109 protein-coding genes, 1 tRNA gene, 2 pseudogenes and 1 riboswitch (1 of these 113 running past the window's edge) are annotated in these 111,383 nt (G+C 73.4%); of the genes and pseudogenes, 60 read left to right on the plus strand and 52 right to left on the minus strand.

Annotated elements, in window-relative coordinates; translation table 11 throughout:
* The first annotated feature begins 993 nt into the window (after window positions 1-993).
* Window positions 994-1,185 (plus strand): CsbD family protein, encoded by a 192-nt coding sequence (locus AB0B58_RS21335; protein WP_360225984.1) that lies wholly within the window; start codon window positions 994-996, stop codon window positions 1,183-1,185.
* A gap of 71 nt (window positions 1,186-1,256) precedes the next feature.
* Here the strand turns inward: AB0B58_RS21335 and AB0B58_RS21340 are convergent, their stop codons facing one another.
* Entirely contained in the window at window positions 1,257-2,633 is a 1,377-nt protein-coding gene (locus AB0B58_RS21340; protein WP_360225987.1) for a lysine 2,3-aminomutase, read from the minus strand.
* Between the two features lie 132 nt (window positions 2,634-2,765).
* Here AB0B58_RS21340 and AB0B58_RS21345 point away from each other — a divergent pair, with 132 nt between their 5' ends.
* The 9 genes from AB0B58_RS21345 (at window position 2,766) to AB0B58_RS21385 (ending at window position 12,734) form a co-directional block, all read left to right on the plus strand.
* Window positions 2,766-3,806: an L-erythro-3,5-diaminohexanoate dehydrogenase gene (locus AB0B58_RS21345; protein ID WP_360225990.1), complete on the plus strand. Its 1,041-nt coding sequence runs from the start codon at window positions 2,766-2,768 to the stop codon at window positions 3,804-3,806.
* A gap of 5 nt (window positions 3,807-3,811) precedes the next feature.
* Window positions 3,812-5,353 (plus strand): amidohydrolase family protein, encoded by a 1,542-nt coding sequence (locus AB0B58_RS21350; protein WP_360225993.1) that lies wholly within the window; start codon window positions 3,812-3,814, stop codon window positions 5,351-5,353.
* The gene (locus tag AB0B58_RS21355) at window positions 5,353-6,909 is read left to right on the plus strand and encodes a lysine 5,6-aminomutase subunit alpha (RefSeq protein ID WP_360225996.1); all 1,557 of its coding nucleotides are present in this window, start codon (window positions 5,353-5,355) and stop codon (window positions 6,907-6,909) included. Before AB0B58_RS21350 ends, AB0B58_RS21355 begins: the two co-directional genes overlap by 1 nt.
* On the plus strand, window positions 6,906-7,640 hold the full coding sequence (locus tag AB0B58_RS21360) for an OAM dimerization domain-containing protein (RefSeq protein WP_360225999.1): 735 nt from the start codon (window positions 6,906-6,908) through the stop codon (window positions 7,638-7,640). Before AB0B58_RS21355 ends, AB0B58_RS21360 begins: the two co-directional genes overlap by 4 nt.
* Complete coding sequence (locus tag AB0B58_RS21365; protein WP_360226002.1) at window positions 7,637-8,002, plus strand: hotdog domain-containing protein; 366 nt, start codon at window positions 7,637-7,639, stop codon at window positions 8,000-8,002. The genes AB0B58_RS21360 and AB0B58_RS21365 overlap by 4 nt, the downstream gene beginning before the upstream one ends.
* Window positions 7,999-9,267 carry a glutamate mutase L gene (locus AB0B58_RS21370; protein WP_360226005.1) on the plus strand — a complete coding sequence of 423 codons (1,269 nt, stop codon included), beginning with the start codon at window positions 7,999-8,001 and terminating at the stop codon, window positions 9,265-9,267. Before AB0B58_RS21365 ends, AB0B58_RS21370 begins: the two co-directional genes overlap by 4 nt.
* Before the next feature lie 534 nt (window positions 9,268-9,801).
* Window positions 9,802-11,355, plus strand: coding sequence for an apolipoprotein N-acyltransferase (gene lnt / locus AB0B58_RS21375; RefSeq protein ID WP_360226672.1), 1,554 nt, complete (start codon window positions 9,802-9,804; stop codon window positions 11,353-11,355).
* Window positions 11,352-12,161: a polyprenol monophosphomannose synthase gene (locus tag AB0B58_RS21380; RefSeq protein WP_360226008.1), complete on the plus strand. Its 810-nt coding sequence runs from the start codon at window positions 11,352-11,354 to the stop codon at window positions 12,159-12,161. The genes lnt and AB0B58_RS21380 overlap by 4 nt, the downstream gene beginning before the upstream one ends.
* 57 nt (window positions 12,162-12,218) lie before the next feature.
* Window positions 12,219-12,734, plus strand: a complete 516-nt coding sequence (locus AB0B58_RS21385; protein ID WP_360226011.1) for an FxsA family protein — start codon at window positions 12,219-12,221, stop codon at window positions 12,732-12,734.
* Window positions 12,735-12,794: 60 nt separating this feature from the next.
* Here AB0B58_RS21385 and AB0B58_RS21390 read toward each other — a convergent pair whose 3' ends face one another.
* From AB0B58_RS21390 to AB0B58_RS21410, 5 genes are all read right to left on the minus strand, one after another.
* Window positions 12,795-13,133: an RNA polymerase-binding protein RbpA gene (locus tag AB0B58_RS21390; protein ID WP_015622005.1), complete on the minus strand. Its 339-nt coding sequence runs from the start codon at window positions 13,131-13,133 to the stop codon at window positions 12,795-12,797.
* 209 nt (window positions 13,134-13,342) lie between these two features.
* Window positions 13,343-14,533, minus strand: a complete 1,191-nt coding sequence (locus AB0B58_RS21395) for a serine/threonine protein kinase (protein ID WP_360226016.1) — start codon at window positions 14,531-14,533, stop codon at window positions 13,343-13,345.
* Between the two features lie 487 nt (window positions 14,534-15,020).
* Entirely contained in the window at window positions 15,021-15,815 is a 795-nt protein-coding gene (locus tag AB0B58_RS21400; RefSeq protein ID WP_360226019.1) for an alpha/beta hydrolase, read from the minus strand.
* A gap of 11 nt (window positions 15,816-15,826) precedes the next feature.
* Window positions 15,827-16,543: an SRPBCC domain-containing protein gene (locus AB0B58_RS21405; RefSeq protein WP_360226022.1), complete on the minus strand. Its 717-nt coding sequence runs from the start codon at window positions 16,541-16,543 to the stop codon at window positions 15,827-15,829.
* A 1-nt stretch (window position 16,544) separates the two neighbouring features.
* Window positions 16,545-17,132 carry a helix-turn-helix domain-containing protein gene (locus tag AB0B58_RS21410; RefSeq protein ID WP_360226025.1) on the minus strand — a complete coding sequence of 196 codons (588 nt, stop codon included), beginning with the start codon at window positions 17,130-17,132 and terminating at the stop codon, window positions 16,545-16,547.
* Window positions 17,133-17,222: 90 nt separating this feature from the next.
* Between AB0B58_RS21410 and AB0B58_RS21415 the strand changes: the two genes are divergently transcribed.
* On the plus strand, window positions 17,223-18,038 hold the full coding sequence (locus AB0B58_RS21415) for a phosphotransferase (protein ID WP_360226028.1): 816 nt from the start codon (window positions 17,223-17,225) through the stop codon (window positions 18,036-18,038).
* 45 nt (window positions 18,039-18,083) lie between these two features.
* On the opposite strand, the gene AB0B58_RS21420 is transcribed toward AB0B58_RS21415, so the two are convergent.
* Genes AB0B58_RS21420 through AB0B58_RS21430 form a run of 3 tightly spaced genes read right to left on the minus strand, consistent with a single transcriptional unit; the run spans window position 18,084 to window position 19,629 of the window.
* Window positions 18,084-18,650, minus strand: coding sequence for a histidine phosphatase family protein (locus AB0B58_RS21420; RefSeq protein ID WP_360226031.1), 567 nt, complete (start codon window positions 18,648-18,650; stop codon window positions 18,084-18,086).
* Window positions 18,647-19,435, minus strand: a complete 789-nt coding sequence (locus tag AB0B58_RS21425; protein WP_360226034.1) for a CbtA family protein — start codon at window positions 19,433-19,435, stop codon at window positions 18,647-18,649. Before AB0B58_RS21425 ends, AB0B58_RS21420 begins: the two co-directional genes overlap by 4 nt.
* Entirely contained in the window at window positions 19,426-19,629 is a 204-nt protein-coding gene (locus tag AB0B58_RS21430) for a CbtB-domain containing protein (protein ID WP_360226037.1), read from the minus strand. Before AB0B58_RS21430 ends, AB0B58_RS21425 begins: the two co-directional genes overlap by 10 nt.
* 60 nt (window positions 19,630-19,689) lie before the next feature.
* A riboswitch (cobalamin riboswitch) is annotated at window positions 19,690-19,760 on the minus strand.
* Between the two features lie 146 nt (window positions 19,761-19,906).
* On the opposite strand from AB0B58_RS21430, the gene mycP reads away from it, so the two are divergent.
* Together mycP and AB0B58_RS21440 are read left to right on the plus strand one after the other, a co-directional pair.
* Window positions 19,907-21,127: a type VII secretion-associated serine protease mycosin gene (gene mycP / locus AB0B58_RS21435; RefSeq protein ID WP_360226040.1), complete on the plus strand. Its 1,221-nt coding sequence runs from the start codon at window positions 19,907-19,909 to the stop codon at window positions 21,125-21,127.
* A gap of 70 nt (window positions 21,128-21,197) precedes the next feature.
* Window positions 21,198-21,743, plus strand: a complete 546-nt coding sequence (locus AB0B58_RS21440; protein WP_360226043.1) for a DUF6817 domain-containing protein — start codon at window positions 21,198-21,200, stop codon at window positions 21,741-21,743.
* Between the two features lie 95 nt (window positions 21,744-21,838).
* On the opposite strand, the gene AB0B58_RS21445 is transcribed toward AB0B58_RS21440, so the two are convergent.
* Window positions 21,839-22,705 carry a dihydrodipicolinate synthase family protein gene (locus AB0B58_RS21445; RefSeq protein ID WP_360226046.1) on the minus strand — a complete coding sequence of 289 codons (867 nt, stop codon included), beginning with the start codon at window positions 22,703-22,705 and terminating at the stop codon, window positions 21,839-21,841.
* Between the two features lie 72 nt (window positions 22,706-22,777).
* Here AB0B58_RS21445 and AB0B58_RS21450 point away from each other — a divergent pair, with 72 nt between their 5' ends.
* Both AB0B58_RS21450 and AB0B58_RS21455 read left to right on the plus strand, forming a co-directional pair.
* Window positions 22,778-23,695 (plus strand): LysR substrate-binding domain-containing protein, encoded by a 918-nt coding sequence (locus tag AB0B58_RS21450; RefSeq protein ID WP_360226049.1) that lies wholly within the window; start codon window positions 22,778-22,780, stop codon window positions 23,693-23,695.
* A complete protein-coding gene (locus tag AB0B58_RS21455; RefSeq protein WP_360226052.1) occupies window positions 23,692-24,258 on the plus strand; it encodes a dienelactone hydrolase family protein in 567 nt (188 codons plus the stop codon). Before AB0B58_RS21450 ends, AB0B58_RS21455 begins: the two co-directional genes overlap by 4 nt.
* A gap of 7 nt (window positions 24,259-24,265) precedes the next feature.
* On the opposite strand, the gene AB0B58_RS21460 is transcribed toward AB0B58_RS21455, so the two are convergent.
* The gene (locus AB0B58_RS21460) at window positions 24,266-24,868 is read right to left on the minus strand and encodes a GNAT family N-acetyltransferase (RefSeq protein ID WP_360226055.1); all 603 of its coding nucleotides are present in this window, start codon (window positions 24,866-24,868) and stop codon (window positions 24,266-24,268) included.
* 263 nt (window positions 24,869-25,131) lie between these two features.
* On the opposite strand from AB0B58_RS21460, the gene AB0B58_RS21465 reads away from it, so the two are divergent.
* From AB0B58_RS21465 to AB0B58_RS21475, 3 genes are read left to right on the plus strand one after another with little or no spacing between them, the layout of a single operon-like run.
* A complete protein-coding gene (locus tag AB0B58_RS21465; RefSeq protein ID WP_360226058.1) occupies window positions 25,132-25,929 on the plus strand; it encodes an alpha/beta hydrolase in 798 nt (265 codons plus the stop codon).
* Window positions 25,930-25,973: 44 nt separating this feature from the next.
* Window positions 25,974-26,324 carry a PadR family transcriptional regulator gene (locus AB0B58_RS21470; protein WP_360226061.1) on the plus strand — a complete coding sequence of 117 codons (351 nt, stop codon included), beginning with the start codon at window positions 25,974-25,976 and terminating at the stop codon, window positions 26,322-26,324.
* Window positions 26,321-27,397, plus strand: coding sequence for a hypothetical protein (locus AB0B58_RS21475; RefSeq protein ID WP_360226064.1), 1,077 nt, complete (start codon window positions 26,321-26,323; stop codon window positions 27,395-27,397). The genes AB0B58_RS21470 and AB0B58_RS21475 overlap by 4 nt, the downstream gene beginning before the upstream one ends.
* A gap of 56 nt (window positions 27,398-27,453) precedes the next feature.
* Here AB0B58_RS21475 and AB0B58_RS21480 read toward each other — a convergent pair whose 3' ends face one another.
* The 4 genes from AB0B58_RS21480 to AB0B58_RS21495 form a co-directional block, all read right to left on the minus strand.
* A complete protein-coding gene (locus tag AB0B58_RS21480) occupies window positions 27,454-27,885 on the minus strand; it encodes a hypothetical protein (protein WP_360226067.1) in 432 nt (143 codons plus the stop codon).
* Between the two features lie 15 nt (window positions 27,886-27,900).
* A complete protein-coding gene (locus AB0B58_RS21485; protein ID WP_360226070.1) occupies window positions 27,901-28,146 on the minus strand; it encodes a hypothetical protein in 246 nt (81 codons plus the stop codon).
* Window positions 28,143-28,505, minus strand: a complete 363-nt coding sequence (locus AB0B58_RS21490) for a DUF2089 domain-containing protein (protein ID WP_360226073.1) — start codon at window positions 28,503-28,505, stop codon at window positions 28,143-28,145. Before AB0B58_RS21490 ends, AB0B58_RS21485 begins: the two co-directional genes overlap by 4 nt.
* A gap of 129 nt (window positions 28,506-28,634) precedes the next feature.
* Entirely contained in the window at window positions 28,635-29,342 is a 708-nt protein-coding gene (locus AB0B58_RS21495) for a TioE family transcriptional regulator (RefSeq protein ID WP_360226076.1), read from the minus strand.
* Between the two features lie 58 nt (window positions 29,343-29,400).
* Here AB0B58_RS21495 and AB0B58_RS21500 point away from each other — a divergent pair, with 58 nt between their 5' ends.
* A complete protein-coding gene (locus tag AB0B58_RS21500) occupies window positions 29,401-30,603 on the plus strand; it encodes an erythromycin esterase family protein (protein WP_360226079.1) in 1,203 nt (400 codons plus the stop codon).
* Here AB0B58_RS21500 and AB0B58_RS21505 read toward each other — a convergent pair.
* Both AB0B58_RS21505 and AB0B58_RS21510 read right to left on the minus strand, forming a co-directional pair.
* Window positions 30,600-32,201, minus strand: a complete 1,602-nt coding sequence (locus AB0B58_RS21505; protein WP_360226082.1) for a GGDEF domain-containing protein — start codon at window positions 32,199-32,201, stop codon at window positions 30,600-30,602. The two genes, AB0B58_RS21500 and AB0B58_RS21505, sit on opposite strands and share 4 nt — an antisense overlap.
* Before the next feature lie 151 nt (window positions 32,202-32,352).
* Window positions 32,353-32,667: a hypothetical protein gene (locus tag AB0B58_RS21510; RefSeq protein ID WP_360226684.1), complete on the minus strand. Its 315-nt coding sequence runs from the start codon at window positions 32,665-32,667 to the stop codon at window positions 32,353-32,355.
* Between AB0B58_RS21510 and AB0B58_RS21515 the strand changes: the two are divergent.
* Window positions 32,664-32,819, plus strand: a pseudogene (locus AB0B58_RS21515) (MarR family transcriptional regulator); the annotation flags it as partial. The gene AB0B58_RS21510 and the pseudogene AB0B58_RS21515 overlap by 4 nt on opposite strands.
* Here AB0B58_RS21515 and AB0B58_RS21520 read toward each other — a convergent pair.
* Window positions 32,816-33,937: a hypothetical protein gene (locus AB0B58_RS21520; RefSeq protein ID WP_360226085.1), complete on the minus strand. Its 1,122-nt coding sequence runs from the start codon at window positions 33,935-33,937 to the stop codon at window positions 32,816-32,818. The pseudogene AB0B58_RS21515 and the gene AB0B58_RS21520 sit on opposite strands and share 4 nt — an antisense overlap.
* Here AB0B58_RS21520 and AB0B58_RS21525 point away from each other — a divergent pair.
* Window positions 33,930-34,211, plus strand: a complete 282-nt coding sequence (locus tag AB0B58_RS21525; RefSeq protein WP_360226088.1) for a hypothetical protein — start codon at window positions 33,930-33,932, stop codon at window positions 34,209-34,211. The genes AB0B58_RS21520 and AB0B58_RS21525 overlap by 8 nt on opposite strands.
* Before the next feature lie 208 nt (window positions 34,212-34,419).
* On the opposite strand, the gene AB0B58_RS21530 is transcribed toward AB0B58_RS21525, so the two are convergent.
* Genes AB0B58_RS21530 through AB0B58_RS21545 form a run of 4 tightly spaced genes read right to left on the minus strand, consistent with a single transcriptional unit; the run spans window position 34,420 to window position 38,834 of the window.
* A complete protein-coding gene (locus AB0B58_RS21530) occupies window positions 34,420-35,166 on the minus strand; it encodes a nitroreductase family protein (RefSeq protein WP_360226091.1) in 747 nt (248 codons plus the stop codon).
* Entirely contained in the window at window positions 35,150-36,844 is a 1,695-nt protein-coding gene (locus tag AB0B58_RS21535) for a SagB/ThcOx family dehydrogenase (RefSeq protein ID WP_360226094.1), read from the minus strand. Before AB0B58_RS21535 ends, AB0B58_RS21530 begins: the two co-directional genes overlap by 17 nt.
* Window positions 36,841-37,506, minus strand: a complete 666-nt coding sequence (locus tag AB0B58_RS21540; protein WP_360226097.1) for a TOMM precursor leader peptide-binding protein — start codon at window positions 37,504-37,506, stop codon at window positions 36,841-36,843. The genes AB0B58_RS21535 and AB0B58_RS21540 overlap by 4 nt, the downstream gene beginning before the upstream one ends.
* Complete coding sequence (locus tag AB0B58_RS21545; RefSeq protein WP_360226100.1) at window positions 37,506-38,834, minus strand: YcaO-like family protein; 1,329 nt, start codon at window positions 38,832-38,834, stop codon at window positions 37,506-37,508. The genes AB0B58_RS21540 and AB0B58_RS21545 overlap by 1 nt, the downstream gene beginning before the upstream one ends.
* A gap of 539 nt (window positions 38,835-39,373) precedes the next feature.
* Here AB0B58_RS21545 and AB0B58_RS21550 point away from each other — a divergent pair.
* Window positions 39,374-40,117, plus strand: a complete 744-nt coding sequence (locus AB0B58_RS21550) for a hypothetical protein (RefSeq protein ID WP_360226103.1) — start codon at window positions 39,374-39,376, stop codon at window positions 40,115-40,117.
* 35 nt (window positions 40,118-40,152) lie between these two features.
* Window positions 40,153-40,575, plus strand: coding sequence for a hypothetical protein (locus tag AB0B58_RS21555; protein ID WP_360226106.1), 423 nt, complete (start codon window positions 40,153-40,155; stop codon window positions 40,573-40,575).
* A 9-nt stretch (window positions 40,576-40,584) separates the two neighbouring features.
* On the opposite strand, the gene AB0B58_RS21560 is transcribed toward AB0B58_RS21555, so the two are convergent.
* From AB0B58_RS21560 to AB0B58_RS21575, 4 genes are all read right to left on the minus strand, one after another.
* On the minus strand, window positions 40,585-41,769 hold the full coding sequence (locus AB0B58_RS21560; protein ID WP_360226109.1) for a signal peptidase I: 1,185 nt from the start codon (window positions 41,767-41,769) through the stop codon (window positions 40,585-40,587).
* Window positions 41,770-41,804: 35 nt separating this feature from the next.
* Complete coding sequence (locus AB0B58_RS21565; RefSeq protein WP_360226112.1) at window positions 41,805-42,377, minus strand: hypothetical protein; 573 nt, start codon at window positions 42,375-42,377, stop codon at window positions 41,805-41,807.
* 119 nt (window positions 42,378-42,496) lie between these two features.
* Window positions 42,497-43,162, minus strand: a complete 666-nt coding sequence (locus AB0B58_RS21570) for a response regulator transcription factor (protein ID WP_360226115.1) — start codon at window positions 43,160-43,162, stop codon at window positions 42,497-42,499.
* Window positions 43,159-44,334 carry a sensor histidine kinase gene (locus AB0B58_RS21575; RefSeq protein WP_360226118.1) on the minus strand — a complete coding sequence of 392 codons (1,176 nt, stop codon included), beginning with the start codon at window positions 44,332-44,334 and terminating at the stop codon, window positions 43,159-43,161. Before AB0B58_RS21575 ends, AB0B58_RS21570 begins: the two co-directional genes overlap by 4 nt.
* Window positions 44,335-44,487: 153 nt before the next feature.
* Here AB0B58_RS21575 and AB0B58_RS21580 point away from each other — a divergent pair, with 153 nt between their 5' ends.
* Window positions 44,488-46,074, plus strand: a complete 1,587-nt coding sequence (locus tag AB0B58_RS21580) for a methyl-accepting chemotaxis protein (RefSeq protein ID WP_360226121.1) — start codon at window positions 44,488-44,490, stop codon at window positions 46,072-46,074.
* A gap of 5 nt (window positions 46,075-46,079) precedes the next feature.
* Here AB0B58_RS21580 and AB0B58_RS21585 read toward each other — a convergent pair whose 3' ends face one another.
* Window positions 46,080-47,018, minus strand: coding sequence for a DUF2332 domain-containing protein (locus AB0B58_RS21585; protein ID WP_360226124.1), 939 nt, complete (start codon window positions 47,016-47,018; stop codon window positions 46,080-46,082).
* A 135-nt stretch (window positions 47,019-47,153) separates the two neighbouring features.
* Between AB0B58_RS21585 and AB0B58_RS21590 the strand changes: the two genes are divergently transcribed.
* The 4 genes from AB0B58_RS21590 to AB0B58_RS21605 all read left to right on the plus strand — a co-directional run bounded on the left by AB0B58_RS21590 (window position 47,154) and on the right by AB0B58_RS21605 (window position 51,320).
* On the plus strand, window positions 47,154-48,875 hold the full coding sequence (locus AB0B58_RS21590; protein ID WP_360226127.1) for a sulfatase: 1,722 nt from the start codon (window positions 47,154-47,156) through the stop codon (window positions 48,873-48,875).
* A gap of 37 nt (window positions 48,876-48,912) precedes the next feature.
* Window positions 48,913-49,062, plus strand: a complete 150-nt coding sequence (locus AB0B58_RS21595; RefSeq protein WP_360226130.1) for a hypothetical protein — start codon at window positions 48,913-48,915, stop codon at window positions 49,060-49,062.
* 46 nt (window positions 49,063-49,108) lie between these two features.
* Complete coding sequence (locus AB0B58_RS21600; protein WP_360226133.1) at window positions 49,109-50,557, plus strand: DHA2 family efflux MFS transporter permease subunit; 1,449 nt, start codon at window positions 49,109-49,111, stop codon at window positions 50,555-50,557.
* 139 nt (window positions 50,558-50,696) lie between these two features.
* Window positions 50,697-51,320 carry a TetR/AcrR family transcriptional regulator gene (locus tag AB0B58_RS21605; protein WP_360226136.1) on the plus strand — a complete coding sequence of 208 codons (624 nt, stop codon included), beginning with the start codon at window positions 50,697-50,699 and terminating at the stop codon, window positions 51,318-51,320.
* Here the strand turns inward: AB0B58_RS21605 and AB0B58_RS21610 are convergent, their stop codons facing one another.
* Both AB0B58_RS21610 and AB0B58_RS21615 read right to left on the minus strand, forming a co-directional pair.
* Window positions 51,321-52,361 (minus strand): beta-ketoacyl-ACP synthase 3, encoded by a 1,041-nt coding sequence (locus tag AB0B58_RS21610; RefSeq protein ID WP_360226139.1) that lies wholly within the window; start codon window positions 52,359-52,361, stop codon window positions 51,321-51,323. It lies immediately after the preceding gene.
* A gap of 40 nt (window positions 52,362-52,401) precedes the next feature.
* Window positions 52,402-53,769: a cytochrome P450 gene (locus AB0B58_RS21615; RefSeq protein ID WP_360226142.1), complete on the minus strand. Its 1,368-nt coding sequence runs from the start codon at window positions 53,767-53,769 to the stop codon at window positions 52,402-52,404.
* A gap of 526 nt (window positions 53,770-54,295) precedes the next feature.
* Between AB0B58_RS21615 and AB0B58_RS21620 the strand changes: the two genes are divergently transcribed.
* From AB0B58_RS21620 to AB0B58_RS21680, 13 genes are all read left to right on the plus strand, one after another.
* Window positions 54,296-54,841 carry an RNA polymerase sigma factor gene (locus AB0B58_RS21620; protein WP_360226145.1) on the plus strand — a complete coding sequence of 182 codons (546 nt, stop codon included), beginning with the start codon at window positions 54,296-54,298 and terminating at the stop codon, window positions 54,839-54,841.
* Between the two features lie 3 nt (window positions 54,842-54,844).
* Window positions 54,845-55,858, plus strand: a complete 1,014-nt coding sequence (locus AB0B58_RS21625) for a VlmB-like protein (RefSeq protein WP_360226148.1) — start codon at window positions 54,845-54,847, stop codon at window positions 55,856-55,858.
* 5 nt (window positions 55,859-55,863) lie between these two features.
* Window positions 55,864-56,361, plus strand: coding sequence for a hypothetical protein (locus tag AB0B58_RS21630; protein WP_360226150.1), 498 nt, complete (start codon window positions 55,864-55,866; stop codon window positions 56,359-56,361).
* A complete protein-coding gene (locus AB0B58_RS21635) occupies window positions 56,345-57,334 on the plus strand; it encodes a DUF2156 domain-containing protein (protein WP_360226153.1) in 990 nt (329 codons plus the stop codon). Before AB0B58_RS21630 ends, AB0B58_RS21635 begins: the two co-directional genes overlap by 17 nt.
* A gap of 36 nt (window positions 57,335-57,370) precedes the next feature.
* Window positions 57,371-58,504: an acyl-CoA dehydrogenase family protein gene (locus AB0B58_RS21640; protein ID WP_360226156.1), complete on the plus strand. Its 1,134-nt coding sequence runs from the start codon at window positions 57,371-57,373 to the stop codon at window positions 58,502-58,504.
* Between the two features lie 10 nt (window positions 58,505-58,514).
* Window positions 58,515-59,585 carry an SDR family oxidoreductase gene (locus AB0B58_RS21645; protein WP_360226159.1) on the plus strand — a complete coding sequence of 357 codons (1,071 nt, stop codon included), beginning with the start codon at window positions 58,515-58,517 and terminating at the stop codon, window positions 59,583-59,585.
* On the plus strand, window positions 59,582-60,850 hold the full coding sequence (locus AB0B58_RS21650) for an aminotransferase class III-fold pyridoxal phosphate-dependent enzyme (RefSeq protein WP_360226161.1): 1,269 nt from the start codon (window positions 59,582-59,584) through the stop codon (window positions 60,848-60,850). The genes AB0B58_RS21645 and AB0B58_RS21650 overlap by 4 nt, the downstream gene beginning before the upstream one ends.
* Window positions 60,851-60,852: 2 nt before the next feature.
* Window positions 60,853-61,332 carry an SRPBCC family protein gene (locus tag AB0B58_RS21655; protein ID WP_360226164.1) on the plus strand — a complete coding sequence of 160 codons (480 nt, stop codon included), beginning with the start codon at window positions 60,853-60,855 and terminating at the stop codon, window positions 61,330-61,332.
* On the plus strand, window positions 61,316-61,867 hold the full coding sequence (locus tag AB0B58_RS21660) for a flavin reductase family protein (protein WP_360226167.1): 552 nt from the start codon (window positions 61,316-61,318) through the stop codon (window positions 61,865-61,867). Before AB0B58_RS21655 ends, AB0B58_RS21660 begins: the two co-directional genes overlap by 17 nt.
* Before the next feature lie 14 nt (window positions 61,868-61,881).
* Window positions 61,882-61,968 (plus strand) — tRNA-Arg (locus tag AB0B58_RS21665).
* 28 nt (window positions 61,969-61,996) lie between these two features.
* Window positions 61,997-62,980: a diacylglycerol kinase family protein gene (locus AB0B58_RS21670; protein ID WP_360226170.1), complete on the plus strand. Its 984-nt coding sequence runs from the start codon at window positions 61,997-61,999 to the stop codon at window positions 62,978-62,980.
* A 48-nt stretch (window positions 62,981-63,028) separates the two neighbouring features.
* Window positions 63,029-63,238: a hypothetical protein gene (locus AB0B58_RS21675; protein ID WP_360226173.1), complete on the plus strand. Its 210-nt coding sequence runs from the start codon at window positions 63,029-63,031 to the stop codon at window positions 63,236-63,238.
* Between the two features lie 17 nt (window positions 63,239-63,255).
* Complete coding sequence (locus AB0B58_RS21680; protein WP_360226176.1) at window positions 63,256-64,542, plus strand: erythromycin esterase family protein; 1,287 nt, start codon at window positions 63,256-63,258, stop codon at window positions 64,540-64,542.
* Window positions 64,543-64,545: 3 nt separating this feature from the next.
* On the opposite strand, the gene AB0B58_RS21685 is transcribed toward AB0B58_RS21680, so the two are convergent.
* The gene (locus AB0B58_RS21685; protein ID WP_360226179.1) at window positions 64,546-65,946 is read right to left on the minus strand and encodes an FAD-dependent oxidoreductase; all 1,401 of its coding nucleotides are present in this window, start codon (window positions 65,944-65,946) and stop codon (window positions 64,546-64,548) included.
* Window positions 65,947-66,061: 115 nt separating this feature from the next.
* On the opposite strand from AB0B58_RS21685, the gene AB0B58_RS21690 reads away from it, so the two are divergent.
* From AB0B58_RS21690 to AB0B58_RS21700, 3 genes are all read left to right on the plus strand, one after another.
* Window positions 66,062-66,949: an SAM-dependent methyltransferase gene (locus AB0B58_RS21690; protein ID WP_360226182.1), complete on the plus strand. Its 888-nt coding sequence runs from the start codon at window positions 66,062-66,064 to the stop codon at window positions 66,947-66,949.
* A gap of 64 nt (window positions 66,950-67,013) precedes the next feature.
* A complete protein-coding gene (locus tag AB0B58_RS21695; RefSeq protein ID WP_360226185.1) occupies window positions 67,014-67,721 on the plus strand; it encodes an SGNH/GDSL hydrolase family protein in 708 nt (235 codons plus the stop codon).
* Between the two features lie 37 nt (window positions 67,722-67,758).
* A complete protein-coding gene (locus AB0B58_RS21700; protein WP_360226188.1) occupies window positions 67,759-69,228 on the plus strand; it encodes an MmgE/PrpD family protein in 1,470 nt (489 codons plus the stop codon).
* Between the two features lie 85 nt (window positions 69,229-69,313).
* On the opposite strand, the gene AB0B58_RS21705 is transcribed toward AB0B58_RS21700, so the two are convergent.
* The 5 genes from AB0B58_RS21705 to AB0B58_RS21725 are packed head-to-tail and all read right to left on the minus strand — an operon-like array spanning window position 69,314 to window position 76,316.
* Complete coding sequence (locus AB0B58_RS21705; protein WP_360226191.1) at window positions 69,314-70,393, minus strand: alcohol dehydrogenase catalytic domain-containing protein; 1,080 nt, start codon at window positions 70,391-70,393, stop codon at window positions 69,314-69,316.
* Window positions 70,394-70,404: 11 nt separating this feature from the next.
* On the minus strand, window positions 70,405-71,103 hold the full coding sequence (locus tag AB0B58_RS21710; protein ID WP_360226194.1) for a phosphoadenylyl-sulfate reductase: 699 nt from the start codon (window positions 71,101-71,103) through the stop codon (window positions 70,405-70,407).
* Window positions 71,100-72,830 carry a nitrite/sulfite reductase gene (locus AB0B58_RS21715; RefSeq protein WP_360226197.1) on the minus strand — a complete coding sequence of 577 codons (1,731 nt, stop codon included), beginning with the start codon at window positions 72,828-72,830 and terminating at the stop codon, window positions 71,100-71,102. Before AB0B58_RS21715 ends, AB0B58_RS21710 begins: the two co-directional genes overlap by 4 nt.
* A gap of 28 nt (window positions 72,831-72,858) precedes the next feature.
* A complete protein-coding gene (locus AB0B58_RS21720) occupies window positions 72,859-74,583 on the minus strand; it encodes a hypothetical protein (protein WP_360226200.1) in 1,725 nt (574 codons plus the stop codon).
* A complete protein-coding gene (locus AB0B58_RS21725; RefSeq protein ID WP_360226203.1) occupies window positions 74,580-76,316 on the minus strand; it encodes a hypothetical protein in 1,737 nt (578 codons plus the stop codon). The genes AB0B58_RS21720 and AB0B58_RS21725 overlap by 4 nt, the downstream gene beginning before the upstream one ends.
* Window positions 76,317-76,559: 243 nt before the next feature.
* On the opposite strand from AB0B58_RS21725, the gene AB0B58_RS21730 reads away from it, so the two are divergent.
* A complete protein-coding gene (locus AB0B58_RS21730) occupies window positions 76,560-77,000 on the plus strand; it encodes an organic hydroperoxide resistance protein (RefSeq protein WP_360226206.1) in 441 nt (146 codons plus the stop codon).
* Window positions 77,001-77,051: 51 nt separating this feature from the next.
* On the opposite strand, the gene AB0B58_RS21735 is transcribed toward AB0B58_RS21730, so the two are convergent.
* Entirely contained in the window at window positions 77,052-77,447 is a 396-nt protein-coding gene (locus AB0B58_RS21735) for a VOC family protein (RefSeq protein ID WP_360226209.1), read from the minus strand.
* 30 nt (window positions 77,448-77,477) lie between these two features.
* Window positions 77,478-77,945, minus strand: a complete 468-nt coding sequence (locus tag AB0B58_RS21740; protein WP_360226212.1) for a heme-degrading domain-containing protein — start codon at window positions 77,943-77,945, stop codon at window positions 77,478-77,480.
* Between the two features lie 149 nt (window positions 77,946-78,094).
* On the opposite strand from AB0B58_RS21740, the gene AB0B58_RS21745 reads away from it, so the two are divergent.
* Entirely contained in the window at window positions 78,095-78,883 is a 789-nt protein-coding gene (locus AB0B58_RS21745; RefSeq protein WP_360226215.1) for an endonuclease/exonuclease/phosphatase family protein, read from the plus strand.
* Here AB0B58_RS21745 and AB0B58_RS21750 read toward each other — a convergent pair.
* Window positions 78,880-79,374 (minus strand): GNAT family N-acetyltransferase, encoded by a 495-nt coding sequence (locus AB0B58_RS21750; RefSeq protein ID WP_360226218.1) that lies wholly within the window; start codon window positions 79,372-79,374, stop codon window positions 78,880-78,882. The genes AB0B58_RS21745 and AB0B58_RS21750 overlap by 4 nt on opposite strands.
* 87 nt (window positions 79,375-79,461) lie before the next feature.
* On the opposite strand from AB0B58_RS21750, the gene AB0B58_RS21755 reads away from it, so the two are divergent.
* The gene (locus AB0B58_RS21755; RefSeq protein ID WP_360226221.1) at window positions 79,462-79,908 is read left to right on the plus strand and encodes a MarR family transcriptional regulator; all 447 of its coding nucleotides are present in this window, start codon (window positions 79,462-79,464) and stop codon (window positions 79,906-79,908) included.
* Between the two features lie 11 nt (window positions 79,909-79,919).
* On the plus strand, window positions 79,920-80,339 hold the full coding sequence (locus AB0B58_RS21760; RefSeq protein WP_360226224.1) for an organic hydroperoxide resistance protein: 420 nt from the start codon (window positions 79,920-79,922) through the stop codon (window positions 80,337-80,339).
* A gap of 40 nt (window positions 80,340-80,379) precedes the next feature.
* On the opposite strand, the gene AB0B58_RS21765 is transcribed toward AB0B58_RS21760, so the two are convergent.
* The 4 genes from AB0B58_RS21765 to AB0B58_RS21780 form a co-directional block, all read right to left on the minus strand.
* Window positions 80,380-81,336 carry a tyrosine-type recombinase/integrase gene (locus tag AB0B58_RS21765; protein WP_360226227.1) on the minus strand — a complete coding sequence of 319 codons (957 nt, stop codon included), beginning with the start codon at window positions 81,334-81,336 and terminating at the stop codon, window positions 80,380-80,382.
* A gap of 33 nt (window positions 81,337-81,369) precedes the next feature.
* Window positions 81,370-84,006 (minus strand): bifunctional acetaldehyde-CoA/alcohol dehydrogenase, encoded by a 2,637-nt coding sequence (adhE, locus tag AB0B58_RS21770; RefSeq protein ID WP_360226230.1) that lies wholly within the window; start codon window positions 84,004-84,006, stop codon window positions 81,370-81,372.
* Between the two features lie 181 nt (window positions 84,007-84,187).
* Window positions 84,188-84,628: a pantetheine-phosphate adenylyltransferase gene (coaD, locus tag AB0B58_RS21775; protein ID WP_360226233.1), complete on the minus strand. Its 441-nt coding sequence runs from the start codon at window positions 84,626-84,628 to the stop codon at window positions 84,188-84,190.
* Window positions 84,629-84,790: 162 nt separating this feature from the next.
* Window positions 84,791-85,705, minus strand: coding sequence for an aminoglycoside phosphotransferase family protein (locus tag AB0B58_RS21780; RefSeq protein ID WP_360226236.1), 915 nt, complete (start codon window positions 85,703-85,705; stop codon window positions 84,791-84,793).
* A 67-nt stretch (window positions 85,706-85,772) separates the two neighbouring features.
* Between AB0B58_RS21780 and AB0B58_RS21785 the strand changes: the two genes are divergently transcribed.
* Entirely contained in the window at window positions 85,773-88,109 is a 2,337-nt protein-coding gene (locus AB0B58_RS21785; RefSeq protein ID WP_360226239.1) for an NB-ARC domain-containing protein, read from the plus strand.
* A gap of 278 nt (window positions 88,110-88,387) precedes the next feature.
* On the opposite strand, the gene AB0B58_RS21790 is transcribed toward AB0B58_RS21785, so the two are convergent.
* Window positions 88,388-89,065, minus strand: coding sequence for a cutinase family protein (locus AB0B58_RS21790; protein ID WP_360226242.1), 678 nt, complete (start codon window positions 89,063-89,065; stop codon window positions 88,388-88,390).
* Window positions 89,066-89,088: 23 nt separating this feature from the next.
* Window positions 89,089-89,229: pseudogene (locus tag AB0B58_RS21795) on the minus strand (MerR family DNA-binding transcriptional regulator); the annotation flags it as partial.
* Window positions 89,230-89,389: 160 nt separating this feature from the next.
* Here AB0B58_RS21795 and AB0B58_RS21800 point away from each other — a divergent pair.
* The 3 genes from AB0B58_RS21800 (at window position 89,390) to AB0B58_RS21810 (ending at window position 92,145) form a co-directional block, all read left to right on the plus strand.
* The gene (locus AB0B58_RS21800; RefSeq protein ID WP_360226245.1) at window positions 89,390-90,490 is read left to right on the plus strand and encodes a winged helix DNA-binding domain-containing protein; all 1,101 of its coding nucleotides are present in this window, start codon (window positions 89,390-89,392) and stop codon (window positions 90,488-90,490) included.
* Window positions 90,491-90,658: 168 nt separating this feature from the next.
* The gene (locus tag AB0B58_RS21805; RefSeq protein WP_360226248.1) at window positions 90,659-91,339 is read left to right on the plus strand and encodes a hypothetical protein; all 681 of its coding nucleotides are present in this window, start codon (window positions 90,659-90,661) and stop codon (window positions 91,337-91,339) included.
* Between the two features lie 26 nt (window positions 91,340-91,365).
* Entirely contained in the window at window positions 91,366-92,145 is a 780-nt protein-coding gene (locus AB0B58_RS21810; RefSeq protein WP_360226251.1) for a lysophospholipid acyltransferase family protein, read from the plus strand.
* On the opposite strand, the gene AB0B58_RS21815 is transcribed toward AB0B58_RS21810, so the two are convergent.
* Window positions 92,122-92,949 (minus strand): M55 family metallopeptidase, encoded by an 828-nt coding sequence (locus tag AB0B58_RS21815; RefSeq protein ID WP_360226254.1) that lies wholly within the window; start codon window positions 92,947-92,949, stop codon window positions 92,122-92,124. The genes AB0B58_RS21810 and AB0B58_RS21815 overlap by 24 nt on opposite strands.
* 145 nt (window positions 92,950-93,094) lie before the next feature.
* On the opposite strand from AB0B58_RS21815, the gene AB0B58_RS21820 reads away from it, so the two are divergent.
* A complete protein-coding gene (locus AB0B58_RS21820; protein WP_360226257.1) occupies window positions 93,095-93,460 on the plus strand; it encodes a hypothetical protein in 366 nt (121 codons plus the stop codon).
* Here AB0B58_RS21820 and AB0B58_RS21825 read toward each other — a convergent pair.
* Genes AB0B58_RS21825 through AB0B58_RS21835 form a run of 3 tightly spaced genes read right to left on the minus strand, consistent with a single transcriptional unit; the run spans window position 93,414 to window position 97,853 of the window.
* A complete protein-coding gene (locus AB0B58_RS21825) occupies window positions 93,414-94,736 on the minus strand; it encodes a hypothetical protein (RefSeq protein WP_360226260.1) in 1,323 nt (440 codons plus the stop codon). The two genes, AB0B58_RS21820 and AB0B58_RS21825, sit on opposite strands and share 47 nt — an antisense overlap.
* 46 nt (window positions 94,737-94,782) lie before the next feature.
* Complete coding sequence (locus AB0B58_RS21830; protein WP_360226262.1) at window positions 94,783-95,328, minus strand: LuxR family transcriptional regulator; 546 nt, start codon at window positions 95,326-95,328, stop codon at window positions 94,783-94,785.
* Complete coding sequence (locus AB0B58_RS21835) at window positions 95,325-97,853, minus strand: LuxR C-terminal-related transcriptional regulator (RefSeq protein ID WP_360226265.1); 2,529 nt, start codon at window positions 97,851-97,853, stop codon at window positions 95,325-95,327. Before AB0B58_RS21835 ends, AB0B58_RS21830 begins: the two co-directional genes overlap by 4 nt.
* 196 nt (window positions 97,854-98,049) lie before the next feature.
* Between AB0B58_RS21835 and AB0B58_RS21840 the strand changes: the two genes are divergently transcribed.
* The 5 genes from AB0B58_RS21840 to AB0B58_RS21860 all read left to right on the plus strand — a co-directional run bounded on the left by AB0B58_RS21840 (window position 98,050) and on the right by AB0B58_RS21860 (window position 103,871).
* Entirely contained in the window at window positions 98,050-99,573 is a 1,524-nt protein-coding gene (locus tag AB0B58_RS21840; protein WP_360226268.1) for a dynamin family protein, read from the plus strand.
* Entirely contained in the window at window positions 99,570-101,411 is a 1,842-nt protein-coding gene (locus AB0B58_RS21845) for a dynamin family protein (protein WP_360226271.1), read from the plus strand. The genes AB0B58_RS21840 and AB0B58_RS21845 overlap by 4 nt, the downstream gene beginning before the upstream one ends.
* Window positions 101,412-101,442: 31 nt before the next feature.
* Entirely contained in the window at window positions 101,443-102,030 is a 588-nt protein-coding gene (locus tag AB0B58_RS21850) for a hypothetical protein (protein WP_360226274.1), read from the plus strand.
* 85 nt (window positions 102,031-102,115) lie between these two features.
* Window positions 102,116-103,492 carry an MFS transporter gene (locus AB0B58_RS21855; RefSeq protein ID WP_360226277.1) on the plus strand — a complete coding sequence of 459 codons (1,377 nt, stop codon included), beginning with the start codon at window positions 102,116-102,118 and terminating at the stop codon, window positions 103,490-103,492.
* A gap of 22 nt (window positions 103,493-103,514) precedes the next feature.
* Window positions 103,515-103,871: a GntR family transcriptional regulator gene (locus AB0B58_RS21860; protein ID WP_360226280.1), complete on the plus strand. Its 357-nt coding sequence runs from the start codon at window positions 103,515-103,517 to the stop codon at window positions 103,869-103,871.
* 4 nt (window positions 103,872-103,875) lie between these two features.
* On the opposite strand, the gene AB0B58_RS21865 is transcribed toward AB0B58_RS21860, so the two are convergent.
* The 4 genes from AB0B58_RS21865 to AB0B58_RS21880 all read right to left on the minus strand — a co-directional run bounded on the left by AB0B58_RS21865 (window position 103,876) and on the right by AB0B58_RS21880 (window position 108,458).
* Entirely contained in the window at window positions 103,876-104,712 is an 837-nt protein-coding gene (locus AB0B58_RS21865; RefSeq protein ID WP_360226283.1) for an undecaprenyl-diphosphate phosphatase, read from the minus strand.
* A gap of 56 nt (window positions 104,713-104,768) precedes the next feature.
* On the minus strand, window positions 104,769-105,740 hold the full coding sequence (locus AB0B58_RS21870; RefSeq protein ID WP_360226286.1) for a tyrosine-type recombinase/integrase: 972 nt from the start codon (window positions 105,738-105,740) through the stop codon (window positions 104,769-104,771).
* A 12-nt stretch (window positions 105,741-105,752) separates the two neighbouring features.
* Window positions 105,753-107,345 (minus strand): ABC-F family ATP-binding cassette domain-containing protein, encoded by a 1,593-nt coding sequence (locus AB0B58_RS21875; RefSeq protein WP_360226288.1) that lies wholly within the window; start codon window positions 107,343-107,345, stop codon window positions 105,753-105,755.
* A gap of 252 nt (window positions 107,346-107,597) precedes the next feature.
* Window positions 107,598-108,458: a sigma-70 family RNA polymerase sigma factor gene (locus AB0B58_RS21880; RefSeq protein WP_360226291.1), complete on the minus strand. Its 861-nt coding sequence runs from the start codon at window positions 108,456-108,458 to the stop codon at window positions 107,598-107,600.
* A gap of 275 nt (window positions 108,459-108,733) precedes the next feature.
* Here AB0B58_RS21880 and AB0B58_RS21885 point away from each other — a divergent pair, with 275 nt between their 5' ends.
* Both AB0B58_RS21885 and AB0B58_RS21890 read left to right on the plus strand, forming a co-directional pair.
* Window positions 108,734-109,732, plus strand: a complete 999-nt coding sequence (locus AB0B58_RS21885; protein WP_360226294.1) for an NAD-dependent epimerase/dehydratase family protein — start codon at window positions 108,734-108,736, stop codon at window positions 109,730-109,732.
* 651 nt (window positions 109,733-110,383) lie between these two features.
* On the plus strand, window positions 110,384-111,383 hold the 5' portion of the coding sequence (locus tag AB0B58_RS21890; RefSeq protein WP_360226297.1) for an IucA/IucC family protein. The gene runs 602 nt beyond the window's last position; 1,000 of the gene's 1,602 nt are visible here — the first part of the coding sequence; its start codon is at window positions 110,384-110,386; its stop codon lies off the right edge, out of view.

Raw genomic sequence — 111,383 nt, forward strand, 5'->3', positions numbered from 1 at the left:
CCACGACAACCGCACATGTTGGGGGAGAGCGGCGAGTCCCGCACCCTCGTCCCCCAACGTCCACGACAACCGCACATGTTGGGGGAGAGCGGCGAGTCCCGCACCCTCGTCCCCCAACGTCCACGACAACCGCACATGTTGGGGGAGAGCGGCGAGCTCCGCACCCTCGTCCCCCAACGTCCACGACAACCGCGGACGTTGGGAGAAAGCGGCGAGCTCGGCGGGTCACGACGTGGTTGCACCGTCACCCAGACCGACCCGGATGCCGCCGCCATCCAGCTGAAACAACCGCTCCGCCGGACCCCCTCCGGCGCACCCCGACCGGAATCAACGGCCTCTTGAGCAGCACCGATGTAACCACGTCGTGGCCCCGCGCCCTCACCCGCTAAGGGACACGACGTCGGTGGACGTCGGAGACCGGGAAACCACGGCAGCCAAGCGTCCGTCGGTCCGGTGCCCGGATAGTGCACATGAGCGCCGCGTTGTGGCCCGCGACGCTGACAAGATCGGCAGTGGCCTTGGGGACGGGAGTGGTCGGCGTGACGCGGCGGTGGTGCACATGAGCGCGCGTTCGTGGCCTATGACGCTGACAAGATCCGCAGCGGTCTTTGAGGCGGGGAAGTGGTCGGCGTGACGCGGCGGTGGTGAAGGGGTGGCGGTCGGTCCCGCGGCAGCGGCACCCGTCCGCGCCGGGGACGGAGGCAGACGCCCGCGTACGCCACCGACCAGTGGGTCGTCACCGAACGCGCTGACCTGGTCGCAGGATCGCACCGCGCGGAACGGGCGGACAACGCGGTTCCACGGGCGGGACTGGCGAGCGAAGGCGTTCGCCGTCGGCCCGCATCCTGTATCCAAGGATCCTAGGATGCCCTACGCACAGTGCGCCGGCTCACCTGAGCGGGGCGGAGCCCGGCCAGGTTTCAAAGAGGAGCCCTTCGGGCACCCATTCACCAGCAAGAACAACTTGGTTTTGACTCGATGAGAGGGCTGACGATGAGCTTCACTGACAAGGTCAAGAACAAGGTGGAAGAGCTGACCGGAAAGACGAAGCAGAGCATCGGCGACGCCACCAACGACGAGCGGCTCGTGGCCGAGGGCACGGCGCAGGAGATGTCCGCCAAGGCCAAGCAGGCCGGCGAGCACGTGAAGGACGCCGGCAAGGACGCGCGCGACGCACTCAGCTGAGCTGACCAGACCCGAATAGACAGCGAACGGGCCCCCGGGGAATTCCCGGGGGCCCGTTCGCTGTGCGGGAGTTACTCGGCGACCTGCTGCTTGCGCCACCAGTCCTGGCCGGACTGCGGCAGCGTGTCGATCGGGTCGTAGTACGCGTAGAGCTTGCTGAGCGCCTCGTCGTCGGCGGTCTCGATGGACGTGCGGTAGTTCTTCGTCCAGTAGGAGATGCCGTGCTCGCGGTCGTACTCGGCCAGCATGTGCACCCAGCGCTTGCCGACGAACGGTACGTCGCAGACGATTCTCGGGGTGGCGTAGCCGGGCAGGTAGCCCATCATGTCGTGCTGCAGCTGCTGGGCGTACCAGACCGGGACGCGCCAGTGCTCGGCGTTGGGGATCATGTCGCACATGTAGAAGTAGTACGGCAGGATGCCGGCCTCGCCCTGCAGGCCGAAGCAGAGGTCGAGCAGGTCGGACGTGGTGGCGTTGACGCCGCGCATGAGCACGCCCTGGTTGCGGACGTCGCGGACGCCGACCTCGAGCAGCGTGCGGGTGGCCTTGGCGACCAGCGGGGTCAGCGAGTTCACGTGGTTGACGTGGGTGTGCACGGCGAGGTTGACGCCGCGGCGCTCGGCGGTGATGGCGACCCGGTTGAGGCCTTCGACGACGTCGTCCTGCAGCCAGTGCTGGGGCAGGCCGGCGAGGGCCTTGGTGGCGAGCCGGATGTCGCGGACGGTCGGGACCGAGAGCAGGCCCATCAGGTACGTCTCGAGCTGCTTCCACGGCACGTTGGCGACGTCACCGCCGGAGACCACCACGTCGCGTACGCCGGGGTGTGCCTTGAGGTAGGCGAGGTGGGCGTCGTAGCGGTCGACGGGCTTGAGGGTCAGCTTGAGCTTGTCGACGGTGGGTGTGCTGTTGCCGACCAGGTCCATCCGGGTGCAGTGGCCGCAGTACTGCGGGCAGGTGCTGAGCAGCTCGGCGAGGACCTTGGTGGGGTAGCGGTGGGTGAGGCCTTCGGCGACCCACATGTCGTGTTCGTGCAGGGAGTCGCGGGTGGCGTGCGGGTGTGACGGCCAGTCGAGGTGGCGGTCGGTGGCGACGGGGATCATGTAGCGCCGGATGGGGTCTGCGTAGAAAGACTCCGTGTCGGGCGTTTTGTCGGGCACCATGGTGTTGAGCATCTGGGGCGGGATCAGCATCGACATGGTGGCCAGGCGCTGCTGGTCGGTCTCCAGGTCGGCGTAGAAGCGCTCGTCCAGGAGGTCGCCCATGAGGGCGCGCAGCTGCTTGATGTTCTTGACGCAGTTGACGCGCTGCCACTGTGCGGACTCCCACTGGGCGGCGGTGATGTCACGCCAGCCGGGGAAGCGGGTCCAGTCGGGCTCGACCAGGGTGCGCCGTCGGTAGTCGTATGGCTGCCCTGCCTCGGTGGCGGCGTCGTTCTGGAGCTGGGTCAACGGGGCCTCCTGGGGGTGGGGGAGCGATCACCAACGACGATACTGGAGAATCTGCGGTCTAGTAACCGTCGGTCCGGAGGATTTACGGTAGGACGGCCGAATAGCAGTCTGATTCTCGTGAGGATGGTGCGCATGACGTTTCCGGTGGGCCTGAACCGGGTGCTCGAGCCCGCGGGTGTGCTTCCGCAGGCCGCGTGGCGCTTGGACGCACGCCCTGAGATCGGCACGGACGAGGTCCGGATTAGGGTCGAACGGCTGAATCTGGACGCGGCGAGCTTCCGGCAGCTGGCGACCAAGCACGGCGGTGACGGTGCGGCCGTGCGCGCCGAGGTGCTGGAGATCATCGGTACGCGGGGGAAGATGCACAACCCGGTGACCGGTTCGGGCGGGATGCTGATCGGCGTCGTGGACGAGGTGGGGCCGGAGTCGCCGCTGCCGGTGAAGGCCGGCGACCGGGTCGCCACGCTGGTCTCGCTGACGCTGACGCCCCTGGCCGTCTCGGACGGCCTCGCGGGCTGGGACGGGCTGAGCGAGCAGGTGCCGGCCGCCGGCCACGCGATCCTGTTCGGCCGCTCGGTGGTGGCGGTGCTCCCCGACGATCTGGCCCCGGAGCTGGCGCTCGCGGTGTTCGACGTGTGCGGCGCGCCGGCGCTGACGGACCGGATCGTGAAGGGGTACGCGGGCGCGGCGACGCCGGTGACGGTGGCCGTGCTGGGCGGGGCGGGCAAGAGCGGGTCCCTCGCGTTGACGGCGGCGCGGCTCGCGGGTGCCCGTACGGTCGGTGTGGTCGTGTCGGACGCGGAGCGCGCGGCGCTGACGGCGGCCGGGCTGGCCGATCACGTCGCGGTCGCCGACGCGCGGGATCCGGTGGCGGTGTCGTCGGCGGTCGTGTCGGCGCTGGGTGCGCCGGCGACGGTGACGGTGGTCTGCGTCGACGTGCCGGGGTGTGAGCACGGTGCGATCCTGGCGACGGCGTCCGGCGGCACGGTGATCTTCTTCTCGATGGCGACGAGCTTCCCGGCGGCGGCGCTGGGCGCGGAGGGCCTGGCGGCGGACGTGACGATGCTGGTCGGCAACGGGTACGTGCCGGGCCATGCGGAGTTCGCGCTGGATGTGGTGCGGCGCACTCCCGCGGTGCGTGCGCTGTTCGAGTCGCGGATCGCGGCACACTGACGTTCATGACTCTCCCCTCGGTGCTGTTCTCGAACGGTCGTTTCTATTCCGCCGCCGATCCGCGGGCGACGGCGATGCTGGTGCGTGACGGGCGGATCGTGTGGCTGGGCGCGGCGGTGGACGCGCCGGCGGCGGACGCCTCGGTGGATCTGGGCGGTGCGCTGGTGACGCCGGCGTTCGTGGACGCGCATGTGCACGCGACGGACACGGGTCTGGCGGCGGATGGCCTGGAGCTGTCCGGGGTGCGTTCGGCGGGCGAGCTGCTGGACGCGGTGGCGGCGTTCGCGGCGACGCGGCCGGCGGACGCGGTGGTGCACGGGCACGGCTGGGACGAGTCGACGTGGGCGGTGCAGGAGCCGCCGTCGGCGGAGGAGCTGGAGCGGGCGGCGGCGGGGCGGCGGGTGTATCTGTCGCAGGCGTCGGTGCATTCGGCGCTGGCGTCGCGGTCGCTGCTGGCGGCGTGCCCCGGTGTCGAGGGGGTGCCGGGGTACGCCGTTTCGGGCTGGGTGCGGGAGCAGGCGCATCATGCGGTGCGTGCGGTGGCGCTGGGGTCGTTGACGGCGGCGCAGCGCACGGCGGCGCAGCGTTCGGCCCTGCGGCTGGCGGCGTCGCGGGGGGTGGCGGCGGTGCACGAGTGCGGCGGGCCGGGCACGTCGAGCGAGGCGGACTTCACGTCGGTGCTGGCGTTGTCGGGCGACGGGCTGCCGCGGGTCTACGGCTACTGGGGTGAGCTCGGTGGGGTGGCCCGGGCGAGGGAGCTGGGCGCGGTCGGTGCGGGCGGTGACCTGTACGCGGACGGTGCGCTGGGTTCGCGTACGGCGTCGGTGCGTTCGGCGTATTGCGACGGTGGCGGTTGCGGCGAGTCGTTCGTGTCGGCGGAGCAGGCGGGTTCGCACCTGCTGGAGTGCGTCGACGCCGGCGTGCAGGGCGGTTTCCACGCGATCGGGGACGCGGCGATCGAGGCGGTGCTGGACGGGTTCGCGATCGCGGCGAAGCAGGTCGGTGTGGACCGGTTGCGGGAGGGCCGGCACCGGATCGAGCACGTGGAGCTGGCGGACAAGCCGATGATCGCCCGGATGGTGGAGTTCGGGGTGGTGGCGAGCGTGCAGCCGGTCTTCGACGCGTTGTGGGGTGGCCCGGACCGGATGTACGCGCAGCGGCTGGGTGTGCCGCGGGCGATGGCGTCGAATCCGATCGGTGCGATGTACGCGACGGGGGTGAGTCTGGCGTTCGGGTCGGATTCGCCGGTGACGCCGCTGGATCCGTGGGCGGCGGTGGTGGCCGCGGCGGCGCCGCGGAATCCGGTGTACCGGATGAGTGTGCGTGCGGCGTTCGGTGCGAGTACCCGGGGCGGCTGGCGGGCCGTCGGCGTGGACGACGCGGGGGTGCTGTCGCCGGGTGCGGCGGCGACGTTCGCGGTGTGGGACACCCCTGCGGGGGTGGAGGGTGGGCTGCCGGTGCTGTTGCCGGGGGCCGACGGTGAGGTGCCGGCTCGGCCGGTGTGCCGGCGCACGGTGCTGCACGGCGAGACGATCTTCGAGGAGTAGTGGTGAACAAGCTTGGTCTGGATCCTCGCGTCGTGCGGCGGGCGCGCGCGCTCGCCAGGAAGGCGGGGCGGCCGGTCGTGGACCTGGCGCGTTCGCACACGACGGTGTCGGTGGAGCGTGCGGTGTTGCGCCTGGCCGGGGTGTCGGGTGCGGACTCCGACGGCATCCCGTGGGTGAACCGCCTGGTGGACGCGGTGCGTGCCGACGTGGGTCTCGGCCAGGGTGTTGCGGTGCCGGTGTTCCACGCCATGGCGTCACAGGGTGTCGACGACGTGACGGTGCTGGCGCAGAAGGCTGCGGCCGGCGCGGTCAGGTTCGCCGTACCGGATAAGAAGGCCGAGGTGACGGCGGCCCGGCGGGCGGCGCGGCGGGCGACCAACGCGGGCCTGAAGATCGTGGACCGGCGGCGGGCCGAGCGGGACCGGCTGATCAAGCGGTACGGGGATCCGAAGCAGCGGCCGTGGATCTATCTGATCGTGGCGACCGGGGACATCTACGAGGACATCCCGCAGGCGCAGGCGGCGGCCCGGGCGGGCGCGGACGTGATCGCGGTGATCCGGTCGACGGGTCAGTCGTTGCTGGACTACGTGCCGGAGGGTGCGACCCGGGAGGGTTTCGCGGGCACGTACGCGACGCAGGAGAACTTCCGGCTGATGCGTGCGGCCCTGGACGTGACGTCGAAGGAGCTGGGCCGCTATGTGCGGCTGACGAACTACGCGTCGGGGCTGTGTATGCCGGAGATCGCGGCGCTGGCCGGCATGGAGCGTCTGGACATGATGCTCAACGACTCCATGTACGGGATCCTGTTCCGTGACATCAACCCGATCCGCACGTTCGTGGACCAGCGGTTCTCCCGGCAGGTCCACGCGCGGGCGGGGATCATCATCAACACCGGTGAGGACAACTACCTGACGACCGCGGACGCGGTCGAGGCGGCGCACACGGTGACGGTGTCGCAGCTGCTCAACGAGTACTTCGCGCACGAGGCGGGGCTGGCGGACTGGCAGTTGGGCCTGGGCCACGCGTTCGAGATCAACCCGGAGCTGCCGGAGTCGTTCCGGCTGGAGCTGGCGCATGCGCTGCTGGCGCGGGAGCTGTTCCCGGACGCGCCGCTGAAGTGGATGCCGCCGACCAAGCACATGACCGGTGACGTGTTCCGGGGGAATCTGCTGGACGGGTTCTTCAACCTGGTGGGTGCGCTGACCGGGCAGGGGATCCTGCTGGTCGGGATGATGACGGAGGCGGTGGTGACGCCGTGGCTGTCGGACCGTGACATCGCCCTGCAGAACGTGCGCTACGTGTTGAACGGTGCCGGGAATCTGCACGAGGACTTCGTGCCGGCGCCGGGCGGGTTCATCCAGTCGCGGGCGCATGAGGTGCTCGGTGAGGCGATCGAGCTGCTGGAGCGGATCGTCGACGACACGATGTTGAACGCGATCGCCGACGGCACGTTCGGGATCATGAAGCGGCCGGCGGACCGGGGCAAGGGCCTCGACGGGGTCGCGAAGCACGAGGACGGCTACTACAACCCCGTGACGGAGGCCCTGGAAGCATGAGCATTGTGCGGCCCTACGGGGACACCACGGGTGACGGGATGGTGCAGCTGTCGTTCACGCTGCCGATTCCGCACGACAAGCGCGGCGAGGGCGCCGCGGTGCAGCTGGCGAACAAGATGGGCATGGATCCGGCGCTGCTGGTGCACGCCAAGCAGATGGGCGACGGGTTCACCTTCTTCGTCGTCTACGGCCGGGTGAACCATCTCGTCGACACCGACAAGGTGCAGGTGGTGGAGCGGGACTTCCCGCTGCTGAACGCCAAAGAGGTCAACGCGGTGATCAAGCGGCGGCTGCGGCGGCGGCTGAACGTGGTCGGCGCGTGCATCGGCACCGACGCGCACACGGTCGGCATCGACGCGATCCTGAATCTCAAGGGCATCGCCGGCGAGAAGGGCCTGGAGTACTACAGCGAGCTGTCGGTGACGAACATGGGCGCGCAGGTGTCGGTGCCGGAGCTGGTGGAGACGGCCCGGGCGCAGAAGGCCGACGCGGTGCTGGTGTCGCAGGTGGTGACGCAGCGCGACGCGCACCTGCAGAACACCCGGGCGATGTCGGCGGCGTTCCGGGAGGCGTTGCCGGCCGGCAAGCGTCCGCTGCTGATCGTCGGCGGGCCGCGTTTCGACGAGCTGATGGCGGACGAGCTCGGCGTGGACCGGATCTTCACCCGGGGCACGACGCCGCGCGAGGTCGCCTCGTATCTGGTTCACGCAATCGTGGGGAGCACTTCTTGATCACTGTCACGCATCGCCGGTACGTGCCGTACGCGCACGCGCACTACGCGGGGAACCTGGTCGACGGCGCGTATTCGCTGGGGTTGTTCGGTGACGTCGCCACCGAGGTGTGCATCCGGCTCGACGGCGACGAGGGCCTGTTCGCGTCGTACTCCGACGTGCAGTTCAGGGCGCCGGTGCAGGCCGGTGACGTCCTGGAGGTCACGGCGACGGTGACGAGGATGGGTACCCGGTCGCGGCAGATCGAGTTCGCGTCGGTCGTGGTGTGCCGGGGCACGGGCGGTTCGGGCGCGGAGGTTCTGGCCGAGCCGATCGTCGCGGTGACCGCCACCGGCACCGTGGTCGTGCCGCCGAAGCCTTGAGCACGGCGGTCTGCGTCGACGTCGGGTCCACGTACACCAAGGCCTGTCTGGTCGATCTCGGTGGCGGCGTCCTGCTGCGCCGCGCGGAGGTGCCGACGACGTCGGACTCCGACGTCCTGACCGGTCTTGATCTCGCCGTCGCCGCGCTCGGGGGCGGCGACGGCGAGATGTACGTGTGCTCGTCGGCCGGTGGCGGGCTGCGGCTCGCCGTCGTCGGGTACGAGTCGCTGGTCACGGCCGAGGCCGGGCACCGGGTGGGGCTGTCCGCGGGCGCGCAGGTCGTGCACGTCGCCGCGGGCCCCCTCGACGGGCGTGCGGTGGCGGCGCTGCGTGCCTCGCGCCCGGACGTGATCCTGCTTGTCGGTGGCACCGACGGCGGCGACGGCGAGGTGCTGCTGCACAACGCCCGCCGGCTGGGCACGTCGCGGCTGCGGGTGCCGGTGGTCGTGGCCGGCAACGCGGACGTCCGGGAGGAGGCCGCCGAGGTGCTGGCGGGGCGGCGGATTCCGGTGACGGTGACCGGGAATGTGCTGCCGAGGATCGGGGTGCTGGATCCGGGGCCGGCCCGGGCGGCGATCCGGGAGGTGTTCCTGCGGCACGTCATCGGCGGCAAGCGGCTCTCGCGTGGCTCCCGGTTCGCGTCGCTGGTACGGGCGGCGACCCCGGACGCGGTGCTGGCCGGGGTGGAGTTGCTCGCCGACGGTACCGGCGCCGGGGTGCTGGTCGTCGACGTCGGTGGGGCGACCACCGACGTGTACTCGGCGTTGGTGCCGGACGCTGAGGCCGAGACGGGCCCACGCCGCGACGTCGCCGGCACCCTGTGGCGTTCCCGCACGGTCGAGGGTGACCTGGGCGTCGGCGTCGGCGCGCCGGGCGTGGTGGTGGCGGCGGCGGCCGAGAAGCTGCCGGCGCCGGACATCCGGGGTGGGCGCCCGTACGACGAGGGCACCGATCGGCGGCTGGCGGCGACGGCGGCGATGATCGCGTTGCGGCGGCACGCCCGGGGTCACTCGGCCGGGCCCGGGCAGCCGCGGACCGGCGGGCGGGACCTGCGCGACGTGCGGCTGGTCGTCGGCTCCGGCGGGGTGCTGCGCCACGGCGGCGGTGACGAGGTCCTGGACGCGGTCCTGGGTGACACGGCGGGCGGCTGGGCGGCTCCGGCTGCGGCCCGGCGGGTGGTCGACACCGAGTATGTCCTCGCCGCGGCGGGCCTGCTCGCCGCGGATCACCCGGCGGCCGCGGCGGGCCTGTTGCACGCTCTGTAATCCCTGCGGGGGAACCGCGGGACACGCCGGTGAATGCGACACGCCCGGGCACCGGGACGGCGGTTGACAGACGGCCGGGGGTCCGACGTACCGTCTTCAGGTCCTACTTCGGGAAGCGGCTGTTGTTCGCTTCGTTTCTTCGCCCACTGGCCACGCCCGCACCCTTCGCGAGTGCCCGCGTACGCCAGGTCCAGGGGGTGGGGGTCGGCGGAGCGGCGCGGACCGGCCGCGCTGTCCCGGTGTCGGTCGGGGTGGAGCGTGGCCAGTAGACAACGGCGCGACGGGGGCAGCCAGCCCGCGGCGGGTCGGTCCGAAGGCCACGCGAGGCCCATGACGCACCGGGCCCGGAAGGATCTCTGGGAGCAATCGGGGCGTGGCTCGCGGGCCGCGCCCCGATTTGTATTCGTGCAGGTAGCGTGCGCGATGGAAACGTGACCGCCGACAGGTACCCTTCCGCGGGTGATTTCATTGACGCTTCAGCCGACGCCGCCGGCGGCCGCACCGGGTCCGGTGGTGCCTGCCGGGCCGCGCCCGCTGCGCCTCTGGATCGCCGTGCCGGCCGCGTTCGCGGCCGGGGCCGGGCTGTTGCTGTCTTTCCCCCCGTACGGTCTGTGGTTCCTGGCGCCGGTGGCGGTGGCGCTGCTGGCCGCGGCGACGCACCGGCGGAGGCTGCGCGGCGGCCTCGGCCTGGGGATGATCGCCGGGCTGGTGCTGTTCGTGCCGCTGCTGGACTGGACGAACCTGGCCGCCGGCTGGCTGCCGTGGATTCTGCTGTCGCTCGCGCAGGCCGGCTACCTGGCGCTGCTGGGCCTCGCCGGCGCCTGGTTGTCGCCGCTGCACGACCGGTGGCGTGCGCTGTGGCCGCTGAGCGCCGGGCTGCTCTGGGTGACCCAGGAGGCGCTGCGTGACCGGGCGCCGTTCGGCGGGTTCCCGTGGGGGCGGCTCGCGTTCAGCCAGGACGACGCGCCCGCGCTGCGCCTGGCCGTCCTCGGCGGCGCGCCGCTGGTGACGTTCGCGGTCGCCGCCGCCGGCGGCGCCCTGGTCGCCCTGGCCTGGCGCCGCTGGTCGCGGCCGCGGACCTGGGCCGGCGCGGTCGGGTTCGCCGCCGTGGCGGCCGTGCTGGTGGCCGGGCCGGCGCTGGTGCCGGTCGCGGAGCCGGCCGCCGAGACCCGCACCGTCGCGATCGTGCAGGGTAACGTGCCGCGGTTGGGCCTGGACTTCAACGCCCAGCGGGCGGCGGTGCTGCTCAACCACGTCCGGGCGACGCAGAACCTGGCGGACGAGGTGCGGCTGGGCCGCAAGCCGAGGCCGGAGTTGGTGATCTGGCCGGAGAACTCCAGCGACATCGACCCGCTGCGCAACCCGGACGCCGCGCAGCAGATCGCCGCGGCGGCCAACGCGATCGGGGTGCCGATCCTCGTCGGCGCGGTCCTGCGCGGTGACGTGCCCGGCGAGATCCGCAACGCGGGCATCCTGTGGAAGCCGGTCACCGGACCCGACCTCGACCAGGTGTACGTCAAGCGGCATCCGGTGCCGTTCGCCGAGTACATGCCGCTGCGCCCGATCGCCCGGGTGGTCAGCGAGAAGGCCGACCTGGTGAAGGACATGGTCGCGGGCGACACCCCGGGGGTGGTGCGCACGCCGGCGGCCACGATCGGCGACGTCATCTGCTTCGAGGTGGCCTACGACTCGATCGTGCGGGACACGGTCACCGGCGGCGCGCAGATCCTCGCCGTGCAGACGAACAACGCCACGTTCAACGAGGCCGAGGCGCGCCAGCAGCTGGCCATGGTGCGGCTGCGGGCCGTCGAGCACGGCCGGGACGCGCTGATGGTGTCGACGGTCGGGGTGTCCGCCTTCGTGGGCACCGCGGGCCAGGTGCACGCGGCCACCGGCTTCAACGTCCCAGCCGTGGTCCTGCATGGCATTCACGTCGGTGGACCGCGTACGCTGGCGACTCGTCTGGGGCATTGGCCGGAGCTAGCCGCGGTCGGCTTGGCTGTGCTCCTGCTGATCCTGGCCGCGCCGATGCGCCGGCGCCGTAACGGCGACAACCCCGCCGCGGAACACACGACGGAGGAACGGTGAGCGACGCGAACCCGACGCCAGCGGGCGCGGAGGGATATCCGGGGATCGGGCGCGTCCTCGTGGTCATCCCGACCTACAACGAGGCCGACAACATCCGGCTGATCACGGATCGGGTCCGCCGGTCCGTGCCGTCGGTCGACATCCTGGTCGCCGACGACAACTCGCCCGACGGCACCGGCGGGATCGCGGACGAGATCTCCGCCGCCGACGACCACGTCTTCGTGCTGCACCGCGCCGGTAAGGAAGGCCTCGGCGCCGCGTATGTCGCCGGGTTCGCCTGGGCGAAGAACAAGGGCTACGACGCGGTCGTGGAGATGGACGCCGACGGCTCGCACGCACCGGAGGAGCTGCACAAGCTGCTCGACGCGCTGCGTGACACCGACGCGGTGCTCGGCACCCGGTACATTCCCGGCGGCAGCGTGCACAACTGGCCGATCCACCGGCTGCTGCTCTCCCGGTGCGGCAACATCTACATCCGGATGGCGCTGGGCATGCCGTTCCGCGACGCCACCGGCGGCTACCGCGCCTACCGGATGCCGGTCCTCGACGCGATCGACGTCGCGACGGTCGCCTCCACCGGCTACTCGTTCCAGGTCGAGCTCGCCTGGCGCACCTACCGGCAGGGTTTCCGGATGGCCGAGGTGCCGATCACGTTCACCGAGCGCGAACACGGCGTCAGCAAGATGAGCGGCAACATCTTCAAGGAACAGCTGCTCAGGGTCACCGTGTGGGGTGCGACGGCGCGCCGGGACGCGCTGCTGTCCCGGCTCGGACGAAAGCCGCGGCCGGGTTCGACCTGGCCGTGAGCGCGCACCGGCGTGTCATGCTGGACGGGTCCTGGTGATGCCGGAAGGTTGTGGATGATGCGCCGAGGTCTGGCTCTGCTCCCGTTGGGGCTGCTGCTGCTCGCGGTGGCCGAGTTCGCGGTGTTCGTGGCGGTGGTGCACGCCGTCGGCGCCGCCTGGGCGCTGCTGATCGTGATCGCGTCGAGCGTCGCCGGGCTGGCGCTGCTGCGTCGCGAGGGCGTCCGCGGCTGGCGTGCGTTCCGCGAGGCCGCCGAGTCCGGCCGCCCGCCGGGCGCGCAGGTGAGCAACTCCCTGGTCGGGCTGCTGGGTGCGCTGCTGCTGGCCGTGCCGGGATTCATCACCGCCGCGGCCGGCCTGCTGCTGGTGCTCCCGCCGGGGCGGATCCTCGCCCGCCGGGCGGTGGAGCGCGCCGCCGAGCGGCGGGTGTCGTCGGCCGTCGCCGGTGACCTGTTCGGTCCCCGGCACGTCCGGGTGCACCAGTCCGATCCGCTCGCCGACCCGCCCCCTGCCTCCCCGGCCCCGGCCGGCGGGGTCATCCAGGGTGAGGTCGTCGAGGGCGAGATCGTCCGCTAGCTCGCGGGCACAGCAAATCGCCGTCCCGCGGCTGCGGGACGGCGATCGACGTTGCCGCGGTCAGCGCCCTCGACGGGTGCGAACCTCCTGGAGCCGCTCGTTGAGGATGTCCTCGAGCTCCGAGATCGAACGGCGCTCGAGCAGCATGTCCCAGTGGGTACGCGGCGGCTTCGCCTTCTTCTGCTCCGGCTCGTTGCCGTCGACCAGTCGCGCGACGCTGCCGTCGAACTTGCACTCCCAGGTGATCGGCACCTCGGCGTCGACGGCGAACGGCACCTCGAACTGGTGACCCTTGACGCACAGGTACTCGCGGGTCTGCCGAGGGGCCAACTCCGTGTTGCGGTCGGACTCGTAGCTGACTGCGCCTAGACGGCTGCCACGCAGCATGCGTTCGCCCATGATCGGCTTTCCCCTCGCTCGTGGTGCTGCTTCCGTTGGTGTAACGAAAGGGGCGGTCGCGAGATTCCTGGCGACCGCCGTGTGTCGGCGGTGTTAACGCAACGAGCGTAACCGCCCGGATGCCCTATCGGCCGTCTCAGCCCCGTACTGAAGTGGACCTTGGTCCACTTTACTGGACTTTGTGAGATCTACGGATAGTGCGATGTCTGTCACCGTGTCGCCGGCGCGGCCGTTTCCGCCCCGCCCCGCCCGTCGGCCGCCGCCTGTGCGGGGACCGACCGGCCCGGCCCCAGCGACGCCAGCGCCGACGCCAGGTCGCTTACCTGAGCGGAGAGCTGCGCCACCCGCGACTGCGCGCCGTCGGCATCGGCGCTCGCCGCGTCGAGCCGCTGCCGCATCCCGGCCAGGTCGCGCTCGGCGTCGGCCCGGACCTGGTCCAGGGTACGCCGCAACGCCTCCGCCTCGCGCAGGGCGGCGGTCCGCTCGGTCTCGGCGAGCCGCGCCGCCTCCGTGGCCCGCTGCGCGTCGGCGCGGGCCGCATCCCGGCCGGCCGAGGCCGCCGCGGCGGCCTCCCGGGCCTGACCGGCGTCCTGGCGTGCCGCGACGAGAGCGTCCTGTGCGGCGGTGGCCTCCTGCCGGGCTCCGGCCAGCGCGTCGCGGGCGGTCGTGATCTCCTCCCGGGCCGCCTGCAGGTCGCGGGCGAGCGCGGCCGCCTCCCGGTGCGCGCCGTCGATCTCCCGGCGCGCCTCGTCGGCCTCAAGGCGGGCGGCGGCCGCGGCGTCGCGGGCGGCGTCGCGGTCGGCCTCGGCCTGCAGCCGCAGCGCGGCGGCGGCGCTGGCGGCCGCCTGCGCCTCGTCGCGGCCGGCGACGGCGCGGCGGGCGTCCAGCGTGGCAGACTCGGCCAGCCGGCGGGCCTCCTCGGCGACCTGCACGGCGTCGTCGCGCTCGGCGCGGGCGACCACCGCCTGCTGCGTGGCGGTCCCGGCGGCCTCCGCGGCCCGGTCCGCGTCGCGGCGGGCGTCGTCGCGTTCGGTGTGCGCCGCGGCGACCTGACGCGACGTCTCCGCCCGCACCTCGGCCACCTGCCGCTCGACCCCGGCCGGCGACATCTCGGCGTGCAGGGCCTCGCTGAGGGTGCCGACGAGCTGGTCCAGCCGGTCGACGGCCTCCCAGGTGCGGGCGACCTGCCCGGCGAGCCCGGGGGAGGACCGGTGCCGCATCCGCACGTTGCGCGACGCCCGCTGGCAGTCGCCGTCGTTGTCGCGGCAGTAGCGGAACGGGCGCCCGGCGGCGGCCCGCTGCGGCACCGGCCGTCCACAGTGCGCGCACGGCCGCGTCTCGATCACCGGGTCCCCGCCGAAGGGCCCGCCGTCGGCCCGGTCGGCCGCGGGCCCGGTCATCACGGAAGCGTTGTCATCCACCATCGCGCACCGACCCTAGACCCACCCACCGACATCGCGGCGCCACCGCGCCGATGCCACCACCGGCCCAACCCCGCGGCCCGCTCGACCACTCGACGGCGCAGCCGCCGGAGCCCGCGCCCTGATCGCCGCCCGGCGACCGGTCCCAGGGGCGCGACGTCGCACCCAGCGGCCCGCTGTTGATCGCCGCCCGTCCGCGGCATGAACGATCTCCGCCCGGCGGCCAGTCCCAGCGGCCCGCTGTTGATCGCCGCCCGTCGCGGCATGGACGACCTCCGCCCGGCGGCCAGTCCCAGCGGCCCGCTGTTGATCGCCGCCCGTCGCGGCATGGACGACCTCCGCCCGGCGGCCGGTCCCACGGGCGCGACGTCGCACCCGCCGGCCCGAGGTGCCGGTCGGCCCCGATGCTGCGGCTGTCGGCCACGCTGCCCGTACCCGATGGTGCTTGTGTCATCCCGCGGTGTTCTCAGCCGCGGAGGAAATCCTTGACGGCGGGGGCGACGACCGCGGCCTTCACGATGTGGGTCTGGCCGGGCAGGGTGCGGTACTCGGCCTTCGGCAGGGCCTCGCTGAGCGCCTTCGCCGCGTTGCGCATGTACCGGGGGCTCTTGCCGCCGTCCATGACCATCGCCGGTACCCGCACCCGTGACCACCGGGCGGCGTCGAGCGGCACGCCGCGGCCGGTGTCGCCGAGGATGCGCAGGTCGTAGGGCAGGGTCGGCGCGACGGCCTTGAGCCGGCCGAAGACCGGGGTCAGCGCCATGATCGACACCACGAGGCCGGGCACGCCGACGTGGCGCAGGAACATCTTGACCGCGCCGCCGTTGTCCCCGGCGGCGATCATCGCCTCGGTCCGCGGCAGGTAGGTGTCCGGGCGCGCCGGGTGGGTGTCGTCGACGATGAACGGCGGCTCGTAGAGGGCGAGCTTGCGGACGCCGTCGAGGCGGTTCGCGGCGTCGGCGGCGAGGACCGCGCCGGAGGAGCAGCCGACCAGGTACGCGGTGCCGCCGGCGGCCTCGATCAGCGCGGCGAGGTCGTCGATCTCGCGGTCGGCGGACCAGGGCGCGGTGTCGCCGCTCGCGCCGCGGCCGCGCCGGTCGTAGATGAAGACGGTGTAGCTGTCGGCGAGGGCGGCGGCGAGGTCCCGGGCCGGGCCGTTGCCGCGGTAGCACATCGCGCCGTCGACGATGATCAGCGCGGGTCCGGAGCCGACCGTCTCGTAGGCGACGGTGGTGCCGTCGGCGGAGGTGACAGTTGCCATGATCTTGTCCTTCAGGAGTCGTCGAGCGAGTCGAGGAACTGCCGCCAGCCCGCGGTGCCCGCGGCGGCGAAGAGTTCGTGGCCGGCGATCAGGGTGCCGTTCAGGCCACGGATGAAGCGGTAGAGCGCGTCCGGGGTGCGGATGCCCAGGGTGTGCGGGTTGGTGAAGTAGACGACGCCGTCGCCGGTCAGCTCGGCGCGCACGGGGTCGCCCGCGCGCGGGGTGGCGTCCAGGCCAAGGGCGGCGTGCAGGTTTCGCCAGGTCCGGGGCCAGTCGGTGACCTGCGGGCCGAAGACCGTGACGGGCGTGGCGGTGCGGCCGGGGAACCAGCGCAGGTACTCCAGCAGGGTCCGGAAGAACAGCTCGGTGCCGTACCGCATCGCCTCGAACTCGTCGGCCCAGTCCTCGCCCGGCAGGAAACCGCTGGTCACGGTCCGCAGGACGGTGCTCGCCCGGTCGCGGCCCTCGATCAGATACTCGTACGCGACGAACCGGCCGTCGTCGCCGGTGGCGGTGCGGTACGCGAACCTGTGCGGTGCGTCCGAGGCGGTGATCGTGCCGGCGGGGATCCAGCCGTCGCCGAACGAGGTCCGCACGGTCGCGCCGTCGACCTCGGTGCTGCCGACGAACCAGGAGCTGATCCCCGGCCCCGTGGCGATGGCGTCCCAGACCTGCCCGGGGGTGGCCGGCACCTCGGCGTCGAGCCGGGTCTCGAAGTCCTTGCCCACCTCAGTCCTCCCGGGTGACGGCGGGGTGCACGGCGACGATCAGGCGGTGCCGGCGCCCGCCGGGCGCGTCCTCGTCGTGGTAGCGGCTCACCAGCCGGGTGACGGCGACGGTCAGCTCCTCGGCGAAGGCGGCCCGGTCGGCGGCGCCGGCGAAGCGGATCTCGCCGTCGATCGCGAACGTGGCGACCCGCTGCCGGGCCTTGCCGGCGCCGGTGAGCAGCTCGCCGACGTCGCGGACCAGGCGGGCGGCGACGGCGAGCAGCCAGCGCGCCGACAGCCGGTCGGGGTCCCGGGACGGGTCCGGTGCGACCGCGGCCATGGTCGCCGGGGAGATCACGTAGGAGGCGGCGGTGGCCCGCATCATGCGCTCGGTGACGTTGCCCTTGCGGCGCTCCTCGACCAGCTCGATCATGCCGTGCTGCTCCAGGGTGCGCAGGTGGTAGTTGACCTTCTGCCGGGGGAGCCCGACCTTGGCGGCGAGCATCGTCGCCGAGCCGGGAACGGCCAGCTCGGCGAGCAGCCGGCTGCGGATGGGGTCCAGGCTGACCGCGGCCGCGGCCGGGTCCTCGATGACGGCGATGCTCTCCATGCCGGTGACTCTGCCACCGACAAAAAGATTTGTCTAGCCAACAATCATGGTCGGTTGGGCGAGTGCCGCCGCTGCGGTACGGTCGAGCGCGTGCCCAGCCCGCCGCAGGATCTCGTCGACGACGCCGACGCCGGGCTGTACGCCCCCGGCCTGCTCGACGTCGAGGAGCGCGCCGACTCCTCCGTCGCACTGTGGCTGGAGGACGTCGCCGGCACGCCCGCAACCGCGTGCGGCGCCGCGGAACTCGGCGACGTCGCGTACCGGATCGGCGCCGGGCAGGCCCGCTGGCTGGGCCGTCCGCCGGCCCACGGGTGGCTGTCGCGGGACTTCCTGCGCGACTACACCACCGCGCAGTCACAGTTCGCCGAGCCGGACTGGGAACACCGGGTCGCGGCCGCCGCCTGGTCACCCCGGCTGCGTGCCGACCTGCGCACGCTGTGGCTGCGCCGGGCCGAGGTGCTCGCCGCCGCCGACCGGCTGCCGCGCACGCTGTGCCACCACGACCTGTGGCCGATGAACCTGGTCCTCGCCGCCAAGGGTCCGCTCCTGCTCGACTGGGCGTTCACCGGCCCGGGCGCGATCGGCGAGGACGTCGCGAACCTGACCCTGGACGCGTTCTTCGACGGCCTGATCGACGTGGGGCTGCTCGACGAGGTCGCGGCCGCGGTCGGCGACGGCTACCGGCGCGGCCTCGGCGGCGCCGTCGACGCCGCCACGGTCGGCAGGGCGATCAGGCTGACCGGGGCGGCGAAGTACTACTGGCTGGCCCCGCGGATGCTCCACGCGGTGGCCCGGGGCCCGGCCCGGCCCGCCTACGACACCCGCGAGACGGCGGCGATCTTCGCGGGCCGCGCCCCGGTCCTGTCGCTGCTGACCCGCTGGGCCCGCGACAGCCTGGACGGCTAGGGGTGTCTCCTCCCGGGAGTGCACACCCGCGGCGCGTCACCGCACCTAGGCGGCCGGCGGGAGGTGCAGGTGCCAGCGGCCCGACCGGTGGGTGAGCCGGGTCAGCGACAGCGGCGCGACGTCCAGCTGCCACAGGGCGTCGTCCGGCAGGCCCAGCGCGTGGGTCAGCACCGCGCGCACCACGACCGGGTGGGCCACGGCGACCATCCGCTGCCCGGCCTGCTGGTCGAGCCAGGCCGCGGCCCGCAGCCGCACGGCCGCCAGGGACTCGCCGCCGTGCGGTGTCGCGACGGGGTCGGTGAGCCAGGCCTGCAGCCCGGCCGGCTCGGCGCCGGCCACGTCGCCCAGGCCGAGGCCCGTCCACGTGCCGTAGTCCGGGTCGGCGAGCGCCTTGTCCACGACCGGGTCGTCGTGGCCGAGCGCCCGGGCCGTCTGCAGCGCGGCCTGCGACGGCGCGCAGCACCACGTGTCCGCGCGTCCGCCGAGGTCACCGGCGTCGCATAGGGCGAGGGCGGCCCGCAGGCCGCCCTCGTCGAGGTCGTCGTCGCCGCCGAAGACCGCGCGGCGCAGGCCCGGGGTCGTGGCGGCGGCGAGCAGCCGCAATCCGCTCACACGGCCACGATATCGGACTTCTCCCGCGCCGCCGCCGGGTGCCGGGTTCCGAGCCGGCCGAGCAGCGCCGCGAACGCCAGCCCCAGCGCCGTCCACAGCGTGGCCTGGGTGCCGAGCGAGGCGATCCGGAAGTCCCACAGCAGGCTCGCCGGGAACGTGTCGGGGACCTCGTCGATGCTCGGCAGCAGCACGTAGCCGATCGCGACCACGATCAGGAAGCCACCGACCGCGGCGGTGGCGCGCAGCCACTCCGGCGCGCCCGCGCGCAGCGACCGGGACGCGAGCACCCCGGCCCAGACCGCGACCAGGCCGATCACCACGATCGCCAGGTAGCTGATCGTGCGCTGGTTGATCGTCGCCGGGTCGCCGACGGCGGGCGGGTTCGCCGGATACTTGACGAACGGCACCAGCACGACGCCGAGCAGGGCCGCACCGGCCAGGCCGATCGCGGCCCGGGTGTCGCTCGGGGTGCGCAGCCTGCGGCGCAGCAACGTGTACGCGGTGGCCAGCAGCCCGCCCATCGCGACGCCGTAGAGGGCCGTGGCCAGGAACAGCCCGCCTCGCTGGCCGTCGCGGGAGACGAGCTCCTCGTCGTGGTGACCGTCGTCGGCCGCACCGGCGGGCTCGGCGGCGGCCTCCTCGATGGCGATCGCGGCGTCGATCCGGCTCTCACCGGTCGAGTAGGCGAAGACCCCCGCCAGCAGGCCGGCGATCAGGCCCGCGAGCAGTCCCCGCAGCAGGATGGCGCCGTAGGTCGGCGCGGGGCGGTCACCCGTCAGTGACACGGGACACCGAGCAGGTGCCGGCCGTCGTGCATCAGCTCGTGCAGGTACATCCCGCCGCGGGAGATCGCGCCCTGGTCGAACGCGACCAGGTAGGCGAGCAGCAGAAGCAGCACGACGACGCCGACGGCGGTCACGAGCACCCGCGGGGAGACGGCGGGCGTGCTCAGCGGGCGAACCGCCTGGATATCTGACATAAGGGGTAAGACCTCCTACCGGGATGACGCGTCCCGTTCAACAGGCCTGCGTACGTGTGAGCGTTCTGACTCACGGTTCCCGGGGGATCCGTTCACAGTGGCGCGACCGCACCGGATTCACACCGGTTTCCCTCACGACGCCGCAGATGGTTACCCCAACTTAGCGGCGGCCGTCCGAGCCGGTCAATCGAAGCCCATGGTCAGCAACCCGGGCGGGTCGCCGCGGCGGGCCGCGTCTCGGTAGCATCCAAGCCGATCGTCGCACCGGGGGAGTGGGATGCAGTTGCGCAGCTTGGCGGCAGCGGCCGCGGTGTCGGCCGCCGTCCTGCTGCCCGCAGCACCCGCCCGGGCCCGGGCCGCCGAGTGCGCGAACCCGCCCGAGGCCGCCCAGGTCAGCAAGGCCGAGCCGTATGAGGAGCAGCTGTTCGACACCGGGCGGCTCGCGCCGTTCGCCACCGGCGCCGGGATGCGCGTCGCGGTCATCGACTCCGGTGTGGACGCACGCCACCCGCAGCTGCGCGACCAGGTCGCCGCGGGCCGCGACTTCCTGCACGGCGAACCGAACGGCCGGCAGGACTGCATAGGCCACGGCACGGCGGTGGCCAGCATCATCGCCGCGCGGCCGGCCGAGGGCGCCGGCCCGCGGGGCCTGGCGCCCGGCGTGACGATCGTGCCGATCCGCGTCAGCGAGCAGACCGACACCGAGGGCGGCGCCCGCGGCGGCGAGCCCGCCGACCCGGGCCGCTTCGCCGACGCGATCGACTGGGCGGTCGACCAGGGCGATGCCGACGTCATCAACATGTCCCTGGTGATGACCGCCGACGACGACCGGGTCCGCGACGCCGTGGCCCGCGCCGTCGCCGCCGGCGTGGTGGTGGTCGCCGCGGCGGGCAACCACGGCCGGGCCGGCGAGGCGAACCCGCGGCCGTACCCGGCGTCCTACCCGGACGTCATCGGAGTCGGCGCGATCGGCGCGGACGGCGTGGCCGGCGACTTCTCCCAGCACGGCGACTGGGTGGACGTGACCGCACCCGGCGTACAGGTCACCTTCGCCGCCCCCGGTTCGGGCCACGCCCGGGGCGACGGCACCAGCTACGCGGCGCCGTTCGTCTCCGCGACCGCGGCGCTGATCAGGCAGCGGTTCCCGACGCTGACCCCGGCGCAGGTCGCCCGCCGGATCATCGCCACCGCCGACCCGGCGCCCGGCGGGCGCCGCAGCGACCGGTACGGCTTCGGCGTCGTGAACCCGTACCGGGCGCTGACCGAGACGCTCGGCCCGGACCGGCCGGCGGCCCCGGCGCCGGCCGTCGTGCACACCGAGGACCCGGCCACCGTGGCCCTGACGGCCCGCCGCGCCCGCGCACAGGACCTGTCGCTGGTCGTGGCCGCGGTCGGCGCCGGCGTCGTCGTGCTGGGCGTCGTGGCCGCCGCCGCGCTGCGCCGTGGCCGCCGCCGCGGCTGGCGCCCGCCGGAACCGGACGGCCCCGAACCGCCCTGAGCCGGACCGCCGCGGCGCTGTGACCAACCGCGCAGTCCGCCCCGCGCCCCGCGCGCCTAGGGTCGATGCCATGAGCGTCGATGCCGTGAGCACCGAGCAGGCCGTGCGGGCGTGGCTGCGCGAGCGCGGCGCCGAGACCGTCGATCACCCCGGCGGCACCCTCTACGCACACCTCGGCCGCGTCCACGACCGGCTCGGCGCGCTGGGTCACGGCCCCGACGTGCGACTCGCCGGGCTGGCACACGCCGCCTACGGCACCGACGGCTTCGACCTGGCCCTGCTGGCGCCCACCGACCGCGCCACGCTGCGCGACCTGGTCGGCGAGCGCGCCGAGACCCTGATCCACCTCTACGGCGCCTGCGACCGTTCCCGCAGCTGGAAGGCCCTGCCCGAGACCCGCCGGGTGTGGGACCGCTTCACCGGTCTCGCGCTGGACCTCGCGCCGGATCAGGTTCAGCCGTTCACCGACCTGACCATCGTCAACGAACTCGACGTGGTCGAGCGGGACCCGGGCATCGCCGAGCGCCACGGCGCCGCGCTGCGCACCCTCTTCGAGTCCTGGGCCCCGCTGGCCTCCGCGCCGGTCCTCGCGGAGAGCCGCCGCGTCCTGGGCTGATCCCCGCCGCCCGGCGAGCTCGGCCACGGTTGCATCTCGAGCAGGAGGAGAGGGCAGCGCCGGCGTGACCCGGCCGGGTGCCGGCGCGGGATCCTTCAGCGCACCGGGGCCGGATCCGCTACGAGCCGGCAGGCGGCCCCGACGGTCGCCGGGCTAGCGGGCAGCAACGGCAGGCGCACCGCGGCCGTCGGGATGCGGCCCAGCGCGTGCAGCACACCCTTGATCACGGTCGGGTTCGGCTCGGCGAACAACGCCATCGACAGCGCGGCCAGGCGGCTACCGAGCGCCCGCGCCCGTACGGCGTCACCGGCGTGCCAGGCCGCGACCAGGCCGGCGAAGTCCGCGGTCGCGAGGTGGGCGGAGGCCAGGATGCCGCCGTGCGCGCCCATGGCCAGTAGCGGCGAGATGACGGCGTCGTCGGCGCCGAGCACCGCGAAGTCGTCCGGCGGGTCCGCCAGCAGGTCGGCCGTGCCGGCGTCGATCCCGCCGTTGGCGTACTTGATCCCCGCGACCCCGGGAACGGCCGCGATCCGGCGCAGCGCCCCGGTGGACAGGTGCTGCCCGGTCCGGTACGGCACGTGGTAGACGATGAGCGGCACCGTCGCGGCGGCCGCCAGCGCCTCGAAGTGGGCGACGACGCCGTCCTCGCCCGGGCGCAGGAACGGCGGCACCAGGCTCAACGCCCCCGCCACGCCCCGCAGGGCGGCCACCGCCGGCGCCGAGTCGGCCCCGACCAGGAGCTGCGCGCCGCGCTCCCGGCACACCCGCGCTGCCACCTCGACGACGGCCCGCCGCTCCTCGGCGCTCAACGCCGCCGGCTCCGCGGTCGTGCCCAGGGCCACCAGGCCCGCCGCGCCGGCCCGCAGCGCGTCGTTGGCGAGGCCCTCCAGGGCGTCCAGCGCCACGGCCCCCGCGGCGTCGAACGGGGTGATCAGCGGTACGTACACACCGGAGAAGGTCATGGTCCTCAGCGTCCGGCAGGACCGACCATCAGGTCCAGTTCACGTTTCTGCGATCGAACGTAAGCTGTGCTGATGCTCGACGTGCGCCGCCTGCGGCTGCTCTGCGACCTGTCCCGGCTAGGCACCATCGCCGCCGTCGCGCAGGCGGCCGCGTACACCCCGTCGGCGGTCTCCCAGCAGCTGTCGGCGCTGGAGCGGGAGGCGGGCGTGGCGCTGCTGGAACGCACCGGCCGCCGGGTCGCCCTGACGGCGGCGGGGCACGTGCTGGTGCAGCACGCCGAGACGGTGCTCGCGGCCCTGGAACAGACGTCGGCGGCGCTCGCCGCGGTGACCGCCGGCCTGTCGGGACCGCTGCGCATCGGCGCGTTCCCGACCGCGGTCCGCACCCTGCTACCGGATGCGCTGGTCCGGCTGGGGCGGCGCCATCCGGGGCTCGAGCTGATGGTGACCGAACTGGACCCGGTGTGCGTACCGGCCGCGCTGCGCGAGCGGCGCCTCGACGTCGGCCTGCTGCACGACTACGACGTCGTGCCGGTCGAGCCGGACCCGGTGCTCGACGCGACGCCCCTGCTGGACGAGACGGTGTTCCTCGCGGTGCCCGCCGCGGGCGCCTTCGCCGCCCTCGACCAGGTGCGCGACGCCGCCTGGATCCTGGCCAGCCCCGGCACGCTGTGCCACACGGCGACGCTGCACGTGTGCCGGGCGGCCGGGTTCACGCCGCGGGCGCGGCACCAGGCCGACGACTTCGCCACGGTGCTGGCGCTGGTCGCGGCGGGCCAGGGCGTCTCGGTGGTGCCCGAACTGGCCGCGGCGAGCCCGCCTGCCGGCGTACGGCTGATCCCGCTGCCGACCCGCCGGCGCAACCGGATCGCCTACCGCAGGGGCGCGGCCGGCCACCCCGCGGTGGCCGCCTTCATCTCGGCGATCCGGGCCGCCACCGGCGTGGCCGGTTTGCCGTCCGGGCCGGACCGCACGAGGATCGCCAGATGACTGATGTCGTCCTCTTCCACCACGCACAGGGCCTGACCGCGGGCGTGCACGCCTTCGCCGACCACCTCCGCGGCGCGGGCCACACGGTGACCGTGCCGGACCTCTACGCCGGGGTGACCTTCGACAGCCTCGAAGCCGGGGTGGCGCACGCCCAGGAGATCGGCATGGACGAGATCATCGCGCGCGGTGTCGCCGCGGTCGCCGGCGTGCCGGACCACGTCGTGTACGCGGGCTTCTCCCTGGGCGCGATGCCCGCGCAGAAGCTGGCGCAGACCCGGCCCGGCGCGCTCGGCGCGCTCATCTACCACGGCGGGGTGCCGGCCTCGACGTTCGGCGAGCAGTGGCCGGCCCTGGTGCCGCTGCAACTGCACGTCGCCGAGGAGGACGAGTGGAGCGAGGTCGACGTCGCGCGGGACCTGGCGGCGGCCGCCAAGGACGGGACCCTCTTCCTGTACCCGGGCTCGGCGCACCTGAGCACCGACAGCAGCCTGGAGGAGTACCAGCCGGAGACGTCGGCCCTGATCCTGCGGCGCAGCCTGGAGTTCCTGGCCCGAGTCGGCTGAGATCCGGCTACGTGGCGGCGCCGCCACCCTGCCCGGGGCCCGGATACTCGTCGGCGAGCATGGCGAAGTCGAGCTCGGTGCTCCACTCGCCCTTGAACAGCTCGTTGTGGACCAGGCGGGCCTCCTGGCGCATCCCGAGCCGGCGCGCCAGCCCCGCGGAGGCCTCGTTGCGCTCGTCGACGCGCGCGACGATGCGGTGCAGGCCCAGCTCGCCGAAGCCCAGCCGCAGCAGGGCGGCGGCCGCCTCGGTCGCGTAACCCCGACCGGCGAACTCCGGGCTGACGACGTACCCGATCTCTCCGCCCCGGTGTTCGCGGCTGTGCCAGAACAGGACCACGTCCCCGACCAGCTCACCCGTCCCGGCTAGCTCGACACCGAGGGTCAGGGACTGCCCCTCGTCGGTGAGCGCGGTGCGGGCCCACGGCCCGGCGAGCCGGTCGAGGATCATCTGCCGGTCCATCGGCTCGAAGGGGACGTAGCGGCAGACCTCCGGCCGGGCGCGGTACGCCAGCAGCGCCTTTACATCGCGTTCCGTCAGGGGACGCAGCAGCAGGCGTGCGGTTCGGATGGGATATTCGGGGCGCAGCTCGGGCTGGCTGTCGTTCGGCACGCGACCATGGTGCCCGCCGGCGGCGTTGAGCGCCCGCCATATCCGGTGCTAGGTTCGTGGCGTGCCCCGGATGGGCCGACACGATGGAGGCAGCGACTTCAGCCGCCGCTGAGCCAGGACGCGTTCCGCGCGTCGCTCACCGGTCGGGCCTATCCGGAATCCCCCGCTCGCCCCCGCCGCCGGGTGGGTGCGCGCTGCCGCCGGCCCGTGCCCAGACCAGAAGTCGCCGCCTCCGTCGTCACCACGGACGACGAGAGGGAACGATGAGCACCGAACCGACCGCCACCGCGCGGCGCGACCATGCCGCCGGCGAGCCCGACATCACGGTCTACCCGTGCCACGAACGATTCGCCGGCCGCCGGCCGGCGGTGCTGGTGCTGCCCGGCGGCGGGTACCGGTTCCACACCGAACACGAGGGCGAGGGCTACGCGCGCTGGCTGAGCGGCATCGGGCTGCACGCCTTCGTCCTGCGGTACCCGCTGATGACCGGACACCGCTTCCCCGCACCGCTCGAGTCCTGCCGCGCGGCCCTGTACCGGATCCGCGACGGCGGCCACGGACTGGACGTGGACGGGCGTGTCGGCGTCATCGGCTCGAGCGCCGGCGGGCATCTCGCCGGCCTGCTCGCGACCGGCACGGTGCTGTCGACGGAGCGGCTCGCCGCGCCGCCGCCGCGGCCGGACTTCGCGATCCTCGCCTATTCGCCGGCGGACCTGCACCTGCTGCCGGATGCTCCGGTGGAGTGGATCCTCGACGGCCGGATGGAGCTGCGCGACGAGCTGTCGCCGGCGCGCAACATCGACGCCGCCACCTGCCCGACGTTCCTGTGGGCCACCGCCGAGGATCCGCCCGGGTTCCCGAACGCCCTCGCCTACGCGAGCGCGCTGTTCGACGCCGGCATCCCGGTGGAGCTGCACATCTATCCGCGGGGCCGGCACGGGCTCGGCCTGGCGAACGGGGTGGCCTTCGGCGGGCACGGCGAGGTCCACATTGCGCACACCGCCCGCTGGGCGCAGGCGTGCGAGGCGTGGCTCGGCGCCGAGGGCTTCCTCCCGGGCTAATACTACGGTTGACGTTATATAACGTCCGACGTAGCGTGGGGTCCATGCAGGAACCGACCTTCTTGATCCTGACCGCGCTGGCCGCGGAACCCATGCACGGCTACGGCGTGATCCGCACCGTCGACGAGTTGTCGGGCGGCGACGTCGTGCTGCGGCCGGGCACGCTCTACGGCGCCCTGGACCGCCTCACCGAACAGGGCCTCGTCGAGGTCGACCGCGAGGAGGCCGTCGACGGTCGGCTGCGCCGGTACCATCGGCTCACCGACGCCGGCGCGGCCGCGCTCGCCGCACAGGTGGAGCGGCTGCGCCGGCACGCCGACGCCGCCGCGACCCGGCTGAGCAGGCCGCGCGGGCGAACCGCCTTCGCCGTCGTCAGCCTCGGGGTGATCCGATGACCGCGTCCCCCGCACGGCTCGAACGCCGCTACCGCCGGCTGCTCCTGGCCTACCCCGGCCCGTACCGCCGGCGGCACGGTGCGGAGATCGTCACGACGCTGCTGGACCTGGCCGAGCCCGGCCGCGGCCGGCCGGCCGCGGCGCAGGCGCTGCACCTGGTGGCGTGCGGCCTGCGGCAGCGGTTCCGGCTGCCCGCCGGGCGGCCGCTCGCACTTGTCGCCGCCGTGCTCGCCGCGGTCGCCGTCGGCGCGCTGGGTGCCGCGGCGGGCAACCGGCTGGGCTGGCGGACGGCCACCCCCGTGCCGTCCGCCGACGTCCTGCGCGCCCTCGCCGCCGACGCGGCCGGCGGCAGCCGGTCCGACGTCGCCGCCTACCCGTGGGAGACGGCGATGAACGGCCCGGTCCTCGACACGAGGGTGACCGTCGCCTCGGCCTACTCCGCCGAACGCGTCCGGAACGCCCTGGCCGCGGCCGGGTGGCGGACGACGACGTTGCGCGAGACGACCGGCGGGATCGTCGTCGACATCACCGAGGACCCGTACGTCACGGTGCCCACCCGGTCCGTGCGGTTCGAGGCGACCAAGGACGGGCTGTCGCTGACCGGCGACAGCACGACCGTGGCCGCCGACGCCCGGCGCGGCGTCGAGGGGCGAACGGACCAGCTGCTGGGGGTGTCGGCCGACGAGTCAGCCGCCGTCCGGCCCCTGACCGTCGCCGGGCTGCTCCTCGGCGCGGTCGCCGGATGGCTCGTCGCGGCGGCGTTCGCCTACCGGCTGCGCCGCGGCGGCCGATCCCGCCGCAGGGTGGCGGCGGCGCTGGTGGCGGCGGCCTTCGCCGCGGCGGCCGTCCCCGTCTTCGTCCTCTACGGCGACCTCCAGCAGGTCCTGGCGTATGACAGCGGCGCGCCCGGTCCCTACATCGTGGACGGTCCGGGCGGGCGGCTTCCCGCGGGTCTGGCGCCGGCCTGCGCGGTCGCCGGCCTCCTCGCCCTCGCCGCGGCGCTCGTGATCGCCCGGCGCGGAGCCCGCGACGACACCGGCGCGACCGGCCCGGCGCCGGCGGCGTCCGGCTGAACAACCGGCCGCCGCGGATCCGGGCCGGCCTCGGCTGACCCGGATCCGCGCCGCGCTCACTCGGCGAAGATCCTCACCTTGGTGTCCTTCTCCTCGACGTCGATGGTGAGCTCGGCCAGGTGGACCACCAGCTCGTCGAGGTCCTCCGGTTTGAGCTGGGTGACGTCGATGGGTACGCCGTTCTTGCGGAGCGCCTCGTTGACCTGGTCCTTGGCGCCGTTGGGGATCAGGCTGGCCAGCCGTACCCCGGCGCGCAGCAGTTGGAACGGCACGCGGATGTTCACCTTCGTCGGCCCGTCGTCGCCGGTCTCGTGCTCCTCGACCAGGATGCGCAGGTACCGCGGACCGGCCGTGCCGACCTCGGCGGCGCGGGCGGCCGGCGCGGCGGCGTGCTGCCTGTCCAGCGCGGCGATGAGGCCGTCCGCCTCCTCGGCGCTGACCTGGCCGTCGGCGAGCATCTGCAGCACCTGCAGGCGGTTGTCGCTCATGTCTTCTCCTCCGTGCTAGATGAAGCGGACCAGAAACGCGGCACCGGGGCCGTCGACCTCGACGTGCAGGCCCCGCAGTCCGCTGGCCGACCGCCAGGCGGCGCGCAGCGCGCCCGCCGTGGCGACGCCGTACACCCGCGCCACGAACAGGCCGGCGACGGCGAGCGGCAGTAACAGCGGCCAGAGCAGGAACAGCGGCAGCCAGAGCCGGACGGCGCCGCGGCGGCCACCCACCCGGACCACTGCCAGGCTGGGGATCACGGCAGGGCCTCCAGCTCCCGGATCGCCTCGGCGGCCGTGATCTCGCCGCGCTTGAGGCGATCGATCACCTCGGAGCGCGAGGGCGCCGGATCGGTGTCGACGAACTCCAGGCCGCTCCCGATCCGGTTGAGCCGGTTCTTGATGGTGGGGTAGCTGACCCCGAAGATGCGCTCCATCTCCTTGATGGAGCCGTGGCAGCGGACGAAGGCGGTGACGAACACCTGGTCCTCGACGCTGAGCGCGGCGAGCTGCGGAAGCTCGAAGGCGCCCTCGATGGCCACGCCGGTGTCCGCCAGCCTGACCCGCTCGACGACGAGCGGCTGCCCCCTGGTCAGCTTCGTGAGTTCCTGCCACTCCACGCGGTCTCCTTTATTTTTTCAAGTATCACCTTGAGTTTATTAAGTCTGCAAGCCTTGAACCTCAGGTTCTTGCGACGACGCGGCGGGCGAATGCCGCGGTCGTATGGGCCGGGCGGGTGATCGACTAGGTCAGCGGCAGCCGAGATAGGCGTCCAGCGCGGCGGCGCCGGTGAGCATGGTGCGGCCTCTGGCCGAGAGGCGGGCGTGCCAGTCGAGGAGCATCGACTCGAGCGGCGCGACGCCGCCGGCGGAGCGGACCTGGGCGATCACCGGGGCGATCCGCTCCAGCGGGTAGCCGCCCCGCCTGAGCTGGTGCACGAGCAGGGCGTCGCGCACGTCGGCCGCGGAGTACACCCGGTAGCCGGTCTGCGGGTCGCGGCGCGGCCGGACCAGGCCGGCGCGTTCCCACTTGCGCAGCGTGGCCGGGCGCATGCCGAGCCTTCTCGCCAGGGGGCCGACGAACGTGTCGCCGCGTTCCTGCGGCACGGGGCTGAGATCGCCGAGCGCGGCCTCGACGGCCCGGAGGGTGCGGCGGTCGTCGAGAAGCTGGGCGTGGCTCTCGTCGATGAGCTGCAGCGCGTCCCCGGTCGCGCCCCGGTTGACCGCCTGCATGATCGACGTGGCCGTCCGGTGGCCGTGCCCGGGCACCAGGGCGAGGAACGTGCTCAGCGCCAGCGCGTGCAGCGGCGTGTAGGTCCGGTAGCCGTGCGGGGTGCGCACGGCCGCCGGAAGGATGCCGGCCGCCTCGTAGTTCCTGACCGCCTGCGTCGACAGGCCGTGCCCGCGCGCCAGGTCGACCGGCCTGAGCCGTCCGCTGCTTTGAGGGTTTCGCGTCAATGTCCTGCCGATATCGCGGGGGAGTCTCAACCGTGGGTTCAACGATACCGTTGAGGGTATGACCGCTGCTATCAAGGACGCCGTCCAGGCCGTCGACGCCGCCGCCGTCATGGCGTTGCTTGCGGCACGGCCGCGGCTGCTCGCCCTGGGCGAGCCCACCCACGGCGAGGAGGCTCTGCTCGGCCTGCGCAACGAACTCTTCCGGCAACTCGTCGAGCGGGAGGGCTACCGCACGATCACGATCGAGAGCGACTGCATGATGAGCCTGGTCGTGGACGACTACGTCACCTCGGGCGCGGGCGACCTCGACGAGGTCATGGAGCGCGGCTTCAGCCACGGTTGGGGCGCCTTCGCGGGCAACCGCGAGCTGGTGCGCTGGATGCGCGCCCACAACGACGGCCGGCCCGCGCCGGAGCGGCTGCGCTTCGCCGGTTTCGACGGCCCGCTGGAGATCACCGGCGCCGCGAGCCCGCGGCAGGCTCTCACCGGACTCCACGGATACCTCGCCGCCCGGGTCGGCGGCGGCCTGCTTCCCTGTACCGCGGAAACGCTCGACCGCCTGCTCGGCGCCGACGAGCCGTGGACCGATCCCGCCGCGATGATGGACCCGTCCCGGTCCGTGGGGCAGGCGCCCGAGGCCAGGGAGCTGCGGCTGCTCGCCGACGACCTGGTGGCCCTGCTCGACGCGCAGACGCCGCACCTGATCGCGACGTCCTCGCCGGACGAGTGGGAGCGGGCACGCATGTACGGGCGTACCGCCACCGGGCTGCTGCGGTACCACTTCTGGTTTGCCGACACGTCGCCGAGGCGCATGGCGTGGCTGCTCGGCGTACGGGATTCGATGATGGCCGCCAACCTGCTCGCCCTCGCCGAGCGGGGCCCGGCGCTGGTGAGCGCCCACAACGGCCACCTGCAGCGGGACCGGAGCAGCATGCGGCTGGGCGACCTGCCGCTGGAGTGGTGGAGCGCCGGGGCGATCATCAGCGCCCGGCTGGGCGCGGAGTACGCCGTCCTGGCCACGGCCCTCGGCACGATCCGCCACCACGGCGTGCAGACACCACCCCCGGACACCGTCGAGGGGCTCCTGTACGCGCTACCGGAGGACCGCTACGTCGTCGACGCCCGCCGGCTCGCCGCCGTCGTCGGCGACCTGGCGCCCGCTCCCCGCGTGTCGCCCTGGTACGGCTACTCACCGATGGATCCGGCGCACGTGGCCCGCTACGACGGGATCGTCTTCGTCAGGGACGCCGCGCCGAGCTAGGCGGGCACCTCGGCCCGGTGTGCGCTCACCACCCGGTCGCGGCCGTTGCTCTTGGCCTCGTACAGGGCGCGGTCGGCCTCCGCGACGAGGTGGTCGGGGTCGACGGTGGTCCGGCCGGCCTCGGCCGGGGTGGCGGCGAGGCCGACGGAGGCGGTGACCGAGACGGCCCGGCCCGGCCCGATGTCGACCGGGACGCGGCACAGGGCGCCGCGCAGCCGTTCGGCGAGTTCGAGCGCCGCCGCCTCGTCCGCGCCGGTCAGCAGGCACACGAACTCCTCGCCGCCGAAGCGGGCGACGATGTCGCTGCCCCGCACCGTCTGGCGGAGCCGGTCGGCGACGTGCACCAGGACCGCGTCGCCGGCCGGGTGGCCGTACCGGTCGTTGACGCGCTTGAAGTGGTCGATGTCGAGGATGACCACCGCCATCGGCCGGCCGGACTGGGCGGAGCGCTCGGACTCGAGCTTGAGCATCTCCTGGAAGAACCGCCGGTTGTACAGGCCGGTGAGTGGATCGGTCACCGCCAGGCGCTCCTGCTCGCGCAGCGCCGCCTGCAGGTCGCGGGCCAGCCGCGTGCGGTCGCGGGTGGTCAGCACCTGGCGGACCAGCAGCCCGGCGAAGAGGACCGCGGCGATCACCAGGGTGCCGTTCCCGAGCCGCTGGTGGCGGGCCTGCTCGACGGCGACGAGCGCGGCGACGGCGAGCGCGGCGACGAGGACCGCCGGGAAGGTGACGTCGCGGTCGATGCGCGCCACCTGCGCCTCGCCCCGGTGGCGCACCGCCACCAGGGCGGCCAGGACGAGCAGTACGGCCTCGGCCTGGAAGCCGAGGTTCAGCCAGCTCCCGTCGGAGTACTCGCGCACCACCGCGACATAGGTGTACCCGCCGTCCGCGACCGTGGCGGTCAGGTACGCCGCGGCGATCAGCAGCACCGGGTACGGGACCATGCGGTGGCCGGCCAGGCCGACCGCGGCCATGATCGCGAGGATCGCGACGTCCAGCACGGGGTACGCGCTGGAGACCACGGCGGCGAGGTCGGCGCCGCCGGAGAGCAGCGGTGCGATGAGCAACGGCCAGCCGACCGCGCCCAGCCCCACGGCGATCAGCGCCGCGTCGAGCAGGCCACGCACGTGGCGCAGGGCGTGGGCGCCGCCGAACCCGATCACGATCGCCGGGACGGTAAGCACGTTGCTCGCCAGGTATGCCACGTCGGCGAGCGAGGGGTCCGGCCCGCCGTCCGGGTACGCGTAGGCGTACACCGCCCAGCAGAGGTCGCCCGCCAGCCAGCAGGCCGTCGAGGCGAACAGGATGCGCCACATGGTCCGTGCCCGGCCGCGGGTCGCGCGTGCGGCGAACCCGCCGGCCACGGTCGCGGCGGCGACCGGAACCAGGTACAGCACGGAGCCGACGAACCGGGTCTGTTCCTCGTCGCCCTGTGACAGGGCGGTTGCCGCGGCGTACAGCCCGAGCCAGAGCAGCCCGGCGGCGACCGCGGCCCAGAACACCCGGTCGGTCCGGACCGCCCGGCGCAGCGCCGCCTGCTCCTTCAGCTGCCGCTCGGCCGGGGTGTCGACGGGCATGGCGGTGTGTGCACTGTCCATGACCGGCGCACCTCCCTTCCCAGGCCCTGTGTCACCGCCGTGGCGTCCGACGCGGGTCGGGGTGTCGCGGGCGGGGCAGCCCAACCCATCGGCAACGGCCGAGCGCGGCTAAGCACTTCACCGGCGGGCCGGGCAGGCCCGCCGGTGAGGTTCAGCGCCGGCCGCCGTCGGCGGCGACCTCCCGTACGGCCTCGGCGACGGCGCGGAAATCCTCGCGCGGGATCGCGCCGTGGTTGCCGGCGACCTTGGCGTGGATGCGGATGTTCGGGTTGCGGGCGGTCACCGCGTCGAGGCCGGCGCGGATCCGTTCCTGCTCGTCCCCGCGGCTCCCCAGGGACGTCCCCGAGGCGACCACGTACCGCGCCGGGACGGCGATGTCGTCCAGCACGGGGCCGAGCTCGCGCTCGCGGGAGAGCCGGCCGAGCTCGATGTTGCTCTCGGCCTGCCCAGGTCGCCGCGACCGCACGGCAGGGCGTCGGCATCCTCGGCCCCGGCACCCCGGCCGCCGCCCGGCTGGAGAACATCGCCCGCTTCAGCGACTTCATCAGCGAGAGCATCCTGCGCGCCGCGGAGCAGGTCCGCGAGGTCCTCAGCACGAAACCCGCGGCGGGCGGCTAGCTGGTGGCCTGCATGAACAGGTGGTAGTAGTTCATCGCGATCATCGTGAGCACCAGGCACAGGTAGCTGGCGCTGATGATCCCGAAGGCCAGGTACATGCGGCGCCGGCGCGCCGGTATCGACTGGTGCGCCGCCGACAGCGGGAGCCGGAACAGCAGGTGTCCCAGGTAGGTGAAGGCGCGGTTCCGCAGGTTCAGCTCCCCGAGGGCCGCCTCCATGGCGTGATGGCCGTCGGAGACGGGCAGCAGCGGATTGAGGTTGTTGACGACGAGGAACAGCTGCATCCCGAGCAGCCAGCGCAGCTCGCCGAACCGCACCGGGTCCACCGCGATCAACAGGCTGGTCAGTCCCGCGGCGGCCAGGTCGATCCCCGGTCCGACCAGCGCCACGGCGGTGCGCGCGGACCGGGACCGGAGCCGGTACGCGTCCGTCCGGTCCACGTAGGTCAGCGGGATGAGCAGGCAGAACAGCTTAATGCCGGCTTCGCGTACGGGTACGCCCAGCGCCAGGCACACCGTGGCGTGACCCATCTCGTGCACGGCGGCCTGCACCAGCAACACCGCGATGATCAGCAGCCAGGGCGGGCCGATGAACGTGTACGGCGCCGGCAGGGTCATCGACGTGAAGACGGAGACCATGGAGGCGGCGGCGATCATCAGCCCGAGGGTCGTGGTGGTCCGGGGGAAGCGGGCGAGCACCATGGCTGGCGGCCGCAGAAACAGGTTCAGATGCCGCGCCGGAACCCGCACCCGTGGGGTGGCCTGGATGATCCGGGCCACCAGCAGCTGGCGGCCGCGCAGCGGCTCGGGCGGCTCCGACAGGACTCCCGCCGCCCTCAGGTCGGTGAGGAACGACAGCAGGATCGGTGCGCGGTCGCGTACGCCGTCCGGTCCGCGCGACCGGCTGGCGGCCTCCAGCAGCGCCGTCCCCGTGCGGGTGCCGTCCAGCAGCGGCACCACCTTCGCGCCGGTCCGGCTCAGCCGAACGTAGGTGCCGGTCTCGGCGTTGAACAGCATGGAATGGCCCTCGGCGCCCTCCACGAGGGTGACCTGCGGCGCCAGCTCCACGGGCCGGTCGAGCCAGTCGGGCACGGCTGCTGTCGTGGATTCTGTGGACATCGGCGCCTCCGTCTTTCCTCTCATCGGGGGATACGGCCGACCGGGGGCGCGCCGCAATGGCACGCCCCCGGCCGTGGTGAGCCCTACTTGCAGCCGCCGCAGCCACGGCATCCGCCGCAGCCGCCGCCACATCCGCGGCATCCGCCGCAGCCACATCCGCGGCATCCGCCGCAGCCACATCCACGGCAGCCGCCGCAGCCGCCGCCACATCCGCGGCAGCCACGGCAGCCGCCACAGCCGCCACATCCGCCGCTACCCAGCAGAGATGCGCTGACGACGGTCGGCAGTTGCTCGGCGGTCAGGTCGTCTTCCAGCCAGAGGTCCAGTTCTTCGAACACCTCGGGCCCGGACAGTTCACTTTGCATGCGACTCAGCTCCTTCGATGTGTCGTTTACATGCAGGTTCCGGTCGGCCGATATGCCGCCGGCCGAGGCCCGTCGCCTTGCGAGCGGGACCCCAGACTGGGTACCGGTGCTGTGCCGTCACTGCCGCTGTGGGGGCCCGGCGGCGAACGCGAACAGCGCGGCCCGGTGGTATCCGTCCGCGGCCGCGCGTTCCCGTAGGACGTGCGGCAGCAGGCCGGCGAAGACGGTGCCGACGAGGTCGAGGCGCAGCGCGGTCAGCCACGCGGCGTGCCCGGCGGCGCCGGCCCGGGTGAGCAGCAGCCGGTGGCCGTGGCTGCCGTTGCGGGCGAGTGCGGCGGCCAGGTTGCCCGTGATGACGAGCAGGGCCGCCGCCTGGGCGAACTCCCGCTGCATGACGAGGTCCTCGGCCTCGGGACCGTCCGGCAGGCTCGCGACCCGGCACAGCGCCGACTGGCGGGGCAGGTACCGGTACAGCCCGGTGTCCACTCCGGTCACCCGCCAGGCCGCGCAGTACAGCTCCAGGTCGACCCCGGCGGCCCGCTCCGCCGGCCACCCGCCCGCGTCCATCCGGTCGGCGGCGGTGAGGATGGCGGACAGGTCCGCGCCGGACATGGGTGCATACCCGTAGTCGCGGACCGCGGTGCGCCCCGGCAGCACGTCGTCCAGGACGGCGCGCGGGGCGGCCGGCGGCGGCAGCGGGGTCAGCGGTCCGTCCTCCGGTGCGCGGCGGAGTTCCGCGGGCACCGGGGTCCGCGGCCGGCCGGCCGCCTCGGCGTCCAGCCGGGTGTCGGCCAGCAGCCGCTCGAGCAGCCGGAGCCGCTCATCGCGTGCGGGTGCGCCGAGTGTCTCAGTGCTTGGGGTCATCGTCGTTCCTCAGGTTGAGTGCCACCACCGCGGTCACCGGTTCGGCGTTGCCCTCCAGGCGCAGCGCCGCGCCGAGCGCCGTGTCGTCCCAGCGGTCGGCGAGCCGCGCCGCCAGGCCGTACCCGTCGGCGACGGCGGACAGCTGGGCGAGCGCCACCCCGGCGTCGAGGCAGACGAGCCGGTAGGCGAAGTCGTGGTACTTCGCCGCGACCAGGCCGAGCGCGCCGGTCAGGACGAGCAGCGCCGCCGGATGCTCCGGCGCCAGCGCCGGGCAGACCGCCGCGACCTCGCCGTCCGCCGTGGACAGGGCGCGGATCCGCGCCAGGCTGTGGTCGCCGCGCTGGTAGAAGTACCAGCCGCGCTCGAGCCCGGTCACGTCGAGCGCGAGCAGGTACGCCTGCACCGAGCCCAGGTTCCCGCCCGTCGGCGCCCACCGGCTCACCTGGCCGGGCACGGCCGACGGGTCGTCGCGCAGCCCGGCGGTCCGCAGTAGCAGCGCGGACAGGTCCGTGCGGGTCAGGCCGGGCCCGGCTCCCGGCTGCCCGCCGTTCAGCGCGACCCGCGGGGCGGCCCGGTACTCCTTGTTGTACCGCTGCAGGGCCGCGTTCGCCGGCCGGTAGTGCACCTGATGGTCCTTGGGGTTGAGCCATTCGCGCGGCGGGAACGCCACCGCCTGCTCGTACACGTGGGCCAGGGCCGGGCCGTCCGCCTGCGCGGGCAGGCCGGTCGGCAGGCACCGTGGGCAGCCGGGCCGGCGGTACGCGCCGACGGTCGACTGCGTCCAGGCGTCGAGGTCGTACACGGTGCCGCCGGACAACGCCGGCGTCACGCCGACCCGCGACAGCAGGTGCACGACCTCGGTCGCGGTCAGCGCCGCCCAGGTGGCGACGCGCAGCGGCGACGGCACGCCGGCCGGCACGGACCGCCCCGCGGAGAAGCACCCGTGGCAGCAGGTGTGCCGGGCGTTGAACAGCGGACCCACCTCGACCGTGCGCTCTCCGGCCGCGGTACGCAGCCAGCTGACCCCGGCCCGGCGGCACGACTCGTCCAGCTCCGCCAGCGCGCGTGCGTCCCCGTCGTCGACGGCGACCACGAAGTCGCCGGCCCCGAGGCTCATCTCCGGGCCGGTCCACCCGTGCGCGTCGACGCCCGCCGTCGCCAGCTCGTTGCGGAGCCGGTCGCTGAGCGGCCCGGGCCCGGCGATCAGCACGCGGGCCTGCGCCAGCCGCTCGCACGCCTCGATCCGGTTGCGGTTGACCCGTGTCGTGTCCAGGTTCCGGCCCAGGTAGTCGGTGACCTCGGACGGGATCAGCCCCACCTCGCCGCCGGCCGGGCCGTCCTGCAGGAGCCCGCTCACGTACAGCAGGGACACGCAGGCGCGCACGGTGCCCTCGGTCACGTCGGGGTGCATCCCGGCCAGCTCCGCGACGGTACGGCTGCCGTCGAGCGCCGGCAGCAGCCGCGGTATCAGCGAGGTCGCGGTCCGCCCGCGCAGCGCCGTCTGCCGGTTGCCGCTGCCCACGAACGCCAGCCCGTCGTCCAGCGGGACGCACACCAGGCCGGGCACCAGGCAGGGCCGGGCCGGCACGCGGAACTGCGGGTCGGCGGCGACGGCGTGCGCCATGGTCGCGGCGGACAGCCGGCCCTCGTGCCGGGTGACCTCCTCGGTCCCGATCATTTCCACACTCCACTCAAGATGGCGGGCAGGCGCTCGTACGACCGGGTGGTCTCGTCCCGGCCCAGGCCGCACCGCGGGCAACCGTGCACGCCGACCACCCGGCCGGAGAGCAGCTGCTGGGTCGGCACGTCGATCCGGCGTACCCGGCCGGCCTCGCCCGCGGGCGAGGTGCGCAGCCGGTCGACCACCTCGGCGGCCGCGGCGGCGGCGAACAGCGCGGTCGACGGCAGGTATCCGGCGGGTCCGGCGCCGGGGTCCTGGTCGTAGTGGCGGCCGACGGCCGCGCGGACCGCCCGGGCCGCGTCGTGTTGCGCGAGCCGGCCGACGTAGCAGCCGTGGCAGGCGCCGGCGCCGGGTACGACCACCGGGCCGATCTCCAGCACCGGATGGTCCAGGACGACCGGCAGCCACGGCTGGCCCGAGCGGAACGACTCCTCGTCGAACTCCCGCTCGATCTGCGGCACCCGGCGCCAGGACACGAGCAGGTTCAGCCGTGGGCCCGGCGGAGCCGGATCCGGCACCCGCGGCCACACCACGGTGCCGGAGGGGCCGGTGCCGGCGACCTCGACGTCGTGGCACAGGTCGCGCAGGCGCTCGGCGACCGAGTATCCGAACGGGCCGACGGGGGTGACGATCAGGTGGTACATGCTGGCTCCTGACATCAGGCGAACGGTTGCGGCCACGCGTTGAGCTCGGCTTCGGACCGGGTCGGGTAACCCATCCGGGCCGGCGCCTGGTAGAGCCGGGGATGACCGAGGAAGCGGGCGCGGTAGTGGAAGGTCAGCGGCTGCAGCCCGGGAATGATGGCTCGCACCACGTTCATCCCGGCCCGCAGCGCCTCGTCGGTGGTCAGATCGACGACGTACGCGTCGAGTCCTCGTTCGGCCAGCCGGGAGCACACCAGGCGCAGGTCGCCGACGGAGTCGCCGGTGGACAGCGTCGGCATCTCCGACAGCCGGCGGCGCGCGGGACTGCCGAGGAGGAAGTCGAACGCACCGGCGCGCTCCGGGGCGCACATGTAGGCGGCGCCGTCGGACACCCCGGTGAACGTGCGCACGTCCTGGCTCGGCGGCTGCGCGTCGTGCAACGCGATCCGCACCGACACCGTCTCGCAGATCGCCTTCGCGGCCGCCGTCTGCGGGTCGAGGCTTGTCGCGCAGGAGACCACCGTGCGGCAGCTGGGGTGGTCCGCCGCGACCGAGACGCCGTACACGGTGGGTATGCCCACGTCGGTGGTCGCGTCGAAGAGCTGGATCGTCATGTCGCGGTCGGCGCACACGTCGAGGTACCGCCGCAGCTGCGGGCCGACCGTGTCGAGCTCGATCCGCGGCAGGGCGAGCTGCTGCAGCCAGGTGAGGCTGATGGCGTCCCGCTCGATCACCTCGCACAGCCCGCCGCACACCGCGGTGGCCGGGTCCGGATGCGCCGCAGCCCCCGTGGAGATCGGGTTGGTGATGCGTTCCGCGCCGTGCGCGGGGAAGTGCATGAACACCAGCACGGCGGGCACCCAGCAGGGCTCGCCGGTGAGCATGTTCAGGCCGCGCATCCAGCGCATCGGCACCGACCGGTCGGGCACGGAGACCGGGCAGGCGGGGTCCGCGAGCTCGGTCGGCGAGCAGCGCGGCAGGCTCTCCAGATCGAGCGCCGCGGCGCCGAGCTCGTCGGCGGTCGCCCAGACGAACTGGCGTTCGTCGTACACGCAGTTCGCGTACCGCTCCAGCGCCTCGGCGACGGCGACGATCGCCGCCCGGTCCGCGTCCACGCCGGTGCCGGTGCCGTCGAGGTCACCGAGGCACTCCGGGCCGCACAGGTTGGGCAGCACCGTCGACGCATCGCCGAGGTCGGCCGAGAACACCGCGAGCGGCGGGCTCGACGGCTCGACCGGGAGTTGCAGCACGTGATCGATCAGGCCGCCCAGCGGGGACACCAGGTCCTCCAGCCGGGCCGTACTCGTTTGCCGCTGCGCCACTTCTGTGGTGTCAGCACTCATTCCGCGCGCTCTTTCGTGTGGCCGGTTTAATTCGCGGACGCATAGTCGTCGGCGGCGCAGGTGGGAACTCAGCGCGTTCACAACTGTGTACTGGGTGTTGCCCGGTTCGCTGAGGATTGCGGAAACTGCGGGTCGGGAATGCCTTGCACCCTTCTTTGGGGGACATCGCGGGCATCCGACCGGCTGAACTCGTGAGCAACGGGTCTGCGGGCCGCGGAGTGTCGGCGGCCGGCCGTTTCCCGGTTCGCCGAACCCGACGCGCCCATGCCGTCAGCCGCGAGCAGCACTACGCCGACCAGTTCGGCGCGAAGCGAACCGGGCCGCGCGTGGATTACTGGATTGCTATTACCGGTAATTCAATAATCAACGCAGAGGGCCAGAACGGACAAAAACCCTGCTACATCATAATGACAGTTATGTGGTATTCCCATTGCGCCGGTAGTGATTTGCCGGCGTGATGGGAGTGGGTGGCTTCCCCGATCCGGTGTCCGCCGCTACAGTGTCGACGCTCAAGATCATCATCGGACAGGGGCTGCGGGATGCGGGTACGACGACTGATGGCCACCGGCGCGGTGGTCCTCATCGCCATGGGCGGGGCCGGCTGCTCCGCCGGGGGTGGAAGCGCACCTGCCGCCACCCGGCTGCCGGCCCCGATACCGTCCGATCCGTCAGCGGTGGTCGCCGCGGCGAATGCCCAGCTCGGCACGGAGTCCGCACGGTTCGCACTGCACACCGGGGGCGACGGGCCGGCCTTCACCGGCGTGGTGAACGCACAGACGAAGGCTTGGGAGATCACCGGCGGCGAGTGGGTCATCCGCCGGGTGGGAACCGATCTTTACGTACGGGCGAGCGGCAAGACCCTCGAAGGCATGTTCCTGCTCCAGGCGCACCAACGGGTCGCCGCGGGCGGCTGGGCACATACCCGCCTGCCGCTGGGAGCGCAGTACTCCCTCGTGTACAACGATCGATTCCCGTGGACCGGGGCCGGCAACCCGGCCGTCGCCACGGATCTCACCCGGGTCGGCGACCGCTCGTTCTCCGGCCGCGCCTCCCTGCCCGGGACGGGGGCCGGCGCGGGCACCGGGACCGGTAGGCCGGTGACGGTCGACTTCGACGTGGATGAGAGGGGACGCTTCGTCAAGGTCAGCTCCGGTGACGAGACCGCGCGGGTCGTCTTCACGTTCTCGGACTTCGGAACGGCCGCCGACATCACCGCGCCGCCCCCGCAGGACGTGGCCGAGGAGGACAACCCCGCATTCCTCGCCCTGATTCCGCTGATCTAGCCGTTTTCGTCACGGCCGGGCGCGGGGACGCCGACATGAACCTCCGTGTTCTCGCCGCCCGCACGCTCGCCGCCACCGTTCTCGCCGCCGGAGCCGTGGTCGCCACGTCGGCGCCCGCGTCCGCGAACTTCCACGACTGCCACCGCGCGATGTGTCTCACGGTGAAGGGCAAGGGACTGCACGTCGACACCGTGAAGTTCGAACTCCTTGTCCCGGCCTCGGTGACCTACCTCGGCCACGTCGAGGTCTGGGGACCGGACTTCCACCTCGACACCCCGGACCAGCAGTTCACCAACCACGACCGGCAGAAGCACACCACCTTCGCCTGGTCCAAGATGTCGATCGACACGACCTACGCCGACGGAGACAGGATCTGCACCCGCTTCTGGCGGCTCAACGAGCCCGGCGACGGCAGCTACACCGGTACCCCCAAGGTCTGCGCCACCATCCACGACTGAGCTCGCCCGTTACGCCGGCGGCTGGTACGACCAGGTGTTGGTGGCGACGGCCGTCCACAGGGTCTGCGGCTCCGCCCACTGGTTGCGCACGTCGAACCAGCGGAAGTCCGTGGTCACGGTGCCGGGCAGCGTGTTGTGCTGCGGCACGTCCAGCGTGACCGTGAAGCGGAACGTCCTGGTCTGCCGCGTGCCCGGCGTCCAGCCGAGGTCGATGGGCGCCCACCGGCCGTGGTTGTTGTTGAGGTCGGCGAGGGTGCCGTCGTAGACGGTGGTCGCCGACGACCCGTCGACACGCTCGATCATCAGGTGCAGCCACTTCGCCACGTCCGTGCCCGAGCCGGTGTAGACCGGGTTGGCCGCGTACAGGCGCAGGTCGGGCTGGTACGAGCCGGGCGCCGGGTCGTAGGTCACCGAGACGGTACGGGTCAGCGACACCGCGCCGGGGACCGAGAAGACCGGGTCGTCCGCGGTGAACATCGGGCCCGAGCCGTTGTTGACCAGCGGCCCGGCCGGAGCGCCGTGGCCCGACCGGAACGTGTTGGCGGCGTTCACGACGGTCGCGGTGTAAGCGGCCGCCGAGCGGTCCACGGTGGCCGGCGCGATGAAGGCGGCCGCAGCCGCGAGCGAGACGGTCAGCGTCAGGACGGCGCTGCGCTGGAAGCCGGGCAGGTGCGACCGGTTGGCCGGCTGCACGGCCGCCAGCAGGCCGGCGAACCCGGCGAGGGTCAGCGCCAGCGGCACGACGTCGTGCTGCCTGGCCCACATGATGGACATGCCGACCCAGGGCACCATGAGGAAGGCGCGGCCCTGCACCGCGTCGCGGCGTACGCCCAGCAGGTCCGGGGTGGGGTTGGCGTCGCCCTGGGTGATGTAGGTGCCGTCGGGGTTGACCCCGACGATGCGGTGGGTCAGCAGCGAACCGGGCCGTGCCGGGTTGTCGACGGTGACGACCCGGCCCAGGAGCTCGGTGTCCTCGTCGATGTCCTTGGTGACGACGATGTCGCCCACGCGGATGCGCGGTGACATCGAGCCGGAGACGATGACGGTGGCGTTGAAGCCGAACGGGACGAGCACCACCGCCCACATGGCCAGCGTGCTCAGCGCCCACAGCAGCGCGCGTGCCGTCGATATCCGCAGGGCCTCGGCCCAGGTGGGGTTCTCCGGCCAGCGGAGCCCCGCTGTCGTGGTCGCCATCACGGGGCTCCTTTCGTTCGGTGCGGTTACGGCGGTTACTGGGCGGTGGCGGTGAACGCGAACCCGACTCCGTTGAGCGTCGCGTCGTACTTGGTGGTGCCGGACTTCAGCTTCACCGTGACCAGGTACTTCTGCGACTGGGTGGTGGCGTTGCCCGTGACGTCCCACAGGGCCGGGACGGACAATGCGCTCAGCGGCTGGTCGATGCCGCCGACCACGGCGGTCGTGGTGGCGTTCCGGACCGTGACGAGCAGGTCGTCGGCCAGCCCGCCGGCCGTTGCGCCGGTGGCGGTCAGCGCGACCCGGGCGTTGTTCTTGCCGGTGTAGTTGACGGTGATCTCGTTGGAGATCGTGTCGTCCGGCTTGAGGACGCCGTCGGCCGCCTTGTTGTTGAGGTGCGCGTTGGCGGTGTCGAACAGCGGCAGCGTCGCCAGGGTCGAGTTCGCGCCGTCCTTCAGCTGGAGGGCGACGCTGTCGTGCGTGGCGAACGAGCTGCCGGCGTTGGTCTGCGTGTCCGTGAAGGCGGCGCTCGAGAATCCGAGCACCACGGCGGCGGACGCGGCCAGGCCGACGGGTGCCGCGGCCCACCTGAGTAGGTTCTTGTGCATGAGTCGTCGCTCCTTCCAGCGGTCGGTTCCTGATCAGGAACGCATTAATAGAGTCGCGTTTTTCCTGATTTGCGGCATCGGCCCGGGGGTGGCACCTGGCGTACTCCGCCGGGAGTACCTCACGCGCCGGGGTGCACCAGGCCCGCCTCGTACGCGAGCATCACGAGCTGCGCCCGGTCGCGCGCGCCGAGCTTGGTGAAGATGTGGCTGACGTGTGTCTTCGCCGTCAGCGGGCTGATCACCAGGTCGGCCGCCAGCTCCTCGTTGCTGCGCCCCCGGGCCACCAGCGCCAGCACCTCGCGCTCCCGGTCGGTGAGCCGCTCCACCGCCGCCACCGCCGGGCCGCTCGGCGCCGGCTCGGCCACGAACCTCTCGATGAGCACGCTCGTCACCCGCGGCGACAGCAGGCTCTCGCCCGCCGCGACCGTACGCACCGCGGCCAGCAGGTCGGCCGGGCGGGTGTCCTTGAGCAGGAAGCCGCTCGCGCCGGCCCGCAGCGCGGCGAACACGTACTCGTCGTGGCCGAAGGTGGTCAGGATGAGCACCCGGACCGCGGCCAGCTCCGGCTCGGCGCAGATCCGCCGGGTGGCCTCGATGCCGTCCATCGTGGGCATCTGGATGTCCATGAGCACGACGTCCGGGCGCAGCCGGGTCGCCGCCGCGACGGCGGCCGCCCCGTCCGCCGCCTCGCCCGCGGTCGACATGTCCGCCGCGCTGTCGATCAGCACGCGGAAGCCGGCCCGGATCAGCTCCTGGTCGTCGGCGATCAGTACGCGCAGCGTCACGGCCGGGCCCCCGTCGGCATCGTCGCGGTCACCCGGAAGCCGCCCTCGTGCAGCGGTACGGCGGTCAGCGAGCCGCCCAGCGCGGACAGCCGCTCGCGCATCCCGGCGATGCCGTGCCCGGCCGCGGCGCCCTCCCGGACGCTGGCCGGGTCGACCGGGTCGCCGTCGTTGGTGATCTCCAGCCGCACCCGCCCGGAGGAGAACGCGAGGTGGACGACGACGCGGGTCAGGTGCCGGGCATGACGCACGGCGTTGGTCAGGCTCTCCTGGGTCAGCCGGTAGAGCGTCCTGTTGACGACGGCCGGCAGCTCGCTCGGGTCGCCGGTGATCTCCAGCTCGACGGGCAGCCCGCCCGACCGCGTGCGGTCGACCAGGCTGGGCAGGCTCTCGTCGGGCCCGGTCGCCGGCTCGGCCGGCTCGTCGCCGCGCAGCAGGCCGAGCGTCGTGCGGATCTCGTCGAGCGCGGCCGAGCTCGCCTCGTGGATGTGTTCCAGCGCGAAGCGGACCGCGGCGGGGTCGGTGTCGATGACGTGCGCGGCCACCCCGGACTGCACGCTGATCATCGTGAGGCTGTGGCCGACGGTGTCGTGCAGCTCCCGGGCGATGCGCAGCCGCTCTTCCGTGATCATCTGCCGGCCGGCGCGACGCTGCTCGGCGCGCTCCGTGTCCCACCGGGCCGCCCTGCTCACGAGGAACAGGTGGTGGCTCTGCGCGACCGACCCGACAGCGCCGGCGGTCAGCAACCAGCTCACCCACGCCCATATGGGCACCACGACGGCCGGCATCGGCGGGTAGCGCAGCGACACCAGGACCCCGTAGACGGTGGAGCCCAGCGTTATGCAGAAGGCCTCCCAGGTGGGGCGGCGACGGCCGACGTAGAACAGGGCCACCAGTACCGCAAGGTCGGCCGGCCAGATCCGGTGCCTGGCGACCGTCGCGACGGTGCAGGCGGCGAGCGCAACGCCCAGCGCGGCCAGCGGCCAGCGGAAGGCGGCGCCGGCAGTCGCGGCCAGCACGGCGGCGAGCAGCGAGTTCGCGAGGCCCGGGTAGCCGCCGGACGCGTGCCACCAGCTGATCATCGTGGCGAGGTACAGGCCGCCGGCCACCACCAGGTTCGCCGCGGGCCAGAATCGGTTGGGCAGCGTCCGCGCGTGCGACGCCAGCTCAAACATGTGCCCAACGTACGGCCGCCCGGTCCCGCGGGTGCGCCGATTCGGGCGAGATGACCTTGCGGCTCAGTCCCCGGGCGCCTGTTGCCGATGGGTGTGGTGAGGACTCTGTGCAGCCTGGTCAGCGGGTTGCCGGATATGACGGGGGATGATTTCGTGCGTTGGCTGAATGACCTGTCGGTGCGGGTGAAGGTGTACGCGGCGGTCCTGGCGGCGGTGCTGGCCGCCGTCGCGGTCGGCGCCGTCGGCCTGCAGAAGCTGTCGGCCACGGCGGACGCGGCAGAGTATCTGTACAGCCAGAACCTGGTGCCGATCTCGCAGCTCGGCAAGGTGCAGCAGGGCGTGCAGCGGTCCTGGGTGTCGATGCTGGACACCCTGGGCAGCCAGTCCGCGAGCGCGGCGACCGCCGAGAAGGAGGCGATGGCCGACGCGGACGCCCAGGCGGACCAGACCTTCTCCGAGTACACCGCCACGGACATGACCGGCCGCGAAGCCGTCGTCGAGCGTTACCGCACGTCGCTGGCGCAACTGCGCAAGGTGCGCGAGGAACAGCTGCTGCCGTTGGCGCTCGCCGGAAACGCGGCGGGCTTCGCGAAGGTACGCGACTCCGTGGGCACCCCGGCGCTGCAGGCCACCGTCGACGCGCTGGACGAACTGGTGGCGATCGAGACGAAGGTCGCGGCGGAGAAGCGTGCCGAGACCGTGGACGCGTACCACGCCGCACGCAACCAGATGATCCTGGTGCTGGTGATCGGCATTCTGGTGGCGTTCGCCATCGCCTTCCTGGTGGTCCGCGGCATCATGAGCACCCTGACGGCGGTGGGCCGGGTCAGCAGCGCCCTGGCCGGGGGAGACCTGACCGTCAGCGCCGCCGTGACCGGGCGCGACGAGCTGGGCCGGATGGCCACCGACCTGGACACCGGCATCGCCTCGGTGCGCCACAGCATGGACCGCATGTCACACGTCGCGGTCACCCTGTCGGCGGCGTCGGAGGAGTTGTCGGCGGTCAGCACCGAGCTGCAGACCGGCGCCGCCGAGGCCGCCGACCGGGCCGCCACGGCCACGACCGCGACCGAGGAGATCAACCTCGGGGTGCAGACGATCGCGGCGGGCGCGGAGGAGATGACCGCGTCGATCGCCGAGATCGCCTCCAACGCCTCGCAGGCCGCGCAGGTGTCACAGCAGGGGACGTCGGTCGCGGAGCGCACCACCGGCGAGGTCGAGGAGCTCGGCACCGCGAGCGCGGAGATCGGCGACGTGGTCCGGCTGATCACCTCGATCGCCGAGCAGACCAACCTGCTCGCGCTCAACGCCACCATCGAGGCGGCCCGCGCGGGCGAGCTCGGCAAGGGCTTCGCGGTCGTCGCCGGCGAGGTCAAGGACCTGGCGCAACAGACCGCGAAGGCCACCGAGGAGATCACCGCCCGGATCGCCGCGATCCAGGCGTCGAGCGGCACCGCCGGGCACGCGATCGGCCAGATCACCGACGTGATCCGGCAACTCGGCGACTACACCACCACTATCGCCTCCGCGGTGGAGGAGCAGACCGCCACCACCGCCGAGATGAGCCGTTCGGTGACCGACGCCGCGACCAGCAGCGCCTCCGTGGCCCGTACCGTTTCCGGGGTTTCCGAGATCGCGGGCTCGACCGCCGAGGCCGCCAAGAGCACCCAGCAGGCCGCCACGGACCTGACGAACATGGCCAGCGAGCTGACCAACCTGGTCAACGGCTTCCGCCACTGACCCGCTCAGCCGAACCAGGCGAGGCTCTGGCCGTGTGAGCGGGTCCAGGCCAGCGGCCGGCCGTCGAGGGCGAGCACGTTGTACAGCGCGGCGTCCGGGGGATCCGGCAGCGCCCGGTGCGCCACCACCTCCGGGGACTCGTTGGCGATCCAGTGTCCGGGCAGTGCGCCCACCGCCTCGGCGAACGCCGCCCGCCTCGGGGCCGGCACCTGGTACAGCACCGACGTGTGGAACACCACCAGGGTCGCCTCTGGCGGGGCCTGGGCCGCCAGCGCCGGCAGGTCGTCCAACACGTCGCCGCGTACCAGGTGGGGCGGGTCGGCCGCGGCGACCGCGGCCGCCGCACGCAGGCGGGCCCGACGGTGGGTGTGTTCCGGCCAGATGAGGGCGTCCAGCCAGGCGATGTCGGCCGGGTCGGTCACGTCGAGCGGGTTCAGGTCCAGCCCGGAGCGCCACACCACCTCAGGTACGCGCGCCGGCGGCGTCAGCCCGGTCGCCTCGCACTCGAGCAGCGGCTCCCCGGCGCCGAGCCGGTGGTCGCCGTAGCGGTACGCGTACCGGTCGGGGTAGAGACACAGCCCGGCGGAGGCGCCGACCTCCAGCAGCGCGAGCGGTCCCGGCAGCGCGGCGAGCACGGGCAGCAGCGCGGCGCAGCGCCCGGCCTCGTTCGTCTGGGTCGCCCGGCCCCGGATCTGCGGCTCGATCGCCGCCCAGTTCGCCAGCGTCCAGTCGCGGAACGCGGCCGGGTCGTCGACCGGGCCTCCGAGGAAGCGGACCACGGCGAACAGCAGGTTCGGCTGCCACTTCGCCTCGGGCAGGGCGCCGATCAGCGCGAGCAGCTCCTCGTCGGCGGACACCGCCAGCGCCAGCCGCTCGTACGCCGGTGACACACCGCGGGCCTCGCGCGTGCCGAAGTCGGCGTAGGTCCGGCTCAGGTCGGTCATGCGGACCTCCAGGAACTCATCGACGGTCGTACCGACCCTAGTGCCGCTCCCGGGCTCGGCTCGGCGGCGCATGCTACTCATGGTGAGTACAGTCCGGTCGTCTCTTCGGACTCCAGCCTCGTAAGGATCGTCGGGTTGTCGTACTTCACGCGCTTTCGCCGTACGCCGGCAGCGGGCAACGGCGCAGGTCGCGGCCGCCGCGTCGCCGCCCGGGTGGTCACCGTGCTCGCCGCGGTGCTCGTCTTCCTCGCCCTGGTGGTGCCGGACCAGATCTCCCGGCTGCCGGCCGGGTCGTCGGTGCCCGCCGCGCTCGTCCGCATCCCCATCGAGGGAATCGTGGCCTTCGCGGTGCTGCTGGTGCTGCCGGCCCGGGCCCGCGGGATCGTCGCCGGGGTGCTGGGTGCCGTCCTCGGCCTGCTGACTGTGATCAAGGTCATCGACATGGGCTTCTTCGCGTTCCTGTCCCGCCAGTTCGACCCGGTCCTGGACTGGCCGCTGTTCGCCGACGCCTACCGCTTCGTCAAGGACTCGTTCAGCCTGCCCGGCGCGATCGCCGCGGTCGTCGGTGCGGTGCTGCTCGCCGTCGCGGTGCCGGTACTGATGACCCTGGCCGTACGCCGGCTGGCGCGAGTCGCGGCCGCGCACCGGACCGCCTCCGAGCGCGGCATCGCCGTGGTGGCCACGGCGTGGCTGGTCACGGTGTTCCTCGGTACCTCGTTCGTGCCCGGGGTCTACGTCGCGTCGGAGAGCGCGGCCGACCTGGCACACGACAACGTGCTGAAGGTTCCCGCGGCGATCGAGGACCGCCGGTCGTTCGCCGCCGAGGCCGCCGACGACGCGTTCCGCGACGTGCCCGGCGACCAGTTGCTGACGGGACTGCGCGGCAAGGACGTGGTGTTCACCTTCATCGAGAGCTACGGGCGCTCGGCGATCGAGGACCCGAAGCTGTCGGAGCGCGTCGACGCGACACTGGCCGAGGGCGATCGCCAACTGACCGCCGCCGGGTTCGCCGCCCGCAGCGGCTTCCTGACGTCGCCGACCTCGGGCGGCGGCAGCTGGCTGGCGCACGCGACGCTCCAGTCCGGCGTGTGGATCGACAACGAGCAGCGGTACCGCAGCCTGGTCTCGGGCGACCGGATGACGCTGACCAGCGCGTTCGGGAAGTCGGCAGCCTGGCAGACCGTCGGCGTCGAGCCCGGGGTGACCTTCGCCTGGCCGGAGGGCCGCTTCTACGGATTCGACCGGATCTACGACTCGATGACGCTGGGCTACCACGGTCCGGCGTTCAGCTGGGCGACGATGCCGGACCAGTTCACCCTCAAGTCCTTCACCGACCGCGAGTACGCGAAGCCGGGCCGGCGGCCGCTGATGGCGGAGCTCACCTTCGTGTCGAGCCACACCCCGTGGGCGCCGGTGCCCGCGCTGGTCGGCTGGGACGAGATCGGCGACGGCTCGATCTACACCGAGCAGCAGAAGAGCGCCGAGAAGCCGGGCGAGGTCTGGAAGGACGGCGACCGGGTACGCGCCGAGTACGCGAAGTCCGTCAAGTACTCGATCGACAGCCTGATCTCCTGGGTACGCGAGTACGGCGACGACAACCTGGTCCTGGTCTTCCTCGGCGATCACCAGCCCGCCCCGATCGTGGTCGGCGCCACCGCCAGCCACGACGTGCCGATCACGATCGTCACCCGGGACCGCAAGGTGCTCGACCGGGTCGCCGGCTGGGGCTGGACCGACGGGATCGAGCCGGCACCGCAGGCGCCGGTGTGGCCGATGAACGCCTTCCGCGACAGGTTCCTGGCCGCGTTCGGCCCGCAGCAGGACCTGGCCCTGCCGCAGTCGCCGCCGCGGCGCTGACCGCGCGCCCTCAGGGGCGCCCAAGGCGATCTACGCCGTGACCGTGCCGCCTGTGGTGGAGGCGACGGCCGGCGTCGCCTCCACCGGCGAGATCTTCGATGCGCCGGACTTTCTCCGTGCGCTGCCTCCGCACATCTCCCTGGAAGTGGTCCGGCTGCCGACGCCGCTGTTGACATGCATACCGTAGGTATGTAAGTGTCCAGGCACTCGACAATTTCTTCTGGGAGAGGGCCATGACCCGAGCTTCACAGCGGTCCGATACGCCGCCAGGCGTGCCGGCCGTCAATCCCGGCCTCGTCCTGCTGACCGCCGCAGGCGCAACCTTCTTGGCATTCCTCGACACCACCGTGGTCAACATCGCCTTCCCCGCCCTGGAGCTGGACTTCCCGGACAGCTCCCTGGCGGACCTGTCCTGGGCCCTGACCGGCTACGGCGTGCTGTTCGCGGCCCTGCTCATCCCGGCCGGCCGGCTCGCCGACGTCACCGGCCGGCGCCGGCTGTTCGGCATCTCGGTCCTGATCTTCGTGCTCACCTCCTTCCTGGTGGCGATCGCGCCGAACGTGCCGTTCCTGATCGCGGCCCGGGTGCTGCAGGGCGGCGCGGCCGCCGGCATGATCCCGGCGGCGCTCGGCCTGGTCCTGGCCAACACCCCGGCGGAGCAGCGCACCAACGCGGTCGGCCTCTGGGCCGCCGCCGGTTCGCTGGCCGCCGCGGCCGGGCCCAGCCTCGGCGGCCTGCTGATCGACGTGTTCGACTGGCGGGCGGTCTTCCTGATCAACGTGCCGATCGGCCTGCTGCTGGTCTACCTCACCTTCACCAAGCTGCCCGTCGACCAGCCCACCGGCCGGCGCCTGCCCGACCTGCTCGGCACCGTGATGGTCGCCGCCGGCATCGCCCTCGCGGTGCTCGGCCTGACCCAGGGCAGCGACTGGGGCTGGGGCGACGCCAAGACCCTCGGCTGCCTCATCGGCGCGGCCGTGCTGCTCCCGCTCGCCCTGGTCAAGTCGATGCGGCACCCGGCTCCCGCCGTCGAGACGGACCTCTGGCGCAGCCGGGTGTTCGCGGGGGCCAGCCTGGCCTCGCTGACCTTCGGCATGGCGATGTTCGCCTTCCTGCTGCTCGGCCCGATCTTCCTGACCATGGTCTGGGACTACTCGATCCTCAAGGCCGGCCTGGCGATCAGCCCGGGCGCGTTCGCCTCCGCGTTCGCCGCGGTCATCGTCGGTAAGCGGGCGACACCGCGCGGGCAGCGGATCGCGATGATCATCGCGGCCCTGGTCTTCGCGGGCGTCTCCTTCTGGCTGTACTCGTCGCTGACCGTCGAGCCCGCGTACCTGTCGATCTTCCTGCCGGCGAACCTGATCTCCGGTGCGGCGGTCGGCGTGGTCATGACCGTGGTCTCGGCCGCGGCCGCGGCGTCGCTGCCGCCGCTGCGCTTCGCGGGCGGCACCGGCATGGTCATCGCCGCCCGCCAGCTCGGCGGCGCCCTGGGCATCGCGGCCATGGCGGCCATCCTCACCGAGCAGGCCACCGCCGGTGTCGACGGCCTGCTCGACGTCATGCTGTTCTGCGCCATCGTCTCGGTGGTCACCGCGGCGACCGGCTTCCTGCTGTTCGACAAGAACGCGGCCACGGCACCGGCGGCGCAGGTGCCGCCGCAGCCGGCGACGACGACCCCCTGATCCTGATCCGAGGATGTGACATATGCCCGTACCGGCGCAGTCACAGCGCTCGCGCCCAGCCGCCCCCCGTCGGCTGGGCGCGAGCGTCTCGCCGCCCAGCTCAGGGCCCCCGTCGGCCGAGGTTGATACCATCGCGCCTATGACCGCTATGGCGGGCGCCACCTCCCGGACCCAACGAGAGCGCTCCGACGCGACCATCTCGCTGCTGCTGACGGTCGCCCGTGAGATCTTCGGCCGGGACGGCTACGCCGCCACCTCACTCACGGTCGTCGTGGATGTGGCCGGAGTGACCAAGGGCGCGCTTTACCACCATTTCAAGAGCAAGCAGGATCTCTTCCGCGCCGTCTACGAGGCCGAGGGCGAGCGCCTGTCGCAGATCGTGACAGGGGCCTATCGCGACGAGCCCGACCAGTGGGAGGCGTTCCACAAAGGCGTCGAGGCGTTCCTGGAGGCGCTGCTCGACCCGTGGGTGCAGCGCATCATGCTGACCGACGCGCCCGGCGCGCTGGGCATGCAGGCGATCTGGGACAACCTGACCACCAGCGGCTTCACCGCGCAGATCCGCCGCGGGCTGGAACGCGCCGCCGAGGCGGGCCTGATCTCCCGGGCTCCGACGGCGGCGACGCCGCACCTGATCTACGGTGCCGTCTGCTCCGCCGCGCAGCTGATCGCCCGCTCGGACGATCAGCGGGCGATCTTCGAGGACTCGGCGGCCAGCCTGCGCATCATGCTCGACGCGCTGGCCGGCCGCACCTCCGGCTAGCTACTGCTCGGTGCCGACCGCGTCCACCGCGGGCCAGGTCAGCAGCGCCGATCCCCAGGTCAGGCCCCCGCCGAAGGACGTCGCCAGCAGCCGGTGCCCGGCACGCAGCGACCCGTCGCGGCAGGCGTCGCCCAGGGCCAGCGGGATGGAGGCGGCGCCCGTGTTGCCGACCGTGGCGACGTTGCCGATCCGCCGGTCGGCGTCCACACCGACCAACTCCGCGACCCGGTCGAGGATCCGCTGGTTGGCCTGGTGCGCGACGAACCGGTCCACGTCGGCGACGGTGTGCCCGGCGGCGCTGAGCACCCGCAGGCTCGATTGGGTCATGTGCTCGATCGCCCGGCGGTAGACCTCCTGACCGGAGACCGCCCAGTACAGATCCGCCCGCGTGTCCGGCTCCGGCGGCGGCTCGGCGGCCGCATCGCGGGCGCGCTGGCGACAGCCGCCGGCCTCGATCCGGATCAGGTCCGCGGCGCCGCCGTCGCTGCCCAGGTCGAACGGGCCGACCGCGCCGGGCTCGTCCGCGGTGCCGGCGCGCAGCACCACCGCGCCGGCACCGTCGCCGAACAGCACCGCCGGCCCGCGGGTCTGCGGTGTGTGCTGCAGGAAGTACGAGTTGGTCTCCGCGCCGATCAGCAGCACCCGCTCGGCGATGCCGGCGGCGATCAGGCCGGCGCAGGTGGCCAGCCCGTAGACGAAGCCGCTGCACACGGCGGCGAGGTCGAACGCGGCGGCGGGTGCGACCCCGACCCGCCAGGCGACCTCCGGCGCGGTGGCCGGGCTCAGGCGATCCGGCGTGGTGGTCGCCACCACCACCGCGTCCACGGTGTCCACCTGCGCCGACTTGAGCGCGTTGCGACCCGCCGTGCTGGCCAGATCGGCTGTGGTGGTGCCCGGATCGACGATCCGGCGCTCGGCGATCCCGGTGCGGCGGCGGATCCACTCGTCCGTGACCTCGAGCGCCGGCGTCAGCTCGGCGTTGGGCACCGTGCGACTCGGCACCGCCGTGCCGAGCCCTTCCAGGACGGCGACTCTGCTCACGTTCTCTCCCTCTGGCTAGCGGGTGGCGGTCCGGTTCAGCTCACCGGCCGGGGGCGGTGAGCGAGCCGGCATCCGGCGCTCTGCGCTCGGCGGTCCGGCTGTGGATCAGTGCCTGCACCGGGCCGTCCGTGCGCAGCATCGGCCCGGGTAGCGGCTTGACCTCGTTGAGCACCTGGGTGCGCCATTGCCGGGCGATGGTGGCCACTACCAGGATCGTCTCCATCCACGCGAAACCCTCACCGATACACACCCTCGGCCCCATCCCAAACGGGAAATAAGCCATTCGGGGCTGTCCGGGCCGGTCCTGGCTGAACTCTCCGGCGTCGTCCAGCCATCGTCCGGGACGGTACTCCAGCGCGTCATCACCCCACCACCGCGGATCACGGTGGGTCACCCACGGGCTGGTGATCAGGCGGGCCCCCGCCGCGATCGGCCAACCGTCAACGGTGAGGTCCTCCTGTGCGCGCCGGCCGATGACGTAGATCGGCGGGTAGAGCCGCATCGACTCCGCGATGACGGCGCGGGTGTAGTGCAGCCGCGGCATGTCGTCGGCCTCGGGCAGCCCGGGCAGCGCGTCGACCTCCCGGTGCAGGCGCTCGCGGACCTCCGGGTGCTGGTCGAGCAGCCACAGTGTCCAGGTCAGCGCGTTGGCGGTGGTCTCGTGGCTGGCCGGCACGAAGGTGCGGACCTCGTCGAAGATCTCCGAGTCGGTCATCCCCGACTGCAGCAGCATGGACAGGAAGTCGTCGGTGAGCGCCGCGCGGCGCTGCTCGACCAGCCTGTTCAGCACCGTGTCGAAGCGGATGCGTGAGGCCTCGAACCGCCGCCGCAGCGGGGTGGGCATGCGCAGCAGCAGCGCGACGTGCGGCGAGCCGAGCCGTTGGAAGATCGAGACGAACTCGTGCAGCGCCTCGCGCGCCTCGATCACGTCCGCGTCGTCGATGTCCGAGCCGAACAGGGCCTGAGTGGCGACGCTGAGCGTCAGCCGGCCCATCGACTCGGCGACGTCGACCTGCTCGCCGTCGTGCCAGGGCAGGCCGCGGGCGATGTCGATCATGAGCTGGCCGTACTCGGCGATCCGGGCCCGGTGGAACGCGGGCTGCAGGGCCCGGCGGTGCCGCTTGTGCACCTCACCGTCGTTGGTGAACAGTCCCTCGCCGAGGAACGGGATGGCGCGTTCGAAGCCGCTGCCCTTGCGCACCGATCGGGACCGCACGACCAGTGCCTCGTGCACCAGATCGGGGTCGCTCACCAGGTACACCGATTCGTTGAGCACCCGCAGGTGCGCCACCCGCGGGTGGTCGGCGGCGACCGAGGTGAGCATGCCGAGGATGTCCTTGCGCCTGGCGCGGTAGGCCTTGAGCGGACCCATGGCGGGCCCGGGTGGGTACGGCCTTCGATCTGACATGGAGCGTCTCCGTCCGGTCGATGCTGACCCGGGCCACGATTTGGCCCTGCCGTAGTTACGACCACACCCGTGTCACCCCGCGCCTATGTCTCCTGTGATCTGGCGCATCCCGCAGAATTGTCCCTTCTCGCCTGAATGAGGGCCGATTATCCTTGCCTTGACTTACATACTCGTGCTACGTAACCTCCATACTCGTGGGTAGCAAGAATCAAGTTCGATTGACGTAAGTCGATCATCAAGATTGTTGAAGCCGCCACCTTTTCTTTGTCGACAAGCACTTTATGTCCAGATGGCGACAGAGTGAACCCTTCGCTAATCCGTATCGTGAGCACCGCGCGGGACTCCTGACAGAGTGGTTGATTCCGCGGGGCCGGTGGCCGGCAAGGCAATAAACGCAAGGTGTGCTTTCTGGGAGCAGTACGCACGGGGGAAACACGGGGGGAACTGAATGGGTTTCGTCGCGACCTCAGAACAGATGGATCGCGGGCCGGGAGATCAGGGATGCGTTGGCGCCTCACCCGGCGCCATGCAGCGGCGGTGGGAGCTGGTCCTGCCGCACCGGGAACGGCTGTCGCGGCTGGTCCGCAGCCGGCTCGGCGACTGCCACGAGGTGGACGACTGCGTGCAGGAGGCGCTGCTACGGGCGGTGGCCTTCGTCAACCTCGACGCCAACCGGGTCGGTCCTTTTCTCACTACTACGGCACTGCGGCTCTGCATCGACCAGTACCGCGACCGCGATCGGCAGTACCGGCTGCGTAGCCGGCTGGCCTTTCCCGACGTCACCCTCACGCCCGAGGAGACCGCCTGCGAGCACCTGCTCGGCAGCTGGCTGCTGGGCGAGGCTCGGCAGCTGCCGAGCCGGGAACGGCAGGTGATGCTGGCGCGCGCCGACGGCCTGAGCACCGCCGAGGCGGCACGCCACCACAACATCTCGGTCAAAGCGGCGGAAAGCGCTTTCACCCGCGGCCGGTCCCGGCTGCTCGAGGTCTTCCAGGGCGACGCGCTGATTCCTGTCCTCGATCCGCAGAACGCCGGCGCGGGGCGACGCACCCTGCCGCGTAACAACAGTTAGCCGATGGCCGCGTCGACGACGACCTCGCAGGCCGACAGGCCCGCCCGGCCGCAGTGGAAGGACGTGCACAGAATGACCGCATCGAAGACGCCGGAGACGGACTGGGACAACGCGCCCGGGCTGCTCGACGGCGCCATGCAACTGCACCTCACCGCCGAGACCTGCAATCTGGACTATTGGTTCTCGTCGGTGGCGCAGGGCACCCTCGCCGGGCTGGTGGACGGGCATACCCCGGGCGCGGTGACCCCCGAACATATGCGCCGTCCGGGCCCGCTGCGCACCGCCCTGATCACTGAACTCGGCTTTCGCACGGTCGCCGAGGAAAAGGCCACCCGCGCAATTTCCAAGCTCGTCGAAACGGCTCCCGATCTGGCCGGAATGGAGTTCTATGCGACCCAGCTCATCGACGAGGCGCGGCATGCCCGGGTCTTCCGAAATCATATCGTGGACATGGGAATAGCCGAGGCCGACCTGAGCGCCACCATCGAGGAATACGCGGGAAAGGACATTCAGCAGGTCATCATGCCGCTTGAGGACTTTTCCCAGCCGATCCGCGACGCCGGCGACTATATCGGCGGAGTAATTCTTCTCACAGTGCTGGTCGAGGGGGTACTGGCGCCGACCGCCGAGCTGAGCGAGCGCAAGTGGCGCCGGCTGGACCCGGCCGCCGCCGAGATCGAGCGCGGCGCCGGCATCGACGAGATCCGCCACCTGACCGTCGGCAGCGAGATCGTCCGGAACCACCTGATCGCACACCCCGAGGAGAAGCCGCGCATCGGCGCGCTCATCGCGCAGGGCCAGCAGCTGTGGGCCTCGGTGCCGGTGCTGGAGATGCTCGGCCGGCGCGAGGCCCTGTTCCAGGAGGGACTGGCCGAGCACGCCGCCGTCGCGGGCGACTACGAGATCTGGCCCGGCCGCCGGCTGGTCGACACCACCGCCGAGGAGCGCGTGGCCAAGGCGATGCAGTGGTCCGCGGAGATGCAGGAGAACCGTATCGCCTACATGGGACTGCGGTAACCCCTATGGACGCCGCCAACCACTTCGAGACCCCGACCACGATGCTGCTCACCCGGCTGGAGTGGCTCGCCGCGCTCGCCGTGTCGATCACCCTCGCCCTGCTGCACGTTTCGGAGATCAACTGGGCGGTCTTCATCGGCCTGTTCGTGATCATCGACGTCATCGGTTACATACCGGGGGCCATCGCGTTCCGCCGCAGCGGCGACCACCGGATCGGCCGCGGCTACTACCTCGCCTACAACACCATGCACAGCCTGATCACCGGCGGGGCCATCGCCGGCGCCTGGGCGCTGGCCTTCGGTCCGGAGTGGGCGCTGCTGGCCATCCCGATCCACCTCTTCGGCGACCGGGGGATCTTCGGCAACTCGCTCAAGCCGTTCGGGGTGCCGTTCGAGCCGCACCCGGTGCCGGAGTTCACCCGCTTCGAGCAGGCCTACAACGCGGGCCGGCCCGAGCCGGCCGCGAGCGAACCGAGGAGGGTGGCGCATGGTGCCGGCTCGTGAGGCGTTCCTGGCCGCCGACGTCCTGGCGGCCCGATCCGACAACCCGAGTGCCTTCCTGGCCCTCAACAAGGGCAACATGCAGTTCACCGACGGCAACCGGGCGGGCGTGGTGGTCTACCGCCCCGCCGGGCGCTACCTGATGCAGTTCGGCGGCCCGTTCGCCGCGGCCGCCGACTACGCGCCGCTGCTGGAGGCGTTCCTGCGGTTCGCCGCCGCACAGCGGCGCCGGGTGGTGGCCGTGCAACTGCAGCACCGCGACGCCGAGCAGTACGCGCGGCACGGCTTCACCGTCAACCAGATGGGCGCCTCGTACGCCGTGCACCTGCCGGACTTCTCCCTGCGCGGCGGCAAGTTCATGCGTCTGCGCAACAAGGTGTCCCGGGCGCTACGGGCCGGTCTCAAGGTCACCGAGTGCGAGCCCGGCCAGGGCCTCGATCAGCTCGACGCCATCGACCGCGACTGGCTGCGCGGCAAGGGCCGGCACGCCCGACCGCTGCAGTTCCTGGTCGGCGAGCACGACGGCCCGCTGCAGGCCAAGCGGCGGGTCTTCCTGGCCGCGCTGGACGACGAGCCGATCGGCTACGTCAGCTACGCGCCGGTCTACGGCAGCCGCCCCGGCTGGCTGCACGACCTGAGCCGGCGCCGGGCCGCGGCCCCGCCGGGCGTGATGGAGGCGATCAACACCGCGGCGATCGAGGCGTTCCGGTCGGAGCGGGCCGAATGGCTGCACTTCGGATTCACGCCGTTCGTCGGCCTCGACGAGTCACTGGAGACGCCGGCGGCCGGCCGCGGGGTCGGCCGGATCATCCGCTTCCTGTCCGAGCACGGAGAACGGCTGTACCCGTCGGCGACCCAACTCGCCTACAAGGAGAAGTGGGGGCCGCACGTGGTGCTGCCGGAGTACATCGCGTTCCACGGCCGGCCCCGCCTCGGCGCGGTGTGGCGGCTCGCACGTGTCACCAACGCCGTCTGACCCCGGCCTCGCACACCGTCGACCTGGGAGAACGCGATGCGGTTCCTGGAGAATGAACGCCTTACCCTGGCCAAGTTCCTACCCGGCCTGGACGAACTGCTGGCCGGCTTCCCGCCGGACGAGCTGGAACGACCCGGCAACCCCGGCATCGCCGCGTTCAAGCGGTGCGGCGGGCCCGGGCTGCTGGTGCCGCCCGAGCACGGCGGTGCCGGCGCCGGCGCGCTCGACGCGATCCGCGTGCAGCGCGCCATCGGGGCCCGGTCGCCGTCCACGGCGGTCGCCACGACCATGCACCACTTCTCGATGGCCAGCCTGGTCGTGCTCAGCCGCGACAGCCAGGGCTTCGAGTGGATGCTGATGGAGGGCATCGCCCGCGAGGGCAAGCTGCTCGCCTCCGGCTTCGCCGAGGGCCGGCCCGGCTCGAGCATCCTGGCGCCGACCATGTCCGCCGAGTCCACCGACGACGGCCTGCGGATCAGCGGGGTGAAACGCCCGTGCAGCCTGGCCCGCTCGATGGACCTGCTGACCGCCAGCGTGCTGGTGCCGCGGCGGGACGGCCCGGGAGAGCAGCTGGCGATCGCGCTCGTGCCGTCCGAGAGCGACGGCCTGACCGTCAGCCCGTTCTGGAGCAGCTTCGCGCTGGCCGGCGCGGAGAGCGAGCAGGTAACCGTCGACGACGTGTTCGTGCCGGAGGAGCTCGTGATCCGGGTCGACGCCCCGCCCGGGCAGACCATGGACGCGCTGCAGATCGCGGGATTCGTCTGGTTCGAGCTGCTGATCACGGCCAGCTACCTCGGCGCGGCCAGCGGCCTGGTGGAACGGGCCCTGCACAACGCGCGCATCCCGCCCGGTGAACGGGCCCGCCTGCTGATCGAGATCGAGGCCGCCGCCGGCGCGCTGGAGAACGTCGCCCGGCAGGTCGTGGACGGCGCACTCGACCAGGAGCTGCTGGCCGCCTGCCTGATCGCCCGGTACGCGGTGCAGGACGCCATCGCCCGCCTCACGCCCCGGGCCGTGGAACTGCTCGGGGGCCTCAACTTCATGAGTTCCGACGAGATCGGCTACCGCGCCGCGTGCGTGCACGCGCTCGCGCTCCACCCGCCGTCGCGCGGCCGGATGGCCGAGCCGCTGACCGATTTCCTGGCCGGCGGAGCGCTGACCATTGTCTGAAGGGAGCACCATGAACCAGCATCGCCCGACCGTGCTGCTCAGCGGCGCGAGTGGGGTCGTGGGACGCGCGCTGATCGACGAGCTGACGCCCGACCACGACGTGATCTGCCTCTACCACCGCGCGCCGATCGACGATCCTCGGGTGGAGGTCGTCCAGGGTGACCTGACCCGCGCCGACGCCGGGCTGGAGCGCGGCGAGCTCGCCGCGCTCTGCGACCGCCTCGACGTGGTGCTGCACTGCGCGGCGAACACCAAGTGGAACACCCCGCGCGACGAGATCATGAACACCAACCTGGGCGGCACCACCCGGATGCTCGAGATAGCCCGCCGGTCCGGTGCCCGGATGGTGCACATGAGCACCGCGTTCGTGGCCCGTGACGGCGCACAGGCCGACGCGGCCGGCGGCGGGGTCACCGCATACGTTAAGTCGAAGGTCGCGTCCGAGAACCTGGTCCGCGACAGCGGCCTGCCGTGGACGATCGTGCGGCCGTCGGTGCTGATCGGTGACAGCCGGGACGGCCGGATCGCCGCGTTCCAGGGCATTCACAAGGTGATCGGCGCGACCTACCGGGGCACGCTGCCGGTGCTGCCGGCCGACCTCGACTCGATGATCGACTTCGTGCCGCAGGACGTCGTCGCCAGGGCGGTCGGCCGGCTGATCCGCGACCCGCAGGCGGGCGGCGAGCACTGGCTCACGGCCGGCGACCAGGCGCTGCGCCTGACCGAGATGGTCGAGCTGACGCTCGACCTGGCCGAGCTGACCGGGCCGCGGCCGCACCCGCCGCGGATGGTGCCGGTCGAGGCGGTCGACCGGCTGCTGCTGCCGATGCTGGAGGACGTGCTGCCGGTCGGCATCCGCCGCCAGTTCAGCGCGTTCGCCGAGCTGATGCTGCTGTTCCAGTCGCGGACGGCGATGCCGAGCTCGCTGCCGGCGCTCGGCCTCGGCGACGAGGTCTCGCACGCGGCGCTGTGCCGGGCGTTCCGCCTCTCGGCCGAGCAGCTGGTGAACCGCCGTGACCGCGCGGCGCGGCCGGCGCCCGCCGCGGTACCGGCGGCGACCGCGACGGCGGTGGCGGGTTGACCGCGGCCGTCGACGCACCCGACCTCACCGACCTGACCATCGGCCGGGTACGCCGGCACATGGGCAGCGGCCGCGCCTCGCTCGGCGAGATGCTCGGCCGGGTCGTCGAGGTGTCGTCGGCCGGCGCCTGGGTGACCGCCGCCGACGGCCGGCGCTACCTGGACTTCGGTGGCTACGGCGTGTTCATCCTCGGGCATCGCCACCCGACGGTGGTGGCCGAGGTGCGCCGCCAGCTCGACCAGCACCCGCTGGCCACCCGGGTCTTCCTGGAGCCGGTCAGTGCCCGGGCGGCCGAGGCCCTCGCGGAGGTGGCCCCGGACGGCCTGGACCAGGTCCACTTCGTCAACTCGGGCACCGAGGCCACCGAGGCCGCGATCAAGCTGGCCCGGGCGCACGGCAGGACCGAGCTGATCGCCGTCGACGGGGGTTTCCACGGCAAGTCGATGGGCGCGCTGAGCATCATCGGCAACCCGCTCTACCAGCGCCCGTTCGGTCCGCTGCTGCCCGGCGTCACCCAGGTGCCGTTCGGCGACCTGCCCGCGCTGCGGTCCGCGCTGAGCGCCGCCGCCGGGCGGGCCTGCCTGGTGCTCGAGCCGGTCCTCGGCGAGGGCGGGGCGCTGCCGGCGCCGGAGGGGTACCTGCGGGGTGCGGCCGAGGCCTGCCGGGAGTTCGGCGCGCTGCTGGTCGCCGACGAGATCCAGACCGGCCTGGGCCGGCTGGGCCGCTGGTGGGGCATGGACGCCGAGGCTGTCGTGCCGGACATCATGCTGGTCGGCAAGGGCCTGTCCGGCGGGGTGATCCCGGTCGCCGCCATGGTCACCGGCGCGGAGCTGTACCAGCCCTTCGGCCGGGACCCGTTCCTGCACTCCTCCACCTTCGGCGCCTCGCCGATCGCGTCGGCCGCCGCGATCGGCGCGCTGCGGGCGATCAAGGAGGAGGACGCGGTGGCCAAGGCCGCGTCGCTGGGCACCCGGCTGCTGATCCTGCTGCACGAGGCGCACCGGCGCCACCTGCCCGGCCAGGTCGCCGAGGTGCGCGGCCGCGGCCTGCTGCTCGGCATCGAGTACGCCGCGGCGGGCCTCGCCGGGGACGTCGCGCTCGAGCTGATGAGCCGCGGCGTGCTGGTCAACCACTCGCTCAACGCGGCCGACGTGCTGCGACTGACACCACCGGCCATCCTCGCCGACCCCGAGGTGGACTTCTTCGCCCAGGTTCTCGACGACGCCCTCGCGGCGGTCGCCACCCGTCACCAGCCCAGGAGCTGACCATGCCACAGATCACCATCGCGGTCCGTACGCCGCGTGACCCCGCGGACGTGTACGAGCGGATCCGCGACTTCGCCAGATATCCGCAGCAGACCGACGCCGTCGTCGAGGTGCTCGTGCACCCCGTCGAGGCAGACGGGGGACTGGTCTCGGAGTGGACGGTGCGGTTCCGCAACGGCCTGCTGCGCTGGACCGAGCGCGACGTCTTCGACGACGAGCGGCGCTCCATCGTCTTCGAGCAGCTCAGCGGCGACTTCGCCACCTTCCGGGGTAGGTGGCTGATCGACGCGGACGGCGACGGCGCCACGATCGTCTTCGACGCCGAATTCGACCTCGGCATACCCACCCTGGCGGCGCTGATCGACCCGGTGGCCGAGGCGACGCTGCGCAGCAACATCCTGCTCATCCTGCGCGGGCTGCTCGGCGACGTGACCGAGCACGACCTGACGCCGGATCCTCCGGTCGGTGCGGGCGTTGCCTGAGACGATCGCGCCGCCCCGCGCGCCGGTGGCCGGCGGTGAGGCGCTCGGAGCGGAGCCCGGGGTGGACACCCCGGCCTGCCTGAGCCTCTACCGCCGGCTCTCCGCCGGCGTCACGGTGGTCACCTCCCGGCACCGGCACACGCCGGTGGGGATGACCGCGTCCGCGGTGACGTCGCTGTCGCTGCGGCCCCCGCTGCTGCTGGCCTGCCTGGCCAGCACGTCGCGGACCCTCGCGGGGATCCGGCTGCAGCGCACGTTCGCCGTGCACCTGCTGCGGGAGGAGCAGGTGGGCTGGGCCGAGTCGTTCGCCCGGACCGGTCACGAGGGCTTCGGTGACCTGCGGGTCCGCGAGGTGCTGGGCACGCCGGTGCTGGTCGACGCCCTGGCCTGGACGGTGTGCCTGCTGGTCGAGGCGCGCGAGTACGGCGACCACCACACCGTGGTCGGCGAGGTGGTGGCCACCCACTCCGGCGCCGGCCGTCCGCTGCTGTGGCACGACCGTTCCTACTGGGGACTGCGACCCGCCGGGCAGTGACCGGCGGTCGTGAGGGAGAGGTACCCGAAGCGGTCCAACGGGGGCCGGGGCGACCCGGCCGGGCTTCGCGGCCCACGCAGGTTCGAATCCTGCCCTCTCCGCAACGGACACGAGATCAGGGAGGCACACGTGACCACGACGATGACCCAGCGCTGCCTGGTGGTGGCGAACCCGGTGGCCGGCGCGGTCACGACCGACCTGATCGGCGAGGTCGCCGAGCGCTGCGGCAAGGCCTACGAGGTGGTCGGCACCGAGCTGACCAGGAGGGCCGGCGGCGCGCGGGAGCTCGTCGCCGACGCGTTCACCCGGCCGGATCCGCCGCGCCTGGTGGTCGCGGTCGGCGGGGACGGCACGGCCCGGGAGGCCGCCGAGGGCATGGCCCGGGCGCTCGGCCGGTGGCCGCACGGTGCCGGGCCCGGCCCGGCCTCCGACGCCCCGGCGCTGCTGATCCTGCCGGCCGGCACCGGTAACTCGAGCGCCCGGGCGATCTGGGGCGACCGCACCTGGGAGGACGTCGTCACGCGCGCCCTGACCGGTCCGGCCCGGGTGCGGCACCTGGACCTGATGCGGCTCGTCGAGGCGGACCGGGCGGTCATGCTCGGCGCCTCCGCCGGCTTCATCGCGGCGGTCACCGAGGCGGCCCTCGCGCACACCGACATCCCGGGCCGGGACCGCTACCTGCAGGCGATGGCGGCGACCTTCGCGAGCTACCGCCCGTACGCGGGAGGGGTCCTCGTCGACGGCGAGCCGCTCCACGAGGGGGCGACCACGCTGGTGACGGTCGGCGGGGCGCGGCACCGGGTGGGCACGTTCGAGGTGCTGCCGCGATCGGTGCTCGACGACGGCGAGCTGGACGTGTGCGCGGTGCGCGGCTGGAGCAGCGACGAGGAGCGCGCCGAGCTGGCGACGCACATCATGGCCGGCACCCACCTCGGGCATCCCGGCGTGTACTACGGCCGCGGCCGCCGGATCGAGCTGACCCGCACGGACGGCGAACCCCTCTGCTTCGAGCACGACGGCGAGATGTGGACGGGCGCCGCCGGCTCCCTCACCCTCGAAGTCGTCCCCGGCGCCGTGCCGGTGCTCGCACCCGTCGAGGCGGTCGCGGGCTGAACGCGGCCGTGACGATTCAGCCGTGGCTGTGCGGGTATGCCCTGGTACATGACAGTTGAGTCCGAATCCAACGAGCCGAACGAGTTCGGTTTCTCGGGCGCGGGTACCGGGCCCTCGCCGGAACACGTCACGGAGCTCATCGCCGACACCGACGCCGAGGCCATCGCCATTCCGTCCGGGGACCTCACCGGCGCGATCGGGCGCGCCCTGGACGAGCTGACCAACCACGACGGCACCGAGTCGGAGGAGTCCCGCTGATCCCGCGGGGGTGACCGATGGGACGCTACGGCGAGGAGATCGCCGCCCTGGCCGCGCCGCTGACCGATCCGGGCGACCTCGACGTGCTGCTCGACCGCGTCGGCGACGCCCGGGTGGTCATGCTGGGCGAGGCCAGCCACGGCACCCACGAGTTCTACGCCTGGCGGTCGGCGATCACCCGGCGGCTGATCGCCGAGAAGGGGTTCTCGTTCGTCGCCGTCGAGGGCGACTGGCCGCACTGCGACCGGGTGGACCGCAGCGTGCGCTGCCTGCCCGCCGCGCCGGACGACCCGCGGCTGGCGCTGCTGGAGTTCGACCGGTGGCCCACCTGGATGTGGGCCAACGAGGAGGTGGTCGACTTCACCCGCTGGCTGCGCGCCCACAACGCCGGCACCGATGAGTCGCGGCGGGCCGGATTCCACGGCCTGGACGTGTACTCGCTCTGGGAGTCGCTGCGCGAGGTGCTGACTTATCTGCGCGCGCACGACCCGGAGCAGGTACCGGCCGCGACGGCGGCCTGCCGCTGCCTCGAGCCGTACGGCGAGAACGCGCAGGCGTACGCGTGGGCGACCCGGTTGGGCCCCGCCACCTGCGAGACCGAGGTGATCGAGCTGCTCGCCGGGCTGCGGCGGCAGGCGACGGCCGACGGGCCGGACGGGTTCCGGGCGTGGCAGAACGCCGAGGTGGTCGCCGGGGCGGAGCGGTACTACCGGACGATGGCGCTCGACGACGGCCAGTCGTGGAACGTGCGGGACCGGCACATGGACGAGAGCCTGGACCGGCTGCTGCGGCACTACGGGCCGGGGGCGAAGGCGGTCGTGTGGGCGCACAACACCCATGTCGGCGACGCGCGGGCCACGCACATGGCCGAGGCGGGAGACGTGAACATCGGCCAACTGGCCCGGGAACGCTACGGCGCGCAGCGGGTCGTCCTGGTCGGCTTCGGCACCCACCACGGCACGGTGGTCGCCGGCCACGCGTGGGGCGCGCCGATGGAGGTGATGGCCGTGCCGCCGGGCCGCCGGAACTCGCTCGAGGAGGCGCTGCACACCGCGGCGCCCCCGCAGGCGCTGTTCGTGTTCCCGCGGGCCGACCGGCCGGACGTGCTGACCGACGAGCTCGAACACCGGGCGATCGGCGTGGTGTACCGCCCCGACCGGGAGTTCTACGGCAACTGGGTGCCGACCGTGCTCGGCGAGCGCTACGACGCCTTCGTGTGGTTCGACCGGTCCCAGGCCGTGCGTCCGATGCACCTGCGCACGGCCGACGCGCTGGAGCCCGAGACCTATCCCTCCGGGGTCTGAGCGTCAGGGCTGGTTGAGCCCGGACACCAGGTCGGTGGCCGGGCTCGGTGCCGACCCGCTCAGCGCCGCCTCGACCTCGCCGGCAGCCCGCTGCCCGGACTCGACCGCGCCGTCGAGGTAGCCGACCCAGCGCACGGCCGTCTCGGCGCCGGCCCAGTGCACCCTTGCGGTCGGCGTGCGCAGCACCGGCCCGTACCGGGTCAGCGCGCCCGGCGCGCCGAACGCGCCGTAGCAGCCGCGACTCCACGGGTCGGCGGTCCAGTCGTGGTCGACGTATCCGGTGCTGCGCCGGGCGGCCGGGCCGAAGTAGGCCGCCAGGTCGTCGAGCACCCGGGCGCGGCGCCGGGCCGGCCCCAGCGCCCCGAACGCCGTCGCCGCGTGGCCCTCGACGAAGCAGACCAGGACGCCCGGCGTGCCGCCGGCGGGGCTGTTGTCGAACACCATGGAGACCGTGCGGTCCTCGCTGGCCGCCTGGCCGGACAGGCCCTGCCGGCGCCAGAAGGGCTCGTCGTAGACCACGTTGGCCTTCACCACGGCGCCGTGCGGCAGGCGTTGCAGCAGCGCCTGCCGCCCGGGCGGCAGCGGCGGGTCGAAGTCGACGCCGCCGATCAGCGCCGGCGGCACCGCGACGATCACCCGCCGGGCGCGGACCGCAACGCCCGTCCGGGGATGCACGGTGACGCCGCCGTCGTCGACGGCGATGCGGCGCACCGGCGTGCCCAGCACCACCCGCTCGCCCAGCGGCGCGGCCAGGCGCTCGGCGAGCCGCTGCGAGCCGCCGTCGATCCGCTCCTGCTGCGCGCCGCCGGTGGTCGACACGACCGCGCCGGGCCCGCCCGCCGACGCGAAGTAGAACTGGGCCCACAGCGCGGACAGCTCGCCCGGCTCGGCCGCGAACACCGCCCGGGTGATGCTGTGGAAGAACCGCCGGCCGCCGCGGGTCCGGCTGTGCCGGTGCAGCCAGGTGGCGAACGTCTGCGCGTCCAGGGCGGCCGCGTCCGGCGAGTGCCACGGCGCCTCGACGTCGACCCGGCGCACGGCGCGGCCCAGGGCCCGCCAGGTGGTGGCGACGTCGGCCAGCGCCAGCGGGCCGAGGCGCGGCACGGTGTCGCGGCGGCGGTGCACCCGGCCGCCGAACTCGATCAGGTGCCGGCCGCTGTCGTAGGTGGGGAACGTGCCGAGGCCCAGCTCGCCCAGCAGGGCGAGGACCCGGTCCTGGCCGGGGCCGACCCACTGGCCGCCGAGCTCGACCGTGGCGCCGGGCACCGCCGCGTTCAGGGTGCGCCCGCCGACGCGGTCGCGCGCCTCCAGCACCAGCACCTGGCGTCCCCGGGCGGTCAGCTCCCGCGCCGCCACCAGGCCGGCGACACCGGCGCCGACCACGACCACGTCCGCGTCGCTCATGTCTTGATTTACGCGCCCGCCGGATCCACCCCTCGCGGCCGGCCGGGAAATTCCCGCGCGGGGCCGCGGGTGGCCTCCGCGTAAACCAGGTGAACCCCCGAGGAGGGCCATCACGATGACCACATCCACTCCCCGGCGGCTGCAGTCGGGCAAGGCCAGCAGCACGGCGGGGCTCACCGCCATGATGCGCGCGGTCGACGCCCGGCTCGCCGTCGACCAGCGCCTGGCCGACGACAGGTACGCGCACCTGTACGCGGCCTTCAACCCGCGCTTCAAGCACTACGTACGCAGCGCCGCGACGGCGAAGCTGTCCCTGAAGCTGTTCGACCGCCTCTTCGGCGGCTTCCTCGCGGAGATCCTGCTGCGGTCCCGGCACTTCGACCGGGTCCTGGCCGACGCCCGCAACGACGGGATCGACCAGGTGCTGCTGCTGGGCGCGGGCTACGACTCGACGCCGATGCGCCACCCCGATCTGCGGTTCGTCGAGATCGACCATCCGGCGACCCAGCGCGCCAAGCGGGCGGTGCTGGCGAAATCCGGGATCACCACGGACAACGTCACCTACCTGCCGGTTGACCTGGAGACCGAGCGGCTCGCGGCGGTGCTCACGCCGGAGGTGTTCGACCGCGGCCGGCGCACGCTGGTCGGCTGGCACGGTGTCACGTTCTTCCTGGAGGGCGACGCGTTCCAGCACGCGCTGGCCGACATCGCGGCGATCTGCGCGCCGGGCAGCCGGCTGGTCTTCGACTACATGGACCGCTCGGTCATCGACGGCACCAACGAGTACCGCAGCGTGCGTACCGCGGCCCGGCTGGTCGCGCGGCGCGGGGAGCCGTACCGGCTGGGCATGGATCAGCAGTCCGCGACGCGGGCCGCCGAGGCGGCGGGTTTCCGCTGCCTGGAGCACCTGCGGGTGACCGACCTCATCGACCGTTTCGGCGGCGCGCGGCCGTACTGCTCGCGTAAGGACTTCATGGGCGTGCTGACGGTGGAGCGGGCGTGACCCTCTCCTTGACACCGACATACCGTCGGTATGTAATTGCCCGAGTCCACGAGAGGGGTACCCCGTGACCGAGAGCACCTACGCCGACGCGGGCCTGTTCCCGCGGGAGGCGACAGATCCGCACTGCCTCACCGACGACCAGGCCGACGAACTGCTCCGCGCGTCGCACTGGCAGCGCTTCGTCGTGGTCGGCGACAGCCTGGCCAAGGGCCTGGGCGAGCCGACCGACGGCTACCGGTCCCTGCCCTGGGGCGCGCGCACCGCGGCGGCGCTGCGCCGCGCCCAGCCGGACCTGGTGCACCTGAACCTCGGCGTGGAGAACCTGCGCGCCGCGGAGGTCCGGGAGACCCAGCTGGACGCCGCGCTGGCGCTCAAGCCGGACCTCGCCGCGGTGGTCTGCGGCGGCAACGACATCCTGCCCCGCAACTTCGATCCCGAGGCGGTCTCCGCCGACCTCGACGGCATCATGGGCCCGCTGCGCGAGGCGGGCGCCGACATCGTCACCTTCACCCTCCAGGACCTCTCGGCCGCCTATCCGGCGCTCGCCGAGGGCCCGCTGCTGCCCCGGATCAGGCAGCTCAACGACCTGGTCCGCGAGGTGGCGGCCCGGCACGACGCGATCGTGGTGGAGATGTGGTCGCACCCGGCACGGGCCGACCGCGACATCTACTCCAGCGACCTCAAGCACGCCTCGATGCGGGGCCACGCGATCGTCGCCGCGGCGACCATCCGGGCACTCGGCGCCCGCCTGGCCGCACGGGCGGCCGCGTAGTGCCCGCCGCCCGCCGGGGCGGGCCCGTGGGGCCCCGATGACGCTGACCGAGGAGCTGTCCGCCTGGGCCAGCACGCTGCAGCTGGCCGACGTGCCCGGCCGCGTCGTCGAGATCGCCAAGAGCCAGCTGTTGTCGCAGCTGGCCGCGGCGCGGGCCGGCGCGGGCCACCCGGCGGGCCGGGCGGTCATCTCGGCGTTCGGCCCGCCGCTGCAGGCCGATCCGAAACAGTCCGCGTGCGTGCTGGCCGGGCTCACGTCGTGGCTGCACTTCGACGACACCGCGTACGCGGGCCACATCTCCAACTCCACCGCCACCGTCCCGATCGCCTACGCGCACGCCCTGGGCCTCGACGGCCGGGGCCTGCTCACCTCGATGATCACGGCGAACGAGTGCGCGTCGCGGGTCACCGCGGCCGCCACGCTGGGCCCGTTCCGCGGGCAGAGCGCCACGCACACGCACGTCACCGGCGCGGTCAGCGGCCGGCTGCGCAGCGAGAACAGGCCCGCGGACCGCTGGGTGGCCGCGTTCGGCATGGCCTTCGGCATCCCGCCGCGGATGCTCGCGCCGGGCTTCCTCAACAGCGACGCGAAGGTGCTCAGCGCCTTCACTCCGGTCCGGGCCGGCCTCGACGCCTGCGATGCGGCCCTGGCCGGGCTGGCCGGCGCGCCCGACATCCTGGAGCACCCGCAGGGATTCCTGTCCCGGTTCTCGACCGTGCCGCTGCCCGAGGCGGTGACCCTGGGGCTGGGCGAGCGGTGGCACACCGAGACGCTCTCGTTCAAGATGCATCCCGGCGGGCCGGGCATCGACAGCGCGGTCGACTGCGCGATCGAGCTGCACCGCGAGCTGGGGGAGCGCGAGATCGCCGGCATCACCGACGTGCTCGTGCACGCCTCGCTGTACACGGTGGTGGTGGACCGGCAGACCGCGCCCTACGTGGACGGACCGGACTCGCCGGTCAGCGCGCTGGTGTTCTCCACGCCCTACACGGTGGCGACGACGCTGCTCAACGGCGAGCTCACCCCGGCCGACTTCGCCGCGCCGCGGGTGCACGAACCGCGCCGGTGGGAGCTCGCGGCGAAGATCCGGCTGACCGAGGACCGCGGCATGACCCGCGACTCGTTCCTGTGCGAGGTGCCGTTCGGCGAGGCCCTGCGCCAGGCGGGGCCACGGGCGGCGACCTGGCTGACCGAGTTCGGCGGCCCCGGCCTGGTGGAGCTCGTCGGTGAGATCCCGCCGCCGAGCGTGGACTTCACCCAGGCGAGCAAGGTCACCGGCGCCCGGGTGGTGGTGACCCTGGCCGACGGCAGCACCCGGGAGCGCCGGCTCGACATCCCGATCGGGGCGGTCGGCCCGGACACCCGGGCCCGGCACGCCGAGCTGGTCCGGGAGAAGTTCCTGTCCACCGGCGGTGCCAAGAGCGTCGCCGACGCGGTCGCGGACCTGGAGCACGCGTCCGCGCGGGAGGTCGCCGAGCTGTTGGAGACCGCCCTGCTGACGCCCTGAGGCCCGGTCGGTTCCCCACCTGGCGGGGTGGGGAACCGACCGGATGCTTCGTTCCGCGGGCACGCGCCGGCGCGGCCGCCTCCGCTCAGCCGAAGGTCACCAGGTGCCGGACGGCGTCGCCGGCCCGCAGGCGGCGCAGGCCCTCGTCCACCTCGTCGAGCGCGATCGTCGACGACACCATCGCCGCCAGATCCAGTCGCCCGGCGCGCCACAGCCCGATCAGCGTCGCGAAGTCGCGGCGCACGTCCGCCGAGCCGTACAGCGCGCCCAGCAGTCGCTTGCCGTCGAAGAGCAGCTCCGAGGCGCTGAAGCACACGTCGCGTGCGGCGCCGCCGGCGCCGACGACGACCACGGTCCCGCCGCGGCGGGTGCCGTCCCAGGCCGCGCGGATCGTCTCGGGCCGGCCGACCACGTCGAAGCCGTGGTCGGCGCCGCGGCCCAGCCCCAGGCTCTTCAGCGTGGCGCCGACGTCCGCCGGGGCGCAGGCCGCGGTCGCGCCGAAGTTCCGGGCCAGCCCGTGCTTGGCGGGTACCGGGTCGACGGCGACGATGAGGCCGGCGCCGGCGAGCCGGGCGCCCTGTATCGCGCTCAGCCCGACCCCGCCGCAGCCGACGATCAGCACCGATTCGCCCGGGCGGACCCCGGCGGTGTTGACGACCGCGCCGACGCCGGTGGTGACGCCGCAGCCGAGTAGCGCCGCGATCTCGTACGGCACGTCGGCGCCGACCTCGATCGCCGCGGCCTCGGGCACCACCGTCTCCTGTGCCCAGGTGCCGCAGCCGGCCATCCCGAACGCGGGGGTGTCGCCGAGCCGGAACCGGGGCCGCGCCCAGCCGGCCTTGACGTGCACGGTGCACAGGTGCGCCTCGCCGCGCAGGCAGTGCCGGCAGGCGCCGCACGGCGCGATCCAGGCCAGCACCACCCGGTCGCCGACCTGCGCCGCGGCCACCTGGGAGCCGACGGCGACGATCTCGCCGGCGCCCTCGTGGCCGAGCACCACCGGCATCGGCTGGGCGAGGACGCCGTCGATGGTGGACAGGTCGGAGCGGCAGATGCCGGACGCGTGCAGCCGTACCCGGACCTCGTGCGGCCCGGGTTCGATGAGCGTGACGTCGTCGCGTACCCGGACCGGTTCGTGGATCGCCTCTGCGACCGCTGCCCGCATGTGTCGTCTCCCTAGAGTCGGTCGTGCAGTCCGCATTCACTCTTGTCGAACATGGCCCAGCGCCCGGCCCGCGGATCCTCGCCGGGCGCGACCGCACGGGTGCAGGGTGCGCAGCCGATGGACGCGTATCCGGCGTGCAGCAGCGGGTTGACCGGCAGCCGCCACTTCGCCGTGTACGCGTCGACCTGCGCCTGGGTCCACCGCGCGATCGGATTGATCTTGACCTTGCGGCGGCTGTGCTCGTAGTGCACGACCCGGGTGCCGGCCCGGCTCGGTGACTCGTCGCGGCGCAGCCCGGCGGCCCACGCGTCGTAGCCGGCGAAGGTCTCCTCCAGCGGGCGGACCTTGCGCAGGTCGCAGCAGAGGTCCGGGTCCCGGGCGTACAGGCGCGGGCCGTGCCGTTCGTCCTGCTGCGCGACGGTCAGCGCGGGCCGGATCGAGCGCACCCGTACCGGCATCGTCGCCGCGACGGTGTCGCGCACCGCCAGGGTCTCGGAGAAGTGCAGCCCGGTGTCGAGGAAGACGACGTCGACGCCGGGCACGATCCGCGACGCCAGGTGCACCAGCACGGTGTCGGCGAAGGAGCTCGTGACGCAGAAGCGCGCACCGAACGTGCGTGCCGCCCAGGCGAGTATCTCCTCGGCGGTGGCGTCCTCCAGGTCGCGGCCCGCCCGCTCGGCGAGGGCCACCGGGTCGCCGACGGTGGTCATGTCGTCAGCTCCTTGTCGTCGGCGCGGGCCACCCACTGGGCGAACGTCTCCCGCTCGCCGCTGCGCCCGGCCACGTACCGCCGGGCCAGGGTCTCCACGAAGTCGGGCAGGTCCGCGGCGGTGACCTTGAGGCCCCGGACCTTGCGGCCGAAGCCGGCGGTCTGCCCGGCCGCGAGGGCCAGCCCGCCGCCGAGGTGTACCTGGAATCCGTCGACCATCCGGCCGTCGCCGTCGCGCATGAGCTGACCCTTGAGTCCGATGTCGGCGACCTGGGTGCGGGCGCACGCGTTCGGGCAGCCGTTGACGTTCACGGTGAGCTCGGCCGGCAGCCCGGTCAGCCGCTTCTCCAACTCGGTGACCAGCGACGCGGCCAGGCCCTTGGTCTCGACGATGGCGAGCTTGCAGTACTCGATGCCGGTGCAGGACATCGTGTCGCGCCGCCACGACGACGGCCGGGCCTCGAGCTCGATCTGGCGCAGCGCCGAGATCAGCGACTCGACCCGCTCCGGCGCGACATCCAGGACCAGCAGCTTCTGGTACGGCGTGAGCCGCACCCGCCCGCTGCCGTGCTCGCGCATCACGGCGGCGAGCTCGCGCAGCCGGGTACCGGAGACCCGGCCGACCACGGGCGCGACCCCGACGTAGCAGCGCCCGTCCCGCTGCCGGTGCGCGCCGATGTGCAACAGCGGCTCGTCCGGCAGCGGCGGCGCCGGCCCGTCGGCGAGGGGTTCGCCGAGGTACTCCTTCTCCAGCACCTCCCGGAAGCGTTCGGTGCCCCAGTCGGCGACGAGGAACTTGAGCCGGGCCCGGCTGCGCAGCCGCCGGTAGCCGTAGTCGCGGAACAGGTAGGCGATGCCGGCCCACACGTCCGGTACCCGGTCGAGCGGCACCCAGACGCCGAGGCGCCGCGCGAGCATCGGGTTGGTGGACAGCCCGCCGCCGACCCGCAGGTCGAAGCCGGGGCCCAGCCGCGGGTGGTTCGCGCCGAGGAACGCGATGTCGTTGGTCTCGTACGGCACGTCCGGCAGCCAGGAGATCACCGACTTGAACTTGCGGGGCAGGTTGGACAGGGCCGGGTCGCCGACGTAGCGGCGGACGATCTCGCGGACGGCGGGTGTGGCGTCGACGGTCTCGTCGGCGCTTATCCCGGCGACGGGGCTGCCGAGGATGACCCTCGGGCAGTCGCCGCAGGCCTCGGTGGTGGACAGCCCGACGGACTCGAGGGCCCGCCAGATCGCCGGCATGTCCTCGACGCGGATCCAGTGCAGCTGGACGTTCTGCCGGTCGGTGAGGTCCGCGGTGTCGCGGGCGTAGCGGGTCGAGACGTCGGCGATGGTGCGCAGCTGGTCGAGGTCGAGCTGTCCGCCGTCGACGCGGATGCGCAGCATGAAGTACTCGTCGTCGAGTTCGTGCGGTTGCAGCACGGCGGTGCGGCCGCCGTCGATGCCGGGTCTGCGCTGGGTGTAGAGGCCCCACCAGCGGAACCGGCCGCGTAGGTCGTCGGGGTCGATGGCGGCGAAGCCGCGGCGGGCGTAGACGGTCTCGATCCGGGCCCGGACGTTGAGCGCGTCGTCGTCCTTCTTGATCTGCTCGTTGTCGTTGAGGGGCTCGCGGTGGCCGAATCCCCACTGGCCTTCGCCGCGGACGACGGGGGCCGGTGCCGTGCTGCGGTGCGGCGGCGGGCTGGGCCCGGTGGCGGCCGGCGGGACGGCTGCGTCGTACGGCATGGCGAGTCCTCTCAGATGGTCGGCTCGATCAGGCGGTGGGTTCGGTGATGGGTCCGGTGACCGCGACCACCGTGCCGCCGGGGAACCAGCTCGCCGCCGCGTGGGCGGCGTGCGCGGGTGCGGAGGCGGCGGGGTCGGGCCCGTGTGCGCCGGGCAGGAAGACCCGGGAGGCCGCGTACAGCCGCAGCGGGCCGCGGGCGGTGAGGCGGCGGGCGGCGAGCCAGCTCGCGTAGCCGGCGGCCGAGGCGGGCTCGCCGGGGAAGCGGTCGCCGAGTTCGGCGGCGTACCGCACGGCGTTGAGGTCGCGGGGTCCGTAGCGCAGCGGCAGCACCTGCCCGGCGGGGTGGTCGAGCAGGGTGGTGGTGAGCAGCCACGGCGCCAGGTAGGTGCCCTCGGCGGGGGTACGCCCGACGCCGACGTCGCGCAGCAGCGGGTCGGCGGCGGCCCAGCCGGAGACGATGATCAGTGGTACCCGTCCGGTTCCGGGCCGTTCGACGGCCAGGCCGGCGCGGGTCGCCTCGGCGGTGACCTCGCCGGCCGCCGCGGTGCCGCGCGGCGACGCGTCGCCGCTCAGCGCCACGCCGCGGACGCCGCGCCCGGCGAGGAACCGCACCGTCGCCCGCAGCGCGGAGGCGTCCTCGTCGCTCAACCGGTCGGCGGGGCAGCCGGTCAGGGGCGTGGTGGCACCCCCGGTCAGGGCGCCCAGGGCGGCGCCGGCGCATTCCGGGCCGTCCGGGCCGTCCAGGGCGGCAAGCCCGGCGCCCTCGGTCGTGTCGACCTCGACCGCGGCGGTGTCGCCGCCGGCGGTGACCCACAGCCGGCTGCGGCCGGCGGGCAGCCGGATCCGGGCCCAGCCCTGCGTGGCGCCCGGGCGGGCGGTCGCGGCGGTGAGGTCGTCGCGGTCGGTGCCGACGGCGGCCCGCTCCGCGCCGACGTGCACGAGGTTCCAGCCGGGCCGCTGCGGCACGACCAGGACGGGGGTGCGCCGCCCGGTGAGCACGACCTGGGTGAGCAGCGGGCCGCCGGCCACCGCGCCGGCGGCGGGCGGCGCCGGCGCGGGCGGCATGGCCGCGGCCGCGGTCCCGCCGCCGACGGCCACGGCCAGCGCGGCGACCGCGGCGGCGCCGAGCCGGGCGGTGCTGCGCCAGCACGCCGCGACCACGACCGCCACGGTGGCCTCGCCGATCAGGATCAGGCCGAACGCGGTCGGCCCCAGCTGGACGCCGCCGGCGGCCGCGGCGGCCGCCGGCGGCAGCAGCCACGGCGCGAGCCGGGCGGCCAGCGCGCCCCGCTCGGCGGTGCCCGCCTGCCGGACCGCCGCGGCGGCGCCGAGCCAGACGGCGGCGGCGAGCACCTGCACGGCGCCGGCGACTCCGGCGTCGCCCGTCGTACGGGCGGCGAGCAGCGCCGCGGCGACGGCACCCGCCGCGAGGGCGAGCCGGGGCCGGCCCAGGCTCAGGTGCGCGGCCAGCAGCGCGGCCACGGTGGCCAGGACCGGCAGCACCGGTGCGCCGTCGAGCTGGATGGTGGCCAGCCCGGCGGCGACCGCCAGCGCGGCGACCGCGCGGGCCGCGTACCGCCGTGGGCGAGGGGTCAGCGGGCGCAGCAGCGCCAGGCCCGCGGTGGCGGCGCCGGCGCCGAGGAACAGCAACCGGCCGAACGTGGCGGCGGGCCGGAGCTGCGGGTCGGGCCCGGGGTGCTCGCCGGCGAGGCTGTGCGCCACGTCGGCGAGCACCTGCAGGGTGGAGGTCATCGACGCAGCGGCCGGTCGCTGACCGCGAACAGGACGCCGTGCGGCCGGCTGTCGCCGTGCGTACCGTGCGGCCAGTCCGCCCGGTTGAAGCTGACGCACGGCTGGCCGGTGTGCTCGTCGCGGAAGGTGTTGTCGACGTCGAGGTGCCCGCCGCGGCCCACCGTGACCATGCAGACCCGGTGATCGCCGTCGCCGCCGAAGGAGTTGGCGAGGAAGTAGTTGGCGATCGCCATCCGCTCGGCGGTCTTCGTCTCCCGGTACGTGCCGTCGGCGCGCCGGTCGAAGTTGTCGATCGTGCCCCAGTGCGGGCCGCCGGAGGTGACGTCGCGGATCGGCAGGACGTCGACAAGCGACGGGCAGTCACGCTCGGCGCCGCCGTGGAACACCTCGCTGAGCTTGTCGATGCTGCACTTGTACTTCGTGCCGGCGGCGAGCATCTTGCGGATGTCGAGGACGTAGACCATGCCGGTGGTCCGGTCCAGCGGCGCGCCGTACGGCACGGACTGGCCCATGACGGCGTGGAACAGGAACCTGTCGTCGGGGCTGACGAAGATCCAGCTGGCGTTGTCGCCGCCGCCGCGCACGGAGCGGTCCGGCTGGAACGTGCGGTACGCGGCGGTGTCGTCGTACACCTCGCGCCACTTCGGGTTCGCGGCGGTGATGTCGGGCGTGTAGTGCACCGCGCCGCCGTTCATGGTGGCGGCGAAGGCGCCCTTGTTGTGCGGCAGGTGGGTGGTGGCGGTCTCCATCACGACCCGGCTCTCGTCCCAGAACGGGTCGTTCTCCAGCGCCGCGCGGGGGCCGATCGGCAGGGTGCCGATGGAGGCGAGCTTCACGTTGGACCGGTCGGAGATGTCGAAGGTCCGCACGGTGTTGCGGGTGAGGCGCTCCTCGGGCGCGGCCTGCGGGGACAGGAAGTCGCGCGGTTCGAGGAAGTCGCTGGCGACGATCCGGTTCAGGTCCTCGCGTACGGCGATGCCGTGCGGGTTGGCGCAGGTCGCGACGGCCAGCTGCGGCACGCTGCCGCACTGCTGCGGGTCCTCGCTCGCGGCGCTCGCGGCGGGGATCTCGGCCAGGGTGCGGCCGTCGGCGCCGATGTGCACGATCTCGCCGGGTGAGCCGGCGAAGCCGTTGCCGACGCGGACCTCGCCGTTGGTGTACGTGCACGGCCCGGCGACGTTCGGCCCGCCCATGTACGTCGCGTAGGCGCTGCCGTCCTTCAACGTCCAGTACGCGTCGGGCGCCGAGCCGCAGGGGGTGTCACTGGCGATGTTGACGCCGCGCAGGCTCAGCGCCGGCAGCCGGCTCGAGTCGAGCACCAGCGTGGTGTCGGAGAGCAGCCCGCCCGCGAAGATCGAGTCGCCCTTGTGCCAGACGTACTGCATGTGGTGCGGCTCGCTGCCCAGGCCGGGGCCGACGGTGAGGGTGTTGACGACCTCGCCGTAGGTGGGGGAGTTCTTCGTCGCGTCGATGACGGCCATGAAGTCGGGTGAGGTCGGGTCGGCGGGCCCGGCCCAGGCCAGCAGCCATTCGCGGCCGGGCCCGAACGCGGCGGGGGTGAGGTGGTTGGTGACGGTGAAGACGGTGCCGTCGGAGGCGGTGACACTGGAGGCCCAGTCGACGGTCGCGGCGGCCGGGCGGCTGCCCGCGAATCCGGCGAGCGCGGCGGTCAGGACGACGATCGAGAGGCGTGCGGTCAGTTTTCTGCGTGATCCGGTTCGTGCACCCGCCATGACTTCTCCAGACAATGTAAACGGAGTGACAACGGTGATTCGCACTACCATTACGAGTCCTGCGGCCCAGAACCCTCACGCGTCCCAGAAATGTCATGACCAGGGATTTCGCGGTCGCACCCAATTGCTTTACGCGGCCGGAGCGCCGAACCCTCGCGCAATTTCCTGACACTTGTTACGACTTATTCGACCGATAGCATCGACTTTCGTACATGGGACAAGAGATCGATCGAGGGGAAACACATGACAAAGCCCGCGTACACCGCCGAGGCACACGTCGCCGGCGGCCGCGCCAACGGTCACGGGCGCACGGCAAGCGGCGAGCTCGACCTGGACGTCCGGCTGCCCAAGGAGCTCGGCGGCGCCGGCGGCGGCACCAACCCGGAGGAGCTGTTCGCGGTCGGCTACGCCGCCTGTTTCGGCAGCGCCCTCACGCTGATCGGCCCGAAGATGTCACTCAACGCCGACGACGCGACCATCGACTCGAAGGTCTCGCTCGTACCGGAGGAGGGCGGGCAGCTCAAGCTCGCCGTCGAGCTCGACATCACGCTGCCGTCCATCCCGGACGCGCAGCAGGCGGCCGGCCTGGTCAAGGCCGCGCACCAGATCTGCCCCTACTCCAAGGCCACCCGCGGCAACATCAACGTCGCGCTCACCGTCAACGGCGCGTCGCTGGAGCACTGAGCGGCCCGCCGGCGCTGCGGGACGCGGCGTGCCCCGCGTCCCGCAGGGACCTCACGCCGTGGGCAGGCCCCGCTCGCCGGCGCTGCGCTCGACGCAGAACTCGTTGCCCTCGGGGTCGCGCATGGTGACCCAGCCCAGGCCGCCGGGCTTGCGGTGGTCCTCGTACACGGTCGCGCCGGCCGCGAGCAGCCGGTCGACGGCCTCGTCGCGGGTGCCGGTCGCGGGCTGGATGTCCAGGTGGACCCGGTTCTTCACCGACTTCTCGTCCGGGACCCGGATGAACAGGATGCCGGGCGCGGCCGGCTCGGTTGCGGCGATCAACACCTCGTCGTCGTCCTTCTCGGACTCCTCGTCCACCGCGTAGCCGGTGACCTCGGCCCAGAACGTGGCCAGCGCGAACGGGTCATGCGCGTCGATGGTGATATGGCGAACCGGATTCACGAACATGACGGGCAGCATAGTCGCCGCCCGCCCGGCTCAGAGATCGAGATACGCCTCGATCGCCTCCACCACCAGGGCGTGGTCGTCGCCCTGGGGGAGCCCCGACACGGTCACCACCCCGACGACACCCACGTCGCGTACCCGCACCGGGAAGGCGCCGCCGTGCGCGGCGTAGTCGGCGGGGTCCACCCCGTACTTCGCGTCCAGCTCGACACCCTTGGCGGCCAGCCGCCGGCCCACCAGGTACGAGGACGCCGCGAACCGCTCCACCACCCGCACCTTGCGGGCGACCCAGGCGTCGTTGTCGGCCGTGCTGCCCGGCAGCGCCGCATGGAACAGCTGCTGGGTTCCCCGGCGGATGTCCACGGCCACCGGCAGGTCCCGGGAGGTCGCCAGGTCCACCAGCAGGCTGCCCAGATGCCAGGCGTCCGCGTTGTCGAACCGGGTGAAGGTGAGGCGCCGCTCGTGCTCTTCGAGCCGGGCGATCAGATCGTCGTCGGTCATGGCGACCATTGTCCGGCAAAGATCAGCCGCGACCACGGCTACGGCGCAACCACATCCCCAGCACGCCCAGGATCACGAACACCGTCGCCGCGCAGCAGACCGCCTTGAACACAGCTGACACCCCTCATCCACCGCTAGGGTCTTATTCCGTGCGACTGGCCACCTTCAACCTGCTGCACGGCAGGTCACTCTCCGACGGCAACGTACACGCCGAACGCGTCGCCGCGGCGGTCGCCGACCTCGACGCCGACATCCTGGGCCTGCAGGAGGTCGACCGCGCTCAGCCCCGCAGCGGCCTGCTCGACCTCACCGCCATCGCGGCCGAGGCCCTCGGCGCGAAGGTGCACCGCTTCGCCGCCGCCGTAGTCGGCACGCCGGGGGAGACCTGGCAGCCCTGGCGCTCCACCGACGACAACGCCCACCCGCTCTACGGCATCGCCCTGGTCAGCCGCTGGCCGGTGCTGCGCTGGCAGATCACCCAGCTGCCCGCGGCGCCCGTGCGCTCCCCGGTCTGGGCGCCCGGACCACGCGGGCGGCTGGTCCTGCTCAAGGACGAACCCCGCGTCATGATCGCCGCCGTCGTCGACACACCCACCGGGCCGATGACGGTCGCGAACACCCACCTGTCGTTCGTGCCGGGCTGGAACCTGCGCCAGCTGCGCGCCGCCGTGCGCGCGCTGCGCGGCCTGCCCGCGCCGCGCATCCTGCTCGGCGACCTCAACCTGCCCGCCGGGCCCATCCGCGCCTTCACCGGCTGGCGCACCCTGGCCCGCAGGCCCACGTACCCGAGCACCAACGCGCGGGCCCAGCTCGACCACGTCCTGGCCGACCCGCGCGGCGCCGGGCCGCTCGGCCCGGTCGTGCAGGTGCGCACCCCGGCGGTCGGCGTCTCCGACCACCTGCCCCTGGTCGTGCACCTCGACCCGCCGAAGCGCTAGACCGGGAGCTCGAAGACCAGCTCCAGGCCGTCCTGCTCGTCCCACTGCTCGCCGACCTGCGTGAACCCGAACCCGGCGATCGTCGCCAGCGAGGCGGCGTTCTCCGGGCTGATGCTCGCCCGGACCACCCGTACGCCCGGTTCCGTGCGCGCCCGCTCGATCAGCGCGGCCAGCATCGCCTTGGCGTGACCCCGCCGCCGGTACGCGGGATCCACCGAGTAGCCCACCTCGACCATCCCGTCGGCGTCCGGGGGGCCGTGGAAGCCGGCGTGCCCGACCACCACCGAGCCGGGCTCGGCCACCGCCACCCGGGCGATCCACTCCGCGCTCGCCGGATCCCGGGCGATCTGCTCGCTGCGGATCTCCCACAGCCACTTCTCGTCCCGGATGAACTCTGACAGCGGCTGCCCCGCGGCGGCGCCCGCCGCTTCGAGGTCGGAATCGATCAGCGCGCGCAGCGCGGCCGGCGGCAGTTTCACGAAACGGATCACCGGAGGATCCTAGGCGCGATCGTGTCGCACGCCACCTCTCGACCCAATTGGTTGTGCACAAACTAATCGTGCACTAGCGTTCCCGCCATGGCAGGCACCGACGACACCACCGGACTCGAACAGATGATCTGCTTCGAGCTCTACGCCGCCTCCCGGGCCATGACCGGCCTCTACCGGCCCGCCCTCGACGCCCTCGGCCTCACCTACCCACAGTTCGTCGCCATGCGCGTCGTCTGGCACCGCGGCCGCCTCACCGTCCGCGACCTCGGCGCCGCACTGTGCCTCGACAGCGGCACCCTCTCGCCACTGCTCAAACGCCTCGAAACCCAGGGCCTCATCCGGCGCGAACGCGGCACCGACGACGAACGCGTCGTCTGGATCACCCCCACCGACCAGGGCACCGCCCTGCGGGACCGGGTGGCGGACCTGCCCGAACGGCTCGCCTGCGCCACCGACCTCAGCGTCGACGAATTCACCCAGCTGCACCACCTGCTCGGCCGCATCCGCGGCACGGCAACCACCCCCGCCAACTAGGGAGAACCACCATGCAGGCTGTTTACACGGCATCCGCCACCGCCACCGGCGACGGCCGCGGCGGCCACACCCGCTCCAGCGACGGCGTCCTCGACCTCGACCTCGCCGTCCCCAAGGAGATGGGCGGCCCCGGCGGCCAGCTCACCAACCCCGAGCAGCTCTTCGCCGCCGGCTACGCCGCCTGCTTCCACAGCGCCCTCAAGCTCGTCGCCGGCAAGAAGAAGATCACCCTGACCGACACCGCGATCACCGTCGACGTCGGCATCGGCTCCAACGGCCAGGGCGGCTTCGGCCTCACCGTCGCCATCGAGGCCGAGCTGCCCGGCCTCGACGACGACACCGCCCGGTCGCTGATCGAGACGGCACACCAGGTCTGCCCGTACTCGAACGCGACCCGCGGCAACGTCGACGTCAAGCTCACCATCGCCTGACCCGCACGCACACCGAGGGCCCGGCACGTGGCGACGGGGGTCAGGTGCCCAGGTCACCCAGCGCGCGGTTGGTGCGGTTCGCCCGCACCGCCGCGCGCTGCTGCGCCGCGGTCACCTCGATGTAGCCCTGCGACGTAGTCAGCGACGCGTGACCGAGCAACCGCATGATCTCCGAGGCGTTCGCGCCGTCCTCGGCCAGGCGGGTCGCGAAGGTGTGCCGCAACGCGTGCAGCTGCGCGCCCCTCGGCACCCGGTCCGTGATCCCGGCCCGGCGGTAGCAGGACTCCACCAGGTACTGCAGGCCTCCGCGCTGCAGCGGTCGGCCCTTGCGGTCCAGGAACAGCGGTTCGGCCGGGCTCACCCGCCCGAACCGCAGCCGGCGGCTCTCCAGGTAGCGGTCGACGACGGCGTCCAGTTCCGGCTCGATCGGCACCGCGCGCGGCCGGCCGCCCTTGCCCGCCACCTCGACGCGCCGCTCGCCCGGGCGGCCCAGCAGCGAACCGGTCCGCAGCGCCAGCAACTCGGACAGCCGCAGGCCCGCGCACAGCGCCAGCGCGACCACCGCCACGTCGCGTTCCGGCCAGGGATCGCGCTGGCGCTCGTCGCTCTGGCTGACCGCCCGCAGCAGCTGCTCCGGGGTGTCCTCGCCGCGTAGAGGCTTGGGGGAGGGCGTGGGGATCCTCGGCTTTCCCACGGCGGGCATGGGGTTGCCGGCCACGACGCCGTCGACGACGAGGAAGCCGAAGAAGGAGTTCCAGCTCGACCAGGCCCGGTAGACCGAGGCGGGTGCGCGGCCCGCCGCGAAGACGGCGAAGGCCGACCTCAGGGCCCTAGGGGAGAGGTCACCGAGAGTGACGTTCTCGCCGAGCTCCTTGAGGATGGAGTTGAGGTCCCTGCGGTAGGCCATGAGGGTGTGCTCGGACGGTTTGCGCACGGCGCGGGCGCCGAGGAACTCCTCGATCAGCGCGCTGACCGGAATGTCTTGTTCGTCCTGCATAAGGAATATTATGCAGGAAACACCTATATAGCGCTACAGGTCCTCGCCGGCACCGGTGCCGTGATACGCCGCCCGCATCAGCTGCTGCATGTCCGCCAGCATCGGCATGCGCGGGTTGGCCGGTGCGCACTGATCCTCGTACGCATTCATCGACTGCTGCGGAAGCGCGTCGATGAAGGCCTGCTTGTCGACGCCCAGCGCGGCGAACGACGCCTCGATGCCGACCGCGTCGCGCAGCCGCTCCACCGCACCGGCCAGCGATTCGACACCCTCGGACGGCGACCCGGCGGGCAGGCCGAGCATCGCGGCGATCTCGGCGAAACGCTGCGGAGCCCGGTAGCTCTCGTACTTGGGCCAACCGGTCAGCTTCGCCGGCACGGTCCCGTTGTAGCGGATGACATGCGGCAGCAGCACCGCGTTCGTACGCCCGTGCGCGATGTGGAAGGTCGCGCCGAGGGTGTGTGACATGGCGTGCACGATGCCCAGGAACGCGCTGCCGAACGCCATCCCGGCGATGGTGCCGGCGTTGTGCATCCGCTCCCGGGCATCGGCGTCGCCGTCGTTCACCGAGGACTCGATGTTGGCGAAGATCAGCCGGATCGCATGCAGGGCCAGACCGTCGGTGAAGTCGTTGGCATAGACCGACACGTACGCCTCGATGGCGTGGGTCAGCGCGTCGAAGCCGCTGTCCGCGGCGATGACCCGCGGCAGGCTCGCCGTGAGCACCGGGTCGACGATGGCCACGGTCGGGGTCAGCGCATAGTCGGCCAGCGGGTACTTCTTACCGGTGCGATGGTCCGTGATCACCGCGAACGGAGTCACCTCGGCGCCGGTACCGGAGGTCGTCGGGATGCACACCAGCCGGGCGCGCTCGCCCAGGGCGGGGAACGCGAACGCCCGCTTGCGGATGTCGAAGAACTTCTCCCGCATGTCGTCGAAGACCACCTCGGGATGCTCGTAACACAGCCACATCACCTTGGCCGCGTCCATCGCCGACCCGCCGCCCAGCGCGATGATCGTGTCCGGCCGGAAGTCGCGCATCAGCTCGGCGCCACGGTCGACCGTGGTCATGCGCGGCTCGGGTTCCACGTCGTCGATGATCTGCAGCGAGACCGCCTCCGGGCGGCGTTGCAGCACCTGGTTGATGCGGTCGACGAAGCCGAGGCGGGTCATCGTCTCGTCGGTGACCACGGTGACGCGCCGGACGTCGGGCATGTCGGCCAGGTAGCGGATCGCGTTCGGCTCGAAGTAGATCTTCGAGGGCACCTTGAACCACTGCAGGTTGTTGGTGCGCCGGCCGACCCGCTTGATGTTGATCAGGTTGACCGCGGACACGTTGTTGGACACGGAGTTGCGCCCGTAGCTGCCGCAGCCCAGCGTCAACGACGGCAGGAACGCGTTGTACATGTCGCCGATGCCGCCCTGCGAGGAGGGCGAGTTCCAGATCACCCGGACCGCCTTGACCCGCTGGCCGAACTCCTCGACCAGCTGCTCGTCCTCGGTGTGGATCACCGCGCTGTGTCCCAGGCCGTCGAACTCGACCATCTCGGCGGCGTAGCGCAGCCCCTCGGCGCGCGAGCCGCAGCGCAGCACGGCCAGCACCGGGCAGAGCTTCTCGCGGGTCAGCGGCTCGCTGGGGCCCACCTCGGCGACCTCGGCGAGCAGCACGGAGGTGTCCGGGGGGACGTTGAAGCCGGCCTTCTCGGCGATCCAGGCCGCGGTCTGGCCGACGACCTTGGCGTTGAGCTTGGCGCCGCCGCAGTTCGTGCCGTACGCGGGCACGCCGAAGATGAACTCCTCCAGCTTGCGCTTCTCGTCGCCGGAGACCAGGTACGCGTGCAGGGTGCGGAACTCGTCGAGGGCGGCCTCGTACACCTGCTCGTCGATGATGGCGGCCTGTTCGGAGGCGCAGACCATGCCGTTGTCGAAGGACTTGGACAGCACGATGTCGTTGACGGCCCGGGCCAGCTTCGCCCCGGCCTCGATGTACGCCGGCACGTTGCCGGCGCCGACGCCCAGCGCGGGCTTGCCGGCCGAGTACGCCGCCTGGACCATGCTGTTGCCGCCGGTGGCCAGGATGGTGGCGACGCCGGGGTGGTGCATCAGGGCGGTGGTGGCCGCGACCGAGGGCTCCTCGATCCACTGGATGCAGTGTTCGGGCGCCCCGGCGGCGATGGCCGCGTCGCGCACGACGGAGGCCGCGGCGACGCTGCACCGCTGCGCGGCGGGGTGGAACGCGAAGATGATCGGATTGCGGGTCTTCAGGGCCAGCAGGCACTTGAAGATCGCGGTCGAGGTGGGGTTGGTGACCGGCGTGATGCCGGCGACGACGCCGACCGGGTCGGCGATCTCGGTGATGCCGTTGATCTCGTCGCGGCTGATGATGCCCACCGTGCGCAGCTTCGCCATGCTGTTCGCGACGTGCTCGCAGGCGAAGATGTTCTTGACGGCCTTGTCCTCGAAGATTCCGCGGCCGGTCTCGTCGATGGCGAGTTGGGCCAGTTCGGCGTGCCGGTGCAGCGCCGCGACCGAGGCCTTGGCCACGATGTGGTCGATCTGTTCCTGATCGAAGTCCTCGTAGTGCGTGAGGGCCTTGAGTCCGTGTCCCACCAGGGTGTCGATGGCGCCATCGAGGTCCGGGACGGAATCTGTACGGGTCTTGTTGCTCATCGCGCAACTCCTCGGCACGTCCGGGTTCGGGCGCCCCCGCGTCCGCTGGATGCTGACGTTCCGATTCTTCTCGCCGATGAGCGCCCGCGTCCTTGGATCGCGGCTATCCGCCGTGCGGGCCGGGCTCCGCCCCGGAGGCGTCAACTTGACATAATGTCAATTATCGACCAACCCTCCATGGTCAACTTTCGAGTGAATCTCCGCCGTTCGCCGCGCGGACCGCGGTCGAGGAGATCGTCGCCAGTTCGGGCCGGGCCGGCATGAACAGGGTCGTGGCACCCAGCGTCTCGTTCATGGCGGCCAGCTGATTCTCGCGCGCCGCGTCGCCGGGGTTCCGCACGCCGCGGATGATCACTCCGGCTCCGTGTTTCCGGCAGTAGGCCGCGGTCAGCCCGCTCCAGGCTGCGACCGTCACGTTCTCCCAGTCCGCCGGGAGAACGGCGCGGATGTCCAGGGCGCGTTCCGCGCCGGTCCTGGTGGGCCGCTTCTCATCGTTGACCGCGACCAGCACCGTCACGTGTTCGAACAGGCGCCGCGCCCGGTCGACGAGATCCCGGTGACCGTCGGTGAACGGGTCGAATGTTCCGGGATAGACGGCCCTGGAGCTTCGGGGATCGCTCACCGGCACATGCTATTGGCTCGACAGGCGGATCGGGCAGCCGAGGGGAACAAGCCGATAGTCCGGGCAAATGCCCATAGGCTCCCCTCGGGAGGAGGGGCACGCCGGTCCCCTTCGGCGGATCCGGTCTGCTGCAGGTGCGGGCGACCGGATCCTGGATGCCGCTCAGCTGAACAGGTCGGCGTACCGGATGAGGTCCCGGGTGAAGGCCGGGATGCTGCGGATCTGTGCCTCGGCGCGGGCTTCGATCCCGGTGAGGTCGCGGGGCCCGGCGGGCTCCTCGCCCAGCGACATGCGCAGGCGTTCGGCGAGGCGGCCGAGGCGGATTCCGGCCCTGCGGGCCAGGATGCCGGTGCCGGTGGGCCGGGTGCCGCCGTTGGCGGTGTACGCGTCGAGGACGCAGCGGATCGTGGCGCGGTCGGGTCCGGCCCTGTGGTGGGTGGCGAGCGAATAGGTCGCGTGCGCGGTTTCGAGGCCGGCGCTGTCCGGGCCGGCGCTGTCCCAGTCGATCAGTACCGGGCCGGCTGCGGTGACCATGATGTTGTGGATCTCGATGTCGCGGTGGGTCGTCACGTGGTCGGCCGTATCGGCGAAGGCGCGGGCCACCCAGTCGGTGGCGGCGAGGATGTCCGGCAGGTGCTCGCGCAGCGCCGGCGTCCAGGGCCGTTCGGCGGCGTGCAGCCAGTCGTGCCAGCGTTCGTCGTGCAGGTGGTACCAGTCGGGTCCGGCCCGGTCGGCGGGTTCGATGGCGTGCAGGCGCGCGAGGGTCTCGCCCAGCCAGGCCGCGATGTCGTCGCTCTCCCCCACCGGCCGGCCGTCGATCCAGGCGTAGGCGCGGGTGAGGCCTATGCCGTCGACGTGTGCCGGGTGGCCGAGCGGGGTCGGCATGGCGATCGCGGCGGACCGGGCCTTGCGTTCGAAGGCCATCGCCGCCGGCCGGTCCAGCGGCAGGTGCTTGAGCAGGACGCGGCCGTCGGTTGTCTCCAGGGTCCAGGTCTGCGAGCTGCTGTAGGTCAGCGGCGTCAGCTCGCCGACGGGGTCGGGCAGGCCGAGCGCCTGGGTGATCCTCTCGGGCCGCATGGCGTGCACGATAGTGGTGATCGAACGGTGGCCGCGTCGCCAGTGATGACCATGTATGTTTCCTGGCATGATGCGGCACCGGTCGGTTCCGATGCTGATCGTCACGTCGGTGCTGTTCTCGGTGTTGCTGGCGGTGGCCGTGAACGTCGCCACCGGTGGCGTCCTGCCGGCCGGGCTGCAGCCGTACGCGTGGCTGGCCTGGCCGGTCGTCGGCCTGCTCGCGGTGGCCGGCGCCGGTCTCGCGGTGTGGCAGCAGCGGCTCGGTGCCCCGTCCGCGCTCGCGCCGCCGGTCGTGCCGCGACCGGCGGAGCTGCCGGCGGCTCCGGTGGTGATCGGGCGGGCCGGGGAGCTGGCGACGGTGGAGGCCGCCGTCTCGGCCGGCGCGCGGCTGGTGGTGATCGCCGCGGCGCCGGGTACCGGCAAGTCGGCGCTGGCGTTGCGGGTCGCCCACGATGCGCGCGACGACCATCCCGACGGGCAGTTGTACGCCGCGTTGCGGGGCGCCTCCGCGGATCCGGTGCCGCCGGAGGCGGTGCTGGTGCGGTTTCTGCGGGTGCTGGGCCGCCCGGACGACGAGCTGCGCGGCGACGTGGTGGAGCTGGCGGCACGGTTCCGGTCGGTGGTGGCCGACCGGCGGATGCTGGTTCTGCTCGACGACGCGCGTGATGCGGCGCAGGTGCGGCATCTGCTGCCCGGCGGGGCGCACAGCCTGGTCGTGGTGACGAGCCGGCGGCTGCTGTCGGATCTGCTGGGTGCCTCGGTGCTGACGCTGGGCGCTCTGGATCCGGGGTCAGCACTGGAGCTGCTGGCGGTGACCGCCGGCGGGGGCCGGGTCGCGGCGGATCCGGACGGGGCGCGGCGGGTGGTCGGTTTGTGCGGCGGGTTGCCGCTGGCGGTGCGGATCGCCGGTGGGCGGCTGCAGGCGCGTTCGCAGTGGTCGCCGTCGGCGTTGGCGGATCGGCTGGTCGACGAGGAGCGGCGCCTGGACGAGCTGCGGCTGGCGGACCGGGCGGTGCGGTCCAGCTTCCAGGCCGTCTACGACGAGCTGACGCCGGTCGAGCAGGTGGTGTTCCGGCGCTCCGGTGGTTATCCGGGTACGTCGCTGGGGCTCGGCGCGGCGACGGCCCGGTGCGATCTGGACGAGGACGTGGTGGCGGAGGCGCTGGAGCGGCTGGTGGACGCGTTCCTGGTGGAGTCGCCGTCGCCGGAGCGGTACCGGCTGCACGATCTGCTGCGGTTGTTCGCGCAGGAGCAGGCCGGTGCGGACGCGGTGGAGTGTCTGCGGCGTCAGGTGCGGTGGCTGACCGTGCGGGCGCGGCCCGGGCTGTGGCTGGCGCAGGAGCGGGAGAACGTCATCGCCGTGCTGCACGCGGCGGTGGGCGCGGGGCTGGCCGAGGCGGCGTTGGGGCTGGTGGTGGCGGTTCATCCGCTGCTGGCCGACGTGGCCGACCACTCGTACCGGTTGCGGCTGTGGCAGGCCGGTGAGGCGGCGGCGGTCGAGTGCGGTGACGAGGGTTTCCGGGTACGGGCGTTGCGGTGGGTTTCGCACTCGTACGGGATGGCGGGCCTTGTCGATCTCGAGTTGCCGGCGGCGGAGCGGGCGCTGGAGGTCGCGGAGCGGCTCGGGTCGAACGTGCGGGAGATCGCGCTGGCGAAGTGGCGGGTCGGTGACGCGCTGCGGGCGCAGGACCGGTTCGCCGAGTCGGAGTCGGCGCTGCTGCGGGCGCTGGAGCTGCTGTCGGGGCTGGGTGCGGTCGAGGACGAGATCGAGGTGCGGCTGGCGCTGGGGACGCTGTACAACACGTTCTGGAAGCCGGAGCTGAGTACCCCGGTGCTGGCCCGGGCGGTGGAGTTGCTGCCGGACGGGCCGAGCGAGGTGCGGGGGTGGGTGGTGCTGGGTCTGGGGCTGGCGCACAAGCTCGGCGGCGACCGGGCGCGGGCGCGGGTGTTGTTCGCGGAGGCGTTCGGGGCGGCGCAGCGCCTCGGCGATGACCTGTTGCTCGGCTACTGCATGCAGGAACGCGGCTGGTTGTCGGCGCAGGAGCGGGCGTTCGAGGCGGCGGAGCGCGACTTCACGGCGATGCTGGCCGTCTTCGAGCGGTTGCGCAGCGGCGGCGGGATCGGCGGTGCGCACGGTGCGCTGGGTGAGCTCGCCGACATGCAGGGGCGCTGGACGCAGGCGCTGGCGGAGTACGACGCGGGCATCGCGGAGTATGAGCGGCTCGGCATGCGGGTGCGCATGGGTGAGCTGTTGCTGCACCGCTGCACGGTGCTGCGGATGCTGGGCCGTGATGCGGAGGCGGCCGAGGCGCGGCTGCGCGGCGAGGAGCTCATCGGTGACGCGCCGGTCCATCGGGGGCCGGGCCTGGTGCGGCGGCTCAACGAGCCGGACCAGGAGGGCTGACGGCTGGCGCTGTGCGCCGCGACCACCGAGGTGTGCCGGTCCGGATCGCTGACGGAGGTCTTCCACCGGATCGCGGGCCCGGCGGTGTCCTCGTGACGGCGCGGGCGGTGCTGCTCATCGAAGGCCGCGCCGTCACGGCCCGCGCTGGCGGCGCTGGTCCTGCTGCTGGTGCTGGTCGCGCAGCTCGCCCTGTGCCTCTTCGGCTGGCACCCGCGCCGCTGATCACGGCCGTCCGGCCGGGCGGCGGCCCCGGCCGGGCGGAGGTCGGCCCGGCCAGTTCAGCCCAGCTCGCGCCGGGTGAAGGCGAGCGCGTCGCCGAAGAACTTCGCATAGTCCAGGTGCGCCGCCAGGCTGGTGCCGCCCTGGCAGAACCGGTCGTTGCGGTTGCAGAAGGACCTGGTGCGGTCGGCGAACGCGTCCAGCCTGCCGTCACCGCGGGCGAGGATCCCCGACCTGGTGCCGTCGGTGACGTTGAACGGCTCCCCCGCGGTGAAGGTCGGGTCACCGAAGAACAGTACGGCCGCGACCCGATCGGACAGTGCGGCGGGCACCGTGGGCTGCGCGGCACGGCCGCCAGCGAGGGCGTCGCCCATGACGTCCGCACCCTGCGAGTAGCCCATCAGGACGAAGCGGGTCCGGGCGCAGGCCGCGGCCGTGCGCCGCAGCTGCGCGGACAGGGCGGACACACCCTGGCGCACGCTCGCCTGATAGTTGAACGACGCGGGATAGTCGACGGCGGTCGCCCGTACGCTCTGTGCCAGACCCCGGGTCAGCTGCTGGGCCAGCGGCCCGAGCACGACGCCGAGGCCGGGTCGTTCGGTGGTGCCGCGGGCACCGACGATCTCCACATCGGGGCAGGCGCCGGCGGGCGCCTGTGCCGCGAACGTCAGGGGTGCCACGACCAGCCCGGAGATCCCGACCGCCGCCATCGCGCCGATCGTCAGCATTCTGCGCATGCGCATTTCCGTCGTCCCTTCCTCTGGTCCGGGTCGTAGAGCCGGTAGCCGGCATCGGGATCGACGGCGGCCGGTTGCAGCAGCCCCGGCTCGTCGTACAGGCGTAACGCCTTCGGCGTCAGCCGGGCCGCCCGGGCGAACGCCCCGATGGTCAACAGCTTCACGTCGAGATCGTTCCCGTGCCGGTCACGGCGACCGGCACGGACCACGGTGGAGCCTGCCCAAGGGTCAGGGTCAAGTGCCGCGCCGGGAAGCGGTCACCTCCTGGCCGCTCGGCCTGCGACTGTTGTCTCCTGGGTGTCGACCGAAGGGAACGATGAGCCGATGACCGTCCTCGGTACGCGGGCGCTCAACCGCGCGACGCTCGCCCGGCAGTTGCTTCTCGACCGCGCCGACCTGCCGGTCCTCGACGCCGTAGCGCACCTGTGCGGCCTGCAGGCGCAGGAGCCGCAGGAGCCGTTCGTCGGGCTCTGGTCGCGGCTGCGCGGGTTCGACCCGGCCGTGCTCTCGGACCTGCTGGTCGGGCGGGGCGTGGTCCGGATCCACCTGATGCGGCGCACCGTCCACCTGCTCACCGCCGACGACACCGTGGCCTGGCGGTCCCGGCACGGGCTCATGCTGCGCCAGCGGGTGCTCGGCGTCTACCGCCGCGAGCTCGACGGCGTGGACCTCGACGAGGTCGCGGCGGCGGGCCGGGCGGTGCTGGCCGACGGCGAGCCCCGCTCGATGTCCGAGCTCGCGCGGGCCCTGGCCGGGCGGTGGCCGGCGCCGGGGACACGGGCGCTGGGCGAGGTACTGATCGGCGCCCTGGTCCCGGCGGTGCAGCTGCCGCCGCGCGGGCTGTGGCGCACCAAGGCGGGGGTGCGCTATCTCCCGGTCTCCGCCTGGCTGGGCCGCGAGATCGACCCGCCGGCGCCGGACGGCTCCGATCCGGTCGGCGAGGCGCTGGTGCGGCGCTACCTGGCCGCGTTCGGCCCCGCCGCGACGGCCGACGTGCGCGCCTGGTGCGGCCTCGCCGGGCTGCCCGCGGCGGTGGCCGCGGTACGCGGGGAGCTGGTCGCCTTCCGCGACGAGCGGGGCCGCGAACTGCTGGATTTGCCCGGCGCGCCGCGGCCCGACCCGGACACGCCCGCCCCGGTGCGGTTCCTGCCGGCGTTCGACAACGCGCTGCTCGGCTACGACGACCGCAGCCGGATCGTCGACACCGCCCACCGGGGTCTCTCGGTCGCCGGCGCCCGCGTCGTGCTGGTCGACGGCCGGGTCGCCGCGACCTGGAACGTCGAGGAGGGCACCGTGACCGTCGCGCCGCTGCGCGACTTCTCGCGGGCCGAGCGCACCGCCGTGGCCGAACAGGGCGAGGCGCTGGCGGCGTTTCTGTCCGACGACGACAGTCGGCGGGTGCGGATCGGCGCGTCTCCCGGCTGAGGGACACACCCGCGTGCCGCTTCCGTCCGGCCGGGCCCGGGTGGCACGCTGCGGTTCACCCTGTCGAGGGGCCTCGTGTGACCTCGTTGTCGGTGGGTACTGGTAGAACTACGGCATTGAAACACGCGTTCGAGTGACGCCGTGTGCGGTAACGACGAAGGGAAGACCATGGCTACGGCGGCACGCACCGGTGCGCGAGGGCTCAGCACGGACGAGTTGCAGGCGATCCGGGACGGGCTCGCGGCCGGTCGGCGGCCCCGGGTCATGTTCACCGAGTCCGCGGGGCAGATCGCCGGGCAGGTCGGCCAGGTGGTGACGCTCACCGACCCGGCCGAGTCCGACGAGTGGGTGGTGGTGCGGTTCGGCCGCGACGAGCTGCCCTTCTCCCCCGGCGACCTGCAGGTGGCGCCGAAGGGCCCGGTGAAGAAGGCCGTCGCCGCGGTTCCGGAGCAGGCCCGGCCCGAGCCGGAGTTCGTCATCGACAAGCCGCTGCCGGCTCCCCCGCCGCCCGCCGAGGCACCTCCGGCGCCGGCTCCGGCGCCGCGCAAGGCGCCGGCCCGGGCGGCCAAACCGAAGCCGCCGCCGGGCCTGACCGTGACGCTGGCCTACACCGACGGCGAGTGGACGATCGCCGCCAACCAGGGTGCGAAGGCGCTGGCGAAGCCCTATGTGATCAAGCCGTCCGAGGCGATGAAGATGGTGCAGTTCGTCGATGTGCCCGGGGTGCAGGAGGCCGTCGAGCAGATCGTCTCCGCCGAGCGGGCCGAGGCCGAGCAGCAGGCCGAGCGGCTGCGGGCGGAGCTGGCGGAGATCGAGGCCCGGCTGGCGGAGTTACGCGACGCGGGCTGAGCCCGGCGTGCGATCATGGCGCACTGATGGACGCGTCTTGGCGGGTGCCCTGGGTGTGGCGGGCGATGCTCCGGTTCTCCCGGGTGCTGGTGCCCGTCATCTGCCGGCTGCGGGTGTCCGGGGAGGTGCCGGACGCTCTGCGGCACGGCCCGCTGATCCTCGCGGCCAACCACGTCAGCCCCGTCGATCCGGTCGTGATGACCGCTGCCTGCAGCATCGCCGGCATCGCGCCGCGGTTCATGGCCACGGGCGGGTTGTTCGACGCGCCGGTCGCCGGGTGGGCGATGCGGGCGGCCGGGCACCTGCGGGTGGACCGGCACACCACGCAGGTCACCCAGGCGCTGCCGGACGCGGCGGCCGCGCTGCGGGCCGGCTCGGTGGTGCTGGTCTACCCGGAGGGCCGGATCGGGCTGGACCCGTGGATGTGGCCGGAGCGGGGCAAGACCGGCGTGGCGCGGATGGCGGCGATGTCCGGTGCGCCGGTGATCCCGGTGGCACAGTGGAACACCCACCAGGTGCTGCCCTACGCGGCGCCGGTCGGGATCGTCGGTTCCGTGCTGCGGGCGATCCGGCACCGGCCGGTGGTGCACGTGCGCTTCGGGGAGCCGGTGGATCTGTCGGGGCTCAGCGGCACATCCGGGGCGCAGGCGATGCGGGCGACCGACCGGATCGTCGAGGGCATCGCCCGCACACTCGAGCCGCTGCGCGTGGACGAGCCGCAGCTGCCGCGTTACGTGGACCGGACCCGGCCGGTGGAGATGTCCCGGGTCCGCAAGCGCCGCTCAGCCGGGCTTGATGAGGGCTAGCTGTGCCAGCAGCTGCACCAGCCGGTAGGCCTCGGCGACGTCCGCGGCGGTGAACGCGACCGTGCGGGCGCCCGGTGCGCGGGTCACGCCGGGTATCAGCACGGCCACGTCGACGGTGAACGGCCCGTACAGGTCGACCTCGACCTTGATCGGCCCGGGCAGGGTCACCAGCGGCACCTGGTCGTGGCGGCGCACCGCCTTGGCGGCGGCCCGGTGCACCTGGTCGCGGGCCTCGTCGGGGTGCAGCGCGATCGTGGCGGCCTGGCCGAGGGCCTGCTTGACGGCGACGGTCAGCGCCGCCGGCACGAGTTCCCGCAGTTCGGTGCAGGCGGCGTCGTCGCCGGTGATCAGCACGACCGGTGCGCCGTGGAAGCCGGCCATCGCCGCGTTCAGCCCGATCTCGCCCATCGACCGGCCGCCGAAACGCACGTCGAGCACCCCGTCGCCGATGGTGTGCGCGAGCACGGCCGGTCCGCCGCCGGCCCGGGCGTGGTAGCCGACGAACAGCACCGCGTCGGTGTCGTCGTCGAGGCCCGCGAGCATGCCCAGCGGCCGCGGCCTGCCACGCACCAGCCGGGCGCGGCGGTCGAGCTCCTCGGGCAGCAGGTTGCGGAACGGCCCGTGCGCGTCGGCGACCAGCACCTCGGCGGCCGGCACGGCCTCCAGGACGCCGGCGACGGCAGCGTTGACCTCGGCGGTCATCCGGGCCCGGCCGCGTTCGTAGTCGTAGCCGCCGGGGTTGGTCTCGGTGGGATGCACGATCCCCGAGATCCCCTCCATGTCGGCAGAGATCAGTACCTTCATCGCAGAGCACCTTAAACGGCCGATCGACACATTGAACAGCCGCAGCATCGTCAGCCGCCGGCATGGCCAGGCGGGAGGACGGTCACGGCTCGACCCTTTTGGAGCGCCGGCCGTTCGGGTCGCGCGGTGCGACTACCCTGCCGCCATGATCCAGAGTGGGGATTCCGGGAGGCGGCGCAGCTACCTCACCCTGGCCGGCTGGTACGGCGCCGCTCTGGTGATCCCTACCGCCGTGTTCGCCGTCGGCGACTCGTCCTCCGCCGGGTACGAGGGCCGGGAGAGTTCGTGCACCGCCGCGAACAACTGCCTCACGGCGGTGCCCGACGCCGCACAGGTACTTCGGATCACCATGGTGTTCCTGGCGGTCAGCCTGGTGGTCGCCCTGCCGTTGCGCGCCTACCTGATGCGCGCGTGGCGACTGCCGGCCCTGGCCGGCACGGTCGCCGCCTTAACCTCCTGGTGGGTCACGGTCCTGCTGTACTGCGCCGGCCTGGCGCTGTTGTCGCGATGAGGGACCGGCCCGTCACGGGGCCGCGTCCGCACCGAGGCGGTCCGCGGCGGCCGCGCGGACCTCGGCCGCCTCGATGGGGTCGTCGCGCAGGTATCGCAGCCGCTCGCCGACCAGGTCGTTGCGCGGTGCCCGTTGCACGGCCAGCAGCCGTACGTCGGCCTCGCAGTCCATCAACCCCTCGGCGAGTTTGCGCTGCGCGTTCGCCGGGTCGAGCGTGACCACCGCCCGCAGGCAGGCGGCGCGTTCGAACGAGTGCGGGCTGAACCACAGGCGGTGCAGGCGGGGGTAACGCCGCGGCTGCCGCGGGCCCGCCGATCCGGGCCAGCCCGCAGGCCAGGTGGCCGTAACCACACCGGTCACCGGGCCGGGCGTCCAGCCAGTCCAGGCCGGCGACCAGGGCCGGGGCGTCCGTGACGTCGCCGTGTGCGGCCAGCAGCCGCAGGCCCGCCCAGGCCAGCGGGTGCTCGGCCGTCCTGATCCAGCGGCGGGCGGCGGGGACGGCGAGCGCACCGAGCGAGTCGACGACGCCGTTCAGCGGTCCCGCCGCCCTGTCGCCGGCGAGGTCCTCGACGAGGTCGAGCAGGCCGGGCTCGGGTCGACGCCGGCGCAGCTCCCGTAGCGCGGGGCGCCAGTCGTCGGCACGGTCCGCCCGGCGCAGCAGGGACAGCAGCGCCCCGGTCGGCTCCTCGGCGAACGGCCGTTGCGGGCCCGGTCGGCGCTTCGCGGACCGCACCGCGGCGGCGATGCGCTCATCACGGTCCGCCCAGACGGTCCACGGCGGCGAGAGCCACAGCGCCTCGTATTCGGTGAGGGCGCCGATCCGGCCGGTGATCGCCGGATACAGATCGTCCCACCAGGGCACCGGCCAGGTCCTGGAGACGGTCTCCAACGCGTCGATCCGCCGGTCGCCGTCGCGGATGTAGCGGCGGACTCCGTCGACCGCCCCGTCGACGCCGGCACGGCCCAGAACCTCGAGCACCCCGAGGGCCACCGCGAACTCGTTGTCGTCGTCGGAGTCGGCGGGCGGGGCGTCGTGCAGCCGGGCGACGATCGGCGCGATCGGCATCCGCAGGTCGCGGACCAACCGGGCGAGGTAGACGTCGCGCTCGTCGACCTGCCAGTCCCAGCGGTAGTCGCGCCGCAGGCAGTCGGTGACCGGATCCGGTGCGGCGGGAGCCGACATGGCCCGGTGCGCGCCGCGGCCGAGCCCACGCTGCAACGCCCCGGCCACCGTGTCCGGGCTCGCGTAGTGCCAGCCGTCGGTATCGCTGCTCATCGCGGACACAGTGTGGCGAACCTGCCTGGTGAACGCGACGGCTTTCTCAGCCGGGGGTGCGGCGCTGGCGCAGGTAGGCCAGGACCGCCTCGCGGGTGGTGCGGACGCCGAACATGGCGCGGGCCTCCGCGATGCGGCGGTTGGCCGTGCGCAGCGACAGGAACTCCGCCGCGGCGGCGGCCGCGATGGTGTCGCCGGCGGCCAGCCGGTCCAGCAGGGCGCGCTGCTCCGGCACCAGGTCGGCGACCATGTCGCCGGGTTCGGCCGGGGCCGGCTGGCCGCCCGGGCCGAGCTGGACGGTGCCGAGCCGGCTCAGGTCGTCGATCAGGGCCCGGCCCACCGGCGTCTCGGAGTCGCAGACCGCGACGATGCCCGCGCCGCGCGCGGCCGCCAGGACCGCCAGCTGCAGGTTCTCCAGGTCGGTGATGCGGCCGTGCAGCACCAGCCGCGCCGGGGTGACGTCCCAGGACGGGTCGGGCAGCGCGAAGCCCTCGCGGACGGTCCAGCCGTCGCGGGTGAGGCGGCGCACGACGGTGTCGGCGTCGGCACCGGAGGAGACGACGTGGCGGGGGGCGTCGGGCTGTCGGGTCAACGGCCATCCTCGCGGTCGGGGTGTGTCGCGGACGCTTCGATCTGGGTCAGCGCCAGGGCCGCCGCCTCCGTACGGGTGCGGGCGCCGAGCTTGCGCATGCCGGCCCGGATGTGGGTGTCGACGGTCTCGGCCGAGATGCCGAGCTGGCCCGCGATGCGGCGGGTCGGCTCGCCGGCCGCGACGAGCCGCAGCACGTCGGTCTCGCGGCGGGTCAGCCGGCTGCCCGAGCGTGGGCTGCGGGTGTCGCGGTGCACGTGGTGGCGGCGCAGGCCGCGGCGGGCCCGGCCGGCGAGCACGACCAGCCCGGCGGTGTCCGCGAGGTGCTCGGCGCGCAGCAGGGCCGCGACCGCCCGCTCCGGGTCGGTGTCGTGCAGGCCGGCGGCGATCAGGCAGCGGATCTGTTCGCGCAGGGCGACGCCCGCCCAGGTGTCGGCGGCGGCCGCGAACCCGGTGCCGGTCGCCCACGCGGTGAGGGTCCGGCGGGCCGCGGTGGGCAGGCCGGCCGGGATCGGGGGCGCCGGCGCGTCCAGCTCGAACGCGGACGCGTACGCCGCCCGGGCGGTGGCTCCGCTGTCGTAGGCGGCCCACCGGGCGGTGATGTGGCGCAGCCCGGTGAGCAGGCCCGCCGTGGTGGTGTCGGACGGCTGGGCGGCCCGGTCGGGTTGGCCGTCGAGCCAGGCGGCCTCGCGCGCCACCCAGGCGGTCGCCGGATGCCCGTCGGGGGTCGAGAGGCGGCCTCGTGCGGCGGCGAGCAGGCCGGTGTCGGCCTCGACCAGGGCGGTCGCGGCGGTCGCGTAGCCGCGGGCGTCGGCGGGCAGGGCACGGTCGGTGAGGTCGGCGGCCCGCCGCAGCGCCCGGTCGGCCGCGTCCGGCGCCGCCGGGCCGGTGGCAGGATCCGGCCGTGCCGCGGCCGCGGAGGCGGCGATCATCGAGCCCTGCAGGACCTCGGCCCAGTCGGAGACCGCCAGGAACCGGGTCTGCCAGCTGTACGCGAGGTCGGCGGCGCAGGCCGCGGCCGCCTCCCGGGCCACCGTCGCGGCCTGCGTCAGCCGGCCGTCGGCGACGAGGTGCTCCACCAGCAGCCAGGCGCTCCACCGCCCGGCCAGCGGATCGGTGCCGGTGCCGGCGGCGGCCGCCAGCTCGGTGTCCCAGCCGGGTGCGCGGTGCGCCGCGCGTACCGCCGCCAGCGCCGCGGCCACGCCCGGCGGCGGCGCCGGATAGCGGGCCGCGATCTTCTCCGCGGCGTCCAGGGCGCCCGCCGGGTCCGTCGCCAGCTCGGCCAGCAGCAGGATCCGGTCGCGGGCCGCCACCACCGTGCCACCCGCCGCGTCCGGCACCGGGCGCACCGCGACGCGGGCGCCCGCCGGATCCCCCGCCTGCAGCAGCGCCTCACCCCGCAGCACGTCGGCCTCGACGCCGAGCGGCCCCGGCGTGGTCAGCACCCGCGCCGCCGTGTGCGGCCGGCCCGCCGTGAGCAGCGCGTCGGCGGCCGCGATCCGCACCCGCGGGTCGACGGCCACGCCGGGCAGGTCGCAGGCGAACAGCAGCAGCCCGGCGCGGTCGCCGCCCGGGCGGTCGGCGGCGGTCAGGGCCCGCCGGTACGCGCCCGCGTGGTCACCGGCCGCGGCCAGGTGCCGGGCCGCCTCCGCGTCCGGGGCGAGCTCGGCGAGCGCGCGGTGCAGCTCGGCGCGGGCCGCCGCGTCGAGCAGCCCGGCGGCGGTCTCCGCGAAGTACGCCGACACCGGCGCCAGGCCGTCCTCGCCCTCGACGACCAGCCCGGCCGCGAGCAGCGCGTCGGCGCCGGGGCCGAGCAGTTCGGCGGCGGCGGGCCGGCCGAGCAGGCCCAGCGCGGCCAGCGCGGTCCGTGCGGGCCGGGGCAGGTCCGCACACGCGGTCGCGATCGCGTACGCGACCTGGTCGATGTCGGTGTCCGGTGCGCCGCGGCCGGCGCCGGCCTGCCGGGCCAGGGCGGTGACCACCAGGGGGTTGCCGCCGGCGCGCCGCACGACGGCCGCCAGCGTCTCGTCGCCGAGCTGGCCGCCGACCCGCCGGGCCAGGTCGGTGGCGGTGTCCGCGGACAGCGGCGGCACGTCGAGCCAGGCGGTCGCCGCCGCCCGCAGCGCCGCGACGGTCTCCTCGCCGAGGCGGTGCGGTGCGCGCAGGGCGACCACCACCCGCACGTGCCGGGCCAGGTGCGGCAGCGCGGCAAGCGTCGCCGGGTCCGCGTACTGCAGGTCGTCGAGGACGAGCAGCCCGCCGCGGACCCGGGAGTGCACGGCCTCGGCGAGCAGCGGCACGTCGTGGGTGGGCAGGCGGGCCTTCACGGCCCGGGAGAGGGCCAGCGCCGGTACGGTGGCCAGCATCGCGAGCCCGCCGCCGGCGTGCACCGGGCCGGGCGCGACGGCCGCGATGCGCCGCAGCAGCGTCGAGCGGCCGGAGCCGGGGGCGCCGGTGAGCATGACGAGGCCCGGGCGGCGCAGATGCGCGGCGGCCAGCCCGGCCAGGTCCTGCTGTGCCACCGGCATCCCCTTGTCTCGGTACCCCGCCGACCGGGTCCGTGCCCGGGTGGCACGAACACGGGATCTGCGTCGCCTCGTCGGTCCGTAGTCTGTGGTGCGGCAGGCATCCCGCCCTGCCCGCGAACGGGAGGGTGACGACTGTGTCGGGGACGACGGCCGCGGTCTGCACATTCTCCCTGACGGTGTGCTCGGCTGACGAGTCATGACCGTCGGTCCGCTCTCCGCCCGCGTGGCTACGCTGTGTGACGAAATCGTGGCGCGGGTTGGTCCGCACGCCGGTGGCCAGGCGCTTCAGGTCCGTGATCGGCTGTCCGAGCCCTTACGCGTCGCAATCGCGGGGCGGCTGAAAGCCGGAAAGTCGACACTCGTCAACGCGTTGATCGGGCGCCGGGTCGCGCCGACGGCCGTCGGTGAGTGCACCCGGGTGGTCACCCGGTTCCGGTACGGTCCCGCCGACCGCGTCGACGTGGTGCTCCGCGACGGCTCCCGCTCGAGCCTGCCGCTTGGCGACGACGGCATGATCCCGCAGCGGCTCGGCGTCGGCGCCGCCCGGGTCGCCTACGTCGACGTGACGCTCACCAGTGAGAAGCTGCGCGACCTGACCGTTGTCGACACGCCGGGCCTGGCGTCGACCGACACCGGGGTCAGCGCCCGGGCCGCGGAGCAGCTCGGCGAGACGACCGCGCCGTTCGACGCCGACATCGACGCGGACTCCGCCTCCGAGGTCGCCGCCGCCGAGGCCGTCGTGTACGTGTTCACCCAGGCGGTCCGCGCCGACGATCTGCGCGCCCTGGAGGCATTCCGCACCGCCTCGGCCCGGCTGGCCAGCAGCCCGATCAACGCGCTGGGGGTGTTCGGCAAGGTCGACACCCTGGTCGGCGGCGCCGGGGACCCGTGGCCGGTCGCCGGTCCGCTCGCCGAGCAGCAGGCCGCGTTGCTCGCCCGTACCGTGTCCGAGGTCGTGCCCGTGGTCGGCCTGCTGGCCGAGACCGGCGAGGCCGGGCGGCTCACCGCCGCCGACTGCGCCGCCCTGCGGGCCCTCGCCGGGCTGCCCGCCGCGGAGCTGCGGCTGCTGCTCGCCTCGGTGGACCTGTTCCGGTCCCGGCCCGCACCCGTCGGCGCGCAGCACCGCGACCGGCTGCTCGCCCTGCTCGACCTCTACGGCGTCGGTTTCGCCCTGGCCCAGCTCGCCGCCGAGCCGGGGCTGGGCACGGGCGAGCTGGTCCGCCGGCTGGTGCGGGCCTCCGGCTTCCCGCGGCTGCGTGACACCCTGGAGCAGACGCTGCGCTGGCGCGCCGACGCGATCAAGGCCGGCTGGGCCCTGGCCCGGCTCGAGCGCATCGCCGGCCACGAGGGCGATCCGCGCGACCGGGAGGCGCTGCGCGACGCCACCGAACGGCTGCTGCGCGAGCCCGCCTACCACCGGCTGCGGCTGCTGGAGGTGGCGCAGCGGGTCGCGACCGGCGCCGTGCCGCTGCCGGCCGCCTGGGAGCGGGAGCTGACCCGGCTGGCGACCTCCGAGGACCCCCGGTGGATCCTGCGGCTGCCGGACGCCTCCACGGCCGAGCTGGCCACGGCCGCGGTCGAGGCCGCCAACCGCTGGCGGGTGTACGCGGTCGCCGGCGCCGGGCCGGCGCAGTCGCGGGTGGCGCAGGTCGCGCACCGGGGCTTCCACCTGCTGGCGCAGGCCGTCCGTGAGCAGGCCGGTCAGGAGCAGCCGCGGTGAGCCTCGCCAAGGAACTCGACACCGCCGTGCGCGACGCGCTGGCCGCGGTGCGGGCCGCCGACGCCGACGCCGGCGCGGAGCTCGCCGAGCGGCGCCGCACCCAGCTGACCCGGCCCACGATCGTGCTCGTCGGCGAGACCAAGCGGGGCAAGAGTTCGCTGCTCAACGCCCTGCTCGGGGTGCCGGGCCTGTCGCCGGTCGACGCGTCCGTCGCCACCGCCGCCTACCTGCACTTCTCCCCCGGTTCCCCGGCGTACGCGGCCGCGTACGTGCCGGGCTCGCCCGAGCCGGTCGAGGTCGACGTCGCGCGGCTCGCCGACTGGGCCACCGGGTGCGAGCCGCCCGGCGGGGGCCGCGCACCCCGGCGCATCGAGATCACCCACCCGGCGCCGCTGCTGCAGTACCTGAGCCTGCTGGACACCCCGGGCGTCGGCGGGCTCGACCCGGCGCACGCCGCCGTCGCCGTCGACGCGGTCGAGCGGGCCACGGCGCTGCTGTTCGTCGCCGACGCGTCCGCGCCGCTGTCGCAGCCCGAGCTGGACTTCCTCGCCGCCGCGAGCGAACGCGTCGACGCCGTCGTGTTCGCGCTGACGAAGATCGACGCGTTCCCGGGGTGGCGGCGCATCGCCGACGACAACCGGGCGCTGCTGCGCGCCCGGGCGCCGCGGTTCGCCGACGCGCCCTGGTTCCCCGTCTCCGCGCGGCTGGCCGAGCTGGCGCTGAGCGTGCCCGCCGGGGACCAGGCCGCGCTTGTCGACGCGTCGCGGATCGCCGAGCTGCAGCACGCCCTGGTCGAGCTGGCCGGGCGCGGCCACCAGCTGCAGCTCGCCAACGTGCTGCGTACCGCCCGCGGCGACCTGGCCCGCGTGGAGGCGGCCGCGGAGGGCCGGCTGCGGGCCAGCGAGGCCGATCCCGCCGAGGTCGCCCGGGTACGCGCACAGCGCTCCGCCCTGGCCGCCCGCAAACGCACCGAGTCGCGGCAGTGGGCGCTGCTGCTGAGCACCGAGACGCAGCGGGCCCGCGTCGAGGTCGTCGGCCTGCTGCGCACCCGGATCGCCGCCGTGCAGCAGGAGTTCGGCGCCCGCATCGACTCCGCCCGCGGCGGGGCCCTCGCCGCGCTGCCGGACCAGGTCGACGCGGAGCTGCAGGCGGTGGCCGTGCGGCTCTCCGACGATCTGCGGGCCACGTTCCGGCAGGTCGGCGAGCGGGTCCTGGCGCAGGTCTTCGACGACGAGGAGCTCGCCGCGGTCCTGGACCGGCTCAACGCGACCCTGCGGCACGCGCTGGCCGGCGGCCCGGCGCGGGACGGCTCGGGCGACAACATGCTGATCGTGCTCTCCGCCGGCGGCATCGCGTTCATGGCCGGCCGCGGCGCGGTCCTCGGCGCCTCCGTCTTCGGCGTCGGAGGCGCCGTCGCCGGCGGGCTGCTGATCCCGGTCGCCGGGCTGGGCCTGGGCCTGGCCGCCGGCGGCTACGTGCTGTACCGGCGGCGGGTGCAGTCCGACCGCCAGCAGGCCCGAACCTGGCTGCGGGACGTGCTCGGCGAGGCCCGCGCGGCCCTGTCCGACGAGATCTCGTACCGGTTCACCGACCTGCAGTACGCGCTCGGCGTCGCCGTCGACGACGCGGTCGAGCGGCGGCTGCGCGAACTCGACGCGCACATCGCGGACATCGACGCCGCGGTGGCGGAGGACGCGGCGGGCCGGGCGCGGCGCCGGGCGCGGGCGAACGCGGACCTGGGCACGGTCCGCGCACAGATCAGGCAGGTCGACGACGTACTCGCCCGGGCGCGCTCCCTGACGCCCGCGGCCGCCGACACCTCTCAGGAGCTGACATGAGCGAGCACGCGGAGATCAGGATGGTGCACCAGTGAGCGACGAACACGGCTGGCCGGACTTCCACGACCCGGACGCTCACCCCGACACCGGCGGCGAGCACGACTTCGCGCCGTCGCACGAGCCGGTCGCCGACCACGGGCCGTTCCACGACGACCTGTTCGGCCACGACGATCTGGGGCTGCACGACGTCGACGACGGCACCGACCTCGACGCCGGCGATCCGGAGGAGGGCTGGGACGACGTGCACGAGCCCGGCACCGGCCACGAGGACGAGGTGGCGAGCCACGGCGTCGTCGACGTCAGCGACGGGCACGGCCTCGGCCCGGTTGGCGCCGACCCCGACGCGGCGCCGGATTCCGAGCAGGTGAGCGTGTTCCCGCCGATCGTCGACGTGGGCCCGCTGCCCGAGCCGGTCGACGGCTTCCCCTGGATCGACACCGGCAGCCTGGGGCTCTACCACTCGGGCCCGGTCGACGCCGGCGCCGCGGTGCCGGCCGAGGACCTGGCCGCGTACGCGGCCGAGGACCTGCCGCCGGGCGCGGACCCGTGGGCGGCGCTCGCCGACTCCGACGACCCGGCGACCAGCACCCTGGCGAAGTGGTGGAGTCAGGGCACCTAGATTTGTCCGCCGCGTGGTCGTATCCCGGAGGACCTTGGGGTGGCATCATCAGCGCGCCAACCCCGACGCCGCGCAGGAGCCACCCATGACCGCCGCCACCACCGCCCCGGCGAGCACCCGCCGCGAACGCACGGGCTGGTACTTCTACGACTGGGCCAACTCGGCCTTCTCCACCACCGTCATCACGGTCTTCCTCGGCCCGTTCCTGACCAGCGTCACCGAGCAGGCCGCCGGGTGCGCGCTGGGCGCCGACGACTGCGACGGCCGGGTGCATCCGCTGGGCATCACCATCGCCGCCGGGTCGTACTTCCCCTACCTGGTGTCGCTGTCGGTGCTGCTGACCGTGTTCGTGCTGCCGGTGATGGGCGCGATCGCCGACCGCGCCGAGCGCAAGAAGCCGCTGCTGGCGGCGGCCGCGTTCGTCGGCGCCGGCGCGACGATCGCGATGGCGTTCGTGACCGGCGAGCGGTATCTGCTCGGCGGGCTGCTGTTCATCATCGCCAACATCGCGTTCGGCGCCTCCGTCGTCGTCTACAACTCGTTCCTGCCGCGGCTGGCCGGGCCCGACGAGCGCGACAAGGTGTCCAGCCGCGGCTGGGCGCTGGGCTACCTCGGCGGCGGCGTCCTGCTGCTGATCAACCTGGCGGTGGTGACGGCGCTCAGCGTCGACGGCGACGACCAGCGCACCCTGGACCTGGCCCGCTGGTCCATCGTGTCGGCGGGCGTCTGGTGGGCCGCGTTCACCCTGCTGCCGCTGCGCTGGCTCAAGGAGCACCCCGCCGCGGACGTCGCGCAGGCCCGCGGCGGCGGCAACCTGCTCACCGACGGCTTCCGCCAGCTCGGCCACACGATCCGCAACCTGCGGGCGTACCCGTTGACGTTGTTCTTCCTGGTCGCGTACCTGATCTACAACGACGGCATCCAGACGGTGATCTCGCTCGCCGCTCAGTTCGGCAGCGAGGAGCTGCACCTGGAGCAGAGCGCGCTGATCCTGACGATCCTGATCGTGCAGTTCCTGGCGTTCGGCGGTGCGCTGCTGCTGGGCGGTCTCGCCACCCGCATCGGTGCCCGCAAGACGGTGCTGCTCGCGCTGGCGCTGTGGCTCGGCGTCATCCTGGCCGCGTTCTGGCTGCCCGAGGGCGAGCCGGTGCCGTTCATGCTGCTCGGCGTCGGCATCGGCCTGGTGATGGGCGGCAGCCAGGCGCTGAGCCGGTCGCTGTTCAGCCAGCTGATCCCCGAGGGCCGCGAGGGCGAGTACTACGGCTTCTACGAGATCAGCGACAAGGGCACGAGCTGGCTGGGCCCGCTCGCGTTCGGCCTGGTGTTCCAGCTGACCAACAGCTACCGCATCGGCATCGTGTCGCTTGTGGTGTTCTTCGTCGTGGGTGGCATCCTGCTGGCGATGGTGCCGATGCGCCGGGCCATCGTCGCGGCCGGCAACACCCCGCCGCGGCTGCTGTAGCGCTCAGACCCCGGGGGGCCGGATGGACATCGTGATCGACGCCGGCTCGGCGGTTCCGCCGTACGAGCAGGTGCGGATGCGGATCGCCGAGCTGGCCGCCCGGGGGGTGCTCGCGGCCGGGACGCGGCTGCCGCCGGTGCGGCAGCTCGCCACCGAGCTGGGCCTGGCGGCGAACACGGTGGCCCGCGCCTACCGTGAGCTGGAGCAGGCGGGCCTGGTGGAGACCCGCGGCCGGGCGGGCACGCTGGTCACCGCCCGGGCCGCGGACACCCCGGCCGAGGCGCAGCGGGCCGCGCAGCGCTACGCGGAGCAGGCGACGGCGCTCGGGGTGTCCCCGCAGGCGGCGCTGGAGCTGGTCCGCGCCGCGCTGCGGCTGTGAGCGGCTACTGCGGCTCGATGACGTTCGTGGCCAGCAGCACCATCAGCACGGCGCCGAGCACCAGCCGGTAGGCGATGAAGATGCTGTACGAGTGCTTGGCGATGAACTTCAGCAGCCAGGACACGGCGAACCAGGCGACGACGAAGCTGGTGATCGTCGCGACGATGGTGGGCCCCCAGCCGACGCCGCCGGAGATTTTGTCGAACTCGGTGACCGACTGCAGCACCGTCGCGCCGAGCAGCGCCGGGATGGACAGGAAGAACGACAGCCTGGTGACCGTCACCCGGTCGAAGTCACGCAGCAGACCGGCGGACATGGTGGCGCCGGAGCGCGACACGCCGGGGATCAGGGCGAGGCACTGCGTCACGCCGATGATCAGCGTGTCCTTCCAGGTGATGTCCTCCTCGTGGCGGATCTGGGTGGCGGCGTGGTCGGCGAACGCCATCACGCCGCTCCACAGCACCAGCGACCAGGCGACGAACCAGAGGCTGCGCAGCGTCGAGGTGATGGTGTCCTGGAACAGCAGCCCGACGATGCCGATCGGGATGGAGCCGAGGATGACGGCCCAGCCGAAGCGGTAGTCCGGGTTGTCGCGCTGGTCCCGGTTCAGCACGCCGCGGAGCCAGGCGGGGACGATCCGGGCGATGTCCTTGCGCAGGAACAGCACCGTGGCGATCACGGCGCCGGACTGGATGATCGCCGTGAAGGCGGTGATGTCCGGGTTGTCGATGTCGTAGCCGAGCATCTTCTCCAGGATGGTCAGGTGTCCCGTGCTGGAAACCGGCAGGAACTCGGTGAAGCCCTCCACCGCACCGAGCAGTACCGCTTCGAAGATGTTCAACCCGACCCCGTCTCGTTACCCGACCCGCTGACCGCGGTCGAGAATAGGGGGTCGCCCTAGCCGGCGCTGCGCCGGACCCGCGCCGCGGCGATCGTGTACGCGGGGTCGCGGTCGAGGTTGTGCCGGTCGCGGTCGTAGCGGCGGGTGGTGCGCGGGTCGGCGTGACCCATGGCGTCCTGTACGTCCTCCAACGGCACCCCCTCGGCGCGGGCGGTGGTGGCGAACGCGTGCCGCAGCGAGTGCGGCGACAGCCGGGCCCAGCCCTCGATGCCGGCCTCACGAGCCAGGCGCCGCACGAGCCGGAACACCGAGTGCCGGTCGATGCGGGAGCCGGTGGCGGTGACCAACAGCGGCCCGTCGAGCCGGTCGGCGGTGGTGTCCTCGGCGGCGGCGCGCCGGACGAGGTAGGCGTCCAGCGCGGCCGCGGCGTACGGGGTCAGGGCCCGCCGCCGGGGCTTGCCGCCTTTGCCGACGAAGCGCACGCTGCGGTGCCCGCGCTCGACGCCGAGGTCGGCGACGTCGAGGCCGACGAGCTCACCGACCCGCAGGCCCAGGTCGGCGAGCAGGGCCAGCACGGCGAGGTTGCGGACGGCGGCCGGGCCGGTCTCGGCGCCGGCGGCGGCCAGCAGCGCGTCGACCTCCTCCGGGCTCAGGCCGACGGTGGCGGAGTGGTCGCGCGACACCGACGGGCGGTCGGCGCCGCCGACCGGGTTCGCCTCGACGGCGCGCAGCTTGGCGAGGAAGTCGTACCAGCTGGACAGGCCGGACAGCTTCCGGGCGACGGTCGCCGGGGCCAGCGGCCGGGCCTCCAGGCCGCGGGCGTACGCGTTGACGTCGAGGAACGAGGCGTGCAACGGGTCGACGTCGCGGTCCGCGCACCAGGCCAGCCACGCGGCGACGTCGCGCCGGTACGCGTCGCGGGTGTGCGCGGACAACCGCCGGTTGGCCAGCCACGCCTCGGTGAACTGCTCGGCGCCGCCGCCGACGGCGACCGCGCCACCACCCTGTCGGGGAACCGGGGACGACATGCCGCCATCGTGTCAGCTCGCCAGCACGTTGCCGTCCGCGACATGCCAGGTGCGGGTGTGCCCGACCGCGGCGGCGAAGTACCGGTCGTGCGTGACGGTCAACAGCGTTCCCCGGTACGCCCGCAGCGCCTCCTCGACGACGTCGAGGGCGTCGAAGTCGAGGAAGTTGGTGGGCTCGTCGAGCAGCAGGATCCGGGCCGGGCTGTTCACCATGACGGCGAGCAGCAGCCGGCGCAGCTCCCCGGCGGAGAGGCCGCGCAGGGTGGCACCCCACTGGTCGGGGCCGAACTGGTGCCCGGCGAGCAGCCGTTCGGCGTCCTCGGCGTAGACGGGCACCCGGGAGCGGAAGAAGTCGAGCACGGTGGTGCCGGTGCGCAGCCCGTCGGAGGTCTGCGGCAGCACCGCGACGGGCACGCCGGCGTGCTCGGCGATCGCCCGCAGCAGGGTGGTCTTGCCGGCGCCGTTGCGCCCGGTGATCAGGATCCGGTCGCCGCGCCGCACGTCGAGGTCGACGCCGTCGAGCAGTGTCCGGTCCCCCGCCTTCACCGTCAGGTCCCGCACGGACAGCACCGTGTCGCGGTCGTCGGCGTCGTCGGCGGGGAAGGCCAGGGTCAGCGGCGGGCGGGTCCGCGGCCGGGCGATCCACCGGGCGGACTCCATCTGCCGGCGCAGCCGCCGCTCGCGGGCCTTGGCCTTCTGCGCCACCTTCTTGGCGATGCGCCGCAGGTGGGGCGCCTCGACGCCGGAACGCACCGTCGTCTCGACGTAGCGGGCCTGTGCCAGGGTCTGCGCGATGTCGCGCTCCCAGCGGATCCGGTCCTTCTCCTGCGCCTCGTAGTCGAGCAGCAGCCGCTGCCAGCGCCGGGTCTTCTCGGCCCGGTAGGCGCTGTAGCCGCCGCCCGGGTAGTCCTGCGGCTGCTCGTGGATGCCGTCGAGCTCGATGACGCGGGTGACGGCGGCGTCGAGGAACGCCCGGTCGTGGCTGACGGCGAGGACCCCGCCGGGGAAGTCGCGCAGCCACCCGGCGAGCCAGGCGGCGCCCTCGGCGTCGAGATGGTTGGTCGGCTCGTCGAGCAGCAGCAGGCCGGGCGCGTCCAACAGGGCGTGCGCGAGCAGCAGCCGGGCCTGCTCACCGCCGCTGACCTCACGCAGGGCCAGGCCGGGCGGCAGGTGGTCGACGTCGAGGCGCTGGCGGATCTCGGCGAGGCGGGCCTCGGCGGTCCACCCGCGCAGCGCCGTCCACCGTTCCTGGACATGGCCGTACTCGTCGAGGACGTCACCGCCGCGCTCGAGCGCGGTCTCCAGCCGGCGCAGCCGGGCGGTGACCTCGGCGAGCTCGCCGAGGCCGGCGGCGAGGAATTCGCCGACGGTGCCGGCGGGATCGGCGACCTGCTGCGGCACATAACCGACCCGGGTGCCGGGGCCGCGGGTGACCGCACCGCCGGTGGGCGGCAGGTCACCGGCGAGCACCCGCAGCAGGGTCGTCTTGCCGGCCCCGTTGGGGCCGACGACGCCGACGCGGTCGCCCGGGCCGAGGACCAGGTCGAGGTCGGCGAAGAGCAGATCACCGTCGTGGGCGCGGCTGATCGAGGCGGCTTTCAGCAAGGAGTCCTCCAGGGACGGATACCGGCACGGGTACGGCGACCCGGCGCGCCGCGACGGCGTCGGCGGCGCTCACCAGGGTCGGGTCGGTATCACACGGAGGTGACTGCTCCTCGGGATCGGCGGCAGGGCTCGGCTTTCACCATCGCGCGCCGCCGCCGGGCCCGCAACCGGGTTTCAGGGGTACCCGCCGACGCGCGAAGGGCCGTCACGCGTGAGCGTGGCGGCCCTTTCGGCGTCGCGGAGGAGCGGGACTCAGGCGGCGTACGCCACCGACTTGTTCGTGCCGCGCACGTCGGTGACCGACAGCCGCGACGACATGGTGCTGCGACCGGCGATCTGCGCCGCGTACGCGGCCCGGCGCCGGGCGACGCAGCCGTCGCCCCGGGCGGCGCCGCTCTCCTGAGCCTCCATGTGCGTGGTCAGGCCGTCCTTGAGCAGCGCAAGGGCCTCGGTGCGCAGCTGCGACACCCGCGACTCGGTCACGCCCAGCTCGGCGGCGACCTCGGACAACGGCCGCTCCTGCAGGAACGACGTCTCGACGACGAAGCGCAGCCGCTCCGGCAGCACGGCGACGGCGTCGTGCAGGTAGCCGATGCGCTCGCGGTGCAGCAGCAGCTCCTCGGGGTTCATCGAGGCCTCGGTGACCATGTCCTCGGCCGTGCCGACGGCGAAGCCCTGCAGCGACAGCACGGCGGCGCGCTGCACGTCGTCGTCGACGTTGGAGAGCTCGCTGACGCCGACACCGAGCAGCTCGGCCAGCTCGACCGGGGTGGGGGTGCGGCCCAGCTGCGCGGTCAGCTCCTGGCGGGCGACCTCGGCACGGCGGGCCCGGGCCCGCACCGAACGGCTGGCCCAGTCCATGCTGCGCAGCTCGTCCAGCAGCGCACCGCGGACCCGCACCGCGGCGAACCGGCCGAACGGGATGCCCCGGTCCGCGTCGAACGCCTTCGCGGCGGTCACCAGTGCCGCGTACCCGGCGGAGGCGAGATCGTCACGGTGCACGTGAGCGGGAACCTTGAACAGCATCTCGCGGACCAGGTGCCCGACCAGCGGCATGTTCTCGCGGATCATGTTCTCGAGCTCGCGGCTGACGGTCTTGGTCTTCGCCGACATTCGTGTGTCCCCCTCGCGTCTGTCGCCCGGTGACGGCTCACCGGCTGACAGGGGGAACTTTTCGTTGCGGAGGGTGCGAGTAGCGGTCACTCTCGGTTGCCGACAGGTTGCACCCGGAAAAACCCTAAGATCCGCACAGTCGACTCACAGGAACCCGCTGAGCTGCGGTTACGCCAGAAGCCACCCGTGATCGACAGCCAGCCGGACCGCCTCCGCTTCCGCTCTCAGCGATCACACCTACCGCCTGGGGTACGACCGCAGGCATCGTCGTGGCCATGAGACTTCTCGTGCTCGGAGGAACCGGATTCGTCGGCCGCGCCGTAATCGACGAGGCACGCACCCGCGGCCACCGGATCACCGTCCTCAACCGCGGCCACCGGCCACCACCGCAGGGCACGACCGGCCTGATCGGCGACCGCCACGAGCCCGGCGGCCTCGCCGCCCTCGAAGGCGGCACCTGGGACCTCGTCGTCGACACCTGGTCCGGGGCACCCAAGGCCGTCGCCGCCTCCGCCGTCGCCCTCAGCGGCCACGCCGGGCACTACACCTACGTCTCCAGCCGCAGCGTCTACGCCACCGACGACAAGACCGTCCCACACACCGAGGCCGCCGCCCTGGTCGACGCCACACCCGACGCCGCCGACTCCGACGACTACGCGGCCGCCAAACGCGGCGCCGAACTGGCGGCCGAACGGTACTTCGACGGCCCCGTACTGCACGCCCGCGCCGGCCTGATCCTCGGACCCCACGAGGACATCGGCCGCCTGCCCTGGTGGCTCAACCGGATCGCGAAGGGCGGACCCACCCTCGCGCCCGGCCCACCGCAGCTCAAACTGCAGTACATCGACGTCCGCGACCTCGCCACCTGGCTGCTCGACGCCGCCGCGCACGGCCGCACCGGCGCCTACGACCTGGTCAGCCCGCCCGGACACACCACCATGGCCGAACTCCTGGAAACCATCAACACCGTGACCGGCGAACACGCCGAGCTGCGCTGGACCGACCCGCAGACCATTCTCGACGCCGGCATCGCACCCTGGACGGACCTGCCCATCTGGCTCGCGCCCGGCTACGAGTGCGACTTCCTGCACGGCGGCGACGTCAGCAAGGCGCTGCGGGCCGGCCTGCGGCTGCGCCCCGTCGGCGAGACCGTCGCGGACACCTGGACCTGGCTGCGATCCATCGGCGGCACGGCCCCACAACGCCCCGACCGCCCGGCCCCGGGCCTGGCACCCGAGCGCGAGGCGGCGGTCCTCGCCGCCACGACCCGCTGACGCCGCCCGGCCGCTTGGGCGAGGCCCCTATCGTCGGCCCGGTGGGGAAACGGCAGAGGTACACCCCGCGGATCGGCCCATCGGCGCCGGCCCTGTCGGCGACCTGCCTGACGGCCATGGCCGTCGACCTGCGCTAGCACGGCGCCGCCGGCCGTTCCATCCCGTCCAGGCCAGCAGCGCCGCCAGACCCAGCAGGCACGTCACGGCGCCGTACTCCCCCGCCGCCGACAGCCAGCCGGGCGCCTCGGCCGCGGCGGTCACCGCGGCCCGGTACAGCCCGGCCGACAGGCCTTCCGTCACGACCCGCGGCTGAGCGTCGCCCAAGCCTCCCGGCGCCAGCAGCACCACCCCCGTCGCACCTGTCACCAGCGCGAGCACCGACATCGCCATCCGCTTGACCACTGTCATGACCGGCGAAGGTAGGCGTCACCCGGGCCGGCGGCCCGACACCGAAGACAGCTGCGGGGTGCGACCTTCGTCGGGCTTGACGCCCTGTCTTGTCGGGGGATGTCGTTGATTCCTTTTTGTTTTTGATCTTTGGTTGTGAGGTTGTGCGGCCCGTGGCCGGCCGCACAACCTGTAAGGCGTCCTAGGATGTTGATGGGCGGGGTGGCCGGTGATCGAGGACCGGCCTGCCGGACAATGACAGGCGTGCCCACACCGCCGACCATCCCCATGCCGACCGGGCACACCGCCGGAACCGGGCAGACCCGGGACGAACTGCGCGTACTCCGTCCTGAATGGGTGGAGAGCTACGAGGCGGAGCTGCCGGCGGCGCGGGCGGCCGTCCTCGCCCGCGTGCTGGGGGCGCTGGACCGCGAGCCGCTCCCCGGCGTCACCCACCGCGAACATCGCGACGGCTCACTGCGCGTCACCCTGGCCGACGGCCGCGTCCTGACCGCACCGGCCGTGGCCGCGGCACCGTTCGCCGCGGCACCCCGCGGCCTCGCCGCGGAACTGGGTGACGGCGAGACATTCGACGACCCCGCGGCGCTGCTGCGGGCACTCCCCCTCGGCCCGCACACCGCCCGCCTGGCCGCGGAGGTCGACAACAGCGTCGCGAACCTCGCGCTCGCACACGCCGACCCGCCACCGCCGGCCACCCGGCCCGTCCTGCGCGGCGCCGCCGGCGACCCGGACGGGCTCGGACGGCTCGAGCAACTCGTGCCCGGCGGCCACCCGACGCACCCCTGCTGCCGCACCCGCGGCGGCATGAGCGTCGCCGACGTGCTCGCCTACGGCCCGGAGCACCGGCCCGTCATCCGCCTGCGCCGCCTGCGGGTCCCCGCGGACCGCTGGCACGGCGACGGCCCGCCGGTCCTCTACGCACACCCGTGGCAGGCGCGGCGCCTGCTGGACCGCCATCCCTGGCTGGCCGACGACGGCGAGACCCCGCCGGTGCGGCCGCTCATGTCGCTGCGGACCGTCGCACCTCTCGGCGGCGGTGACCACGTCAAGACCGCCGTCGACGTGCAGATGACCTCGGCGGTGCGTACCGTCTCGCCCGCCGCCGTCCACAACGGACCGCGGCTCTCCGCCCTGCTGGCGCTGCTCACGACCGACCTGCCGCTCACCGTGCAGCGCGAGACCGCCGCCGGCGCCGTCCTCGTCGACGGGCAGCCGCAGCGGCACCTCGCACACCTGCGCCGCG

Source organism: Actinoplanes sp. NPDC049118 (assembly GCF_040648555.1).
In the GTDB taxonomy this organism is placed as follows: domain Bacteria; phylum Actinomycetota; class Actinomycetes; order Mycobacteriales; family Micromonosporaceae; genus Actinoplanes.

Coding starts and splice junctions, on each gene's coding strand:
- AB0B58_RS21725 (WP_360226203.1), bottom strand. CDS start 76,316: ATGGCGGGTGCACGAACCGGATCACGCAGAAAACTGACCGCACGCCTC.
- AB0B58_RS21410 (WP_360226025.1), bottom strand. CDS start 17,132: ATGGAGAGCATCGCCGTCATCGAGGACCCGGCCGCGGCCGCGGTCAGC.
- AB0B58_RS21565 (WP_360226112.1), bottom strand. CDS start 42,377: ATGCACAAGAACCTACTCAGGTGGGCCGCGGCACCCGTCGGCCTGGCC.
- AB0B58_RS21855 (WP_360226277.1), top strand. CDS start 102,116: ATGACCGCCGCCACCACCGCCCCGGCGAGCACCCGCCGCGAACGCACG.
- AB0B58_RS21760 (WP_360226224.1), top strand. CDS start 79,920: ATGCAGGCTGTTTACACGGCATCCGCCACCGCCACCGGCGACGGCCGC.
- AB0B58_RS21815 (WP_360226254.1), bottom strand. CDS start 92,949: ATGAAGGTACTGATCTCTGCCGACATGGAGGGGATCTCGGGGATCGTG.
- AB0B58_RS21385 (WP_360226011.1), top strand. CDS start 12,219: ATGCGCCGAGGTCTGGCTCTGCTCCCGTTGGGGCTGCTGCTGCTCGCG.
- AB0B58_RS21680 (WP_360226176.1), top strand. CDS start 63,256: ATGGGACGCTACGGCGAGGAGATCGCCGCCCTGGCCGCGCCGCTGACC.
- AB0B58_RS21710 (WP_360226194.1), bottom strand. CDS start 71,103: ATGACCACCGTCGGCGACCCGGTGGCCCTCGCCGAGCGGGCGGGCCGC.
- AB0B58_RS21505 (WP_360226082.1), bottom strand. CDS start 32,201: ATGGACAGTGCACACACCGCCATGCCCGTCGACACCCCGGCCGAGCGG.
- AB0B58_RS21400 (WP_360226019.1), bottom strand. CDS start 15,815: ATGGCAACTGTCACCTCCGCCGACGGCACCACCGTCGCCTACGAGACG.
- AB0B58_RS21430 (WP_360226037.1), bottom strand. CDS start 19,629: ATGTCAGATATCCAGGCGGTTCGCCCGCTGAGCACGCCCGCCGTCTCC.
- AB0B58_RS21550 (WP_360226103.1), top strand. CDS start 39,374: ATGCGGGTACGACGACTGATGGCCACCGGCGCGGTGGTCCTCATCGCC.
- AB0B58_RS21390 (WP_015622005.1), bottom strand. CDS start 13,133: ATGGGCGAACGCATGCTGCGTGGCAGCCGTCTAGGCGCAGTCAGCTAC.
- AB0B58_RS21885 (WP_360226294.1), top strand. CDS start 108,734: ATGAGACTTCTCGTGCTCGGAGGAACCGGATTCGTCGGCCGCGCCGTA.
- AB0B58_RS21620 (WP_360226145.1), top strand. CDS start 54,296: ATGCAGCGGCGGTGGGAGCTGGTCCTGCCGCACCGGGAACGGCTGTCG.
- AB0B58_RS21835 (WP_360226265.1), bottom strand. CDS start 97,853: ATGCCGGTGGCACAGCAGGACCTGGCCGGGCTGGCCGCCGCGCATCTG.
- AB0B58_RS21715 (WP_360226197.1), bottom strand. CDS start 72,830: ATGCCGTACGACGCAGCCGTCCCGCCGGCCGCCACCGGGCCCAGCCCG.
- AB0B58_RS21705 (WP_360226191.1), bottom strand. CDS start 70,393: ATGCGGGCAGCGGTCGCAGAGGCGATCCACGAACCGGTCCGGGTACGC.
- AB0B58_RS21735 (WP_360226209.1), bottom strand. CDS start 77,447: ATGTTCGTGAATCCGGTTCGCCATATCACCATCGACGCGCATGACCCG.
- AB0B58_RS21740 (WP_360226212.1), bottom strand. CDS start 77,945: ATGACCGACGACGATCTGATCGCCCGGCTCGAAGAGCACGAGCGGCGC.
- AB0B58_RS21465 (WP_360226058.1), top strand. CDS start 25,132: ATGAGCACCGAACCGACCGCCACCGCGCGGCGCGACCATGCCGCCGGC.
- AB0B58_RS21700 (WP_360226188.1), top strand. CDS start 67,759: ATGACGCTGACCGAGGAGCTGTCCGCCTGGGCCAGCACGCTGCAGCTG.
- AB0B58_RS21440 (WP_360226043.1), top strand. CDS start 21,198: ATGAGCGTCGATGCCGTGAGCACCGAGCAGGCCGTGCGGGCGTGGCTG.
- AB0B58_RS21780 (WP_360226236.1), bottom strand. CDS start 85,705: ATGCGGCCCGAGAGGATCACCCAGGCGCTCGGCCTGCCCGACCCCGTC.
- AB0B58_RS21520 (WP_360226085.1), bottom strand. CDS start 33,937: ATGTCCACAGAATCCACGACAGCAGCCGTGCCCGACTGGCTCGACCGG.
- AB0B58_RS21820 (WP_360226257.1), top strand. CDS start 93,095: ATGATCCAGAGTGGGGATTCCGGGAGGCGGCGCAGCTACCTCACCCTG.
- AB0B58_RS21500 (WP_360226079.1), top strand. CDS start 29,401: ATGACCGCTGCTATCAAGGACGCCGTCCAGGCCGTCGACGCCGCCGCC.
- AB0B58_RS21540 (WP_360226097.1), bottom strand. CDS start 37,506: ATGTCAGGAGCCAGCATGTACCACCTGATCGTCACCCCCGTCGGCCCG.
- AB0B58_RS21655 (WP_360226164.1), top strand. CDS start 60,853: ATGCCACAGATCACCATCGCGGTCCGTACGCCGCGTGACCCCGCGGAC.
- AB0B58_RS21675 (WP_360226173.1), top strand. CDS start 63,029: ATGACAGTTGAGTCCGAATCCAACGAGCCGAACGAGTTCGGTTTCTCG.
- AB0B58_RS21880 (WP_360226291.1), bottom strand. CDS start 108,458: ATGTCGGCGAAGACCAAGACCGTCAGCCGCGAGCTCGAGAACATGATC.
- AB0B58_RS21860 (WP_360226280.1), top strand. CDS start 103,515: ATGGACATCGTGATCGACGCCGGCTCGGCGGTTCCGCCGTACGAGCAG.
- AB0B58_RS21800 (WP_360226245.1), top strand. CDS start 89,390: ATGACCGTCCTCGGTACGCGGGCGCTCAACCGCGCGACGCTCGCCCGG.
- AB0B58_RS21635 (WP_360226153.1), top strand. CDS start 56,345: ATGGTGCCGGCTCGTGAGGCGTTCCTGGCCGCCGACGTCCTGGCGGCC.
- AB0B58_RS21640 (WP_360226156.1), top strand. CDS start 57,371: ATGCGGTTCCTGGAGAATGAACGCCTTACCCTGGCCAAGTTCCTACCC.
- AB0B58_RS21785 (WP_360226239.1), top strand. CDS start 85,773: ATGATGCGGCACCGGTCGGTTCCGATGCTGATCGTCACGTCGGTGCTG.
- AB0B58_RS21825 (WP_360226260.1), bottom strand. CDS start 94,736: ATGAGCAGCGATACCGACGGCTGGCACTACGCGAGCCCGGACACGGTG.
- AB0B58_RS21450 (WP_360226049.1), top strand. CDS start 22,778: ATGCTCGACGTGCGCCGCCTGCGGCTGCTCTGCGACCTGTCCCGGCTA.
- AB0B58_RS21470 (WP_360226061.1), top strand. CDS start 25,974: ATGCAGGAACCGACCTTCTTGATCCTGACCGCGCTGGCCGCGGAACCC.
- AB0B58_RS21545 (WP_360226100.1), bottom strand. CDS start 38,834: ATGAGTGCTGACACCACAGAAGTGGCGCAGCGGCAAACGAGTACGGCC.
- AB0B58_RS21455 (WP_360226052.1), top strand. CDS start 23,692: ATGACTGATGTCGTCCTCTTCCACCACGCACAGGGCCTGACCGCGGGC.
- AB0B58_RS21535 (WP_360226094.1), bottom strand. CDS start 36,844: ATGATCGGGACCGAGGAGGTCACCCGGCACGAGGGCCGGCTGTCCGCC.
- AB0B58_RS21575 (WP_360226118.1), bottom strand. CDS start 44,334: ATGTTTGAGCTGGCGTCGCACGCGCGGACGCTGCCCAACCGATTCTGG.
- AB0B58_RS21445 (WP_360226046.1), bottom strand. CDS start 22,705: ATGACCTTCTCCGGTGTGTACGTACCGCTGATCACCCCGTTCGACGCC.
- adhE (WP_360226230.1), bottom strand. CDS start 84,006: ATGAGCAACAAGACCCGTACAGATTCCGTCCCGGACCTCGATGGCGCC.
- AB0B58_RS21765 (WP_360226227.1), bottom strand. CDS start 81,336: ATGCAGGACGAACAAGACATTCCGGTCAGCGCGCTGATCGAGGAGTTC.
- AB0B58_RS21555 (WP_360226106.1), top strand. CDS start 40,153: ATGAACCTCCGTGTTCTCGCCGCCCGCACGCTCGCCGCCACCGTTCTC.
- AB0B58_RS21630 (WP_360226150.1), top strand. CDS start 55,864: ATGGACGCCGCCAACCACTTCGAGACCCCGACCACGATGCTGCTCACC.
- AB0B58_RS21475 (WP_360226064.1), top strand. CDS start 26,321: ATGACCGCGTCCCCCGCACGGCTCGAACGCCGCTACCGCCGGCTGCTC.
- AB0B58_RS21605 (WP_360226136.1), top strand. CDS start 50,697: ATGACCGCTATGGCGGGCGCCACCTCCCGGACCCAACGAGAGCGCTCC.
- mycP (WP_360226040.1), top strand. CDS start 19,907: ATGCAGTTGCGCAGCTTGGCGGCAGCGGCCGCGGTGTCGGCCGCCGTC.
- AB0B58_RS21345 (WP_360225990.1), top strand. CDS start 2,766: ATGACGTTTCCGGTGGGCCTGAACCGGGTGCTCGAGCCCGCGGGTGTG.
- AB0B58_RS21810 (WP_360226251.1), top strand. CDS start 91,366: ATGGACGCGTCTTGGCGGGTGCCCTGGGTGTGGCGGGCGATGCTCCGG.
- AB0B58_RS21625 (WP_360226148.1), top strand. CDS start 54,845: ATGGCCGCGTCGACGACGACCTCGCAGGCCGACAGGCCCGCCCGGCCG.
- AB0B58_RS21615 (WP_360226142.1), bottom strand. CDS start 53,769: ATGTCAGATCGAAGGCCGTACCCACCCGGGCCCGCCATGGGTCCGCTC.
- AB0B58_RS21690 (WP_360226182.1), top strand. CDS start 66,062: ATGACCACATCCACTCCCCGGCGGCTGCAGTCGGGCAAGGCCAGCAGC.
- AB0B58_RS21530 (WP_360226091.1), bottom strand. CDS start 35,166: ATGACCCCAAGCACTGAGACACTCGGCGCACCCGCACGCGATGAGCGG.
- AB0B58_RS21335 (WP_360225984.1), top strand. CDS start 994: ATGAGCTTCACTGACAAGGTCAAGAACAAGGTGGAAGAGCTGACCGGA.
- AB0B58_RS21685 (WP_360226179.1), bottom strand. CDS start 65,946: ATGAGCGACGCGGACGTGGTCGTGGTCGGCGCCGGTGTCGCCGGCCTG.
- AB0B58_RS21360 (WP_360225999.1), top strand. CDS start 6,906: ATGAGCATTGTGCGGCCCTACGGGGACACCACGGGTGACGGGATGGTG.
- AB0B58_RS21755 (WP_360226221.1), top strand. CDS start 79,462: ATGGCAGGCACCGACGACACCACCGGACTCGAACAGATGATCTGCTTC.
- AB0B58_RS21560 (WP_360226109.1), bottom strand. CDS start 41,769: ATGGCGACCACGACAGCGGGGCTCCGCTGGCCGGAGAACCCCACCTGG.
- AB0B58_RS21870 (WP_360226286.1), bottom strand. CDS start 105,740: ATGTCGTCCCCGGTTCCCCGACAGGGTGGTGGCGCGGTCGCCGTCGGC.
- AB0B58_RS21805 (WP_360226248.1), top strand. CDS start 90,659: ATGGCTACGGCGGCACGCACCGGTGCGCGAGGGCTCAGCACGGACGAG.
- AB0B58_RS21600 (WP_360226133.1), top strand. CDS start 49,109: ATGACCCGAGCTTCACAGCGGTCCGATACGCCGCCAGGCGTGCCGGCC.
- AB0B58_RS21395 (WP_360226016.1), bottom strand. CDS start 14,533: ATGACCGGGCCCGCGGCCGACCGGGCCGACGGCGGGCCCTTCGGCGGG.
- AB0B58_RS21790 (WP_360226242.1), bottom strand. CDS start 89,065: ATGCGCAGAATGCTGACGATCGGCGCGATGGCGGCGGTCGGGATCTCC.
- AB0B58_RS21480 (WP_360226067.1), bottom strand. CDS start 27,885: ATGAGCGACAACCGCCTGCAGGTGCTGCAGATGCTCGCCGACGGCCAG.
- AB0B58_RS21840 (WP_360226268.1), top strand. CDS start 98,050: ATGACCGTCGGTCCGCTCTCCGCCCGCGTGGCTACGCTGTGTGACGAA.
- AB0B58_RS21730 (WP_360226206.1), top strand. CDS start 76,560: ATGACAAAGCCCGCGTACACCGCCGAGGCACACGTCGCCGGCGGCCGC.
- AB0B58_RS21645 (WP_360226159.1), top strand. CDS start 58,515: ATGAACCAGCATCGCCCGACCGTGCTGCTCAGCGGCGCGAGTGGGGTC.
- AB0B58_RS21585 (WP_360226124.1), bottom strand. CDS start 47,018: ATGACCGACCTGAGCCGGACCTACGCCGACTTCGGCACGCGCGAGGCC.
- AB0B58_RS21720 (WP_360226200.1), bottom strand. CDS start 74,583: ATGACCTCCACCCTGCAGGTGCTCGCCGACGTGGCGCACAGCCTCGCC.
- AB0B58_RS21350 (WP_360225993.1), top strand. CDS start 3,812: ATGACTCTCCCCTCGGTGCTGTTCTCGAACGGTCGTTTCTATTCCGCC.